The 112,261-nt window shown below is 66.2% G+C and carries 112 protein-coding genes and 6 tRNA genes (2 of these 118 cut by a window edge); 53 read left to right on the top strand and 65 right to left on the bottom strand.

The window, feature by feature from the left end; all coding sequences use genetic code 11:
* Positions 1-911: the 3' portion of a tryptophan halogenase family protein gene (locus tag ACP693_RS09755; protein WP_426017230.1), read on the top strand. 601 nt of this gene lie to the left of the window's left edge; only the last 911 of its 1,512 coding nucleotides appear in the window; its start codon lies off the left edge, out of view; it ends in the stop codon at positions 909-911.
* A 20-nt stretch (positions 912-931) separates the two neighbouring features.
* Here ACP693_RS09755 and ACP693_RS09750 read toward each other — a convergent pair whose 3' ends face one another.
* The 3 genes from ACP693_RS09750 to ACP693_RS09740 form a co-directional block, all read right to left on the bottom strand.
* The gene (locus ACP693_RS09750; protein ID WP_426017232.1) at positions 932-2,716 is read right to left on the bottom strand and encodes an IlvD/Edd family dehydratase; all 1,785 of its coding nucleotides are present in this window, start codon (positions 2,714-2,716) and stop codon (positions 932-934) included.
* A 75-nt stretch (positions 2,717-2,791) separates the two neighbouring features.
* A complete protein-coding gene (locus ACP693_RS09745) occupies positions 2,792-3,541 on the bottom strand; it encodes an SDR family NAD(P)-dependent oxidoreductase (protein ID WP_426017233.1) in 750 nt (249 codons plus the stop codon).
* A 132-nt stretch (positions 3,542-3,673) separates the two neighbouring features.
* Positions 3,674-4,447: an IclR family transcriptional regulator gene (locus tag ACP693_RS09740; RefSeq protein WP_426017235.1), complete on the bottom strand. Its 774-nt coding sequence runs from the start codon at positions 4,445-4,447 to the stop codon at positions 3,674-3,676.
* A gap of 193 nt (positions 4,448-4,640) precedes the next feature.
* Here ACP693_RS09740 and ACP693_RS09735 point away from each other — a divergent pair, with 193 nt between their 5' ends.
* The 4 genes from ACP693_RS09735 to gor all read left to right on the top strand — a co-directional run bounded on the left by ACP693_RS09735 (position 4,641) and on the right by gor (position 9,266).
* Positions 4,641-6,215 (top strand): sodium/sugar symporter, encoded by a 1,575-nt coding sequence (locus ACP693_RS09735; RefSeq protein WP_426017236.1) that lies wholly within the window; start codon positions 4,641-4,643, stop codon positions 6,213-6,215.
* Position 6,216: 1 nt separating this feature from the next.
* Positions 6,217-7,119 carry a 2-dehydro-3-deoxygalactonokinase gene (locus ACP693_RS09730; protein WP_426017237.1) on the top strand — a complete coding sequence of 301 codons (903 nt, stop codon included), beginning with the start codon at positions 6,217-6,219 and terminating at the stop codon, positions 7,117-7,119.
* Positions 7,116-7,742, top strand: coding sequence for a 2-dehydro-3-deoxy-6-phosphogalactonate aldolase (locus tag ACP693_RS09725; RefSeq protein WP_426017239.1), 627 nt, complete (start codon positions 7,116-7,118; stop codon positions 7,740-7,742). The genes ACP693_RS09730 and ACP693_RS09725 overlap by 4 nt, the downstream gene beginning before the upstream one ends.
* Positions 7,743-7,883: 141 nt before the next feature.
* Positions 7,884-9,266: a glutathione-disulfide reductase gene (gene gor / locus ACP693_RS09720; protein ID WP_426017240.1), complete on the top strand. Its 1,383-nt coding sequence runs from the start codon at positions 7,884-7,886 to the stop codon at positions 9,264-9,266.
* A 5-nt stretch (positions 9,267-9,271) separates the two neighbouring features.
* Here gor and ACP693_RS09715 read toward each other — a convergent pair whose 3' ends face one another.
* Entirely contained in the window at positions 9,272-10,792 is a 1,521-nt protein-coding gene (locus tag ACP693_RS09715; protein WP_426017242.1) for a carboxylesterase/lipase family protein, read from the bottom strand.
* A 119-nt stretch (positions 10,793-10,911) separates the two neighbouring features.
* On the opposite strand from ACP693_RS09715, the gene ACP693_RS09710 reads away from it, so the two are divergent.
* Positions 10,912-12,420, top strand: a complete 1,509-nt coding sequence (locus ACP693_RS09710) for a sensor histidine kinase (protein WP_426017243.1) — start codon at positions 10,912-10,914, stop codon at positions 12,418-12,420.
* Positions 12,417-12,794: a response regulator gene (locus tag ACP693_RS09705; protein WP_426017244.1), complete on the top strand. Its 378-nt coding sequence runs from the start codon at positions 12,417-12,419 to the stop codon at positions 12,792-12,794. The genes ACP693_RS09710 and ACP693_RS09705 overlap by 4 nt, the downstream gene beginning before the upstream one ends.
* Positions 12,795-12,797: 3 nt before the next feature.
* Here the strand turns inward: ACP693_RS09705 and ACP693_RS09700 are convergent, their stop codons facing one another.
* From ACP693_RS09700 to ACP693_RS09685, 4 genes are read right to left on the bottom strand one after another with little or no spacing between them, the layout of a single operon-like run.
* Positions 12,798-16,256: a class I SAM-dependent DNA methyltransferase gene (locus ACP693_RS09700; protein WP_426017245.1), complete on the bottom strand. Its 3,459-nt coding sequence runs from the start codon at positions 16,254-16,256 to the stop codon at positions 12,798-12,800.
* A 37-nt stretch (positions 16,257-16,293) separates the two neighbouring features.
* Entirely contained in the window at positions 16,294-17,505 is a 1,212-nt protein-coding gene (hutI, locus tag ACP693_RS09695) for an imidazolonepropionase (protein WP_426017247.1), read from the bottom strand.
* The gene (gene hutC / locus ACP693_RS09690) at positions 17,502-18,227 is read right to left on the bottom strand and encodes a histidine utilization repressor (RefSeq protein ID WP_426017249.1); all 726 of its coding nucleotides are present in this window, start codon (positions 18,225-18,227) and stop codon (positions 17,502-17,504) included. The genes hutI and hutC overlap by 4 nt, the downstream gene beginning before the upstream one ends.
* The gene (locus tag ACP693_RS09685; RefSeq protein WP_426017250.1) at positions 18,224-19,600 is read right to left on the bottom strand and encodes a formimidoylglutamate deiminase; all 1,377 of its coding nucleotides are present in this window, start codon (positions 19,598-19,600) and stop codon (positions 18,224-18,226) included. The genes hutC and ACP693_RS09685 overlap by 4 nt, the downstream gene beginning before the upstream one ends.
* Before the next feature lie 77 nt (positions 19,601-19,677).
* Between ACP693_RS09685 and hutG the strand changes: the two genes are divergently transcribed.
* The 4 genes from hutG to hutH are packed head-to-tail and all read left to right on the top strand — an operon-like array spanning position 19,678 to position 24,606.
* Positions 19,678-20,496, top strand: a complete 819-nt coding sequence (gene hutG, locus ACP693_RS09680; RefSeq protein WP_426017251.1) for an N-formylglutamate deformylase — start codon at positions 19,678-19,680, stop codon at positions 20,494-20,496.
* On the top strand, positions 20,493-22,154 hold the full coding sequence (gene hutU / locus ACP693_RS09675; protein WP_426017253.1) for a urocanate hydratase: 1,662 nt from the start codon (positions 20,493-20,495) through the stop codon (positions 22,152-22,154). Before hutG ends, hutU begins: the two co-directional genes overlap by 4 nt.
* Before the next feature lie 52 nt (positions 22,155-22,206).
* On the top strand, positions 22,207-23,055 hold the full coding sequence (locus tag ACP693_RS09670) for a bile acid:sodium symporter family protein (RefSeq protein WP_425983345.1): 849 nt from the start codon (positions 22,207-22,209) through the stop codon (positions 23,053-23,055).
* Between the two features lie 24 nt (positions 23,056-23,079).
* Complete coding sequence (gene hutH / locus ACP693_RS09665; protein WP_426017254.1) at positions 23,080-24,606, top strand: histidine ammonia-lyase; 1,527 nt, start codon at positions 23,080-23,082, stop codon at positions 24,604-24,606.
* 4 nt (positions 24,607-24,610) lie between these two features.
* Here hutH and ACP693_RS09660 read toward each other — a convergent pair whose 3' ends face one another.
* From ACP693_RS09660 to ACP693_RS09650, 3 genes are all read right to left on the bottom strand, one after another.
* Positions 24,611-25,192 (bottom strand): manganese efflux pump MntP family protein, encoded by a 582-nt coding sequence (locus ACP693_RS09660; protein ID WP_426029314.1) that lies wholly within the window; start codon positions 25,190-25,192, stop codon positions 24,611-24,613.
* 206 nt (positions 25,193-25,398) lie between these two features.
* Positions 25,399-26,430: a type 2 isopentenyl-diphosphate Delta-isomerase gene (fni, locus tag ACP693_RS09655; RefSeq protein WP_426017258.1), complete on the bottom strand. Its 1,032-nt coding sequence runs from the start codon at positions 26,428-26,430 to the stop codon at positions 25,399-25,401.
* A gap of 4 nt (positions 26,431-26,434) precedes the next feature.
* Entirely contained in the window at positions 26,435-28,324 is a 1,890-nt protein-coding gene (locus ACP693_RS09650; RefSeq protein ID WP_426017259.1) for a PPC domain-containing protein, read from the bottom strand.
* Positions 28,325-28,416: 92 nt separating this feature from the next.
* Here ACP693_RS09650 and ACP693_RS09645 point away from each other — a divergent pair, with 92 nt between their 5' ends.
* The 5 genes from ACP693_RS09645 (at position 28,417) to ACP693_RS09625 (ending at position 32,383) form a co-directional block, all read left to right on the top strand.
* Positions 28,417-29,340 (top strand): bifunctional methylenetetrahydrofolate dehydrogenase/methenyltetrahydrofolate cyclohydrolase, encoded by a 924-nt coding sequence (locus ACP693_RS09645; RefSeq protein WP_426017261.1) that lies wholly within the window; start codon positions 28,417-28,419, stop codon positions 29,338-29,340.
* A gap of 61 nt (positions 29,341-29,401) precedes the next feature.
* Positions 29,402-30,085: a LemA family protein gene (locus ACP693_RS09640; RefSeq protein ID WP_426017263.1), complete on the top strand. Its 684-nt coding sequence runs from the start codon at positions 29,402-29,404 to the stop codon at positions 30,083-30,085.
* Positions 30,082-30,897 (top strand): TPM domain-containing protein, encoded by an 816-nt coding sequence (locus tag ACP693_RS09635; RefSeq protein ID WP_426017265.1) that lies wholly within the window; start codon positions 30,082-30,084, stop codon positions 30,895-30,897. The genes ACP693_RS09640 and ACP693_RS09635 overlap by 4 nt, the downstream gene beginning before the upstream one ends.
* Positions 30,897-31,574: a TPM domain-containing protein gene (locus ACP693_RS09630; RefSeq protein ID WP_426017267.1), complete on the top strand. Its 678-nt coding sequence runs from the start codon at positions 30,897-30,899 to the stop codon at positions 31,572-31,574. The genes ACP693_RS09635 and ACP693_RS09630 overlap by 1 nt, the downstream gene beginning before the upstream one ends.
* A 71-nt stretch (positions 31,575-31,645) precedes the next feature.
* On the top strand, positions 31,646-32,383 hold the full coding sequence (locus tag ACP693_RS09625) for an endonuclease/exonuclease/phosphatase family protein (protein WP_426017269.1): 738 nt from the start codon (positions 31,646-31,648) through the stop codon (positions 32,381-32,383).
* On the opposite strand, the gene ACP693_RS09620 is transcribed toward ACP693_RS09625, so the two are convergent.
* Positions 32,368-33,855 (bottom strand): phospholipase D-like domain-containing protein, encoded by a 1,488-nt coding sequence (locus ACP693_RS09620; RefSeq protein ID WP_426017271.1) that lies wholly within the window; start codon positions 33,853-33,855, stop codon positions 32,368-32,370. The two genes, ACP693_RS09625 and ACP693_RS09620, sit on opposite strands and share 16 nt — an antisense overlap.
* 148 nt (positions 33,856-34,003) lie before the next feature.
* On the opposite strand from ACP693_RS09620, the gene ACP693_RS09615 reads away from it, so the two are divergent.
* From ACP693_RS09615 to pip, 5 genes are all read left to right on the top strand, one after another.
* A complete protein-coding gene (locus ACP693_RS09615; RefSeq protein ID WP_426017273.1) occupies positions 34,004-34,186 on the top strand; it encodes a hypothetical protein in 183 nt (60 codons plus the stop codon).
* A 140-nt stretch (positions 34,187-34,326) separates the two neighbouring features.
* On the top strand, positions 34,327-36,954 hold the full coding sequence (locus ACP693_RS09610; RefSeq protein ID WP_426017274.1) for a tipN: 2,628 nt from the start codon (positions 34,327-34,329) through the stop codon (positions 36,952-36,954).
* Positions 36,955-37,026: 72 nt separating this feature from the next.
* The gene (locus ACP693_RS09605; protein WP_426017276.1) at positions 37,027-37,632 is read left to right on the top strand and encodes a hypothetical protein; all 606 of its coding nucleotides are present in this window, start codon (positions 37,027-37,029) and stop codon (positions 37,630-37,632) included.
* 48 nt (positions 37,633-37,680) lie between these two features.
* Positions 37,681-38,037, top strand: coding sequence for a DUF423 domain-containing protein (locus ACP693_RS09600; RefSeq protein ID WP_426017277.1), 357 nt, complete (start codon positions 37,681-37,683; stop codon positions 38,035-38,037).
* A 32-nt stretch (positions 38,038-38,069) separates the two neighbouring features.
* A complete protein-coding gene (gene pip, locus ACP693_RS09595; protein WP_426017279.1) occupies positions 38,070-39,050 on the top strand; it encodes a prolyl aminopeptidase in 981 nt (326 codons plus the stop codon).
* Positions 39,051-39,097: 47 nt separating this feature from the next.
* Here the strand turns inward: pip and ACP693_RS09590 are convergent, their stop codons facing one another.
* On the bottom strand, positions 39,098-39,496 hold the full coding sequence (locus ACP693_RS09590) for a DoxX family protein (RefSeq protein ID WP_426017280.1): 399 nt from the start codon (positions 39,494-39,496) through the stop codon (positions 39,098-39,100).
* Positions 39,497-39,566: 70 nt separating this feature from the next.
* Entirely contained in the window at positions 39,567-40,265 is a 699-nt protein-coding gene (locus ACP693_RS09585) for a pirin family protein (RefSeq protein ID WP_426017281.1), read from the bottom strand.
* Between the two features lie 119 nt (positions 40,266-40,384).
* On the opposite strand from ACP693_RS09585, the gene ACP693_RS09580 reads away from it, so the two are divergent.
* On the top strand, positions 40,385-41,311 hold the full coding sequence (locus ACP693_RS09580; protein ID WP_426017283.1) for a LysR family transcriptional regulator: 927 nt from the start codon (positions 40,385-40,387) through the stop codon (positions 41,309-41,311).
* A gap of 4 nt (positions 41,312-41,315) precedes the next feature.
* Here the strand turns inward: ACP693_RS09580 and ACP693_RS09575 are convergent, their stop codons facing one another.
* From ACP693_RS09575 to ACP693_RS09560, 4 genes are read right to left on the bottom strand one after another with little or no spacing between them, the layout of a single operon-like run.
* Positions 41,316-41,612 carry an I78 family peptidase inhibitor gene (locus tag ACP693_RS09575; protein WP_425983309.1) on the bottom strand — a complete coding sequence of 99 codons (297 nt, stop codon included), beginning with the start codon at positions 41,610-41,612 and terminating at the stop codon, positions 41,316-41,318.
* A 16-nt stretch (positions 41,613-41,628) separates the two neighbouring features.
* Entirely contained in the window at positions 41,629-41,985 is a 357-nt protein-coding gene (locus ACP693_RS09570; protein ID WP_426017285.1) for a hypothetical protein, read from the bottom strand.
* Positions 41,943-42,401, bottom strand: a complete 459-nt coding sequence (locus tag ACP693_RS09565) for a DNA polymerase III subunit chi (RefSeq protein WP_426017287.1) — start codon at positions 42,399-42,401, stop codon at positions 41,943-41,945. The genes ACP693_RS09570 and ACP693_RS09565 overlap by 43 nt, the downstream gene beginning before the upstream one ends.
* Positions 42,402-42,420: 19 nt before the next feature.
* Positions 42,421-43,896: a leucyl aminopeptidase gene (locus ACP693_RS09560; RefSeq protein WP_426017289.1), complete on the bottom strand. Its 1,476-nt coding sequence runs from the start codon at positions 43,894-43,896 to the stop codon at positions 42,421-42,423.
* A gap of 142 nt (positions 43,897-44,038) precedes the next feature.
* Between ACP693_RS09560 and ACP693_RS09555 the strand changes: the two genes are divergently transcribed.
* The 7 genes from ACP693_RS09555 to ACP693_RS09525 all read left to right on the top strand — a co-directional run bounded on the left by ACP693_RS09555 (position 44,039) and on the right by ACP693_RS09525 (position 53,169).
* On the top strand, positions 44,039-45,175 hold the full coding sequence (locus ACP693_RS09555; RefSeq protein WP_426017290.1) for an LptF/LptG family permease: 1,137 nt from the start codon (positions 44,039-44,041) through the stop codon (positions 45,173-45,175).
* Entirely contained in the window at positions 45,172-46,311 is a 1,140-nt protein-coding gene (gene lptG, locus ACP693_RS09550) for an LPS export ABC transporter permease LptG (protein WP_426017292.1), read from the top strand. The genes ACP693_RS09555 and lptG overlap by 4 nt, the downstream gene beginning before the upstream one ends.
* Before the next feature lie 33 nt (positions 46,312-46,344).
* Positions 46,345-48,795, top strand: a complete 2,451-nt coding sequence (locus ACP693_RS09545) for an LPS-assembly protein LptD (protein ID WP_426017294.1) — start codon at positions 46,345-46,347, stop codon at positions 48,793-48,795.
* A gap of 72 nt (positions 48,796-48,867) precedes the next feature.
* The gene (locus ACP693_RS09540) at positions 48,868-50,229 is read left to right on the top strand and encodes a peptidylprolyl isomerase (protein WP_426017295.1); all 1,362 of its coding nucleotides are present in this window, start codon (positions 48,868-48,870) and stop codon (positions 50,227-50,229) included.
* A complete protein-coding gene (gene pdxA, locus ACP693_RS09535; protein ID WP_426017297.1) occupies positions 50,226-51,230 on the top strand; it encodes a 4-hydroxythreonine-4-phosphate dehydrogenase PdxA in 1,005 nt (334 codons plus the stop codon). Before ACP693_RS09540 ends, pdxA begins: the two co-directional genes overlap by 4 nt.
* 8 nt (positions 51,231-51,238) lie before the next feature.
* Entirely contained in the window at positions 51,239-52,048 is an 810-nt protein-coding gene (gene rsmA, locus ACP693_RS09530) for a 16S rRNA (adenine(1518)-N(6)/adenine(1519)-N(6))-dimethyltransferase RsmA (RefSeq protein WP_426017298.1), read from the top strand.
* Complete coding sequence (locus ACP693_RS09525) at positions 52,045-53,169, top strand: pyridoxal phosphate-dependent aminotransferase (protein WP_426017300.1); 1,125 nt, start codon at positions 52,045-52,047, stop codon at positions 53,167-53,169. Before rsmA ends, ACP693_RS09525 begins: the two co-directional genes overlap by 4 nt.
* On the opposite strand, the gene ACP693_RS09520 is transcribed toward ACP693_RS09525, so the two are convergent.
* From ACP693_RS09520 to ACP693_RS09470, 11 genes are all read right to left on the bottom strand, one after another.
* On the bottom strand, positions 53,166-54,848 hold the full coding sequence (locus ACP693_RS09520) for an ATP-binding protein (RefSeq protein ID WP_426017302.1): 1,683 nt from the start codon (positions 54,846-54,848) through the stop codon (positions 53,166-53,168). The two genes, ACP693_RS09525 and ACP693_RS09520, sit on opposite strands and share 4 nt — an antisense overlap.
* A 271-nt stretch (positions 54,849-55,119) precedes the next feature.
* A complete protein-coding gene (gene gmk, locus ACP693_RS09515) occupies positions 55,120-55,761 on the bottom strand; it encodes a guanylate kinase (protein ID WP_426017304.1) in 642 nt (213 codons plus the stop codon).
* Complete coding sequence (locus ACP693_RS09510) at positions 55,751-56,635, bottom strand: YicC/YloC family endoribonuclease (protein WP_426017306.1); 885 nt, start codon at positions 56,633-56,635, stop codon at positions 55,751-55,753. Before ACP693_RS09510 ends, gmk begins: the two co-directional genes overlap by 11 nt.
* Positions 56,632-57,792, bottom strand: a complete 1,161-nt coding sequence (mltG, locus tag ACP693_RS09505; RefSeq protein ID WP_426017308.1) for an endolytic transglycosylase MltG — start codon at positions 57,790-57,792, stop codon at positions 56,632-56,634. The genes ACP693_RS09510 and mltG overlap by 4 nt, the downstream gene beginning before the upstream one ends.
* A gap of 1 nt (position 57,793) precedes the next feature.
* Entirely contained in the window at positions 57,794-59,065 is a 1,272-nt protein-coding gene (gene fabF / locus ACP693_RS09500; protein WP_425983283.1) for a beta-ketoacyl-ACP synthase II, read from the bottom strand.
* A gap of 151 nt (positions 59,066-59,216) precedes the next feature.
* Positions 59,217-59,456: an acyl carrier protein gene (locus ACP693_RS09495; protein ID WP_008264317.1), complete on the bottom strand. Its 240-nt coding sequence runs from the start codon at positions 59,454-59,456 to the stop codon at positions 59,217-59,219.
* Between the two features lie 179 nt (positions 59,457-59,635).
* Positions 59,636-60,376, bottom strand: coding sequence for a 3-oxoacyl-[acyl-carrier-protein] reductase (fabG, locus tag ACP693_RS09490; RefSeq protein WP_426017309.1), 741 nt, complete (start codon positions 60,374-60,376; stop codon positions 59,636-59,638).
* A 142-nt stretch (positions 60,377-60,518) separates the two neighbouring features.
* Positions 60,519-61,463, bottom strand: coding sequence for an ACP S-malonyltransferase (fabD, locus tag ACP693_RS09485; protein ID WP_426017311.1), 945 nt, complete (start codon positions 61,461-61,463; stop codon positions 60,519-60,521).
* A gap of 753 nt (positions 61,464-62,216) precedes the next feature.
* Complete coding sequence (locus ACP693_RS09480) at positions 62,217-62,636, bottom strand: J domain-containing protein (protein WP_426017313.1); 420 nt, start codon at positions 62,634-62,636, stop codon at positions 62,217-62,219.
* Between the two features lie 7 nt (positions 62,637-62,643).
* The gene (locus tag ACP693_RS09475) at positions 62,644-63,480 is read right to left on the bottom strand and encodes a division plane positioning ATPase MipZ (protein ID WP_426017314.1); all 837 of its coding nucleotides are present in this window, start codon (positions 63,478-63,480) and stop codon (positions 62,644-62,646) included.
* 129 nt (positions 63,481-63,609) lie between these two features.
* Positions 63,610-64,287, bottom strand: coding sequence for an SPOR domain-containing protein (locus tag ACP693_RS09470; protein ID WP_426017316.1), 678 nt, complete (start codon positions 64,285-64,287; stop codon positions 63,610-63,612).
* Positions 64,288-64,362: 75 nt separating this feature from the next.
* On the opposite strand from ACP693_RS09470, the gene panC reads away from it, so the two are divergent.
* Positions 64,363-65,223, top strand: a complete 861-nt coding sequence (gene panC / locus ACP693_RS09465) for a pantoate--beta-alanine ligase (RefSeq protein ID WP_426017317.1) — start codon at positions 64,363-64,365, stop codon at positions 65,221-65,223.
* A 44-nt stretch (positions 65,224-65,267) separates the two neighbouring features.
* Here the strand turns inward: panC and ACP693_RS09460 are convergent, their stop codons facing one another.
* The 4 genes from ACP693_RS09460 to ACP693_RS09445 form a co-directional block, all read right to left on the bottom strand.
* On the bottom strand, positions 65,268-66,026 hold the full coding sequence (locus ACP693_RS09460) for a chorismate mutase (RefSeq protein ID WP_426017319.1): 759 nt from the start codon (positions 66,024-66,026) through the stop codon (positions 65,268-65,270).
* A 281-nt stretch (positions 66,027-66,307) separates the two neighbouring features.
* Positions 66,308-66,883: a prephenate dehydratase domain-containing protein gene (locus ACP693_RS09455; protein WP_426017321.1), complete on the bottom strand. Its 576-nt coding sequence runs from the start codon at positions 66,881-66,883 to the stop codon at positions 66,308-66,310.
* Between the two features lie 90 nt (positions 66,884-66,973).
* Entirely contained in the window at positions 66,974-68,344 is a 1,371-nt protein-coding gene (locus ACP693_RS09450) for a class II 3-deoxy-7-phosphoheptulonate synthase (protein WP_426017322.1), read from the bottom strand.
* Between the two features lie 66 nt (positions 68,345-68,410).
* A complete protein-coding gene (locus ACP693_RS09445; RefSeq protein ID WP_167762578.1) occupies positions 68,411-68,551 on the bottom strand; it encodes a hypothetical protein in 141 nt (46 codons plus the stop codon).
* A gap of 244 nt (positions 68,552-68,795) precedes the next feature.
* Here ACP693_RS09445 and ACP693_RS09440 point away from each other — a divergent pair, with 244 nt between their 5' ends.
* A complete protein-coding gene (locus ACP693_RS09440) occupies positions 68,796-69,725 on the top strand; it encodes an ROK family protein (protein WP_426017324.1) in 930 nt (309 codons plus the stop codon).
* Positions 69,726-69,743: 18 nt separating this feature from the next.
* On the opposite strand, the gene ACP693_RS09435 is transcribed toward ACP693_RS09440, so the two are convergent.
* From ACP693_RS09435 to ACP693_RS09425, 3 genes are all read right to left on the bottom strand, one after another.
* Positions 69,744-69,818 (bottom strand) — tRNA-Val (locus ACP693_RS09435).
* Positions 69,819-69,874: 56 nt separating this feature from the next.
* On the bottom strand, positions 69,875-71,164 hold the full coding sequence (locus ACP693_RS09430; protein ID WP_426017326.1) for a dicarboxylate/amino acid:cation symporter: 1,290 nt from the start codon (positions 71,162-71,164) through the stop codon (positions 69,875-69,877).
* Positions 71,165-71,264: 100 nt separating this feature from the next.
* Entirely contained in the window at positions 71,265-71,984 is a 720-nt protein-coding gene (locus ACP693_RS09425; RefSeq protein ID WP_426017327.1) for an HAD-IA family hydrolase, read from the bottom strand.
* 58 nt (positions 71,985-72,042) lie between these two features.
* Here ACP693_RS09425 and glmU point away from each other — a divergent pair, with 58 nt between their 5' ends.
* Both glmU and rpiA read left to right on the top strand, forming a co-directional pair.
* Positions 72,043-73,395 carry a bifunctional UDP-N-acetylglucosamine diphosphorylase/glucosamine-1-phosphate N-acetyltransferase GlmU gene (gene glmU, locus ACP693_RS09420; protein ID WP_426017328.1) on the top strand — a complete coding sequence of 451 codons (1,353 nt, stop codon included), beginning with the start codon at positions 72,043-72,045 and terminating at the stop codon, positions 73,393-73,395.
* The gene (gene rpiA, locus ACP693_RS09415) at positions 73,392-74,075 is read left to right on the top strand and encodes a ribose-5-phosphate isomerase RpiA (protein WP_426017329.1); all 684 of its coding nucleotides are present in this window, start codon (positions 73,392-73,394) and stop codon (positions 74,073-74,075) included. Before glmU ends, rpiA begins: the two co-directional genes overlap by 4 nt.
* Here rpiA and ACP693_RS09410 read toward each other — a convergent pair.
* The 3 genes from ACP693_RS09410 to ACP693_RS09400 form a co-directional block, all read right to left on the bottom strand.
* Positions 74,072-74,734: a sugar transferase gene (locus tag ACP693_RS09410; RefSeq protein ID WP_426017330.1), complete on the bottom strand. Its 663-nt coding sequence runs from the start codon at positions 74,732-74,734 to the stop codon at positions 74,072-74,074. The two genes, rpiA and ACP693_RS09410, sit on opposite strands and share 4 nt — an antisense overlap.
* A 272-nt stretch (positions 74,735-75,006) precedes the next feature.
* Positions 75,007-75,498: a hypothetical protein gene (locus ACP693_RS09405; protein ID WP_426017332.1), complete on the bottom strand. Its 492-nt coding sequence runs from the start codon at positions 75,496-75,498 to the stop codon at positions 75,007-75,009.
* Positions 75,495-76,457, bottom strand: coding sequence for a M28 family peptidase (locus ACP693_RS09400; RefSeq protein ID WP_426017333.1), 963 nt, complete (start codon positions 76,455-76,457; stop codon positions 75,495-75,497). The genes ACP693_RS09405 and ACP693_RS09400 overlap by 4 nt, the downstream gene beginning before the upstream one ends.
* Before the next feature lie 119 nt (positions 76,458-76,576).
* Between ACP693_RS09400 and ligA the strand changes: the two genes are divergently transcribed.
* A complete protein-coding gene (ligA, locus tag ACP693_RS09395) occupies positions 76,577-78,916 on the top strand; it encodes an NAD-dependent DNA ligase LigA (protein WP_426017334.1) in 2,340 nt (779 codons plus the stop codon).
* Positions 78,917-79,033: 117 nt separating this feature from the next.
* Positions 79,034-79,456, top strand: a complete 423-nt coding sequence (locus ACP693_RS09390) for a DUF2147 domain-containing protein (protein ID WP_346495464.1) — start codon at positions 79,034-79,036, stop codon at positions 79,454-79,456.
* Between the two features lie 75 nt (positions 79,457-79,531).
* On the opposite strand, the gene ACP693_RS09385 is transcribed toward ACP693_RS09390, so the two are convergent.
* From ACP693_RS09385 to ACP693_RS09320, 14 genes are all read right to left on the bottom strand, one after another.
* Positions 79,532-80,518, bottom strand: a complete 987-nt coding sequence (locus ACP693_RS09385) for an aldo/keto reductase (protein ID WP_426017335.1) — start codon at positions 80,516-80,518, stop codon at positions 79,532-79,534.
* 98 nt (positions 80,519-80,616) lie between these two features.
* A tRNA-His gene (locus tag ACP693_RS09380) sits at positions 80,617-80,693 on the bottom strand.
* 123 nt (positions 80,694-80,816) lie between these two features.
* Entirely contained in the window at positions 80,817-81,530 is a 714-nt protein-coding gene (locus tag ACP693_RS09375; RefSeq protein WP_135195744.1) for an energy transducer TonB, read from the bottom strand.
* A gap of 14 nt (positions 81,531-81,544) precedes the next feature.
* Positions 81,545-81,979: an ExbD/TolR family protein gene (locus ACP693_RS09370; protein WP_426017337.1), complete on the bottom strand. Its 435-nt coding sequence runs from the start codon at positions 81,977-81,979 to the stop codon at positions 81,545-81,547.
* A 5-nt stretch (positions 81,980-81,984) separates the two neighbouring features.
* Positions 81,985-82,872, bottom strand: a complete 888-nt coding sequence (locus tag ACP693_RS09365) for a MotA/TolQ/ExbB proton channel family protein (protein WP_426017338.1) — start codon at positions 82,870-82,872, stop codon at positions 81,985-81,987.
* Positions 82,873-83,410: 538 nt separating this feature from the next.
* Positions 83,411-83,486: transfer RNA gene (locus ACP693_RS09360), tRNA-Phe, on the bottom strand.
* Positions 83,487-83,549: 63 nt separating this feature from the next.
* Positions 83,550-83,714 carry a DNA gyrase inhibitor YacG gene (locus ACP693_RS09355; RefSeq protein ID WP_426017340.1) on the bottom strand — a complete coding sequence of 55 codons (165 nt, stop codon included), beginning with the start codon at positions 83,712-83,714 and terminating at the stop codon, positions 83,550-83,552.
* A 3-nt stretch (positions 83,715-83,717) separates the two neighbouring features.
* Positions 83,718-84,752 (bottom strand): ribonuclease E/G, encoded by a 1,035-nt coding sequence (locus tag ACP693_RS09350; RefSeq protein ID WP_426017341.1) that lies wholly within the window; start codon positions 84,750-84,752, stop codon positions 83,718-83,720.
* Positions 84,749-85,330 carry a Maf family protein gene (locus ACP693_RS09345; protein ID WP_426017343.1) on the bottom strand — a complete coding sequence of 194 codons (582 nt, stop codon included), beginning with the start codon at positions 85,328-85,330 and terminating at the stop codon, positions 84,749-84,751. Before ACP693_RS09345 ends, ACP693_RS09350 begins: the two co-directional genes overlap by 4 nt.
* Positions 85,331-85,549, bottom strand: coding sequence for a translation initiation factor IF-1 (gene infA / locus ACP693_RS09340; RefSeq protein ID WP_008261544.1), 219 nt, complete (start codon positions 85,547-85,549; stop codon positions 85,331-85,333).
* A 103-nt stretch (positions 85,550-85,652) separates the two neighbouring features.
* Positions 85,653-86,120 (bottom strand): UPF0262 family protein, encoded by a 468-nt coding sequence (locus ACP693_RS09335; RefSeq protein WP_426017344.1) that lies wholly within the window; start codon positions 86,118-86,120, stop codon positions 85,653-85,655.
* Positions 86,117-86,617, bottom strand: coding sequence for a DUF2948 family protein (locus ACP693_RS09330; RefSeq protein ID WP_426017346.1), 501 nt, complete (start codon positions 86,615-86,617; stop codon positions 86,117-86,119). Before ACP693_RS09330 ends, ACP693_RS09335 begins: the two co-directional genes overlap by 4 nt.
* A complete protein-coding gene (murA, locus tag ACP693_RS09325; RefSeq protein ID WP_426017347.1) occupies positions 86,607-87,896 on the bottom strand; it encodes a UDP-N-acetylglucosamine 1-carboxyvinyltransferase in 1,290 nt (429 codons plus the stop codon). The genes ACP693_RS09330 and murA overlap by 11 nt, the downstream gene beginning before the upstream one ends.
* A 116-nt stretch (positions 87,897-88,012) precedes the next feature.
* On the bottom strand, positions 88,013-88,210 hold the full coding sequence (locus tag ACP693_RS09320) for a hypothetical protein (RefSeq protein WP_426017349.1): 198 nt from the start codon (positions 88,208-88,210) through the stop codon (positions 88,013-88,015).
* A 110-nt stretch (positions 88,211-88,320) separates the two neighbouring features.
* Between ACP693_RS09320 and ACP693_RS09315 the strand changes: the two genes are divergently transcribed.
* Positions 88,321-88,395 (top strand) — tRNA-Thr (locus tag ACP693_RS09315).
* 67 nt (positions 88,396-88,462) lie between these two features.
* On the opposite strand, the gene ACP693_RS09310 is transcribed toward ACP693_RS09315, so the two are convergent.
* From ACP693_RS09310 to lipB, 4 genes are all read right to left on the bottom strand, one after another.
* On the bottom strand, positions 88,463-89,050 hold the full coding sequence (locus tag ACP693_RS09310) for a hypothetical protein (RefSeq protein ID WP_426017350.1): 588 nt from the start codon (positions 89,048-89,050) through the stop codon (positions 88,463-88,465).
* A gap of 48 nt (positions 89,051-89,098) precedes the next feature.
* Entirely contained in the window at positions 89,099-89,593 is a 495-nt protein-coding gene (msrB, locus tag ACP693_RS09305; RefSeq protein WP_426017352.1) for a peptide-methionine (R)-S-oxide reductase MsrB, read from the bottom strand.
* A gap of 73 nt (positions 89,594-89,666) precedes the next feature.
* A complete protein-coding gene (locus ACP693_RS09300) occupies positions 89,667-91,151 on the bottom strand; it encodes a hypothetical protein (RefSeq protein WP_426017354.1) in 1,485 nt (494 codons plus the stop codon).
* Between the two features lie 127 nt (positions 91,152-91,278).
* The gene (gene lipB / locus ACP693_RS09295; protein WP_426017355.1) at positions 91,279-91,995 is read right to left on the bottom strand and encodes a lipoyl(octanoyl) transferase LipB; all 717 of its coding nucleotides are present in this window, start codon (positions 91,993-91,995) and stop codon (positions 91,279-91,281) included.
* Positions 91,996-92,004: 9 nt separating this feature from the next.
* On the opposite strand from lipB, the gene ACP693_RS09290 reads away from it, so the two are divergent.
* From ACP693_RS09290 to ACP693_RS09255, 8 genes are all read left to right on the top strand, one after another.
* On the top strand, positions 92,005-92,313 hold the full coding sequence (locus ACP693_RS09290; RefSeq protein ID WP_426017356.1) for a FliM/FliN family flagellar motor switch protein: 309 nt from the start codon (positions 92,005-92,007) through the stop codon (positions 92,311-92,313).
* 87 nt (positions 92,314-92,400) lie between these two features.
* Positions 92,401-92,485 (top strand) — tRNA-Leu (locus ACP693_RS09285).
* A 62-nt stretch (positions 92,486-92,547) separates the two neighbouring features.
* Positions 92,548-93,966, top strand: a complete 1,419-nt coding sequence (gene mgtE / locus ACP693_RS09280) for a magnesium transporter (RefSeq protein ID WP_409714773.1) — start codon at positions 92,548-92,550, stop codon at positions 93,964-93,966.
* A 79-nt stretch (positions 93,967-94,045) separates the two neighbouring features.
* Positions 94,046-95,134, top strand: a complete 1,089-nt coding sequence (locus ACP693_RS09275) for a glycoside hydrolase family protein (protein ID WP_426017358.1) — start codon at positions 94,046-94,048, stop codon at positions 95,132-95,134.
* 43 nt (positions 95,135-95,177) lie between these two features.
* Complete coding sequence (locus tag ACP693_RS09270) at positions 95,178-96,347, top strand: isovaleryl-CoA dehydrogenase (protein ID WP_409714767.1); 1,170 nt, start codon at positions 95,178-95,180, stop codon at positions 96,345-96,347.
* A gap of 30 nt (positions 96,348-96,377) precedes the next feature.
* Positions 96,378-96,563, top strand: coding sequence for a DUF3008 family protein (locus ACP693_RS09265; RefSeq protein WP_426017360.1), 186 nt, complete (start codon positions 96,378-96,380; stop codon positions 96,561-96,563).
* A gap of 99 nt (positions 96,564-96,662) precedes the next feature.
* Positions 96,663-97,427, top strand: coding sequence for an exopolysaccharide biosynthesis protein (locus tag ACP693_RS09260; protein WP_426017362.1), 765 nt, complete (start codon positions 96,663-96,665; stop codon positions 97,425-97,427).
* A gap of 221 nt (positions 97,428-97,648) precedes the next feature.
* Entirely contained in the window at positions 97,649-98,965 is a 1,317-nt protein-coding gene (locus tag ACP693_RS09255) for a recombinase family protein (RefSeq protein WP_426017364.1), read from the top strand.
* On the opposite strand, the gene ACP693_RS09250 is transcribed toward ACP693_RS09255, so the two are convergent.
* From ACP693_RS09250 to ACP693_RS09235, 4 genes are read right to left on the bottom strand one after another with little or no spacing between them, the layout of a single operon-like run.
* Entirely contained in the window at positions 98,919-99,404 is a 486-nt protein-coding gene (locus ACP693_RS09250; RefSeq protein WP_426017365.1) for a hypothetical protein, read from the bottom strand. The genes ACP693_RS09255 and ACP693_RS09250 overlap by 47 nt on opposite strands.
* Positions 99,405-99,410: 6 nt before the next feature.
* Positions 99,411-99,875, bottom strand: a complete 465-nt coding sequence (locus ACP693_RS09245; protein ID WP_426017367.1) for a hypothetical protein — start codon at positions 99,873-99,875, stop codon at positions 99,411-99,413.
* Positions 99,875-100,549: a hypothetical protein gene (locus ACP693_RS09240; RefSeq protein WP_426017369.1), complete on the bottom strand. Its 675-nt coding sequence runs from the start codon at positions 100,547-100,549 to the stop codon at positions 99,875-99,877. Before ACP693_RS09240 ends, ACP693_RS09245 begins: the two co-directional genes overlap by 1 nt.
* A 14-nt stretch (positions 100,550-100,563) precedes the next feature.
* Positions 100,564-100,968 (bottom strand): hypothetical protein, encoded by a 405-nt coding sequence (locus ACP693_RS09235; protein ID WP_426017370.1) that lies wholly within the window; start codon positions 100,966-100,968, stop codon positions 100,564-100,566.
* Between the two features lie 103 nt (positions 100,969-101,071).
* Here ACP693_RS09235 and ACP693_RS09230 point away from each other — a divergent pair, with 103 nt between their 5' ends.
* On the top strand, positions 101,072-101,464 hold the full coding sequence (locus ACP693_RS09230) for a hypothetical protein (protein WP_426017371.1): 393 nt from the start codon (positions 101,072-101,074) through the stop codon (positions 101,462-101,464).
* Here the strand turns inward: ACP693_RS09230 and ACP693_RS09225 are convergent.
* The 3 genes from ACP693_RS09225 to flbT form a co-directional block, all read right to left on the bottom strand.
* Positions 101,461-102,021, bottom strand: a complete 561-nt coding sequence (locus ACP693_RS09225) for a hypothetical protein (RefSeq protein WP_426017373.1) — start codon at positions 102,019-102,021, stop codon at positions 101,461-101,463. The genes ACP693_RS09230 and ACP693_RS09225 overlap by 4 nt on opposite strands.
* Before the next feature lie 170 nt (positions 102,022-102,191).
* Positions 102,192-102,557, bottom strand: a complete 366-nt coding sequence (gene flaF, locus ACP693_RS09220) for a flagellar biosynthesis regulator FlaF (RefSeq protein ID WP_409714756.1) — start codon at positions 102,555-102,557, stop codon at positions 102,192-102,194.
* Positions 102,517-102,939, bottom strand: a complete 423-nt coding sequence (flbT, locus tag ACP693_RS09215) for a flagellar biosynthesis repressor FlbT (protein WP_409714753.1) — start codon at positions 102,937-102,939, stop codon at positions 102,517-102,519. Before flbT ends, flaF begins: the two co-directional genes overlap by 41 nt.
* Before the next feature lie 153 nt (positions 102,940-103,092).
* Here flbT and ACP693_RS09210 point away from each other — a divergent pair, with 153 nt between their 5' ends.
* The 7 genes from ACP693_RS09210 (at position 103,093) to ACP693_RS09180 (ending at position 107,425) form a co-directional block, all read left to right on the top strand.
* Positions 103,093-103,551, top strand: a complete 459-nt coding sequence (locus ACP693_RS09210; RefSeq protein WP_426017375.1) for a hypothetical protein — start codon at positions 103,093-103,095, stop codon at positions 103,549-103,551.
* 13 nt (positions 103,552-103,564) lie between these two features.
* The gene (locus tag ACP693_RS09205; protein ID WP_426017376.1) at positions 103,565-103,759 is read left to right on the top strand and encodes a hypothetical protein; all 195 of its coding nucleotides are present in this window, start codon (positions 103,565-103,567) and stop codon (positions 103,757-103,759) included.
* Between the two features lie 61 nt (positions 103,760-103,820).
* Positions 103,821-104,681 (top strand): AAA family ATPase, encoded by an 861-nt coding sequence (locus ACP693_RS09200; RefSeq protein WP_426017378.1) that lies wholly within the window; start codon positions 103,821-103,823, stop codon positions 104,679-104,681.
* A gap of 72 nt (positions 104,682-104,753) precedes the next feature.
* The gene (locus tag ACP693_RS09195) at positions 104,754-105,554 is read left to right on the top strand and encodes a methyltransferase type 11 (RefSeq protein WP_426017380.1); all 801 of its coding nucleotides are present in this window, start codon (positions 104,754-104,756) and stop codon (positions 105,552-105,554) included.
* 115 nt (positions 105,555-105,669) lie between these two features.
* Entirely contained in the window at positions 105,670-106,311 is a 642-nt protein-coding gene (locus ACP693_RS09190; protein WP_426017381.1) for a YfbR-like 5'-deoxynucleotidase, read from the top strand.
* A gap of 4 nt (positions 106,312-106,315) precedes the next feature.
* Positions 106,316-107,248, top strand: coding sequence for an NUDIX hydrolase (locus ACP693_RS09185; RefSeq protein ID WP_426017383.1), 933 nt, complete (start codon positions 106,316-106,318; stop codon positions 107,246-107,248).
* An 87-nt stretch (positions 107,249-107,335) separates the two neighbouring features.
* A tRNA-Ser gene (locus ACP693_RS09180) sits at positions 107,336-107,425 on the top strand.
* Positions 107,426-107,610: 185 nt separating this feature from the next.
* Here ACP693_RS09180 and ACP693_RS09175 read toward each other — a convergent pair.
* The gene (locus ACP693_RS09175; RefSeq protein WP_426017385.1) at positions 107,611-110,472 is read right to left on the bottom strand and encodes a TonB-dependent receptor; all 2,862 of its coding nucleotides are present in this window, start codon (positions 110,470-110,472) and stop codon (positions 107,611-107,613) included.
* Between the two features lie 345 nt (positions 110,473-110,817).
* Between ACP693_RS09175 and ACP693_RS09170 the strand changes: the two genes are divergently transcribed.
* Positions 110,818-112,261, top strand: the 5' portion of a protein-coding gene (locus ACP693_RS09170) for a carboxylesterase/lipase family protein (RefSeq protein WP_426017387.1). It continues 110 nt past the right edge of the window; the window shows 1,444 of its 1,554 coding nt (coding positions 1-1,444); the start codon lies at positions 110,818-110,820; its stop codon lies off the right edge, out of view.

Raw genomic sequence — 112,261 nt, 5'->3', positions numbered from 1 at the left:
TGCGGCTGGACGACGGACGCGAGCTTGAGGCGGACTTTTTCATCGACTGCTCGGGCTTCCGGGGCCTGCTGATCGAGGGGGCGCTGAAGACGGGTTATGAAGACTGGACCCACTGGCTGCCGGCCGACCGGGCGGTGGCCATGCCCTGCGCGAGGGTCGGAGAGCCGACGCCCTATACCCAGTCGACGGCGCTGGAGGCCGGATGGCGCTGGCGCATTCCGCTGCAGCACCGCACCGGAAACGGCTATGTCTATTGCAGCCCCTTCATCTCGGACGACGAGGCCCAGGCCAAGCTGCGCGCGTCGCTGGACGGCGAGGCCATGGCGGATCCGAACTTCCTGAGGTTCACCACCGGACGGCGCAAGAAGACCTGGAACAAGAACTGCCTGGCGCTGGGATTGGCGTCGGGCTTCCTGGAGCCGCTGGAATCGACCAGCATCCATCTGGTGCAGTCGGGCATCTCCAAACTGCTGCTGCATTTCCCCGACACGGGCTTCGCCCAGGCCGACATCGACAACTACAATCGACTGACGCAGGTCGAGGTCGAGCGGATCAGGGACTTCATCATCCTGCACTATCACGCCACGGCGCGGGACGATTCACCCCTGTGGCGGCATGTGCGGGCCATGGACGTGCCAGAGACCCTGAAGCAGAAGATGGACCAGTTCCGCAGTCGGGGCCGCGTCTTCCGCTATGACGACGAACTGTTCCAGGAGACGAACTGGATCGCCGTCCTGCTGGGTCAGGGCGTGATCCCGGAACGCCACGACGCGATCACCGAAACCATCCCTCTGGATCACATCCGACAGCGGCTGCAGCAGATGAAAGCGATGATCCGACACGGCGTGGAGCGGATGCCGACCCACGACGCCTTCATCGCCGCCCACGGCAAGGCGCCGCCGCTGCAATAGAGCGGCGGCGCCTCAGTCGGTCAGTGATTGTCGCGCGGCAGGCCGAACTGGTCGATGATGCGGTGGTATTTGATGGCCGGTTCCAGCACGGCGCCGGTTTCCAGCTGGCCGACCGCCGCGCGCTGCATCTCCTGCCACGGGGTCTGGGAGGCGGGGTATTTGTAGCCGCCCGCCGCCTCAAACGCCTTGCGACGCTCGGCCAGTTCCTCGTCCGGGATCAGGATGTCGGCGCGGCCGGTGTTCAGGTCGATGCGCACCCGGTCACCGGTCTTCAGCAGGGCGATGTTGCCGCCCGCCGCCGCCTCGGGCGAGGCGTTCAGGATCGAGGGCGAGCCGGAGGTGCCGGATTGCCGCCCGTCGCCGATACAGGCCAGGGCGCTGACGCCCTTCTTGATCAGGTAGGACGGCGGCCGCATGTTCACGACCTCGGCCGCGCCCGGATAGCCGATGGGCCCGGCGCCGCGCATGAACAGCAGGGTCTGTTCGGTGATGCCCAGGCTCTCGTCGTCGATGCGGTGGTGAAAGTCCTCGGGCCCGTCGAACACGACGGCCGGGCCTTCGAAGGCGTTCAGGTCGTCGGGATTGGACAGATAGCGTTCGCGGAACTCGGGGCTGATCACGCTCAGCTTCATGATGGCCGAGTTGAACAGATTGCCGGTGAAGACGACGAAGCCGGCGTCGGTCTTCATCGGGGCGTCGAAGGTCTTGATGACATCGGGCAGGACGATCTCGGCCCCACGACAGTTGTCGCCGATGGACTTGCCGGTGACGGTCAGGGCGTCCTCGTTGATCAGCCCCTGTTTCATCAGTTCGGCCACCACGGCCGGCACGCCGCCGGCATGGAAATAGTCCTCGCCCAGATAGTCGCCGGCGGGCTGAAGGTTGACCAGCAGCGGCACGTGCAGCCCTTGCGTCTGCCAGTCCTGCAGCGGCACATCGACGTGGGCGTGACGGGCCAGGGCCGTCAGGTGGATCGGGGCATTGGTCGAGCCGCCGATGGCCGAGTTGACGACGATCGCATTGTGGAACGCCTCCTTGGTCAGGATGTCCGACGGCTTCAGATCCTCGCGCACCATCTCCACGATCCGCAGGCCGGTCTGATAGGCGACCTGGGCGCGTTCGCGATACGGCGCCGGAATGGCGGCCGAGCCAGGCAGCGACATGCCCAGCGCCTCGGCCAGCGAGTTCATCGTCGTCGCCGTGCCCATGGTATTGCAATAACCGACCGAAGGGGCGGACGAGGCCACCAGTTCGATGAAGCCGTCATAGTCGATCTCTCCGGCCGCCATCATCTGGCGCGCCTTCCAGATGATCGTGCCCGAGCCGGTGCGCTCGCCCTTGTGCCAGCCGTTCAGCATCGGGCCGACCGACAGGGCGATGGCGGGGATGTCCACGGTGGCGGCGGCCATCAGGCAGGCGGGCGTGGTCTTGTCGCAGCCGATGGTCAGGACGACGCCGTCCAGCGGATAGCCGTAAAGGCTCTCGACCAGACCCAGATAGGCCAGGTTGCGGTCCAGGCCCGCCGTCGGGCGCTTGCCGGTTTCCTGGATCGGATGGACCGGGAACTCCATGGCGATGCCGCCCGCCTCGCGGATGCCCTCGCGCACGCGTTCGGCCAGGACCAGATGGTGGCGGTTGCACGGCGACAGGTCCGAGCCGGTCTGGGCGATACCGATGATCGGCTTGTCCGACTGCAGCTCTTTGCGCGTCAGGCCGTAGTTCAGATAGCGCTCCAGATAGAGCGCCGTCATGTCCGGGTTTTCCGGGTTGTCGAACCAGGCGCGGCTGCGGAGGGTCTTGGTCATTGATCAGGTTCTCGGGGCGCGAGGGCGATGCGGCATATAATATTACAAATCGATCCGGCGCAGTTCAAGCCGCGATCAGGTCCAGCCGCCGTCGACGACATAGTGCTGGTTGGTGATGGCCCCGCCCTCGTCCGAACACAGGAAGACCACGACCTTGGCGATGTCGTCGGGCACGAGCCGGCGCTTCAGGCACTGATTGGCGTAGATCTCTTTTTCAGTTTCCGGCGTGACCCACAGCGCCAGCTGGCGATCGGTCATGATCCAGCCGGGGGCGACCGCGTTGACCCGGACGCCGAACGGACCGAAGTCGCGGGCCAGCGAACGGGTCAGGCCGATCACTGCCGATTTGGACGCCGTATAGGCGGGCATGCCGCCTTGGCCGATGACCCAGGAGGTCGAGCCCAGGTTGACGATGGAGCCCTTTCCCGTCGCCTGCATGTCCGGCAGCACCGCTTGGGCCGCGAAGAACTGATGCTTCAGATTCACCGCCATACGGCCGTCCCAATAGTCCTCCGTCACCTCCAGCGTCTCGTGACGCTCGTCATGGGCGGCGTTGTTGACCAGGACGTCGATGGGACCGAAGGCGTCGCGCACCGTGGCGATAGAGGCCTTCAACGCTGGGATGTCAGTCAGGTCGCAGGCGACGAATTGCGCCCCCTGCCCAAGTTCGGCCTGCAGCTTGGGTCCGCGCGTCGTGTCAATGTCCAGAAAGCCGACGCGGGCGCCTTGGGCGTGGAAGGCGCGGACGATGCCTTCGCCGATGCCGCCGGCCCCGCCGGTGACGACGACGGTCTTGTCTTTCAGGTCGGAGTAGATGGCGGCCATGATCGGTCTCGCGCCTCCCCGACGCCTCGTCGTTGATCGACGATGTTCGATCTTTCACAAATGAAAGTCGTTACCGTCAACAAAAATGGCGGCGACGGCCGTTTCTGTCAACGGGGGAGTGAGGGCGCCCGATCAGGCCTGGGAGACGGCGCCCATTTGGTCGGAGATCACAGCTGCAGCCCGCACCAACCGGGCGGCCGCCTCGTCCTTGGCGCACGTCATCGGAGCCTGTTCGATGAAGGGGGTGATCAGGGTGGCGATCACGCCGTCCGACCCCATGATGGGCGCCACCAGATCGGTGACCCCCTTCACGAAGTCGCTGGCCCGCTCGACATAGGGGCCTTGGGTCATGGCATGGGATCGGCTGACGAACTCTTCCACGGCCTCCACGCCGAACAGGCCGATTAGGGTCTCCTTGAGGTGAGCCTGCGCCCGTTCGTTGGCCCGCGAATAGAACATCAGGCCCGAAGTGGCGTGCAGGATGCTGCGCCGATAGCCGATCCGCACCGAATAGCCGAGGTCGCCGGGGCTCTCGATCCGAGCGATGACCACGATCTGGTCGCCTGACGGCACGACCAGGTGGCAAGACTGCATTGTGCCAGAGGCCAGATCCCGCATCGCCGGCATGGCCACGTCCACCAGCGACTTGATCGGCGCCTGGGTCATGCCCAGGGTGAACAGGCGGTTGGTCAGGCGATAACCGTCCGACAACTGCTCGATATAGCCGCGAAACTCCAGCACCTGGATCATGCGGAACAGTTCGCTGACCGACCGGCCCAGGGTAACCGACATCTGCGAGGGCGTCATCGCCTCGCCCTGGGACGACAGCAGCTCCAGAACGTCCAGGCCCTTTTCGAGGGCGGGGGCGCGATATTTGCGGTCGTCGGTCTGGTCTTGGTCGGTCATTGTAATCCTGTCGAGCGTCCTTACGCTACCGGGCGCGCCGTGCCGGGTGAAGACCAGCAGATGATGCGAGTGGTAGCATTGTCGCGGGTAAAATCACCACGCATATATAAAATCTTCATTGCGGCATACCAGCTCGTCCCCTAGGCTTTCTGCAGGGAGCCCGAAGTAAGGGCCGCATCGGGGAAACTGCATCATGTCGCTCGCGGCCATCGATCTGGCGATCCTGGCGATCTACGCCGTCTTCATCTTCGGCCTGGCCCAGTGGGTCTCACGCACTAAGAAGGGCGAGCAGAAGACCTCCACCGACTATTTCATGGCGTCCAAGAGCCTGCCTTGGTGGGCCATCGGCGCCTCGCTGATCGCGGCCAACATCTCGGCCGAACAGATCATCGGCATGAGCGGATCGGGCTATGTGATCGGCCTGGGCATCGCGTCGTATGAATGGATGGCGGCGCTGACCCTGCTGATCGTGGGCAAGTTCTTCCTGCCCATCTTCCTGCGCAATGAGATCGTCACCATGCCGCAGTTCCTGCAGCAGCGGTACGGGCCGACGATCCGCAACGTGATGGCCGTCTTCTGGCTGTTGCTCTACGTCTTCGTCAACGTGACCTCGATCCTGTGGCTGGGCGCCATCGCCGTCCACACCGTGACCGGCTTCAACCAGGATTACGCCATCGTCGCCATCGGCGTCTTCGCCCTGGCCTATCAGCTGTGGGGCGGTCTGAAAGCCGTGGCCCTGACCGACATCGTGCAGGTGGCGCTGCTGGTCTGCGGCGGTCTGATCATCGGCTTCATCGCTCTGTCGACCATCGGCGGCGCGGGCGGCGCCCTCGCCGGCTTCCAGACCCTGCTGACCGAGTTCCCCGACAAGTTCGACATGATCCTGTCCAAGGACAGCCCCCATTATCAAGAACTGCCGGGCATCGCCGTTCTGCTGGGCGGCCTGTGGGTCATGAACATCAGCTACTGGGGCTTCAACCAGTATATCATCCAGCGCGCACTGGCCGCCAAGTCGCTGCACGAAGCCCAGAAGGGCATCGCCTTCGCCGCCTATCTGAAGCTGCTGATGCCGGTGATCGTGGTCCTGCCGGGCATGGCCGCGCTGATCCTGGCCCCGAACCTGTCGGCGCCGGACCAGGCCTATCCGACGATGATGAACCTGCTGCCGGTGGGTCTGAAGGGTCTGGTGTTCGCGGCCCTGATCGCCGCCATCATTGCCTCGCTGGCGTCCAAGGTGAACTCGATCTCGACCATCTTCACCCTGGACCTCTACGCCAAGATCAAGAAGGACACGCCCGAGCATCAACTGGTCACGGTCGGCCGCATCGCCGCCGTCGTCGCGGTGGTCATCGGCATCCTGACCGCCCGCCCGCTGCTGGGCGGCTTTGATCAGGCATTCCAGTTCATCCAGGAGTTCACCGGCTTCTTCACCCCCGGCATCGTGGTCATCTTCATGCTGGGCCTGTTCTGGAAGCGGGCGTCCGAGGCAGGCGCCCTGACCGCCGCCATCGGCTCTGTGGTGCTGTCCGCCATCTTCTGGTGGCTGCAGGAGAGCGGTCAGTTCATCTTTCCCTTCATGAACCGGGTCGCGGTCGTCTTCGTCGTCTCGCTGATCGCGGCGGTCGTCGTGTCCTTGCTGATCCCGGCCAAGCCCGACGCCATGAAGATCAGGCTGGACAAGATCAGCTACAAGACCTCGCTGGGCTTCAACCTGGCCGGGGTCGGTGTGATCGCCTTCCTGATCCTGGTCTATTGGATCTGGTGGTGAGGTGAGCGATACGCGCTTGCCCCCTGCCGCCTTGGTTGGAGTCGACTGGGGCACCAGCAACCTGCGCGTCATGCGGATCGCCGAGGGCGGCGCTGTGCTCGACAGCCGTTCCGACCCTCGCGGCGCGGGTGGCTTGGCGCCGGATCAGTTTCACGGCGTGCTTCAGGAGGTCGCCGGCGACTGGCTGATGCAGGGCCTGCTGGTCCTGGTCAGCGGCATGGCCGGCGCGCGAGGCCGGTGGCGCGAGATGGCCTATCTGCCCTGCCCGGCCGGCGTCGCGGACCTGGCGAGCGCCGTGGCCAGCCCTGACGACGCGCCCGACGTCTGCATCGTGCCCGGCGTCGCCGTGTTCGAGGACGGCCTCCTGCAGGACGTGGTGCGTGGCGAGGAAACTCAGGTCTTTGGCCTGGACGCCCCGGACGACGCGGTGGTCGTCGGCCCCGGCACCCACAGCAAATGGATCCACACGGCGGGCGGCCGGATCGCGGGCTTTCGCACCTTCATGACCGGCGAACTGTTCGCCGCCATCCGCAAGGGCACGATCCTGGGCGCCGACATGGGCGACCCCGGCGTGGACGACGACGCATTTGCAGCAGGGGTGCAGCGCGCCTTGCGCGATCCCGCCGTCACCGCCGCCCTGTTCTCGGTGCGGGTCGAGGGCCTGGCCGGACGCCTTTCGCCGGCGTCGTCGGCCGACTATCTGTCGGGCCTGTTGATCGGAGCGGAAGTCGCCGCCCAGGTCGACGCCAACGACCGCCCCGTCATCCTGATCGGCGCCGAGGCCCTGTGCCGCCGCTATGCCGCTGCCCTGGCGCTGGGCGGTTTCCAAGACGTTCGCATCGCGGACGGCGCCGCCGCCACGGCCAAGGGTCTGTGGCGCGTTCACGAGGCTGTATCCCGATGATCCCAGTTTCCATCGAAAGCCTGGACGCCCTGCCCCTGATCGCCATCCTGCGCGGTCTCACGCCGGACGAGGCGGTGGATGTGGGCGAGGCCATCGTCGCCGCCGGTTTCCGTTGTCTGGAAGTGCCGCTGAACTCGCCCCAGCCGTTGGAGAGCATCCGCCGCCTGCGCCAGGCGCTGGACGGCCGCGCCTTGGTCGGGGCGGGCACGGTGCTGAATATCGCGGCGGCCCGCGAGGTCGCCCAGGCCGGCGGCCAGTTGATAATCTCGCCCAACGCCGACACCGACGTGATCCGCGAGACCAAGACCCTGGGCCTTTTGTCCCTGCCCGGCTTCTTCACCCCATCCGAAGCCTTCGCCGCCCTGAACGCCGGCGCCGATGCATTGAAACTGTTCCCCGCCGAGATCGCCGGTCCGAGAGGATTGAAGGCCGTCCGCGCCGTCCTGCCCGCCGCCACGCGCGTCTATCCCGTGGGCGGCGTCGATCCCGACAGCATGGCGGCCTGGCTGGGCGCCGGCGCCTCGGGCTTCGGCATCGGCTCGGCCGTCTTCAAGCCGGGCCAGACCGCCGATCAGATTGGTCGCCAGGCGAAGGCCTTCGTGCAGGCTTGGCGCGCGCTGTAGGCCCTCCGACGTCCGACACATTGCGCCTGAGTCACGCGGGTCGGGTAGCGAAGACGATTTGGGCTGACCAAGCCCTTGAGCCTCTTGGATTTCCGACAGCGCAGCCTAAATGTCGATGCCCCGCTCAACGGACTGCTGATCATGGCCGACTATGACTACGACCTCTTCGTCATCGGCGCCGGTTCGGGCGGGGTGCGGGCGGCGCGGCTGACGGCGCTGGACGGCAAGAAGGTTGCGGTCGCCGAGGAATACCGGGTCGGCGGCACCTGCGTCATTCGCGGCTGCGTTCCCAAGAAGTTCATGGTCATGGCCTCCGAGGTCAGCCATGCGCTGGAGATCGCCGAAGGCTACGGCTGGTCGTTCGACAACGCCAGGTTCGACTGGCCCACCTTCCTTGAGGCCAAGGACGTCGAGATCGCGCGCCTGTCCGGCATTTACGCCGCCAATCTGGGCAAGGCGGGGGTCGAACTGGTGCACGGTCGCGCCGTGTTGAAGGACGCCCACACGGTCGAGATCGTCGGCAAGAACCGCACCATCACCGCCGAGAAGATCCTGATCGCCACCGGCGGCCGCCCGTGGAAACCGGAAGACATGCCCGGCATCGAACATGCGATCACCTCGGAAGAGGCCTTCCACCTGCCGGAACTGCCCAAACGCATCCTGATCGCCGGCGGCGGCTATATCGCGGTGGAGTTCGCGGGCATCTTCGCCGGCCTTGGCGTCGAGACGACCCTTATCTACCGCGGTCCCAACATCCTGCGCGGCTTCGATGACGATGTCCGCGCGCATCTGGCGGGCGAGATCGAGAAGCGCGGCATCAAGGTTATCCTGGGCTGTCAGCACGAGAAGATCGAAAAGACCGCCACCGGCCTGGTCAACCACCTCGAAAACGGCATGAAGCTGGAAGCCGACGTGGTCATGTTCGCCACCGGCCGGATCCCGCACGTCAAGGACCTGGGGCTGGAGGCCGCCGGCGTCGAGCTGAACGACGAGGGCGCGATCAAGGTCGATCCGTATTCGAAAACCACGGCCGAGAACATCTGGGCCATCGGCGACGTGACCGACCGGATGAACCTGACGCCCGTCGCCATCCGCGAGGCGGTCGCCTTCCACCAGACCGTCTATCGCGACAACCCCCAGCACTTCGACTACGAGGCCGTGGCCACCGCTGTCTTCAGTCAGCCGCCGGTCGGCGTCGTGGGCCTCAGCGAGGCGGAGGCGCGCCGGTCATGCTCCAAGGGCGTGGACGTCTATGTCACCCGCTTCCGCCCGATGAAATACGCCTTCACCGGCTCGGACGAGCGGGTGCTGATGAAGCTGGTGGTCGACGCCGACAGCCAGCGCGTGGTCGGCGTCCACATCGTCGGCCCCGACAGCCCGGAGATGATCCAGCTGGCCGCCATCGCCGTGAAGGCCGGACTGACCAAGGCCCAGTGGGACGCCACCTGCGCCGTTCATCCGACCATGGCCGAGGAACTGGTCACCCTGAAGGAGAAGCAGTCCGGCGCCACCTCGGCCGGCTGACGCCTTTACGGACGGGGCCGGTCGCGGAACCTTTCCAGCAGGTCCAATCGCGCACTGAACGGAACCGGCGTCACCGTCGGCCCGGCGTTGCCGAAGTTCATCAGCCGGGTATCCCCTGCCCTGGCGCGCGGCCATTCGATCCGACCGACGCCATTGGGATCGCCGGAACGCGCGAAGGCGGTCCAGTAGCCGATCATGGCCTCAGACGCCTGGCGATCCCGATCCTCGACCGGATACGGCAAGGTGTTCAGCGTGCCGAACACATAGGGCCGCTCGATCGCGTGGGTGGCCCCGCCATGAGGCTCGGGGTTCTGCGGCGACGAGATGTCGAACCGGTAGAGCCAGGCTGGATGACCGGCCTTGTTGTGCAGCCGCGCCAGCATCCGCGCCGGCTCCGAGAACACAAGGTCCGTGATGGACAGCGTTTCGAACGCCTCCAGCCCGCCGTAGGCCTGGACCGCGTCGGCCCGCTCAAGCCAGGTCATGTCGTCGTCGATCTGGCCATAGCCGTTGCGGTCCGTCGGCCGCATCCACCAGAACTCGGCGCTGTTCGTGCCGATGATCAGCGGAACCGGCGCCTGCCGCCCCGCCTTGAACGCCGCCTCGACCGTGGACGGCACGATCCGCCCGTCGATCAGGCTCAGGTCGCCATTGGCGAACACCGGCGGCGGCGTCAGAAACATCTCGGCCGGCGCGGCGCGCAGATCGGCGGCGGTCCTCAGACCCGCGCCGAATGACCAGACCTCGCCCCGCTCGCGCGCCGACGGGGCGTCGTGGGGCCCCTTCTTGTCCAGCGGCGTCTGCAACTCGCGCCCCAGGCCCGACTGGACCATGGCCCGGTCGAACAGGCCCCGTGCTGGCGGCGAGATCATCAGCCGTGTCACGATGGCGCCGCCCGCCGACTCGCCGAAGATGGTGACGTTCTCGGGATCGCCGCCGAAGTCCGCGATATTGGCGCGCACCCACCTCAGCGCCGCCGTCACGTCCATCAGGCCATAGTTGCCCGCCGCCTCACCCGCCGGCCGTTCGGCCGCCAGTGCAGGGTGATCGAAGAAGCCCAGCCGCCCCAGCCGATAGTTCAGCGTCACCACGACGATGCCGCGCTTGGCCAGGGTCGTGCCGTCATACAGCGGCGCCGTGCCGGACCCGTTCACCAGACCGCCGCCGTGGATCCACACCATGACGGGCGCCGGCTGACGCGTGCCTACCGGCCGCCAGACGTTCAGGTTCAGGCAGTCCTCGCTCATCGGCAAAGGCCCGACGCCCGGATCGCCACTGGGCGGCGCCTGGATGCACAGGGGTCCATAGGTCGAGGCGTCACGCTGTCCCTCCCAGGTCGGGGCCGGGCCCGGCGGGCGCCAGCGTCGCTCTGCCGTCGGCGGCGCGGCGTAGGGGATATTCTTGAACGCGGCCACGTCGGCATCGGCGCGTCCGATCAGGACGCCTTGCTGAATGCGGACTGTGGGCTGGTCGGCTGCGGGCGCCATCATGAGCGAGAGGGTGGCGAAGACGCCGGCGATTGTCATCCCCGCTGATTAGCAAATCCTGAGATCACGCCAATGACCTTGCGATCACAGTTCACGACATCTCGCGGTAGAACCCATTTTGAGATCATGCGTTATCGCCAAGCTGGACGGGGTAGGCGTTGAACGACACGACACAATCAAGCGACCTGACCGTCGATCTGGGCGCGGCCTTCGAGGCTTCGCCCAACCCGTATCTGTTGCTCACGCCCGACCTGCGGATCGCAGAATTCAATCAGGCCTATGTGGACGTCACGGGCGCCAGGCGCAGCGAGGTGATCGGCCAGCTTCTGTTCGCCGCCTTCGACTCCGGCCCCGGAACCGAGGCGCCGGAAAACGTGCGGCAGGTCCGCGCCTCTCTGGAAAAGGCGCGCGATACCCGACAACGCGATCACCTCGCCGTCGTGCGCTATTCGATGCCAAAGACCTTGCCGGACGGCAGCGAGTCCTTTGTGGAGCGGATCTGGAGCGCCACCCACACGCCGATCCTGAACGACGCAGGCGAGGTGGTGCTGCTGCTCCAGCACACCATGGACGTCACGGACCTGTCCCCGAACATTCAGCCGGACGAGCCGACCACGGCGCTCGACGCCATCGTCGGCGGCTCGGTCCTGCGTCGCGCCCAGTCCGTGCAGGAAGACAATCGGCGGCTGGAAACAGAGCGCAATCGACTGGTCGAAATGTTCATGCAGGCGCCGGGCTTCGTCGCCATCCTATCTGGCCCGGAACACCGGTTCCAGATGCACAACGACGCCTATAGCCAGTTGATCGGCCACCGCGACATCGCCGGCAAGCCTGTGCGTGAGGCTTTGCCGGAACTGGTGGGCCAAGGCTTCTACGAGTTCCTCGACGGCGTCTTCGCGACCGGCGAGCCCTATGAAGGCCGCGAGAGCGTGGCCCAGCTGCAGCGCACGCCCGACGGCCCGCTGGAAGCCGTCTATCTGAACTTCATCTACCAGCCGATCCGCGACGACGCGGGCGCCGTCGTAGGCATCTTCGTCCAGGGTCACGAAATCACCGACAACGTCCTGGCCGCCCAGCGCCAGAAGCTGATGATCGACGAACTGAACCACCGGGTGAAGAACACCCTGGCCACGGTCCAGTCGATCGCTATCCAGACCGCGCGTTCCAACACCGACCCGGCCAGCTTCGCCGAGACCTTCCAGTCGCGGATCATGGCCCTCTCACACACCCACAATCTGCTGACGCAGAGCCATTGGGAAGGCGCCGACCTGCGCGCCATCCTAGAGCACGAGACCGAGGCCTACGGTCACACCCGCATCAGCCTGAACGGGCCGCCCGTGTCTTTGGAGCCCGCCATCGTGCTGTCTCTGGGCATGATCTTCCACGAGCTGGCCACCAACGCAGCCAAATATGGCGCGCTTCACACACCGGAAGGCCGCCTACTGATCGACTGGGCGCTGGCGGATCAACGCGCGCCCAAGCTCAAGCTCAGCTGGCGCGAGATGGGCGGTCCGAAAGTTACGGCCCCGGACAGAAGAGGCTTCGGTAGCCGCTTGATTGAACGAAACATTCGCCATGATCTGGCGGGCGAGATCGATCTGGTCTACGCCCCTGATGGATTGATCGCGGAACTGACGGTTCCGCTCGACAGGACGGCTTCACGATGACCCAACCCCTGAGCGGCCGCCGCGTCCTGGTCGTCGAGGATGAATCCCTCGTCGCCATGCTCCTGGAGACGATCCTGGAAGACATGGAATGCATCCCTATCGGCCCGGCGTCCAACATCGACGACGGCGAGGCCCTGGCCCGCGACACGGCCGACCTCGACGCCGCCTTGCTGGACGTCAACGTGGCCGGCCGTCAGGTCTTCCCGGTCGCCGAGGTTCTGAAGGCGCGCGGCGTGCCCTTCGTCTTTTCGACGGGCTATGGCGAGGGCGGCCTGCCCGAAGAATGGCGCGGCCAACCCACAATCCAGAAACCCTTCACCGAAGCCGCCATCCGCGACGCCTTGATGAAGGCCATGGGCGTCGCCCAGGCCTGAGCCCTAGCTCGGCATCCGCCGCGGTGCGAACCAACCGACATCAGTGCGTTGCACAGAACCCGCGACAGCTAGAACCGCCAGAGTGTGATCGATCATTCGGTGTGCCCGTGGCTTGCTGCCCTCGAATTCGGCGACCAAGGCCGCAGGGGGCATCGGGACACCGGCCTTGCGAAGGATGGAGAGCAGGCTTGAGGCGAGAGCGCCAGGTTCCTCTGGCAGGAACATCTTCTCACGCGACGTCGGCAGGCTGGGTTGAACAGGCTTCATCGCCCCGCCCTGTCTGACCTTTCCGGCCTGGTATGCCGCGCGCAGGAAGCGAATATCGCCCCTCGCCTCCTGTTCGGCACGCGCCTGATTCAGCACGATGAGGCGATCCACGATCTGGCTGTCCGTCAGGTCGTCAGGCCATCCGTAGGCATGGGCGACCAGCCGATCGAGCCGCTGGTGCAGGTGATCCAGAACGCCCACACATCCGGCTTCGTGAGCGACGCGCTCCGCTTCCGTCAGCGGTTCGCCGCCCATTCGCGCCCGGGCATTGTACAATCCGGTCATGGTGAGCGCGGCGTGGCGACCCAGAACGTCGGACCGCAGCCTATCCAGTTCTTCGGCGAGCACGCCGATCTCGGCTGCCAAATCGCCCTTTAGATCGGGGAAAGGAAACGCGTCGAAACAGGCGCCCTTCACATAGACGGCCTCACGTTCGTATTCGCCGATCCGGCCCGCGTTTGCGGCGAACCACGCCCGATGTTGCCGTGAGGACAGCACACCCAGCACGGCGGGATCATCGCTGGCGATCACCACCAGTTTGTTGTCCGGAAGGGTGGCTGCATCCATGAACCGAACCCAGCGATGCTTGGCCGTCTCGACAGTGACGATGTAGCGGTTCAGGCCCTCCAGTGCGGTTCGGAGATCGCGACGCGGCTCACCGAAAATCCACCAGTTGTCGCGATAGGTGGCCCTGTTGTTGCGATCCCGATCCGGCTTCACCGTCTCCAACAGATGCTGGAAGAGCAGCGGATGGCGTCGCCGCGCCTCGCTTTCGTCCCATCCGAAGAAGTCGATGACCTGAACGCCCCGCGGTCGGTCGGCCAGATCTCGACCGTTGCGATAGTCGCGAACCGGGGACGGCGCCTGAGGGTCCGACCCCGACAACAGCGCCTTCGCCCTCGCCCTCGCCGGGGAGACTTGAAATCCTGCCCCCATCAACTGCACGCCGCGATAGGCCAAGCCCGCATTGGCCTTCAACGCCCCGACCCGCGTCAGCCGGCTGTCCAGCAACAGATCGGCGCCGATGTCGCCATGCCTTTCCTCGAACGTCAGCGCCTCCGCATCGCGGGCCTTCAGCCATCGCCCCTGGCCGTCCGGTTCGCCCCGCTCGGCGACGGACATGGCGATGCGCACGTCGGCGCATCCGACGCCCTTGACCCAGGGATGATCCGGGATCGCGAATGCCAGACGGATCGGCGGATCTCTGTCGAGGTGATGCTCAAGCACGCGACGCGAGAAGGTCTGGGTGATCGAGTTGGTCGTGATGAAGCCGAACCGCCGCAGGATCGACCCGGGCTGGGTCAGGATTTCGGCCGCGCGGTCCCACCAGGCCGTGACGAAATCCGCAGACAGGAACCGCCCGCCCCTGATCGTCGCCAAGGCGTCGACATAGCCGTCGCCAAGCTCACGCCTCAGATCCTTGCCGCCGATGAAGGGCGGGTTGCCGACGATGAAATGGACCGGAGGCCAGGGCTTCGGACGCGGATCGACGTAACGGACGGTTTCGCGCTCCCAGTCTCTCTCGAACAGAGGCCGGCCTCTGCAATCACCGTCCGGCGCACGGCTATGAACGGCGCTGTCGCGAACGATCTCGATACGCGCATATTCCAACAGCGCGTCCGATCGCTCGATGGTGCGAAAGTCCTTCAGGATCGGCTCGCTGGGCATGGCGTCGCCGGACACGCGGAAATGCCACTGGAGATGGCCGATCCACATGACCATCTCGGCGATCCAGGCGGCGTTGGCGTTCTTCTCCAGCCCATAGAACTGCTCTGGACTGACCACATGGCCTTCCAGGGCCAGACTGCCCTGATGCTCGCCCATCTCGCCAAGGGTACTGACGACCTCTTCTTCCAACTCCTTCATCATTCGCATGGCGACATAGAGGAAGTTGCCGGTGCCGCAGGCTGGATCCAGCACGCGCACTTTGCACAGCTGTTCGTGGAAGCCACGGATCAGACGACGTGCGTCCAAGGGATCACCGTTCAGATACAGGCCGATAGCCTGAGCTTCGACCGCCTCCCAATCCGAGCGTAACGGCTCCATGATCGTCGGCTCGATCAGGCGCTCCACAAAGGCGCGCGGCGTGTAGTGAGCGCCTAATTCGGCGCGTTCCGCTGGATCAAGCGCCTGCTCCAGCAGGGCGCCGAAGATCGCCGGCTCGACATTGGCCCAATCGCATCGCGCCGCTGCAATCAGCGCCGACAACTCGTCTTCGGTGATCGGGATCGGGTCCACGCGATGGTAGAGGCCGCCGTTGAACCGCCGGATACGCTCCTGCGTCGCCAGGCAGTGGCCACCTTCATCCATAGTCCTGAAGAATATCCGCGCGGCATCGTGAAACCGGTCGGCCTTGGAGCGATAGCTTTCCAGCAGCCCCAGGAATCCCCGGTAGTCGATCAGCCTGACGCTGTCGGCGAACATGGCGAAGATGCACTGCATGACGAACAGCGCCGTCTTTTCGGCCTGAGCCGAAGCGTCCACCCGGTCCAGCCCAACCTGCCGTCGGTTGTTGATCGATCTCACCAGCCAGGCCAGCCGCGACGCGATGGCCGTGGTCACCTCGGCCGCCTTGGCGGCCGGGTCCAGCGACATGGGCTCGGTCCAGACCCGGCGCAGACGGTCCATCACCTCGGGCGAGCGAAGCTGATCCAGGGTGATCCGATAACCTGCACGGTCGGGGAACGGCGCGTAGATCTTGCCCTGACGCGCGAAGTCGGACCAAAGCTCGATCGATCGGCCGACATCCACGATAACCAGAAACGGCGGCCATTCATCCAGCGCCTTTGCATAGTTCTCGGCTTGGCGCTTGGCCGTCCGCATCAGCCGATCCAGCGCGTCCTGCGATGGCGCACGTGATTTGGTTGCGGAGCGCGAAAACAGAGCCAGTTGAACGACCGGATCGAACGGCCCGCCCTCGCGCCTCTTCTGCGACTGCTTCGCCTCCAGCACGAAACAATCACGCTTGGCGCAGTCGATGTAGCCAGACTGGCTGGACCCGTCGTCATGCCGAAACCGAACCGGCCGTTCGAAGCAGTAGTCCAGGTCGCCGGTCCGTTCATCATCCGGCGCCGGCGCTCCGATCAGGCGACACAGTTGGATGATAAAGGTCTGGTAGTGGGCCCGTTCGCTGATCGGAACGCTCGACCAATGGGCGATGAAGGCCTCGACATCGTCTGATTGTTTCCCCTGCATGAAAACAATCTAAGGTTATTATACACCATAACGCAATCTATACGCGCAAACCTCCGCGATAACGCGCCGCGCATAAAGGCTTGCCCAGCCAGTAGCAAAGCTCCCCCGGTCGGGTGACGTCCCATATGGCCAGATCCGCCGCCTTGCCGATCTCCACGGTTCCGATCTCGTCCAGCATCCCCAGCGCCCGCGCCGCCTCACGCGTCGCACCGGCCAAGGCCTCTTCGGGGGTCAGGCGGAACTGGACGCAGGCGAGGTTCAGCGCGGCGGTCATGGAGGCGACGGGCGAGGTGCCGGGGTTGCAGTCTGTGGCGACGGCCATCCGCACGCCGTGGCGACGCAGCAGATCGACGGGCGGCGCCTGGGTCTCGCGCAGCATCAGATAGGCGCCGGGCAGCAGGACGGCGACGACGCCGGCGGCGGCCATGGCGGCGACGCCGTCTTCGGTCGCATGTTCGATGTGGTCGGCGGACAGGGCCTGATAGCGCGCCGCCAAGGCCGCGCCGCCGCCGTTCGACAACTGATCGGCATGCAGCTTGACCGGAAGGCCCAGGGCGCGCGCCTTGTCGAACAGGCGCGACACCTCGTCGGTCGAAAAGGCGATGGGCTCGCAATAGGCGTCGACCGCGTCGACCAGACCTTCGGCATGGGCGGCCGGCAGGATGTCATCGATGGCCAGATCGACATAGGCGGCGCGGTCTTCGCGATATTCCGGCGGCACGGCGTGCAGGCCGAGGTAGCTGGTGCGGACGCGCGCCCCGCCTTCGTGTCCGATCCGGCGGGCGACGCGCAGCATCTTCAGTTCCGTTTCACGATCCAGCCCATAGCCGGACTTGATCTCGACGGTGGTCACGCCGGTGACCTTCAGTCCCGCCAGCCGCGTCATGGCCGAGGCGAACAGATCCTCTTCCGACGCCGCCCGCGTGGCCTTGACCGACGAGACGATGCCGCCGCCGGCGCGCGCGATCTCTTCGTAGGTGGCCCCGCCCAGCCGCTGCTCGAACTCGGCCGAGCGGTTGCCGCCGAACACCAGGTGGGTATGGCAGTCGATCAGGCCCGGCGTGATCCAGCGACCGTCCAGCCGCTCAGTCTCAGTGGCGTCTACGGCGGGCAGATCAGCGCGCGGCCCTACCCAGGCGATGCGCCCATCCACGACGACAACGCCCGCGTCCTGAATGGCGCCACAGGGCACAGGCCCCTCGACCATGGTGGCGACGTGACAGTCGATCAGCAGACGGTCGGCCTTCATCGGCGGGGCTCCTTGGCTAGGACGGGCGAATGGGCTGACGAAAAACGCGCGACCAGATCGTAGCGGTCGCCGGGGAAGGTCTGCCAGACCCGCGTCACCCCCTGGCCGTCCCGCCACGTCCGCCGCTCGACGCACAGGCAGGCGGCGCCGGGCTTGAGTTCGAGCAGGCGCGCGGCGCGGGCGTCGGCCGCGACGGCCGAGATGCGGTTCTCGGCCTCGGTCCAGGGCGCGGAGTCCAGCAGCCAGCTTCCCGGCGGAACCGTCTGAAAATCAACGTCTATAGCTTGCGGCGCTGCGCCCAGGGCGATCAGCCGATGCTCCAGCGCCAGCGGCGCCCCGTCGGCGCTGTGCAGACAGGTCAGGTCCAGCAGACGACCGCCCGACGCCAGTTCGATTTCGTCCGCGCCCTCCGGCTCGCGCTCGATCCGCTCCAGCAGGACATAGCCGTAAACCTGCCCTCGCTCGATCACCTCGGCCCGCAGGTCGGGAATGGCCAGGACGGCGGCATGGGCCTTGGGCTGGGCGACGAAGGTGCCGGCGCGGCGACGGCGCGTCACCAGCCCACGCCCCGCCAGTTCTGAAATCGCCTTGGACACCGTCATGCGCGAACAGCCGTAGCGTTCGGTCAGCTCGTACTCGAACGGAATCCGGTCGCCGGGCGACAGATCGCCGGACAGAATGCGCCCCTCCAGATCGGCGTAGATGCGGCGGTGCAGACTCACCCCAGCACCGTCGCCAGCGCCTGGCGATAGCGCGCCTCGATGGCGTCCCGCGCGATATGGCGGCCATTCTTCACGACCTCGCGCCCCGCGCGCCAGACCGACGAAATCGAGCCCGTCGGTGCGCTGAAGATCCAGCTGTCGAGCAACGCATCGCCCGACCGTCCGGCGAAGGCCAGGCCGCCCGTATCCAGCGAGACGATGTCCGCCGACGCTCCGACGCTCAGATCCGATGCGGCGCCGGTGGCCTGGGCGCCGCCCGCCAACGCGCGCTCGAACAGGGCGCGGCCCGTCGAGCGCTGGGGGTCCGCCATGACTGCACGGCCGCGCAACGCCAGCCGCTGGCTGTATTCCAGCATCCGCAGCTCCTCAGCCACGCCGATCTGGACGTTGGAATCCGTGCCGATGCCGAACCGCCCGCCGGCCCGTGTGAACTCGACCGCCGGAAAGACGCCGTCGCCCAGATTGGCCTCGGTGATCGGGCACAGGCCGACGACGGTGCCGCGCTCGACCACACCGCGCCATTCGGTCTCGGTCACGTGGGTCGAGTGGATCAGGCACCAGCGCGGATCGACCGGCGCATTGGCCAGCAGCCACTCCACCGGCCGCGCCCCCGACCAGGCCAGGCAGTCCGCGACCTCCTTGGTCTGTTCCGCGACATGGATATGGATCGGCCCATCGCCCGCCAGCGCGGGCATGGCCGCCAGTTCGTCCGGGCTGACGGCGCGCAGGCTGTGCGGCGCCACCCCGACCACGGCGTCAGGCAGATCGGCGGTCAGGGTCCGGCATCGCGAGACCAGATCTGCAAACCCGTCCAGATCATTAATGAAGCGTCGCTGTCCTTGCGACGGCGGTTGCCCCCCGAACCCGGCATGAGCATAGAAGACCGGCAGCATCGTCAGGGCGATCCCGGTCCCCTGCGCCGCCACGACGATCCGCGTCGCGATCTCAGCCCGATCAGCATAGGCGGCGCCCGACGGGTCGTTATGCAGATAGTGAAACTCGGCGACGCGGGTGAAACCGCCCTCCAGCATTTCCATGAAGGCCAGGGTGGTGATGGCCTCGATCTCTTCCGGCCCGCCCCGGTCGAGGAAGCGGTACATCAGTTCGCGCCAAGTCCAGAAGTCGTCGTCAGACGGCCCGCGAGCCTCGGTCAGACCGGCCATTGCCCGCTGGAAGGCATGGCTGTGAACGTTTGCGACACCCGGAAGGGCGACGCCGCCGCCTTCGTCCGTCGCATCGCGCTTACTGTCCTTGTCCAAACTGGCGATCCGCCCACCAGCAATGCCGATCCGCACATCTCGCGCCCAGCCGTCCGGCAACAGGGCCGCCTTGAACCAGAGGGTGCGATCCACGGGCTGCGGCTGAAGGGTCACTGGACAGGTCCGTCGTGTTGCGATCAATATGTCTAGACATACCACGACGGATCGATTTGGCGAGGGAGGCTGAACGGATGCAGGACTGGCTGACCGTGCATGAGGGTTCGGCGCCGCTGGTGATCGGCCTGCCGCACACCGGGACGGACATTCCGGCCGCCATCGAGGCGCGGATGAGGTCCGGCTGGCTTGCGCGCAAGGACGCCGACTGGTGGGTGGATCGGCTGTACGACTTCGCCGTCGACATGGGCGCGACCCTGGTCCGCACCGGCGTGTCGCGCAGCGTCATCGACGTGAACCGCGACCCGTCGGGCGTCTCCCTCTATCCCGGCATGACGACGACCGGCCTGTGTCCGACCGAGACCTTCGACGGCGAGCCGCTGTATCGGGCGGGCCAGGAGCCCGATGCGGCCGAGATCGCCGAGCGACGCGTGATCTGGTTCGATCCCTATCATGCCGCCCTGCGAAGCCAGTTGGACCGGCTGCGTATCAACGGCCCTGTCGTTCTCTACGATGCCCACTCGATCCGCTCGGTGGTCCCGCGCCTGTTCGAGGGCGAACTGCCGCAGTTCAACATCGGCGACAACGACGGCGTGACCTGCGCCGGAGCCCTGACCCAAGCCGTGGAAGCTGCCTGCGCCGTCAGTGGCGCCAGCCTGGTCGTCAACGGCCGGTTCAAGGGCGGCTGGACCACGCGCCACTATGGCCGGCCCGAGACCGGCGTCCACGCCATCCAGATGGAGCTGGCGGACCGGGGCTACATCCTCGATCCATCAGGACCCGTGTCGCCGGACAACTGGCCCAGCCCCTACGAACCCGAACGCGCCGAGCCGATGAGGAGGCATCTGCGCCGCGTGCTGACCGCCTGCATCGCCTTCGCCGAGAGCCAGAGATGAACACGCCCAACGCCCGGATCGTCCGCAGCCCGCGCGGGCCGGACAAGACCGCCAAGACCTGGGCGGCCGAAGCCGCCATGCGCATGCTGATGAACAACCTCGACCCAGAGGTGGCCGAGCGGCCCCAGAATCTGGTCGTCTATGGCGGCATCGGCAAGGCGGCGCGCGACTGGGCCGCCTTCGACAGGATCGTCGAGACGCTGAAGACGCTGGAGGCCGACGAGACCCTGCTGGTGCAGTCGGGCAAGCCGGTCGGCGTGTTCCGCACCCACGCCGACGCCCCGCGGGTGCTGATCGCCAACTCCAACCTGGTGCCGAAATGGGCGACCTGGGAGCATTTCAACGCGCTCGATCGCAAGGGCCTGATGATGTACGGCCAGATGACGGCCGGGTCATGGATCTACATCGGCACCCAGGGCATCGTCCAAGGCACCTACGAGACCTTCATGGAGGCCGGTCGCCAGCACTATGCCGGCGACTGGTCTGGCAAGTGGATCCTGACGGCCGGCCTGGGCGGCATGGGCGGCGCCCAGACCCTGGCGGCGACCATGGCCGGCGCCTCCTGCCTTGCCGTCGAATGCCAGCGCAGCCGGATCGAGATGCGGCTGAAGACCCGCTACCTTGATGTCATGGCCGAGACGCTGGACGAGGCGTTGGTTCTGATCGAAGACGCCGGGCGAACGGGAAACCCGATATCTGTCGGCCTGTTGGGCAATGCGGCGGATGTTCTGCCTGAAATGGTCAGACGTGGCGTCCGCCCCGACCTGGTCACGGACCAGACCAGCGCCCACGACCTGATCAACGGCTATCTGCCTTCCGGCTGGACCGTCGCCGAATGGGAAGACAAGCGGGTCAGCGATCCTGACAGCGTCGCCGCCGCCGCGCGCACCTCCATCGTCGAACACGTCAAGGCGATGCTGGCCTTCCAGGCGATGGGTGTGCCGACGACCGACTATGGCAACAACATCCGCCAGGTCGCCTTCGACGCGGGTGTCGCAAACGCCTTCGACTTCCCTGGCTTCGTGCCCGCCTATATCCGCCCGCTGTTTTGCCGCGGGATCGGCCCGTTCCGCTGGGCCGCCTTGACCGGCGACCCGGACGACATCCGAAAGACCGACGCCGCCATGAAACGGCTGTTCCCCGACAACGCCGGCCTGCATCGCTGGCTGGACATGGCCGGCGAGCGGATTGCATTCCAGGGACTTCCAGCCCGCATCTGCTGGATCGGATTGGGTGATCGCCACCGCGCAGGCCTGATGTTCAACGAGATGGTGGCGTCGGGCGAACTGTCGGGGCCCATCGTCATCGGCCGCGACCACCTCGACAGCGGATCAGTCGCCAGCCCAAACCGCGAGACCGAGGCCATGATGGACGGCTCCGACGCCGTCTCCGACTGGCCTCTGCTGAACGCCCTGCTGAACACGGCCTCGGGCGCCAGTTGGGTGTCGCTGCACCACGGCGGAGGGGTCGGCATGGGCTATTCCCAGCATTCAGGCGTCGTCATCGTCGCCGACGGCACGCCGGAGGCCGCCCGTCGGCTGGAGCGGGTGCTATGGAACGACCCCGCCACCGGCGTCATGCGCCACGCAGACGCCGGCTACGACATCGCCAAAGCCGCCGCTCGTGAGCACGAACTGAACCTTCCCAGCCTCGCCTGATCTAACGTTCCAGGCCGGTCGACTGCCGGCCCTCATCTCCTAGGAAAGCCGCATGGAATTCGCCGCCGTCGCCCTGCCTCTGGCCCTGGGGATCATCATGTTCGGCCTCGGGCTGGATCTGACGCCCGCTGACTTCGTGCGCGTGGCCAAACAGCCTAGGGCGGCCGCCGTCGCCCTGGGCTGTCAGTTGCTGGTGCTGCCGGCCATCTGTTTCGCCCTGGTGCTTCTGTTCCGCCTGCCGCCCATCCTGGCGGTCGGAATGCTGCTGCTGGCGGCCTCGCCCGGCGGCACGACCGCCAACCTCTACAGCCACCTGTTCCGGGGCGACGTGGCGCTGAACATCTCGCTGACGGCCATCAATTCGGTGATCGCCGTGGTGACCCTGCCGGTCATCACCAATCTGGCCATCGCCTGGTTCCAGCCGGGCGACCTCAGCGTCGGCCTGCAGTTCAAGAAGACGCTGGAGGTGTTCCTGATCGTCCTCGCTCCGGTCGCGCTGGGCATGACCGTGCGGGCGCTGAAACCGGGCTTCGCCAAGGCCATGGACAAGCCGGTACGGATCGCCTCGGTGGCGATCCTGGTCCTCGTGATCCTGGGATCGGTGGCCAGCAGCTTCGACCTGCTGGCGGCCAACGTCCTGCTGCTCGGCGGGATCGCCATCGTCTTCTGCGTCCTGAGCCTGACGGTCGGCTACGTCGTTCCGCGTCTGCTGAAGATCGAGAAGAGCCAGGCGGTGGCCAGCGCCTTCGAGGTCGGCATCCACAACGCCACCCTCGCCATCGTCATCGCCCAGGGCGTGCTGCAGCAGCCGGAAATGTCGCTGCCGGCGGCGGTCTATGGCGTCTTGATGTTCCCCATCGCGGCGCTGTTCGGCCTGTGGATTTCACGGCGGCCCGGCTGAGCCGCAGCCAGAAAAGAAGCAGACATGACCCTTATCCTCGGCCAATCCCCCCTCACCCTCGCCCAGTTGCGCGCCGTCCTCGACGGCCCTGTCATGGTCGAACTGGCGCCGACCGCCTGGACCGACGTGGACCGGGGCGCGGCCGTGATCGCCGACATCGTGGCCCAGGGCCGCACCGTCTATGGCGTCAACACGGGATTCGGCCTCTTGGCCAACACCTCCATCGCGCCTCAGGATCTGGAGACGCTTCAGCGCAACCTGGTGCTCAGCCATGCCTGCGGCGTCGGCCCGTTGCTGCCCGACGCGGTGACCCGCCTGTTGATGGTGCTGAAGATCGCCAGCCTGTCGCGCGGCGCATCGGGCATCCGGCGCGAGACGCTTGAGGCCCTGATCTCGCTGGTAAACGCCGACATCCTGCCCTGCATTCCGTCGAAGGGATCGGTCGGCGCCTCGGGCGACCTAGCCCCGCTGGCCCATATGTCCTGCGTCCTGATCGGCGTGGGCGAAGCGCGGCTGAACGGCGAGACGCTGGAGGCCGAAGCGGCCCTGGCCAAGATCGGCCTGATGCCCCTGACGCTCGGCCCCAAGGAGGGCCTGGCCCTGCTGAACGGGACCCAATGCTCGACCGCGCTGGCCTTGGCGGGTCTGTTCGCGGCCGAGGCGGTCTTCGCCGCCGGCATCGCGGCCGGGGCCTTGTCGGTCGATGCGCTGAAGGGCTCCGACGCCCCTTTCGACGCCCGCATCCATGCCCGGCGTGGTCAGCCGGGCCAGATCGCCGTCGCCGCCCGCCTGCGTGAACTGATGACCGGCTCGGCTATCCGCGACAGTCACCGCGACGACTGCACCAAGGTGCAGGATCCCTATTCCCTGCGGTGCCAGCCCCAGGTCATGGGCGCGATCCTGGATGTCCTGAACACCGCCGCCGCCACGTTGGAGCGCGAGGCCAATGCCGTGACCGATAATCCGCTGGTCTTCATCGAGGACGGCGACGTCATCTCGGGCGGCAACTTCCATGCTGAACCCGTTGCTTTTGCAGCCGATCAGATCGCCATGGCCCTGTGCGAGATCGGCAATATCTCCGAACGCCGCACTTCGATCCTGGTCGATCCGAAGATGAGCGAACTGCCGGCCTTCCTGGTCAAGGAAAGCGGTCTGAACTCCGGCTTCATGATCGCCCAGGTGACGGCCGCCGCCCTGATCGCCGAGAACCGCATGGTCGCCCATCCTTGCAGCGTGGACACGGTGCCCACCAGCGCCAATCAGGAAGACCATGTTTCCATGGCCACCCACGGCGCGCGCCGCCTGCTGGACATGGCCGAGAACGCGGCGACGGTCGTCGGCATCGAACTTCTGGCGGCGGCGCAGGGCCTGGAATTCCATCGCCCGCTGACCAGCTCCCCCGCCCTGGAACAGGTCTTCGCCATCGTGCGAGAGGCCGCCGCCCCCTATACCAGCGACCACTATTTCGCGCCCGACATCGCCCGTGCGACGGACGGCGTGCGCGCCGGTCGCTATCGGGCCTTCGCCGCAGACCTCCTGCCCTCGGCCTGACGGGTCAGCCGCCCAGAATACCCAGGTGTTCCAGCAGGATCGCCGTGCCCAGGCCGATCAGGGCCACGCCGCCGACGATCTCGGCGGACTTGCCGAACCGGGTCCCCACGGCCTTGCCGATCAGCATGCCGATGGTCGTCAGGACGAAGGTGGTGAAGCCGATCGAGGCGGCGATCACCCAGATGTTCACGCCGATGAAGGCCAGACCCACGCCCACGGCCGCCGCGTCGATACTGGTGCCGATGGCGGTGGCGATCAGGGCCCAGGGGCCGGACAGGCGCGGCGCGGCGTCGTCTTGCGCATCGCGCGGCTTGGCGCCTTCCCAGATCATCTTGCCGCCGACGATCAGCAGAAGCGTGAAGGCGATCCAGTGGTCGATCTGTGCGACGAAACCCGCTGCGACCAAGCCCAGCCCCCAACCGATCAGGGGCGTGATCGCCTCGATGACCCCGAACACCAGCCCCGCCTTGATCGCGTCCTTCACGGTTGGACGATGCGTGGCCCCACGTCCCACGGCGGCCGCGAATGCGTCCGTGGACATGCTGAGGGACAGGATGGCGATTGTTCCTGGGGTCAAGGACTGCACTCGACCGGACGCAAGACAGCGGTTCCACTCCGGCCGGTGCGGCGGTGGAACGCGCTGGTCTCGCTAGGCGGTGATGGTCCGCTGATCGCGCCACGCGCCGAAACGCGAGTGTGTTGACACGATCCCGACGTCTCGACGCCGGAAGCTACTCCCCAACAGGAGGCGGTGCTCTACACGCGACGCCGAAGGATTGGCAACCTTGCAGATCAGTCGAAGGGGTGCAGCGGCGCCCGTCTCAAGGCCGCTAGGTTGGCGGAGTTGGTGCAGAAACAGACGGTTCGCAGTTGTCGAATGACCAGCTGAAAATGATCCACGACGGCCTCGGTCGAGATCGTCGCGGCCGCCAGAACGCCCGCCGCCTGCCCCGCCACATCCGCGCCGAGCCGAATCGCCTTGGCGACATCCAGGCCGTTTCGCACGCCGCCCGATCCAATGATGACGGTGTCCGGGCAGGCGCGCCTGACGTCCACCAGCGCGTGGGCCGTCGGCGTGCCCCAGTCGGAGAAGACGGCGGCATGGGCCTTGTCCGCCGGATCGACGGCGCGCTCGCCCTCGACCAGACCCCAGTTGGAACCGCCGGCCCCGGCGACGTCCACGGCGGCCACGCCCATGTCCACCAGTCGCCGCGCCGTGTGGCCCGACAGGCCGGCCCCTGTCTCCTTGACGACGACCGGAACCTCCAGCTTGCGGACCAAGGCTTCCAGCGCCGCACCGACGCCCCACCAGTCGCGGTCGCCCTCGGGCTGACAGGCTTCCTGCAACGGGTTCAGGTGAACGACCAGGGCGTCGGCGTCGATCATCTCGACCGCCCGCCGGGCCTCGTCCAGCCCGAAGCCGCGCGTCAACTGGGCGGCGCCGATGTTGGACAGGATGAAGGTGTCCGGCGCCCGACGACGCAGCGTCCGGTCCAGACCGCCCGCCGCCCCGCCCTCGACCGCCGCGCGCTGCGAGCCGACGGCCAGGGCGATGCCCAGATGCTGGGCCGCCTCGGCCAGGCGCGCATTTATCGCCTCGGCGCGCGTCGGTCCGCCGGTCATGGCGCTGATCAGCAACGGCGCCTTCAGCCGTCTGCCTAGGAAGTCGGCGCCGAGGTCGATCTTGTCGTGGTCCAGATCCGGCAGCGCCTCATGGACGAAATGCACCCGGTCGAAACCCGCGTCGCGCGCGTGTCGGCCGCGCCCGGCCAGCACCACGTCCAGGTGCTGATCCTTGCGATTTGGCGGGGTGGCGTCGGTCATCGCCTTATTTCGGCGTCACGACGATGGGCGCCTCATCGTGGGCGACGGCCGACGCCCCGGCCGGCTGACGCTCCACCGTCAGGGCATAGGCGCCTGTCTGGTTGGGGCCATAGGCGCGAGCGCGCACCAGATACCAGCCGTCGTCCGGCGCGGTCCAATCCAGCTTGGCGTGGGCGTCAGACAGGCCGTCGTCGTCGGTGGCCAGGCTGGAGAAGTCGCCGTCGTCATCGACTTGACCCAGGTCGATGAAGGAATCGAAGGCGTTCGAGACCATGGTGATCCGCAGTTTCTCGTCCTTTTTGGCCTGGAACCGATAGGCGTCGAAATAGGCGCCTTCGTCGCTGAGCGCCGCGCTGTTGGACAGGGTTCCACGAACCGTCCCGCCGACCAGCAGGCTGCCCGGCTTGGGTTCAGGCCCGCGATCCAGCAGTTCGAGCGCGTAAAGCCCCTTGCCTTCCGAATCCAGAGGCGAAGCCCGCACCACATAGTCGCCGGCCGACGGCAGGGTGAAGTTCAGGCGCGAATCCGTGCCTTCCGCCAGGCCGTCATCATCGCTGGCCAAGGCTTCGAACGTATCGCCGACCTCGCCGATTTCCAGATAGGCGTCGAAGTCGCCCGAGCGCAGGATCGCCTGGACGCGCTGTCCCTCCGTCCCGGTGAAGACATAGGCGTCATAGCGTTTGCCGTCGTCCCCCTGAGGGTCCTCGTCCGTGATCTCGCCTTCGACCTTCTGCCCGAGGGTCGCCGGGGTCGGTGGAGGCGGCGGCGCGGTTTCGGTCAGCGTCAGCGTATAGTCGCCCTCCGCCTCGTCGCTGAATCCCCGCGCCTCAATGACGTAGTCGCCATCGGCGTCCAGAGTGCGGACGATACGGGCATCCGTTCCCGATCCGGCGCCGTCGTCGTCCTCGACCAACACGGTATCGTCCGACGCGCGCCGCAGGGTCAGATAGGCGTCGAAGTCGCTGGACTTCATCTCGATGGCCACGCGCTGGCCGTTCGTGCCGGTAAAGCGATAGATCTCGGCGCGCTGGCCGCCGTCGTTGACGGCGCTGTCTGACCCCAACTCGCCCTTGATCTCGTCGCCGACGGCGATCGGCTTGGACGGCGCGGCGGGCGGCGCCTCGGCCAGGCCCAACTCATAGCGGCCAAGGCCGTCTTCCAGCGACGTGGCCCGGATCAAATATTCGCCCGCCGTCGGGGCCGTGAAGGTCAGGCGCGCGTTCAGCCCGCCGCCGGGCGCGTCGTCGTTGGAGCCGATCTCCACGAAGTCGGGACCGTTCATCCGCCCGACCCGCACCAGGGGATCGAAGGCCTCGGAATCCAGCGTCACCACGAACCGGTCGCCGGCGTTGGCGCGGAAGGCGTAGGCGTCGTAGCGGCCGCCGTCCTCCTGCTCGGGATCGCGCCCGGTCAGTTCCCCGCCTTGGGTCGCGCCGACACGGATGCCGCCCGGTCGAGGCGCGCGCGGCGCGGCCGGGCGTTCCTGCAGGGACAGGCGATAGTCGCCGCCGTCCAGCCCGCTCAACGTCCTGGCCCGCAAGACATAGGCGCCCGCTCGCTCTGGCGTGAAACGCAGACGCGCGTTCGTGCCGTCCTCCAGACCGTCGTCGTCGATCGCCAGCGGCTCGCCCTCGGCGCCGTCCGCATAGACAGCCAGATAGGCGTCGAAGGCGTCGGACCTCAGAATGGCTTCCAGTCGCTGGCCAGCCCGCGCGTCGAACCGATAGTCGTCATAACGATATTCGTCGTCCGTCGCCTTGCCGTCTGCGTCCGTCAGGGCGCCGTTCACCGTCGCGCCGATCCGCAGGGGCTGGGCGTCCTGGGCCAAAGCCGGCGCGGCGGCCCAGAGAAGGGCGACGGTGCTGACTGCGGCGACAAGAGACGGACGATTCATGAATTCCTCCAGCATTGGACGCGGATCATAGACGCCGAACCGTGACGGCTGTAAATCGCCGCCATCCTCATTTCGCGCCAGACGGAGCTGCCATGTCGGCCCAATCCACGCCTGCGACCCTGATCGACGGCAAGGCCTTCTCGGTCGCCCTGGTGGAGCGCGTCGGCGCGGCCGTCGCCCGGCTGGAGAGCGCACATGGCGTCAAACCCGGCTTGGCCGTCGTCATCGTCGGCGAGGATCCCGCCAGCCAGATCTATGTGCGCAACAAGGGCGAAACGACCCTGCGCGCCGGCATGCGCTCCGACACCCACCGCCTGGCCGACATCACCAGCCAGGACGAACTGCTGGCCCTGATCGCCCAGTTGAATGCGGATACGGGCATCCACGGCATCCTGGTTCAACTGCCCCTGCCCGCTCACATCGACGCCTCGGTGGTGCTGGACGCCATTTCGCCGGACAAGGATGTGGACGGCTTCCACGTCGTCAACGCGGGTCGTTTGGCCGTCGGCCTACCGGGCCTCGTGCCCTGCACCCCTTTGGGCTGTCTGATGCTGCTGAAGGATCAGCTGGGCGACCTGTCGGGTCTGAACGCCGTCATCGTGGGCCGCTCCAATATCGTCGGCAAGCCTATGGCCCAGCTTCTGCTTGGCGAAAGCTGCACCGTGACCGTCGCCCATTCCCGCACGCGCGACCTGCCCGATGTATGCCGTCGCGCCGACATCCTGGTCGCCGCCGTCGGTCGGCCCGAGATGATCAAGGGCGACTGGATCAAGCCGGGCGCGACCGTCATCGACGTGGGCATCAACCGCGTCCCCTCGGCCGATCCGGTCAAGGCCGCCGAGGGCAAGACCCGCGTGGTCGGCGACGTGGCCTTCAAGGAGGCGGTCGAGGTCGCAGGTCGCATCACCCCGGTGCCGGGCGGCGTCGGCCCCATGACCATCGCCTGCCTGCTGGCCAACACCTATTCGGCGGCCTGCCGCATCAACAATATCCAACCGGAGCCATTGGACGCTTGATGCATTCATGCGGCGGGTCAATATTCGACCCGACGGCGATCTGCGCCGACAGGGAGATGTCATGGTTCGCCTCAACGCTCGCGCCCTTGCTCTGACGGCCGCACTCCTCATCACCCCGGCTGCGGCCGGCTGTGGCTACAACACCATTCCAACCAAGCAGGAGCGCGCCGAGGCGGCCTGGGCGGACGTGCAGAGCCAGTATCAGCGCCGCGCCGACCTCGTTCCCAATCTGGTCGCCACCGTCCAGGGCGCCGCGATCCAGGAACGCACCACCCTGACGGACGTGATCAACGCCCGCGCCCGCGCCACCTCGGTCAACGTCTCGGCCGACGACCTGGATAACCCCCAGGCCTTCCAGCAGTATCAGGAGGCCCAGGGCCAACTGTCCGGCGCCCTGTCGCGCCTGCTGGTCACGGTCGAGGCCTATCCCCAGCTTCAGGCCAACCAGAACTTCCTGACCCTGCAGTCGCAGTTGGAAGGCACCGAGAACCGCATCGCCATCTCGCGCCGCGACTACAATGAGGCTGTTCGCGACTACAACACCACGCTGCGCACCTTCCCGCAGGTGATCTGGGCCAAGACCCTGCATGGCGGCTCGCAGCCGATGCAGTTGTTCACCGCCACGGCCGCGGCCCAATCGGCGCCCCAGGTCAACTTCAACCTGAACGCACCGCCCGCCAACGCCTCGGCGCCCGGCGGCGGCGCGCCGACCGTGGCGCCGGGCGCGACCCCGCCCGCCCAGTGACAGGTCTTCAGGCGGCGGTGCGGCGTCCGACGGGCCTCGCCGCCCTTCTTCTGTGTCTGGCCGTCGCCCTGCTGTTTGCCTTTCCGGCGGCGGCCCAAACCAAGATCGACTTTCCGTCCCTGACCGGGCGCGTGGTGGATCAGGCCAATCTGCTCGATCCCGCGACCGAACAGGCCCTGACGGAAAAGCTGGCGGCGCTGGAGGCCGGCAGCACCGACCAGCTTGTCGTCGTGACCGTGAACAGTCTTCAGGATCAGGAGATCGAGGACTACGGCTATCAGCTGGGTCGCGCCTGGGGCATCGGCCAGAAGGAAAACGACAACGGCGCCCTGCTGATCGTCGCCCCCAACGAACGCAAGGTCCGCGTCGAGGTCGGCTATGGGCTTGAGCCGATCCTGACCGACGCCTTCTCGTCTCAGGTCATACGCGACGACATCCTTCCGTCGTTCCGCGACGGCGATTATCAGGCAGGCGTGGTCAAGGGCGTGGACGCCCTAATCGCCCAGCTGTCGCTCGACCCCGCCGAGGCGCAGGCGCGCGCCCAGGCGGCTGCGGCGCAGCAGACCGACACCAAGGCCGAATCCATCATCCCGGTCGTCATCATCGCGGCCATCTTCCTGTTCATGTTCCTGATCGCCATGCGGTCCGGGCGCGGACGGCGCAGCAACGTCGGATCCGTGCTGCTGTGGGCTGCGTCCGAAGCGCTGAGAAGCTCGGGACGCGGCGGCGGTGGAGGCTTTGGCGGCGGTGGCGGTGGGTTCGGCGGAGGCGGCGGCAGCTTCGGCGGCGGCGGCGCCTCGGGGGGATGGTGATGCAGATCACGGACAATGACCGCAGCCGGATCGCCGAGGCCATCTCGGCGGCCGAGCGACAGACGTCGGGCGAAATCTACTGCGTGATCTCGCGACGGGTTTCCACCTACCTGGACGTCAGCCTGGCCTGGGCGGCAGGCGCCGCCCTTCTGGCGCCCATCGTCTTCATTCCCTTCTTGCTGAATTTCCGCTGGCCCGGCGATGGCTGGGAAGCCGCGCATGATGCCGCCCAAGCCGCCACCACGGGTCAGGCCCTGGCCCTCTACGCCTTGTCTCAAGCCGTGGTCTTCGTCGGCGTCTTCCTGCTGACGCGCATTCCCGCCGTTCGCAGGCTGGTCACGCCTGCCGGTGTCCGGCGTGGTCGCGTCAGAGAAGCCGCCTTGCAGCAGTTCCTGGCCCAGGGCGTCCATGTCACCACCGAACGCACCGGCGTCCTGCTGTTCGCCGCGCTGGACGAACATCAGGTCGAGCTGATCGCCGACGAAGGCATCTACACCAAGGTGGACGAGGACGCCTGGGCCCAGGCGGTCGCCGTCCTGACCCGCGAACTGCGCGCTGATCGTCCGGTCGAGGGTTTTGCATCGGCTGTCGATCTGTGCGGACAGGTGCTGGCCCGACACTTCCCGCCGCGCCGCGACAACCCCAACGAACTGCCCGATCACCTGATCCTGCTCTGATCGTCGTATCGGGGTCGCATTCGCGCGCCAGAAGGCCTAGCCCACGGTCAACGTCCACACAGCTGCACGCCATGCCTCGCCTTCTCACCTACAATGTCCATCGCTGCGTCGGCACGGATCGCCGGCTGGATGTCGGCCGGATCGTCGCCGTGATCGGCGAATACGAGCCAGACATCGTCTGTCTTCAGGAACTGGACGTCGGCCGCGTTCGCACCGGCAGCGTGGACCAGGCGCAGGCGATCGCTACGGGTTTGGCCATGACCTCACGCTTTCACCCGGCGATGCGGGTCGAGACCGAACAATATGGCGACGCCATCCTGACCCCCCATCCAGAACGCCTGATCCGGGCCGGCGCCCTGCCCACCGTATCCGGCATTCCGGGCCTTGAGCCGCGCGGCGCCATCTGGTCCGAGATCGAGATCGACAGGGCCGCCATCAATGTCCTGAACACCCATCTGGGCCTGGTCCCCCGCGAACAGCGGCTTCAGGCGGCGGCGCTGGCCGGGTCCGGCTGGGTGGGCGCCTGCACAGGACCGACCTTACTGGCGGGCGACTTCAACGCCACCTCTATCACCCGCCCCTATCAGACCCTGTGCCGCAGCCTTCAGGACTGTCAGCGTCAGCTTGGCCTGAAGCCCAGCGTCAAGACCTTCCCCTCGGCCTTCCCCGCCATCCGCATCGACCACTGTTTCGTCAGTCCGGAAATCCGCATCCGCGCGGTGCGCTCGGCCTTTTCGCCCCTGGCGCGCGTGGCCTCGGACCATCTGCCGCTGATCATCGATTTCGATGTAGTTCAGCCTGGCGCGTGACCGCCCTCGGACGCCGGTCGGGTCCGTTGGGACCGTTTCAGCCGCTTCCAAGGCCGCCAGGCGTCGGTCGAGGAGGTCGGGTCGCCTAACTGCCATTCCGCGAACATCCGCTGGATGCGCGTCGGCGGATCGGATCCCAGCGGCTTCAGCCGATCCGTCTCGAAGCTGCAAATCGCCGCCCCGACCGAGCCGAATACGCCCTCGACCGCCGCATAGTCCTTGGTCGCCACACCCAGCCAGTGGGCGATGGTGCGGTGACGATAGGCGGTGATCACGGCTCGCCCGGCGTCATCCGTCGGCTCGGCGGCGATGTCGCACTCCGTGTCCAACCCCATCGAGCGGTTGTTCAGGTTCGTGGATCCGATTCTCAGCAGCCGGTCGTCGATGATCGTCACCTTGGCGTGGACGATGATCCGGTCGCCATGCTCGGTCAGCGGGGCGAAGGCGAAGAAGCGGTTGTAGGTGTCGGCCTGCTCCAGCCGATGCAGCACCTCGGCCCGGGCCGTGTCCATGGTCAGACTGTCGAACCAGCTGGGGCTTTTCGCTGTCGAGATGACGATCACCTGCGGCCCGTCCACCTCGGCCAGCCGTTCGGCCAGGGCCGCGGCGATGACCGGCGAGGTGAAATACTGGTTCTCGAAATAGATCAGCCGCTTGGCGCGGCGAATGGAGTCCAGATGCAGCGCCTCGCTTTCGCGCACCTCGTGACGACCTGACCATTTGGGCTCGGTGCGGGCGATGCCGACCGGCACGTCGGTCATCCGCACCGGCACGCCGTCCGGCCAGGGATCGCTTTCGACCTCGTCCGGGGTGGTGCGTTCCCAGGTCGCCTTGAACCAGCGTTCGCGCGCCAGATCGCCCAGCGCGCGCGCCGCCGGCCCGTCCATCACGGCCATGACCTCATGCCGGGCCTTGCAGATCAGGCCGCTGGGCAGGGCGCGGCGCGGATCGCCGTCCAGATGCTCGTCGGAATCCCAGCGGTCGGTTGATATGTCCCCGCCCCCGCAGAAGGCCACCTTGTCGTCGATCACCACCACCTTCTGGTGATGGCAGGCGCCGATCGGCCCCGGCGAATCCAGCCGAAACTCCACCATCCGCTTGCGGAACCAGCGCTGCGCCCGGTGCGGATAAAAGCCCTGCGACGCCGCGATCAGCAGCGGCGACTTCCAGATCAGCAGTCGCACGTCCAGATCCGGCTTCTTCTTCACCATGATGCGCAACTGGCGACCGATCTCGGCTGACTTGTCGCCGGGCCGCGTCTCTGGGTCCAGGTGCGTGCGAGGATCGAACTGCCAGCCCAGCAGGACGATGGACCTCTCGGCCTTGTGCAACGCCGACGACAGGGCGTCGAAATAGGCCTCGTTCTCCATCAGGACCGAAAAGCGATGCGCGACCGCAGAGGTCCACAGGCCCGGACCGGGCTCCAGAAGACTGCCTTCGTAACTGTCGCCGCCTTGCGTCATGCGACCCATCTGCCTGATTCGCGTGACACGGTGTCGGAGCGTCTGCATCCTCCGTTTCACGCACGCCTCGTCGGGTCAATCTTTCAGGGCGGGATTGTGACGTTCACCCATTTGGCGCATAAGGAGCGTAGCCATACAGGCAGCGAGGGAGGGTAGAATGCAGGCGCTTGTCGAACTGATCGCTGGCTTCATCGCCCTGCTGGCCGCCGTCGTCCTGTCGCAGTTCGGCGTGGACACCCACACAGCGAATCATGCCGACCGCGAAGTGCGCCGTGTCGCCGAGTGTCGCGACGCCGGATCGCAAGCGCCCCTGCTATCCGAAACCCAGCGCGACTGCTGATCGGATCGCGCCTTCTGGTGCGTCGGCGCAACGGCTCATCGACAGGTTGCGGTCTTGAGTCGGTTTCGTCCGCACCAATCATGCTCTAGGGTTTCCTCGGCGCTGTCGGACGCCCGCGTAGAGATCGAGTTTTAGAGCTGATGAAGTCTCCCAAACGGCCGCCGCTTAAGCTGACCGACGACGAAGGCGTTGCGCCCGTCGAACTGTCGATCACGGACGAGACGCCGTCGGATGATGCGACTTCAGAACTCGAACCGATCCCCGAGCCTGATTTCGAGATCATTCATCCGACGTTCGAGGCGCCCCCGGTCGACCCTGCCCCGTTCGACCCACCCATGTCCGAGCGCCGTCGCCGCCGCCTGCTGGAAGAACAACGCCTCGCCGAGGAACGCGCCCTGGCGGCGGAACGTGGCCCCATCGAGCCGGAGCCGATGGCCACGCCCGAGCTGAGCGCGGAGCCTATGCCGGAATCGACCGCCGCCGTCGAAATGGCTGTCGCCGCAGGAAAGCCGCCCGCAACCTTCGAACTGTCCAAGCCGCCGACCGTCAAGACGGTCGCAGCCAAGACCCAGCCCGAACCCTCCGGCCGGCACGCCTATCTGATTTCCGGCATCGCTTCGGCGCTCTGGATCGGCGGCGTCGCCTCCTGGGCCGCCTATGAGTTTGGCGCAGGCGGGGCCGAGCTCGATCCGCTGCGGATCGCCATCTATGTCCTGATCGCCCTGGCCCCGGCCGGGCTGGCCATCATGCTGGCCCATGCCGTGCGTCAAGGGGCCGGCCTCGCCGCCGAGACCCGTCGCGCCCGGCAACTGGCCGAGGCCCTGGTCGCCCCCACCGCCCTGGCCGCCCAGCAGACCGGCGAAGTTCTCCAGTCGCTGCGTTCCGACATCGACCATGCGACCTTGGCCGCCGAACGCGCCCGCAACGACATGGCCCTGCTTCGCGAAGCGCTCTCGCAGGAAACCACGCGTCTGAACGAGGCGGCCGAGAACGCGGGCCGCACCGCCCGGCGCCTGACCGAAAACCTGGGGCGCGAGCGCGACCAGATGCAGACCCTGGGCATCCATCTGGACACCCAGGCCGCCGGCGTCATCGACGCGGTGGAACGGCAATCCCGAATGGTCGCGGACGCCTCCGACCTGGCGCAGGCGCAACTGCGTGAGGCCGAAGCCGCCCTGGCCGCCCGCGCCGCAGATCTGGCCGCCGCCGCCGGCGAGGCCCAGGACGCTGCGCGTGTCGCCTCCGATGATCTGGCGCGCCAGACGATCCGTCTGGAAAACGCCGGCACGGGCGTCGCCGAACAGATCCAGTCCGTCGAAGAAGGCCTGGGCCAGCAACGCGCCGCCCTGGTCACCGCCGCCTACGCCCTGCGCACCGATCAGGAAGACTTCTCCGCCCAGGTCGAGAGCCAGCGCGCGCAGTTGATCGAACACCTGTCCGCCACCCGCACCGCCGCCGGCGATCTGGATCGCACGTCCCAGACCTCGGTCGAATCGATGCGCGACCTGGTCGAGGCCGCCGCCGATCAGTTCCGCGCCCTGGTGGACATGTCGCAACGCGAGGCCGACGGTTTTGATTCCGCCACCAAGGTCGCCCTGGATCGTTTCGAGGCCCTAGCCGCCGAGGCTCGCGACGCCCTGATGGAAGAAACCCGCAGGGCGCTGGAGCAGATGCGCGCCACGGCCGAGGATTCCCGCGCCGCCGCCGCCGACGCCGCAGAACAGGCCCGTCTGCGCACCGACCGCCTGGGCGAATCCCTGTTTGAAGCCGCCCAGAAGGCCGATACGGCCGCCGACGCCCGCATCGCCGACGCCCGTCGTATCGTCAACGAAACCTCCGGCCTGGTGGACGAGGCCGGCGAGCGGATGGCCAATCGACTGGAGACGCTGGTCACGAGACTGAGTTCGGCCCTGTCGGAGATCGACACCGCCGTCGCCGACATCGACGAACGCGCCGCCCGCCTGCCACAGGAAGCCCGCGCCCGCGCCGACGCCGTGCGCGCCACGGTCGAGGACGGTCTCGCCGCCCTGTCCGCCGCCTCCCGCAAGGCGGCGGAAGATACCGAGGCGCTGGATGTCGGGTTCCAGGACCGTGTGCGTCGCAACTACGACATGCTGACCGAGGCCGTGCGGCTGATGGGCGTGGTGTCGGGCGACGCCTCGCCACAACGCCGTCGCGAGCCGACCCCGGAAATCGAAGCGCATCCCGAGCCTCGCGCGTCGCGCATGTCACCGCCGGAGACGCCGCCAGAAGAGCGCCGGTTCGGCCTGCGCAGTCGCCTGCGGCTGGAACCCGCCGAAACCCCGCGTCCGCCGTCGGAAAATCGGCTGGACTGGAGCGATCTGATCTCCGGCGACGACGAGCACGAGGCGCCGCTGGAGTTGGACACGCCCTCCCCTTCGCCCGCTGAAGCCGAGGCCCTGTCCGAGCGCGTGGCCGCCGCCATCCGGCGCATGGGCGTGGACCCCAACGCCCTGTTGCCCCGGTCGCGTGTCGAAGAAGCTGCGCGCGCCTTCAGCAACGGCGATCCCGACGCCGCGCGCCAGATCGTGCGCCGTGTCGCCCCGGCCGCCGTGCGTAGCGTCTCGCGCCGCGTGCTCAGCGACGCCGAACTGCGTGGCGACGCCGAACGCTATGTCCGCAACTTCGCCGTCATGTTGAACGCCTCGGCGCGTGCGGGCGACAGCGCGGCGGTCCAGACCAGCCTGGCCTCCGACAGCGGCCGAGCCTTCATGTTGCTGGATGCGGCCGTCGGCGACCTGGGTTAAGGATCATCAGGGCTTGACCGCGTTCGGAAGTTGCCGCCTCTTGCGCGTCACCGAACTGTCATGGATGGGGCTATGGCCGGCACGATGAACGAGATCGACGGCCCTGCGAGCGTTGACCGCCGCCCTGGTATCATCATCTGCGCCTACGATGGCGAAGACGACGGCTGGGATCTGGTCGAGAATCTGTCCGGCGAGATATGGAGTCCCGTCGGCGCCCGCGCCGTGCCGATCGCCGCCGCCGACCCCGACGAACTGGTCTCGACCCTGGCCGCACGCCTGAGCAGCGGCGATTGCCGCGCCGTCCTGCTGGTCGGGCGCACGCACAAGGGCTCCGGTTTTCGGGTTCAGATGCGCGCCGAGAACCGCACGCTGGATTACAAGAACCGCCTGTCCACCACCGGCCCCGGCATCGCCCGCACCACCGCGCCCGTCGCCGACATGCTGCGCGCCCTGACCGCGGCCGGCCTGCAAGCCGACGCCTCGTCGGAGGCCGAGGAAGACGTCGGCTCCTACCTTCTCTATCGCGTGCTGGCGGACCTGCCGGACGGTCCGCTGACGCCCTCCGTGGGCCTGCTGCGTGCGCCTGCGCCAGCTAACGAGGTCGCTGTGCGCAAGGGGATAAAGGCCGCCGCCTCCGCCATGGCGAGCCATCTGACGCCGCTGCCTCGCGCCGGTTAACCCTTCCTGATCACAGACATTCGAAATGCGCCGGGCTAGGGTTCTGGAATGCCAGTGAGTCGCAATCTGATCGTCTTAGCCGCCTTGAACGGCGCCATGGCCGTCGCCGTTGGGGCCTTCGCCGCGCATGGGGCCGGGCCGCAGATCAAGACCCTGCTAACCACAGGCGCCCAGTATCAGATGGTCCACGCCGTCTTCGCCTTCGGATGCGCCCAGTGGATCGCCGGCGGGCGGTTGGCGCAGATCGCCGGTTGGCTCGGCGCCTTGGGAGGTCTGATCTTCTGCCTCTCCCTGGCCCTGATCGCCTTCCTCAGCGCCCCCGCCTTCGGCGCGGTTGCACCCGTGGGCGGCCTGCTGATGATCGCCGGCTGGGTCTGCCTGGCCATCGCCGCGCTTCGTTCCTAATCGCTTCGTCATTGCAGAAAGACCGTTCCTTCATGGCCTTCCCTACGCCCGCCGAGCCGCATCGTGTGCTTCACCCCGAGATCGAGGCCTACGCATCTGGCTGGATGGCGACCGAGGGCGTGCATGAAATCTATTACGAGGAATCCGGCAATCCCCAGGGCCTTCCCGTCCTGGTCCTGCACGGTGGACCGGGCGGCGCGGTGAATCCCGGCATGCGGCGCTTTTTCGACCCTGCGGTCTATCGCATCATCATGTTCGATCAGCGCGGATGTGGGCTTTCGCGCCCCCACGCCTCGCTGGAAGACAACACCACCTGGACTCTGATCGACGATATCGAGCGTCTGCGCGTCCTCTGTGGCATCGACAAATGGGTGGTGTTCGGCGGCTCGTGGGGTTCGACCCTGTCGATGGCCTACGTCATCACCCATCCTGATCGGGTGATTGCCCTGCTGCTGCGCGGCATCTTCCTGCTGACGAAGAAGGAGCTGCACTGGTTCTATCAGGACGGCGCCTCGATGATCTTCCCCGACGCCTGGGAGCGGTTTGTCGCCCCCATCCCAGAGGCCGAGCGCGGCGACCTGATGGCCGCCTATTACAAACGTCTGATCGGCGACGACGCAGCCGAGCGCGAACGCTGCGCCGTCGCCTGGTCCAGCTGGGAGGGCGAGACCGTCAGCGTCGAGGGCCCCAACGCCCGGCCGGACAAGTTCGCTGAACCTGACTTCGCCGTCGCCTTCGCCCGGATCGAGAACTGGTTCTTCACCAACGCCGGCTTCTTCGAGGAGGACGGCTGGCTGCTGAAGAATGTGGACCGGATGCGTCACATCCCCTGCTGGATCGCTCAGGGGCGGTTCGACGTGGTCACGCCGATCTCGGGCGCCTGGGCGCTGCACCGCGCCTGGCCCGAAGCCCATCTGGACATCGTCGGCGACGCCGGCCACGCCTCGTCCGAGCCAGGCATCGTCGACAGCCTGGTCCGCGCCGCCGACTGGGCAGCGACCCTCCAGGCGTGAAAAAGCCGCCGCGCCCGACGGCGCGGCGGCTCTCCTTGTCTACGAAATCAGAACCGCTTTGCGCTGCGGTCGTCGATGCTCCACGCGCCTGGACCGGCCGTGAAGATGTAGAGGAAGACGAAGCAGAACAGGATGGCCGCATCGCCGCCGTTCACCGCCGGATACGGGCTGCTCGGGAAGTGGAACATCCAGTAGGCCACCGCCATCTGGCCCGAGGCGATGAGTGCAGCCGGTCGCGTGAACAGGCCCAGGATCAGCAGCAGGCCGGTGACCAGCTCGATCAGCCCGCCGATGCCGAACAGCGACAGCAGTTCCTGCTGACCCGGCTCGGCCCCGGCGGGAAAGCCGAACACCTTGACGACGCCATGCGCCAGGAACAGCAGGCCGGAGACGATCCTCAGCGCCGCCAGCGCGCGAGAAGACCAGCCATTCACTTGATTGAACATTTCTTTCCTCGGCTTTCAAAAGCGGACGTCACGGTCGAAACAGGTCCGACCGTGAAGCTTGATCTTAAAATCAGGCGGCGTCCACCAGCACGATTTCGGCGTCCGACAACGCCTTGACCGTCACCACATCCTCCTGGGCGATGGCCGCGCCGTCACGGGCGCTCAGCTTGACGCCATTGACCTCGACCTCGCCCTTCGCCGGGACCAGATAGGCCCGCCGGGTCGATCCTAGAGCATAGTCCGAACTGTCGCCCGCCTTCAGCGTCGCCGCCACGATCCGCGCATCGGTGCGGATCGGCAGGGCATCCGCATCGCCCTCAAAGCCCGACGCCAGGACCACGAACTGACCCGAACGCTCGCCCTTGGGGAAGGGCTTGGAACCCCAGCTGGGCGCCTCGCCACGCTTGGTCGGCTCGATCCAGATCTGGAAGATCCGCGTCAGCTCCGGCTCTGCGTTGTATTCGGCGTGGCGGATGCCGGTGCCCGCGCTCATGACCTGGACATCGCCGGCCACGGTGCGGCCCTTGTTGCCCAGGCTGTCCTCGTGGGTGATGGCCCCGTCGCGGACATAGGTGATGATCTCCATGTCGGCGTGCGGATGCGGCGGAAAGCCCGAGCCGGCGGCGATCTCGTCGTCATTCCAGACCCGCAGATTGCCCCAGCTCATCCGCTTGGGATCATAGTAGTTGGCGAAGGAGAAATGGTGTTTGGCGTTCAGCCAGCCGTGGTTGGCGCCGCCAAGGGATTCAAACGGTCTGCGCTCGATCATCGAACTCGTCCTTTCGCGTCGGAACCGCCCGACGCCTTTGCTTGACGCCAAGATAGAGATCGGCGACCGAACAGAAATAGAAACAATCGAAACTCATCGTTTCAGCACGCAGAGCCGCCATGTCCCGCCTGCCCGATCTCGAAGCCCTCGCCATCTTCGCCAAGGTCGCCGACAGCCAATCGTTCTCCGGCGCGGCCGAGACCCTGGGCCTGTCCAAGGCCACCGTGTCCAAGGCGGTGACGCGGCTGGAGCAGCAGCTGAAGACCACCCTGCTCCACCGCACCTCGCGCCGGTTCGCCCTGACCGATGCAGGACGCACCCTGGCCGCCCGCGCCGCCCATATGCTGGCCGAGGCCGAGGGCGCGGTGTCCGAGGCGCTGGACATGTCCGTCACCCCGCGCGGCTTGGTGCGGCTGGCGGCGCCCATGTCGTTCGGCATGGCCTATGTCGCGCCCGCCCTGCCCGAGTTCCTGGCCACCCACCCGGACGTTTCGATCGATCTGCATCTGTCGGACGAGGTGATCGATCTGGTCGGCGGCGGCTTCGACTGCGCGCTGAGGATCGCCGCCCTGGCGGACTCCTCGCTGACGGCGCGAAAGCTGCGGCCGGTGGCGCGCGCCCTGGTGGCCTCGCCGTCCTATCTGGAACAGCGCGGTCGCCCGACCCACCCCGACGACCTAGCTCGCCACGCCTGCCTCGGCTACGCCTATATGCCCAGCCCCGACACTTGGCGGTTCACCAATGATGCGGGCGAAGAGGTCGTCGTGCATCCCCGCGGACCGCTGCGGGCCAACAACTCCGACGCCCTGACCGCCTCGCTGTGCGCGGGGCTGGGCCTCTTCCCCCAGCCGGACTTCATCTACTGGAAGGACGTCGCCGACGGCTGTCTGGAGACGGTGATGACCGACTGGCGCCTGCCGCCGATCGCGCTGCATCTGGTGGCGCCCAGCGGCGGCCCGCGTCCCGCACGGGTCACCGCCTTCATGGATTATCTGGCCGCCAAGTTCAGCGGGCCGCTCTGGCCCGGCGACACCGTTGGACGCTGAACCCTTAGCCGCACTTCACTTCGCGCACGATGCTGGTCGCCTCGTCATAGACGAAGTTCACCCGGTTCTCGCGGTAGTCCATCGTCGCCGCGCAGGTCGTGCACAGAACCCGGAAGGTCTGGCCCGCAGGCGCGGTGGGGATGGTCGAGCGGTTGCGCCCGACATAGCTCTGATAGTCTTCGACCTTGCAGGCCTTGAAGGCGGTTTCCGAGCCCGGCGCAGGCTCGGCGGTTTGCGTCGGCGCACAGGCCGACAACGCCAATGCGCCGGCGGCCATCAGGGTGCTCACGATGATCTTCATGGTCTTCTCCTTCGCGTCAGCCGCAGCGGACCTGTTCGACGATGCCGGTTTGCTCATTGTACAGAATGTTCAGCCGATAGGCCGAGAAGTCGTGGGTGACCGGGCAGGTGGTGCAGGTCACGCGTCTGTTCACAACGTCCACCGGGACCGGGATTTCGGTGCGAGACCGGCCGACGAGATACTGCATCTCGCCCGCCTTGCAAACATCGTCGGTCTGTCCGGTCGGCATGCGGCTGCCTACAGGCGGATTCATCTGGGCCTGTTCGATGGTGCGCGGCGCAGGCGCATCGGCGACAGGCGTCGAACAGCCCGCCAGCAGAACCAGCCCGATCAGGCCGCCTTTTCCCAGCGCCCTTCGTCGGTTTGACGCCAATAGGCCAGGTTCGCGCCCTGTCCCTTCAAAGTCTTCCAGCGCCCTCGCGCGTGCTGCAGCGCCGGCTCGTCCCGACCGTCGAAAATAATGAAGCATCGTTCGAACCCTTCCGTCGCGCCCAGTTCTGCGTCGTCAACGATGAACAGCGCCTGAGCGCCGTTCAGGTTCTCTCCCGATTCGCTCAACAGCACAGGCTGACGATCCGCATTGGGCTGATCCGCCCGCCCGTGCGGCAGGAAACTGTCGTCGCGAAAGGTCCACAGCGTCTCGTCGATGTCGTCCAGCCGATGCGAATGCGACGACTTGATCAGCGCCCGCCAACCCCGCTCGATCGTCTTTTCGAGCAGGGTCGGCAGCACCTGATCCAGCGTCGACCGCTCCAGGTGGTAGAACCAGATTTCGGGCTTGTCGCTCACCCGGCTCTACCTCCGGCGATCAGGCTTCGTAAGCGTCGGCGACCATGCGATCCAGCGTGCGCACGGCGAAGCCGACGCCGCCTTCCGGCACGGTGGGGCTGGGGCTCTTGTTGGCCCAGGCGGTCGGGGCGATGTCCAGGTGCGCCCACGGCACGCCGTTGGTGAAGCGTTGCAGGAACAGGGCGGCGGTGATGGAGCCACCGGCGCGGCCGTTGCCGGTGTTCTTCACGTCGGCGATCTTGGAATCGATGTGCTGCTCATAGATGGCCGGGATCGGCATGCGCCAGAAGTTCTCGCCGACCTTCTTCGCCGCCGCCAGGATCGGATCGGCGACATCGTCGGAGTTCGAGAAGACGCCGGCGTAATCCAGTCCCAATGCCACGATCATGGCGCCCGTCAGGGTGGCCAAGTCGATCATGAACTTCGGCTTGAAACGCTGCTGCGTGTACCAGAGGGCATCGGCCAGAACGAGACGACCCTCGGCGTCGGTGTTGATCACCTCGACCGTCTGGCCCGACATCGACACGACCACGTCGCCCGGACGTTGGGCGTCGCCGTCAGGCATGTTCTCGACCAGGCCCAGAACGCCGATGACGTTCGCCTTGGCCTTGCGGCTGGCCAGAGCGATCATGGTTCCGGTCACGGCGGCCGCGCCGCCCATGTCCCACTTCATGTCTTCCATGCCGTCGGCCGGCTTGATCGAGATGCCGCCGGTGTCGAAGCAGACGCCCTTGCCGACGAAGGCCAGGGGCTGAGCCCCCGCCTCGCCGCCGTTCCATTTCATGATCGCCAGCTGGCTTTCGCGACGGCTGCCCTGGCCGACACCCAACAGGGTGCGCATGCCCAGCTTCTCCATCTCGACCTCACCGAGGATCTCGACCTCGAGGCCCAGGCTCTCCAGCGCCTTGACGCGCTTGGCGAACTCGGCCGGATACAGGACGTTGGCGGGCTCGGACACCAGATCGCGAGCGAAGATCACGCCGTCAGCCACGGCTGACAGCGGCTCCAGCGCAGTCTCGGCGGCGCGCAGGTCGGAGGTGACGACGCGGATCGCGGTGATCGACGGAATCTTGTCCGGCTTTTGCGTCGTGCGATATTTGTCGAAGCGATAGGCGGCCAGACGCGCGGCGAAGCCGACGCGGGCGGCCTGCTCCGGCGCCAGGTCGGAAGCGTCGATGGTCAGAACCTCGGCGCCCGACAGTTTCACGGCCGCATAGGCGTTTCCGCCGAAAGCCTCGACCGCCAGATCATCCAGCTTGTCCTTGGCGCCCGCGCCGACCAGCAGCACGGTGTCGGCGTTGACGCCGACCGGAGCAGCGACGCTCAGGCTCTGGCCGGCCTTGCCGGTAAAGCGGCCCTTGCCGGCCGCCTTGGTCAGGGCGCCGCTGGTCTTGGCGTCCAGAGCGACGCCTGCGGGCGTAAATGCGCGATCTTCAAAAACGGGAACCGCCAGAATCTCGGCGGCGTCCACGGCGGCGACGAACTCGATCTTCATTCAACCAACTCCAGCCAGGCCCCACCCGGCGTCTGCAACGACGAAAAGACAACGGCGCGTCTGCTTGTCGCGGACGCGCCCTGATGTGCTACTAGATGCGCCTCAATATCGCCGCCTGCAACCGGGCGAAGTCCAACCGCCCATGAACCTGATTCAAAGATACCTTTTCCGCCAGATCCTGTTCCCCGTGGTCGCAGCATGCGCAGCGCTGGCGGGAATCGGGATTCTGAGCCAAAGCCTCGACCAACTCCAGGTCATTGTGGAGCGGGGTCAGAGCGTGTGGATCATGGTCAAGCTGACCTTGCTCGCCCTGCCGCAACTGCTGTCGGTGATTCTCCCGATCGGCCTTTTCGTCGGCGCCCTGATCGCCCTGACACGGTTGCAACGCGAGCAGGAACTGACGGCGGCCTTCGCCGGGGGCATGACGCGCTGGCAGTTGATCTCGCCCGCCGCCCGCATCGCTGTTCTGGTCGCCCTGGTCACCCTGCTGGTCAATGTCTTCCTTTTGCCCTGGGCGCAGCAGGAGGCCCGGCGTCAGGCCTTCGACATCCGCACCGACCTCGCCGCCCTGCTGGTCGAAGAAGGCCAGTTCGTCCAGGGGCCTGACGGACTGACCGTCTATGTGCAGCAGATCGAACAGAACGGTCTGCTGAAGAACCTGTTCGTCTATCTGGACGACAAGGAGAAGGTCACGACCTGGAACGCCTCCGAGGCCCGATTCAGCCGTGATGCAGGCGGGACGCCGGTCCTGACCATGCTCGACGGCTCTGCCCAGCGTTACTCGTCAGGCGGCGTGCTGGAGACCCTGTCTTTCGGCCGATACGACTTCTCGCTCGCCCCCTTCGTCGGCGTCACAGACACGATCCGTTATAAGCCAACGGACCTTTATCTGCGCCAACTGCTGAACCCGACGGCCAAGGTGATCGAAGTCGCCGGGTCGCGCGGCGAATTGCTGGCCGAGGCCCATTCGCGCCTGTCCTCGCCGCTCTACGCCCTGGTCGCCATGGCTCTGGCCCTGTCCGCCATCTTGGGCGGCGCCTTCAGCAGGACCGGCTATACGCTGCGGATCGCCAAGGCGGCCGGCCTGTTCCTGCTGCTGCGCGTCATCGGCTATGGCCTCGTCGCCGCCAGCGCCTGGAATGGCTGGATGAACATTCTTCAATATGTGGTGCCCGTCATCGCCATCGCCGTCGCCCTGCGCGTCCTGTTCCGCGCGCTGAAGCCGCGACGCAGCAAGCGCTGGCTCTTTGTGCGCGACCTGAAAGCGAGGTTCGCATGACCACGGCGCTCATGCCGGCCCGTCGTTCGCCGCATATTCCCCGTCTCGGCGGGATTGAACGCTATGTGCTGGTCCAGCAGCTCAAGTCGCTGGGCGTGGCCCTGGCCGTGATCTCGGCCCTGGTCATGCTGATCGACTTCGTCGAGGTCTCGCGCGGCGTCGGCTCGGCTCAGGATCTGTCGGCGGTGCGGATCTTCGGTCTGGTGCTGCTCAAGTCGCCGTCGGTGATCGTGCAACTGATGCCGTTCGTCTTCCTGTTCGGCACCCTGTCGGCCTTCATCAGTCTGAACAGGCGCAGCGAGCTGATCGCCATGCGCGCCGCCGGGGTGTCCGCCTGGCGCTTCGTCCTGCCGGCCGCCGGCATGGCCTTTGTCCTGGGCGTGCTGACCGTAACCGTACTGGGACCGCTGGCCTCGGCCGGCGACGGCCTGTGGCAACGCGAACGCGCCCGCATCTCCGGCACGGCGCCCGGCGGCGACCCCAAAGAGGCGATTTGGCTGCGCGAAGGCGACGACCAGCGTCAGATGATCATCCGCGCCGGACAGCAGGACCGCGCCAACGCCCGCCTGCTGAACGTCAGCTTCTTCATCTACACCACCGCACCCGGCGGCGGCCGCACCTTCTCCGAACGGATCGACGCCAAGTCGGCCTCGCTGAATGCGGGCGCCTGGCGCCTGACCGACGCCGTCGGCGCCCAGATCGGCCAGCGCGCCGTGACCTATTCCAGCCTGACCCTGGTCTCCAGTTTGGCCGACGAAGAGGCCTTCGACCGTTTCGCGCGGCCGCAATCGACCCCCTTCTGGTCCCTGCCCAATCAGATCCGCCGCATCGAGAACGCCGGCTTCACCTCCACGGCCTACCGCCTGCGCTTCCAGCAGCTTTTGGCCACGCCGCTGGTGTTCGCCGCCATGTCGATTCTGGCCGCCGCCTTTTCGCTTCGACTGATGCGTCTGGGTGACCTGGCGCGGATGAGCGTGTCCGCCGTGGTCCTGGGTTTCGCCTTCTTCTTCCTGAACCAGTTTTCTTCGGCGATGGGATCGGCCGAGGTCGTGGCGCCCTTTGTCGCCGCGTGGCTCCCGCCCGTTCTGACGGCGCTCGCAGCCTTTACCTTGCTGTTCTATACCGAAGACGGCTAATCGGGCGCTCGCTTCTCAGAATACGGATGGCCTATGCAGGGTGATCGCCGCGATCGGCGCTTCAACGCTTTCAGAGCAAGGCTTCTCGCCAGTGCGACCCTGGTCGCCTGCGCGCCCTTCGCCATGCCTGTTCTGGCGCAAACCGTGCCGGCCGCGACCACGACCGCGCCTGCAGACGGCCTGCCGCCCGAAGCCGTCTATGTCGATGCCGACAACGCCCGCCGCGAGGGCGACAACATCGTCGTCAGCGGCGCGGCCGAGAACCGCGCCTATGTGCGCACCCGCGGCCATGTGCTGCGCGGCGAGAACCTGTCCTATGATCTGAACGCCGGCTCGGCGACCGGCGAAGGCCAGGTCGAGGCCATCGCGCCGGACGGAACGGTCGTCTACGCCAGCCGTCTCGAACTGGATAAGGATCTGACCACCGGCGTCGCCGTCGATTTCGCCACACGCCTGTCGAACGGCGCCAGCCTGATGGCCGCTACGGCCGTCCGCCGCAGCGAAAACGTCAACGAGCTGAACTACGCCCGCTTCACCCCCTGCCCCATCTGCGACGACGGCGGGCCGAAGACGCCGACCATCTCGATCCAGGCCGAGAAGGTGGTGCAGGACGAGCAACTGCGCGCCATCCTGTATCGTAACGCGGTCTTCTACATCGGCCCCGTGCCGGTCTTCTACACCCCCTTCTTCGCCCACCCCGACCCGACGGTCGAGCGGGCGTCGGGCTTCCTGGTGCCGATCGTCAACTATGACGAAGGGCGCGGCGTCTCGGTCGAGGTTCCCTACCTCCACGTCGTCTCGCCGTCCGAGGACTGGCTGATCAGTCCCCAGATCAACACCTCCGTCGCCCCGCTGCTGAACCTGCAATGGCGCCGCCGGTTCGCCAACGGCATGATCGTGGCGCGCGGCGGCTATACCTACGCCCGCGAGTTCGGCGATTTCGATCTGGACGGCGACGGCGACTTCGAGAGCAACGTCGATTTCGGCGACCGCAAGAGCCGCAGCTATCTGCTGTCGCACGGCGAGTTCGACCCCGACGGTCCGTGGCGCTTCGGCTTCACGGCCGAACGGACCTCGGACAAGACCCTGTTCGACCGTTACGACGTGCGCTCGCCCTATCAGGACAATGGCCTCTACTACGGCGATCGCCGCCGTCTGATCAGCCAGATCTACGCCGAGCATCAGACCGACCGCTCCTATGTTTCGGTGGCCGCCTTCTCGATCCAGAGCCTGCGCCTGAACCCCGCCTTCGCCGCGAACGACTTCCGCGACGCCAACGGCTTCAAGGTGTTCGAGAACGACGACACCCTGCCCCTGGTCGCGCCGCTGATCGATGCGCGGTGGGAGCCGCACGAACTGGTCTTCGGCGGGCGTCTGCGCCTCAAGGGCTCGGCCGTTTCGCTATACCGCGACGCCTTTGTCGGCGCGCCGATTCTCAACCCCGAGATCGTGCCGCCCATCACCACCGGCCTCAGCGGCGTCGACAGCCGCCGCATCACGGGACAGATGGAATGGCGGCGCACGGTCATCCTGCCGGTCGGGATCCGCGTCGAGCCCTTCATCGACACCCGCGTCGATCTCTATTCCATGTCCGATCTGCCCCCGATGTTGGGCATCGACAGCGACGCGACCGTCAGCCGCTCGCGCCTCAGCGCCGGCGTGGATGTCAGCTATCCTTTGGTCAAACGCATCAGCGACGCCGACATCATCCTTGAGCCGGTCGGCCAGCTGTCGGTCTCCAACAAGGTCAGCCTGGATCGCCGCATCCCCATCGAGGACTCCCAGGTTCTGGAACTGGACGAATCGTCCCTGTTCCGCATGGATCGTTTCTCCGGCTACGACCTGCTGGAGGGCGGCGTGCGCCTGACCGCCGGCGGACGCGCCACCATCCGCTGGGCCGAGGGTCGCAAGGCCAGCTTGTTTGTCGGCCGCAGCTATCGCTTCGACCAGCAGGATGACTTCCGCACCTCCATCCCCGACGATCCCGCGCGCCTCTACGATCCGACGGGGCTCGCGGCGGAGACCTCCGACTGGGTGGTTCAGGGCGACTATTCGCCGTCCGACCGCATCCGCAGCTGGGTTCACGCCACCATCGACGGCTCGGGCGACGTGCGCCGCGCCGAAGCCGCCGTCGATGGCCGCTGGGGCCGTCGCAACCTGGCCACCGTCAGCTACATCCTGGATCAGTCGAATCCGATCGATGGCGTGCTGAACCGGAACTACGAGTTCGTCCAACTGGCGGGCCAGCAGTTCGTCTATGGCAACTGGGGCGTCGCGGTCGCCGGCATCGCCGATCTGGATCAGAACGAGATCACCCGATCCGAGGTCGGCGTGCTCTTCGATGACGATTGCCTGCGCTTCGAACTGGGCTACCGCCGCGACAACACCCGTGCGCGGCCCGGCGGCCCGTCGGAAGGCATCTATGTGCGCCTAAACCTCGCCACTTTCGGAGGTTCAGGTTATGGACAGGGCGATATGCGTTGAGCATGACGCTTTACGGGGCGCGACCGCCTGCCGGCCTGGCTGGCGGACCGCTGTAAGGAATCAGGACGACCAATGGGTTTGATGCGTTATTCGACGGGGGCTGCGCTCGCGGCGTTCCTGCTCGCCGGTTCTGCCCATGGCCAGACGGCGCCCGCGCCCGTTCAGGCTCCCGCGCAAGGCCCTGCGGCCGGTGCGCCCAATCCTGCGGCCGAAGAGGCGCCGGCCGCCGCTCGCGCCGAACCTCAGTTCGAGATGGCCGACGGCATCGTCGCCACCGTCAACGACAAGATCATCACCGGCTATGATCTGCGCCAGCGCATGCTGATGCTGATCGCCTCGTCCCAGGTCCAGCCGACCGAGCAGAACCTGCCCGCTATCCAGCAGGCCGCCCTCAACGCCCTGATCGAAGATCGCCTGAAGACTCAGGAGATGGCCAAGTTCGAGAGCCTGAAGGTCACGGACGAAGAGGTTGATGCCGAGATCGCCGAAATGGCTCGTGCGGCCGGCACCGCGCCCGCCGCCTATCTGCAGTTCCCGCAACAGGGCGGCATCCAGCCCGCCGCCTTCCGCGAGAACCTGCGCACCCAGATCGGCTGGGGCCAGCTGATTCCCGGTCGTTTCAACAGCCGCGCCCGCCCCAGCACCCTGCAGGTCGATCAGGAAGTCCGTCGCCTGAACGAAGCCGCCTCCAAGCCCCAGTTTCTGATCGGTGAAATCTATATCGACGCCGCGCGCGTCGGCGGCGCCCAGGCGGCGCTGAACGGCGCCCGGCAACTGGTGCAGCAGATCATCGGCGGCGCGCCTTTCCAGGCCGTCGCGCAACAGTTCTCCTCGGCCCCGTCCGCCAACGCCCGCGTCCCCGGCGACGCCGGCTGGGTGGTGAAGGATTCGCTGCAACCGGCCGTTCAGACGGTTCTGGAACAGCTTCAACCGGGTCAGTTGTCCAACCCCATCGTCGTCGATGGCGGCGTCTACATCCTGTATCTGCGCGACAAGCGCGACGGCGCCTCGACCAGTCTGGTCTCGCTGCGTCAGGTCATGGTCGAACTGCCCGAAACCGCGTCGGAAGCCGATGTCGCGGCCGCCGGCGCCAAGCTGGAGGCGATGCGGACCGGCCTGACCTGCGACAATATTATCTCCCAGGCGCGCGCGACTGAGGGCGTCCTCGGCGCCGACTTGGGCGAATCCGACGTCGCCAACCTGGCGCCCCAGTTCCAGCAGTTCGCCCGCACCGGCGAAATCGGCACAGTCTCCACCCCGATCCGCACGCCGCTGGGCCTGCACCTCGTCGCCGTCTGCGGTCGCCGCGTGGGCGGTCCAGAGGCGCCGAACCGCCAGCAGGTCGAAAACCGCCTGCGCGCTCAGAACCTGGCCGTGCTGGAGCGTCGCTACCTGCGCGATCTGCGCAGCGACGCCCTGATCGAGTTCAAGTGACCCCAGCGGTCGCGCCTCTGGTCCTGACGCTGGGCGAACCCGCCGGCGTCGGGCCCGAGATCGTGGCCGCCGCCTGGAAGACGCTGAACAGCAAGACCTTCGGCTTCGCCGTCATCGGCGACGCCGCTCTGCTGCGCGCCCAGGGCGTTCGCGTCGTCGAGATCAATGGCCCCGGCGACGCCCAAGGCCGCTTTGCCTCCGCCCTGCCGGTCATCCACCGTCCCCTGCCCGCGCCGGTCGAGGTCGGACGCCCCGACCCAGCCAACGCCGCCGCCGTCGCTGACGGTATCGAAGAAGCCGTCAGCTTCGCCCTGTCTGGCGAGGCGTCCGGCGTCGTGACCGCCCCCATCGCAAAGGCGCCGATGTACGCCTCGGGCTTCCGCTTTCCCGGCCATACCGAGTTTATCGCCGAACTGACCGCCGACGCCCCCTATGCCGGCACGCGCGGTCCGGTGATGATGCTGACGGCGCAAAACCTGCGCGCCTGCCTGGTCACCATCCACGTCGCCCTGGATCAGGTGCCTGAACTGGTCACGGCCGAGCGCGTCGCCCGCACCGCCCGCGTCGTCCATGAAAGCCTGAAGCGCGACTTCGCCATCGCCCGCCCACGCCTGGCCATGGCCGCCCTGAACCCCCATGCGGGCGAAGGCGGCGCCCTGGGTCTTCAGGAACTCGACATTCTGATCCCCGTCGCCGAACAACTCCGCGCCGAGGGCATCGACATCACGGACCCCAGACCCGCCGACACGATGTTCCATGACGAGGCCCGCGCGACCTATGACGCGGCCATCTGCATGTACCACGACCAGGCCCTGATCCCGGTCAAGACGCTGGACTTCTGGGGTGGGGTCAATGTCTCGCTGGGCCTGCCCATCATCCGCACCTCGCCTGACCACGGCACCGGTTTCGACATCGCAGGCAAGGGCATCGCGCGCGCCGACAGCCTGATCGCCGCCATTCGTCTGGCATCGGAGATGGCGGCGGCCCGCGCCGCGCGCTAACAGGGCGTGTGACCGACCTTCCTTCCCTCCGCGAAACCCTCGACGCCCACGGCCTGCTGGCCAAGAAGAGCTTCGGCCAGCATTTCCTGCTGGACCTCAATGTGACGCGCAAGATCGTCCGCATGGCCGGCCCGTTCGACGGCCGGGCCGTGATCGAGGTCGGCCCCGGCCCCGGCGGCCTGACCCGCGCCCTGCTGGAATCCGACGCCGGTCCCGTGGTCTTGGTCGAAAAAGATCCGCGCTTCATTCCCCTGCTGAGCGAGCTGGACGACGGCTCGGGCCGCCTGACCATCGTCGAGGCCGATGCGCTGAAGGTGAAGGAGGCTGATCTGGTGTCCGGCCCGACCCATATGGTCTCCAACCTGCCCTATAACGTCGGCACCCCCCTGCTGATCAAATGGCTGACCGGCCCGTGGTTGCCGCACAGCCTGACCCTGATGTTCCAGAAGGAGGTCGCCGAACGCGTCGCCGCCGGGCCGGGCGAGGACGCCTATGGTCGTCTGGCAGTCATTTCCCAGGCCGTCTGCACCGCCCGCATCGTCATGCACCTGCCCGCCGCCGCCTTCACCCCGCCGCCCAAGGTGGCCTCGGCCGTGGTCCACCTGGTCCCGCTGGCCGAACGCCCGTCGCCCGAACGGCTGAAGAAGCTGGAACGCGTCACCGCCGCCGCCTTCGGCCAGCGCCGCAAGATGCTGCGTTCCAGCCTGAAGCAGCTCGGCGGCGCCGCCCTGTGCGAAGCCGCCGGCATCGAGCCGGACGTGCGGGCTGAAACCGTGGACGTGGCGGGCTTCCTTCGTCTGGCGGATGCCCTCGCATGACCGTCGAACCCTTCCGCGCCATCTCCGTCAGCCGACTGGCGCACCAGATGAAGGCCGAAGGCCGGTCGATCATCCATATGGAGTTCGGCCAGCCCTCGACCGGCGCGCCCGCCGCCGCGATCGCCCGTGCGCATCAGGTGCTGGACGCCGACGCCATGGGTTATTGGGAAAGCCCCGACCTGCGCGTCCGCATCGCGCGCCTGTATGACGACCGCTACGGCGTCGCCGTTAATCCCGACCGCATCCTTCTGACCTGCGGCGCCTCGCCGGCCCTAGTTTTGGCGCTCAGCACCCTGTTCAAGCCCGGCGACCGCGTCGCCCTGGCCCGCCCCGGCTATGTCGCCTATCGCAACACCCTGCGCGCCCTGCACCTTGAACCGGTCGAGATCGCCTGCGGCCCCGAGACCCGGTTCCAGCTGACCGCCGACCAACTGGAAGCCCTGGATCCCGCCCCCGCCGGCGTCATCATCGCCAGCCCGGCCAATCCGACCGGCACCATCATTCCCGAGGTCGAACTGGCCGCCATTGCCGAAGTCTGTCGTGCGCGCGACATCGCCATCGTCTCCGACGAGATCTATCACGGGCTCAGCTACGTCGGCCCGACCCCGTCGATGCTGCAGTTCGCCCCCGACGCCGTGGTGATCAACAGCTTCTCCAAATACTGGAGCATGGCCGGCTGGCGCCTGGGCTGGCTGCTGGTCCCCGAGGCCCGGCTCGACGCCGCCCGCGCCTATATCGGCAACATGTTCCTGACCCCGCCCAGCCTCAGCCAGCATGCCGGCCTCGTCGCCATGGATCAGACCGAGGAACTCGAAGGCCACATCCACAACTACGCCCGCAACCGCCAACTGATCCTGGACGCCCTGCCCGCCTTGGGCCTTCGTAAGATCGCCCCACCCGACGGCGCCTTCTACATCTGGGCCGATATCGGCCATCTGACCGACGACAGCGGGGCCTTCTGCGAACGGTTGCTGCGCGATACCGGCGTCGCCACCGCGCCCGGCGTCGATTTCGACCCTATCGACGGCCATCGTTTCATCCGCTTCAGCTTCGCAGTCTCGACGTCGGAGATCGAAGAGGCGCTTAGCCGCCTGCGCCCTTGGTTCGCCGCCCTAACCTAAGCGGCTTCGGCCTGCGCGCCCGACGACGTCGCCTTGTGCAAGGCGTCGTACAGCTTGCGAGGCTCCAGCGGCTTGGCCAGCCAGTCCGTCATCCCGGCCGCATAACAGGCTTGAACCTGTTCGGCCTCGGTCCCCGCACTGAACCCGATCACCGGCACAGCAGCGTTGATGCCCCCTGACGCTCGCAGACGGCGCGTCGCCTCGTTGCCGTCTATGCCCGGCATGTTCACGTCCATCAGCACCACGTCGAACGGCCGCTCGGCCAGCAGCGCCAGCGCCAGATGACCGTCCGAGGCGGTCGCCAGGTCCACATCCAGCGGCTGGAGCACCAGGGCGATGGTGCGACGATTGATCTCGTGATCGTCCACCGCCAGCACCCGGATACGGCGCGCCAACACCGGCGCCGCAGCATCCAGGCTGTTCTCGGCTTGCGTCGGCTCGCCCGCCGGCAGGTCGACGCACAGGGTGAAGGCCGCCCCCTGCCCCGGCACGCTCTCGACCGTCAGGTCGCCGCCCATCAATCGCGCAAGTTCGCGGCTGACGGTCAGGCCCAGCCCCGTCCCGCCATAGGTGCGCGCCACCTCGGCTGATCCTTGCGCGAAAGGCGTGAACAGCCGACTCATGGCCTCGGGCGCAATGCCCGCCCCCTGATCGGTGACAGTCAGGGTCAGCCGATGACGGCCATCGGTACGAGGCGCTGCAGCCTGGAGCCGGATCGTGCCGGCCGGCGTGAACTTGATCGCGTTCGACACCAGATTGTTGATGATCTGCCGCAGACGATAGGGATCGCCCCGCAGCCAGACGGGGTCACCCTCGCCCCCCGGCATCTCCAGCGTCAGTCCCTTCTCGGACGCCGGCGCCGCCCAGAACCGCGCCGTGTCGCGCATCAGGTCGCCCAGTTCGAAGTCACGGCTCTCCATCGACATCGCCCCGGCCTCCATCTTGGAGTGATCCAAAAGGTCGTTCAGCATCCCGGTCATCAGCTGCCCGGCGTCAATGATCAGGTCGGCGGTCTCCTCGCGTTGCTCGGGCAGCTTGCCGCCGCGAATGACATGGGCGCCGGCCAGGATGGCGCTGACGGGCGTGCGCAGTTCGTGGCTTACGATGGCCGCCATCGCCGCGCGATCCGCCATGGCCGCCTGGGCCTGCTCCAGCCTCTGCTCGGCTTCTGCGCGCGACTGGATCTCGGCCTGACGTGCCGCGTGCACCCGCCAATAGACGTTCAGGATGGCCCCCGCGAACAGGGCGGCCGACAGGGTCATGACCACGACGCCGTGGGTGTCGCCCTGAAGGATCTTGACCACAGGCATCAGCGTCAGCACCGCCAGATAGGGTCCACCGCCGATGAAGAAGATCGTACGCGAGCCTATTCCGGACGCCACATTGGTCAACAGACCACCCGCCAGCGTCAGGGCGGCCAAAGTCACCAGGGCCGGATGATTGGAAGACCAGATGATCAGCGCCATGCCGCCATAGGTCGTCGCCATCAGGGTCGTGGAGGCCAGGGCCAGTGCGACCATAAACCGGCGACGCGAAGGCTCTGCACGCCTGAACGGCGCCATGGCCAGCAGTTCGAACGCTTGAACCAGCAGCGCGATGGCAAGCCAGAGGGGAATCCACCGCCCCATGTCGGCCGCATGCATCGCCCAAGCGACCACGAACGCCAGCAGAAGCCTCACCGGAACCTGCTTGACGCGTTCGTTGGCGCTGCTGGCCACAAGAGGCCCGATTGAATCCAGAAAGCCCATGATACCCCCGTTCACCGCCTGACGTTAGGTGAAGAGGGCGAACAGGACGTAAACCGCGCGCGTTCAGCCGCTAGGGAATGTTCCCTATCGCCGCATTTACCGTCTGAAACCTTCTGTCCGGCGATAACGGCTTCAGTAGCGTAGCGTTGAGTACCCCGCAGCGCCGCCGGTCACCCCCACGGCTTGCGGCGCTGTTTTTTATTCAGACGACCTCGCGCAGCAGCGCGGTACGATAATCCTCGACCCACAGGTTACGGAACCGGCGCGACCGCTCCGCATGATAGATGTGGGCCAGTTCGGCGTAGGATCGGTCGAAGTCCTCGTTCACCAGCACATAGTCGAAGGCGTCGCAGTGTTCGATCTCGCCCTTGGCGTTGGCGACACGGCGTTCGATCACGTCGTCGGCGTCCTGCGACCGCGTCACCAGACGGCGACGCAACTCTTCCAGGCTGGGCGGCAGGATGAAGACGCGCACGGCGTCCTCCGGGCATTTCTCGGCCACGTCGCGCGCGCCCTGCCAGTCGATGTCGAACAGGACGTCGCGCCCCTCGGCCAGCGCCCGATCCACCGGCGCGCGCGGGCTGCCGTAGCGATTGCCGTGAACATCGGCCCATTCCAGGAAGGCGTTCTGGTCGATCAGCCGCTGAAACTCGTCATGCTCGACGAAATTATAGTCGCGCCCATGCACCTCGCCCGGGCGAATGCCACGCGTGGTCATGGAGACAGACAGCTCCAGACCGCCGTGATCCGCCATCAACCGGCGACACAGCGACGTCTTGCCGGCGCCCGAAGGGCTGGCGACGATCAGGAGGACGCCCCGGCGGGGCGTGCGTTCATTCGACATTCTGGACCTGCTCACGCAACTGTTCGATGACGGCCTTGAGCTCCAGGCCGATTCCGGTGAGCGCGGTCGTAGCGGATTTCGAGCACAGCGTGTTGGCCTCACGCATGAATTCTTGCATCAGGAAGTCGAGTTTGCGCCCGGCGGGCGCCGAGGCCACAAGCTGGCGCGCCGTGGCGACGTGCGCCGTCAGTCGATCCAGCTCCTCGCGCACGTCCGCCTTGGTCGCCAGGGCGGCGGCCTCCAGAAAAATCCGGTCTTCAAGCCCCTGCGCATCCGGCGCCAGCTCAGTGATTCGACGCGTGAAACGGTCGCGAATGGCCTCGACCTGGGCGGCCGCCTCGCCTTCGGCCTGCATCGTCAGCGTCTCGATCCGGGTGATGAAGTCTTCCAGCACCGGCGTCAGCTGCGCGCCCTCGTTCTGGCGCGAGGCTTTCAGCGCATCCAGCGCCTCTTCGACGGTGCGGGCCATGGCCGCCTCCACCGCAGCCCGCGCCTCTGGATCGTCCACCTCTTCCGGCGCCTCGATCACGCCGCGCAGGGCCAGCAGGCCGTCGGCCGACGGCGGCGTCGCGCCGTCCTCGGCCAGTTCATTGGCAAGGGTCAGATAGCGCGCCAGCACGGCGGCGTTGATCGTGACCGCCGCCTCGCCTGCCTCTGATCGTTTGGCCTGAACGCCGACAGTGACCTGGCCCCGCGCGAACCGCGACTGGCCCGCCGTCTTGGCCGACCGCTCCAGCGCATCGAAACCGTTGGGTCCACGGAACCTGATCTCCAGATTGCGCCCGTTGACCGAACGCGCCTCGACCGACCAGGTCCAGCCCTCACCGACCCCGTCCGCCCGGCCAAACCCGGTCATTCCAGATAGGCTGCTCATCGTGATCCCTGCGTCGCGCCTGCAGGAAGCGTGATCGTCGCCTGTCCGCCGGCAACGGGCGCAGCGGCCGGCTCGGTCGTCATCGGGGCCGCACTGGTCCCCGGCGTCACAGGCGAGGCGGCCTCGGGCGGCAGGCCCGCCTTCTGACGCTCGATCTGGCGCCAGCGCGCCACGTTCTGCAGATGCTCATCATAGGTCAGGGCGAAGGCGTGTCCCCCTGATCCGTCCGCGACGAAGAACAGGACTGGATCGGCCGGCGGGTTCAGCACGGCCTGAACCGCCTCCTTACCCGGATTGGCGATGGGCGTCGGCGGCAGGCCGTTGATCTGATAGGTGTTCCATGGCGTCGGAGCCAGCAGCTCGGAGCGCCGGATGCCGCGCCCCAGGGGCCGTCCCTTGGTCACCCCATAGACGATGGTCGGATCGCTCTCCAACCGCATCCCGGCCCGCAACCGGTTCGAAAACACCGCCGCCACGCGCGGACGCTCGGCCGCCAGCGCCGTCTCCTTCTCCACGATGGATGCCAGGATCACCGCCTCCTCGGGCGTGCGCGCTACCGTGGCCGGCGAACGCTGGCTCCACAGCAGACGCAGGTTCTCGTTCGCAGCGCGCTGCATCCGGTCGATCACCGCCTGACGCGTATCGCCGCGCGAGACCTCATAGGTGTCGGGCCACAGGCTGCCTTCCTCGGGCGTCTCGGCGACCACGCCGGTCAGCACCGGCTCCTTGTTCAGGATGTCCACCGCCTGCAGCGACGACCAGCCTTCAGGCAGGGTCACGAAATGGCGCACCACCCGTCCCTCGACCAGCAGGTTCAGCACCCCGGCCAGGGACGTGCCCGACGGCACCTCGTATTCGCCGGCTCTCAGTCGACGATCCGCCCCGGTCAGGGTCGCCGCCGCGCGGAACAGGTCCGTCGAACGGATCACCCCCGCCGCCTTCATCCGCGCCGCGATGGCGGAGACGCCCGATCCGCTGGCCAGGGTCACGACCGTCTTGTCGCCCTGCCGCGCCGACGGGCCGGGCGCATAATAGATCGCCCACACCGCGATCAGCGCGGCGAGCAGGAACAGGCCGAAGGTCGCGGACGCGGTCAGCAGCGAGACCGTGAACCCAGACCGCCCGCTGGATTTCTCGACCCGTCCCCGCCCGAACATCTCAGTCGACCTTCTTGAAGATCACCGAGGCGTTGGTGCCTCCGAAGCCGAAGCTGTTGGACATGGCCACGTCGATCTTCATCGGCTTGGCCTTGTTGGGCACCAGGTCGATGGGCGTCTCCATCTCCGGGTCGTCCAGATTGATGGTCGGCGGCGCGACCTGATCGCGGATCGCCAGCACGCAGAAGGCCGCCTCGATGGCCCCGGCGGCGCCCAGCAGATGCCCCGTCATCGACTTGGTCGAGCTGACGGTCAGGTTCTTGGCGTGATCGCCCGCCAGCCCCTCGATCCCCTTCAGCTCGATCCAGTCGGCCATGGTCGAGGTGCCGTGGGCGTTGACGTAGTCCAGGTCCGACGGCTGCATCCCCGCCCGTTTCAGCGCCATCTTCATGGCCCGCACCCCGCCTTCGCCGTCCTCGGACGGGGCGGTGATGTGATAGGCGTCGCCGCTCATGCCGTAGCCGACGACCTCGGCGTAGATCTTGGCCCCGCGCGCCTTGGCGTGTTCGTATTCCTCCAGCACCAGAATCCCGGCGCCCTCGCCCATGATGAAGCCCGCATGGCCCCGATCATAGGGACGCGACGCCTTCTCCGGCGTGTCGTTGTAGGCGGTGCACAGCGCCTTGCAGGCCAAGAAGCCCGCGATGCCGATCGGCACGACCGAGCTTTCCGCCCCGCCCGCCACCATCACATCGGCGTCGTCCAGCGCGATCATCCGCGCCGCATCGCCTATGGCGTGGGCGCCGGTGGCGCAGGCGGTCACCGCCGCATGGTTCGGCCCCTTCAGGCCGTGGCGGATCGAGATCTGACCACCGGCGAGATTGATCAGGGCGCTGGGGATGAAGAAGGGGCTGACGCGACGCACCCCCTGTTCCTTCAGGACGATGGCCGTCTCGGCGATGGGGCCAAGGCCGCCGATGCCCGATCCGACCATCACGCCGGTGCGTTCCTTGTCCTCGTCCGTCTCGGGCTTCCAGTTCGCATCGGCCAGGGCCTCGTCCGCCGCCGCGATGGCGTACAGGATGAAGTCGTCGACGCGCTTTCTGTCCTTCACGGACATGATCTTTTCGGGGTCGAAGTCGCCTTCGCCGCCGCCGCCACGTCCATCGACGCTCGGGATTTCTCCGGCGATGGTGCAGCCATAGCCCGTGGTGTCGAACGACGTGATCGGACCGATGCCCGATCGTCCTTCGACGATACCCTTCCAGCTCTTCTCGACGCCCCAACCCAGGGGGGTCAGCAGACCGATGCCCGTAACGACGACGCGGCGCATGGTGCGTGCTCCCTTATCTCCAGCCCGACCTTTCAGAATCATCGCGGATTCCCAAGGGTCAGAAACAGTAAAGGCCGCCGGGCGTCTCCGCTAGGAGCGCCGGGCGGCCCTGTGAACCGTCAGCCTGTTCGGCCGATGTCGGCGACTGAAATCAGCCGGCCGACTTTTCGTCGATGAACTTGACCGCATCGCCGACCGTCTGGATGTGCTCGGCGGCGTCATCCGGGATCTCGATGTCGAATTCTTCTTCGAAGGCCATCACCAGCTCGACGTTGTCGAGCGAGTCGGCGCCCAGGTCGTCGATGAAGCTGGCCTTTTCCGTAACCTTGTCCGGATCGGCGTCCAGGTGGTCGATGACGATCTTGCGAACGCGCTCTAGGGTGTCGGACATCAGTGTCTCTCTGCCTGTTTGAAATCGCCGCGGAGGCGGGGGTAGCTAAGAAATCGCCGTCTCACGGCAGCGAAGGCGACGCAAGCCCGAAAGCCCGAACCACCGTTGCATCTAGCCCTTTAGCACAGGCTTTCGGGCTGGAAATAGTCGGTTGCGCGTCGTGATGACGGCAGACGGCCTTAAATCATCGCCATGCCGCCGTTCACATGCAGGGTCTGGCCCGTCACATAGGCGGCTTCGTCGGACGACAGATAGACGGCGGCGGCGGCGATCTCGTCGCCCGAACCCAGCCGACCGGCCGGAATGCGGCCCAGTATGGTCTCACGCTGCTGGTCGTTCAGCACATCCGTCATCGGCGAGGCGATGAAGCCCGGCGCAATGCAGTTGACGGTGATGCCGCGCGATCCGACTTCCTGGGCCAGCGACTTGGAAAAGCCGATCATGCCGGCCTTGGACGCCGAATAATTGGTCTGGCCCGGATTGCCGGTCACGCCGACGACCGAGGTCACGCCGATGATTCGGCCCGAGCGGCGCTTCATCATCCCCTTCACCGCCGCGCGGGTCAGGCGGAAATAGCTCTCCAGATTGATCTGGATGACCGACTGGAAGTCCTCGTCCTTCATCCGCATCAGCAGGCCGTCCTTGGTGATGCCCGCATTGGCCACCAGGATGTCCAGCGGTGCGCCCGCCGCCGCCTCGGCCGCCGCGACCAGATTATCGACCGACTCCGGGTCCGAAAGGTTCGCCGTCGCGAAATGCGCCCGCTCGCCCAGATCCTTCACCAGATCCGCCAGCACCGCCTCGCGCGTGCCCGACAGCACCACGGTCGCGCCCTGAGCGTGCAGCGCCCGCGCCACCGCCCCGCCGATCCCGCCCGTCGCGCCGGTCACCAGCGCGGTCTTGCCTGCAAGATTGAACATTCGAATTCTCCGCTCATCCCGGCGAAAGCCGGGACCCAGTGCTTTCACGCGCAGGATGGCCGGGATCACCGTTCCTGCGCAAACCCAAACGCCCGTCGCCCAAAGATCTGGGTCCCGGCTTTCGCCGGGATGAGCGGCTAAATTACAGAGCCTTCGCGAAGGCTTCCAGCTCTTCCGGCGTATTCAGCGGCAGGGCCTCGGCGTCCGGCGCGATCCGCTTGGCCATGCCGGTGAGCACCTTGCCCGATCCGATCTCGACGAAGCGGGTCACCCCGCCCTCGCCGGCCATCCACTCCATGCTCTCGCGCCAGCGCACCCGGCCGGTGACCTGCTCGACCAACAGGCGGCGGATGACCTCAGGGTCGCTCTCCGGCCGCGCCAGCACGTTCGCCACTACAGGGACCGTCGGCGCCACGATGGTCGCCGAGGCCAAGGCCGTCGCCATCTCGTCCGCGGCGGGCTGCATCAGCGGACAGTGGAAGGGCGCCGAGACGTTCAGCGGGATCGCCCGCGCGCCCAGTTCCTTGGCCTTCTCGATGGCCCGGTCCACGGCCGCCTTCTCGCCCGAGATGACGATATTGCCGTTGTTGTTGTCGTTGGCGACCACGCAGACGCCGATTTCCGAACCGGCCGCCGCCGCCGCTTCCGCCAGCGCCAGATCCGTCTTGGGACCGATCAGCGAGGCCATCGCCCCCTGCCCCACCGGAACCGCGCGCTGCATGGCCTGGCCGCGCAGCTTCAGCAGCCGCGCCGTATCCGACAGCGAGATCGCCCCCGCCGCCGCCAGGGCCGAATATTCGCCCAGCGAGTGACCCGCGACATAGGCCGTCTTCGCCACATCGAAACCGAACTCGACCTTCAGTGCACGTATCGCCGCCACGGACACCGCCATCAGCGCGGGCTGGGCGTTCTCGGTGAGGGTCAGTTGATCCTCGGGGCCTTCGCGCATCAGCACGGACAGCTTCTGCCCCAGCGCTTCGTCCACTTCGGCGAAGACGTCGCGCGCGGACGGGAAGGCGTCGGCCAGTTGCGCGCCCATGCCGACGGCCTGGCTGCCCTGTCCCGGAAACAGAAGTGCGAGGGTCATCGACCCCTCCCTGAATCATTGATCAAGAGCGCGGACCCGTAAGGCCAGACTTCCGTCAGGGCAAGCGGGGGGCTGACCATCGACCGCACAGCGGTGGAAGGCTCTCAAAGCCCCACAGACCCCTCTCCCTCCCCTTCATGGGGAGGGACGATCGCGCAGCGATCCGGGTGGGGCCGTCAGGACGGGCGCAGCGCCTCACACGTCCCCACCCCGGCTTCGCTCCGCTTCGCCGCCCCTCCCCATGAAGGGGAGGGAGAAAGGGGCGCCAGCCATCACAATGACGCTGGTTCATTCGCAGCGATTTCAATCGCTTGCCGATTTATGTCCCCGTTCTCCCATCCCCCCTCCGAAACGCGCGTATTCTAGACCCGTCTCGTCGCATCGAAGGGCTCGCCTGGCCTGCGACCTTGCGGCGGCGGGAGCGGATGGAACGGGAGCGGGGGTGAGATCCCTCCGCGCTGACATCGACTCATGGAGCGGTGTCGGAGGATCGAGGGGGATACTCGATCGCACTCGGGCCGGGGTTTCGCAGACTCCGCCGACCCGTCGCAGGCTTATGGGGTTAGGCGATAAGACCGCCACCGCTCGACGCCCCGAGCTTGCAGGCCAACCTTCCGCGCGGAGCGTCACATCCTTCGTCGAAACGGTACTTACAAACTCACACTCCGGGCGAAGGCCCGGCGCTCCGCCCAGCCCTCCAAGAATGGGCCTCCTTCCACGCCCCGGCTCACGCCGAGGGCGGGCTCAGACGCGTCAGGTCTTTCTCAGCAGTCTATCCCGCGCCGCATTGACGCGGATGGCCAGGCCTTCGGTGCCGCCCTGATCCGGGTGGGCGCGCGCCATGGCACGCTTCCACGCCGCGCGAACTTCGGCCTCGCTCGCGCCCGGCCAGACGCCCAGAACGGCGCGGGCGTCGGCTTCGCTGATCGGTTCGGATCGGATAACGGGCCGGATGCGTGAAGACCAGACCAGATAGAGCCCCGCCCCCGCCAGTGCCGCCGCCGTCAGCCACGACCCGCGAAACGCCGCCAGGGCGCCGCCGGCCAGCAGGACCGCTCCCAACAGGGTCGCCGTCACGCGCCAATGCGCCCGACCGCGTCGCTCGGTCTGCCGGCCCAGTCGCACCAGCGCCCAGACGGCGATCGCCGCCAGGGCCAGCCAGATCAAGGCCATGGAGAAGTCAGGCCGCCACGTCCAAAGGGCTGAGCGCCTGTTCCAGCCCCATCGCCTTCATCAGGTTGCGCATTTCCTGGCGCGCGGCCACGTGAGCCAGCGACACCGCCACCGGCCGGATGTCGTTCGACAGGTCCGCGACCGTCAGGCCGAACGGGAAAAGCTCGCGATAGATGACCCGGTCGCGCAGGCCCGGCCCGACGCGGAAACCGACCCGTTTGGCCAGCTTGGTCATCCGCTCTTCCAGACGTTTGCGGTTGCGCGCCTCGGCGACGGCCAGGCGGTTGGTGACCACCAGCCAGTCGATGGTGGCGTGACGTCCCTGGGCGATGGCCCGCTGCTTGCGCGCCTCCCAGACGCTCTCGGAATAGATCGACGGTTTCAGCAGATCCAGCGTCACCGGATCGACGTCGCCCAGAAGGTCGAAATCGACGAAACTGTCGTTCATCGGCGTAACGATCTGGCCGGCGCGGGCATGCGCCGCGTTCGAAACGGCCGTATCGCCGCCGGGGGTGTCGATCAGGATGCAATCCACGCCTTGCGCCGCCGCCTCGTCGAAGGCGCGCTCGAACGCGGCGATCTGGTCGGCGACATCCGCCTTGGCCAGGGCCTTGCCGTCGCCCATGTCGGGAATGAAGGGCTGCGGCAGCGTCTGCCCATTCGCGGCCAGCCAGGCCAGGCGATTGTGGAAGAACCGCTGCATCGACCGCTGGCGCAGGTCCAGATCGATGATCGCCACCGTCCGACCGGCGTGCAGCATGCCGGTCACGATGTGGATGGCCAGGGTGGACTTGCCGGCCCCGCCCTTTTCGTTGCCGAGGACGATCACATGCGGCTGCGTCATTCGAGGGAATCCTCTGTGCTGACCACGCGACTCAAGCTGCGCGGTCCTAGGTCCGGCGAGATTCGGCCTCAACGCCGCAAACGTCAACGGAACCTTAACGCAGACCTGTGGACGGCGAACGGGCGGGCCTCAGCTGTTGCGGGCGCACCATGCGTCCACGACATCGGCGGACCGGCACACGGCGGCGGCGGTCTCGGTCGAGACAGGTCCGACCTTCAGCCGCGTCAAGCTGCGGCCGTTGACCTGAACCTCTTCGAACACCGGCGACAGGCCCGCCAGATCGGACCTGCCCCTCAGCCGCGCCCACGCCTGTTGCGCGCTGGCGGGACTGGAATAGGCCCCCAGCTGGATCGTGCGCCCCTGCGTTGGAACACTCAGGCTGGCGGGACGCAACATGGGCGCCTGGATCCGCGCGACCGCCTCGTCCGCAGCGGTCTTGACGACGGCGGGCGCCGCCGCCTGGACCACGGGCTGGGTGACGCGGATGACGGCGTCGCGCAGACCCGCATCCTCGGCCTCGTGACGAATGCCGGCCTGGGCGTCGCGGGCGTCCCACATGGCATGCGGGTCCATCACGGCGACCTTGACCGGCGTAAACCGGGCGGGGCGCAGACCCTCCTGCTGGGCGGATCGATGTCCGCCGTCGCGGGCGCCGGGCGTCAGCGGAACGTCGATCGCGGCGACGTTCTCGGCCATCGTGCTGAAGCGATGCGGATTGCTGTCGACTGCGCCGCACCCGGCCAAGGCCAGGCCGCCGGCGCAGGCCAGGGCGATCAGAACTGGACGGGTCGCTTCTGCGGGCGTCATAAGCACGACCCTAGAGCCCAGACTTTGAGGTCTGGTGCATCAACAGGCTTAAGCGGAAAGGTTAATCGCCTCATAATGATAGACGCCGCCCCCCTCCCCGTCGTCCGCACCGTCGCCGAACTGCGTGCGATTGTCCGGGACTGGAAACGACAAGGCCTGAGCGTCGGCATGGTTCCGACCATGGGCGCCTTGCACGAAGGCCACCTGACCCTGGTGCGCGAGGCCGCGCATCGCGCCGACCGCGTCGTCGCCTCCAACTTCGTCAATCCGACCCAGTTCGCCGCCCACGAAGACCTGGGCAAATATCCCCGACAACAGGAAGAAGACGCCCGCCTTCTGGCCGGCGCCGGCTGTCACCTGATGTTCGCGCCTTCGGCCGAGGAAATGTACCCCGATGGCTTCGCCACCAGCATCGCCATGACCGGCCCCGCCCTGGGCCTGGAAGGCGATTTCCGGCCCCAGATGTTCGGCGGTGTCGCCCTGATCGTCACCAAGCTGTTCAACCAGGTCCAACCCGATGTCGCCGTCTTCGGTGAGAAGGACTACCAGCAACTGATGGTCATCCGCCGCTTCGTGCGGGATCTGGATCTGCCGGTCGAGATCGTCGGCGCCCCGACCGAGCGGGATGGCTGGGGATTGGCGCTGTCATCGCGCAATGGCTACCTGAATGAGGCTGAACTTGAGATCGCGCGGCGTCTGAACGGCATTCTGGCTGAAGCCGGCATCCAGGCCGCCAGCGGTCGCCCCCTGCCCGGCGTCGAGCGCGAAGCCTATGCCGCCATCCTGAAAGCCGGTTTCGAGCGCGTCGACTACGTCGTCATCCGCCATGCCGAGGATCTGACGCCGTTTCGCAACGACATCGTCGATGCCCCCGCCCGCATCCTGACGGCCGCCTGGCTGGGCAAGACGCGCCTGATCGACAACATGGCCGTCTGAAACGAATGGGCCGCATCCGTTCGCCGGATGCAGCCCTTTCAAGATCAGCCGATCGCGCCGACGCAGCCCTCGGCATCGCCCGGCGCCAGCTCGGCCTCGGTCAGGGCGATGGTCCAGCCGTGATGCGTGTTCAGGCCCCAGCGCCGCGCGCCGCCGCCGTCGCCGGCGTCGCCGCCCGCCGTCACCACGACGCGGCGGCCTTTCGGCAAGGCCGGCGGATCGATCTTGCCCACGGCCAGCGACGTCGGCGTCTCTCCGCCGTAACCGTCGAAGACACTGAGCATCGACCATTCGCGACGCAGGCCCATCCACCAGGCATCCTCGGTGTTGATCGCCAGCACCGCGATGCCGTGCCCTTCGGCGGCGAAGGCCAGGGCCTTTTGCGGATCGCGCACCATTTTGATGTCGGCGGCGGCGCCGAAGCGCAGGCGGGCGCCGTCATAGGCGCGGGTCGGCTCGATCGGCGCCCAGACCTGGACCTGCAGCCGGCCCTGGCGCGCCAAGCCCCAGCCGACGATCTCGCGCCACAGATGCTCGACGGCTTCGGCGTTCTCGGGCTGGGCCTTGGCCAACATACGCGACAGCACGGTCTGCTCCCGGTCGGGACGCAGCTTGGTGTGGGGGCCGGTCGGGGCGTCCTTGGCCCGGCCGACGGTGGCGGCGACGGCGAGGCGTTGCTCGAACAGGGCCAGGATCTGGTCGTCGATACTGTCGATTTCGGCGCGCAGGGCGGCGAGCGCCTGCTGTTCGGGCGTCAGGTCGGCCATGTCAGGCCAGACTTGCTGGATGTTGGAATTGGGCATGAAACTGAGCTTTCGGCATTCTGAATTTCGATATGTGCAAGGGCGAACAGCCGCTCTGGTCCAGAGCGGTCGCCGGTGAGACTGTCAGGGACGAAGTGCGCCCGACGCCTCAGCCGGCGTATCGAAAGCCGTAAAAGCCGTAGCCGAAATAGAGGCCGGAAACCGCGCGCGAACGGTCGGAAGAAACAGAAAGAGCGCGCTGGCGGGACATGGTCCGGTTCCGGTTATGCGGATCGTTTTGCGATCCGTGCAGGTCTTAAGGACGCAAAGACCGTGCGCCGTCAACCCTCAGGGAAGCTCAATAGGACAAAACGCGTCTGATTATCGCTGGAATCCTGCAAGTCGTTGCGCAGGATCGACAGGCCATAGACCTCGGCGGCGCCGACCGGGGCGATGGCCGCCCGCGTTGGATCGCCCGCTTCGGCGACATCGCGCGCCGCGCCTGCGGTGTCGTAATGCCCGATCACCTCGACGTTCAGGCCGGCCAGTGTGCCCTTGCACTGGGCCAGGGCGATGGGATGGCTTTCGACCGTCTTGATATCAGACAGCCGCGCGCCCGGCGTCGCCATCAGCGCATGCCGGATCGGCCGCCAGACCTCGGCCACAGGCTTCACGCCAAGTCCGCCCACCAGCGTCGCAGCCGGCTCCACGATGCCGATGGTCGAGTTCTCGACCGGGATCAGGGCGCAGCCGCAATCGCCCGCCCGAAGCGCATCCAGAGCCTGGGCGAAGGTCTCGAACGCCACCGCCTCGTCCCACGGCCGCAGGGCCAGGCAGGCCTCGTGGCTGAACGACCCGGGCGCGCCCTGATAGGCGACCCGACCGGGCTTTTCGTCAATCTGATCCGCAACTTCCATCGATCACTACCTCGGAATCGTCCCGATCAGGCGCTGCGGAGATGGCGTCACCATGACCGGATCGGCCCGCATTTTAGGCGCTGGCGGCGGCTAGGCCGCCGCCGATTGCGCCACTCGCCCCGCCTTGAGCCGCTCGGCCACCAGGAAGGCCAGCTCAAGCGCCTGGTCGGCGTTCAGGCGCGGGTCGCAGTGGGTGTGATAGCGGTTGGACAGGTCATCCTCGGTCACCGCCTGGGCGCCGCCGATGCATTCGGTGACGTTCTGGCCGGTCATTTCCAGGTGAACGCCGCCGGGGTGGACGCCCTCGGCCTCGGCCACGTCGATGAAGGTCCGCACCTCGCCCAGGATCCGGTCGAACGGCCGGGTCTTGTAGCCGTTGCCGGCCTTCAGCGTATTGCCGTGCATCGGGTCGATCGACCAGATGACCTTGCGGCCCGAAGCCTTCACTTCGCGCATCAGTTTGGGCAGGCGCTCGCCGACCTTGTCGTGTCCGAAACGGCCGATCAGGGTCAATCGACCCGAGACATTGTCCGGGTTCAGGGCGTCGATCAGCGGCAGCAGGTCGTCGGCCGTCATGGTCGGCCCGCACTTCACGCCAATGGGGTTCTTGATCCCCTTCATGAACTCGACGTGGGCGCCGTCCAACTGACGGGTGCGCTCGCCGATCCACAGCATGTGAGCCGAGGTGTCGAACCATTCGCCCGAACCCCCGTCCAGCCGCGTCAAGGCGCTTTCGACGTTCAGCAACAAGGCCTCGTGGCTGGTGAAGACCTCGACCCGGCTCAGATCGGGATGCGTTTCAGGCGTGACGCCGACGGCCTCCATGAAGGCCAGGGCCTCGGTGATCTTGTCGGCCAGTTCGCGGTATTGGGCGCCGGCGGCGTTGTCGCCCGCGAAGCCCAAGGTCCAGCGGTGGATATTGTACAGGTCGGCATAGCCGCCGCCGGCGAAGGCCCGCAGCAGGTTCAGGGTCGAGGCGGACTGGTTATAGGCCCGGATAAGACGCTGCGGATCGGGCACGCGCTCTTCCGGCGTGAACCCCATGCCGTTGATGATGTCGCCGCGATAGCTGGGCAGTTCGACGCCGTCGATCTCTTCCAGCGGAGACGAGCGCGGCTTGGCGAACTGGCCAGCGATGCGACCAACCTTCACCACAGGCTTGCGGCCGGCGAAAGTCAGGACCACCGCCATCTGCAGGATCAGGCGGAAGGTGTCGCGTATATTGTCAGTCGAGAACTCCTTGAAGCTCTCGGCGCAGTCCCCGCCCTGCAGCAGAAAGGCGTCACCCCGCTCCACCTGGGCCAGTTTCGACGTCAGGCGGCGCGCCTCGCCGGCGAAGACGAGCGGCGGCAGGGCGCGCAACTCGTCCTCGACGACGGCGAGGGCTTTGGGATCTGGATAGTCCGCCGGCATGTGCAGGGCGGTCTTGGTTCTCCAGCTTTCGGGGGTCCAGCGTGTCATCGTGCAAGAATAGGACTTTGCGCCTGTCCAAACAACGAAAAGACGGATGGATTTTGCGGTAAGGCGTCAGTCTTCGGCGGGCGGCGCCTTTTCAGTCGCGGTTTCGGCCTTGCGTTCGGCCTTGGCCGCCGCCTTCTCGGCCGCCTTTATGGCTGCCGCGCGGTCGCGTTCCTGACGCTCGAAGCTGTAGTTGGGTTTGCGGGCCATTGGCGTCCTCGTCTCATGTCCTAGTCTGACGGTGAAGGTGGCGATGCATCGCGTTCAACGCAATCGCCAAATCCTGCCGCGCACGGATTGCTCCTCAGAGAAGCCGTTCCTTGCGTGTCAGAATCTTCGTCGTGGCGTCCAGCGTGATCAATATGCGAGCAAGAAGAGTCATGAGCGATAAACGCGTTAAGGCACTCCGCGTTCAGTCCCGCGAACCTTCGTCGCACCCAACAGGCGAGCCACAATGACCCAACCCATTCTGCTCGGCGGCGTCGAGGCCGGCGGCACCAAATTCATCTGCGGCGTCGCAGATGTCGGCGGCAGGCTCATCGACCAGATCCGAATCCCTACCACCACGCCTGACGAGACGCTGGACGCCGTCGCCGCCTTCTTCGCCGAGGCCCAGGCGCGCCACGGCAAGCTGGCGGCGCTGGCGATCGGCAGCTTCGGCCCCCTCTCCTTGCGCTCTGACGCGGCCGACTACGGCGCGATCACCACGACACCCAAACCCGGCTGGAGCAACGTCAATCTGCTCGCCCATCTGCGGCGCACGCTGGATGTGCCGATCACGCTCGACACCGACGTGAACGGCTCGGCCATCGGCGAACACCTGTTCGGCAGCGGAAAGGGATTGGAGAGCTTCTGCTACGTCACGGTCGGCACCGGCGTGGGCGTCGGGGTGATGATCGACGGCGCGCCTCATGGCGGGGCGAACCATCCCGAAGCCGGTCATATCCGCCTGCCTCGCGCAAAGAGCGACGAGACGTTCGCGGGCGTCTGCCCCTTCCACGGCGACTGCCTGGAAGGCCTGACCAGCGGCCCTGCCCTTCACGCCCGCTGGGGTGCCCCGGCCGAAACCTTTGCGACAGACCACCCGGCTTGGGCGATGGCGGCGGAATATATCGCCGGCCTCTGCACGAACCTGACCTACACGCTGCGGCCCGAGCGAATCATCATCGGCGGCGGCGTGATGCAGCCGCAGATGTACGATCTGGTTCGGCAGGCGCTGACGCGACAGTTGGGCGGCTATGACGCCAACCTCCGCGATCTCGACATGGAGGCCTATGTCGCGGCCCCGAGCGCCGGCGCCTCGGCCGGCCTGATCGGCGCCTTCGCGCTCGCCTATCGCTCGATCACAGGCCGATGGCCGCAAGACTGGGCGACGCAAGGCTAGACTGGAAATGTGGGAAGATGGTGGACGCGACAGGGATTGAACCTGTGACCCCCTCGGTGTGAACGAGGTGCTCTCCCGCTGAGCTACGCGTCCTTGCCTTGCGGAGGCGGCGACATAGCCCGGTCGCCGTCCCCGCGCAAGCGCCTGTTTCAGATTCCGGCGGCGCGAACCCCTTCGGCCGTGTCGGCCTCCGGGTCGCCCGGCAGCCAGGCGACGTGACCGTTATAGATGTCCTCGTTCAGGATGCCCTCCTCCTTGGCCACCAGCACCGGCACCAGCATCTGGCCGGTGACGTTCGTCGCCGTGCGCATCATGTCGATGATCCGGTCGATGGCGACGATATAGCCGATACCCTCCAGCGGCAGGCCCGCCGTGGACAGGGTCAGGGTCAGCATGACGATCGACGTGCCGGGCACACCCGCCGTGCCCAGCGAACCCAGCACCGCCGTCAGGCCGATCAGGATATACTGCGTCAGCGTCAGGTCGATCTGGAAATACTGGGCGATAAAGATCGAGGCGATGGCCGGATAGATGGCGCCGCACCCGTCCATCTTCACATTGGCGCCCAGGGGCACGGCGAAGGCGGCATAGGCCTGGGGCACGCCCAGACGCTCGACCGTCTGGCGCAGGGTGATCGGCAGGGTGCCGAGCGACGACGAGGTCGCGAAAGCCGTCTGCTGCGCCGCGAAGGCGCCGCGGAAGAAACTGGTGACCTTCAGTCCATGCAATTTCAGCAGGCCCGAATAGACGATCAGGATGTGGAACAGGCAGGCCGCATAGATGGCGCCGATGAACTTCAGCAGTGGCAGGAGCGCCTCCCAGCCATAACCGCCGACGACCGAGCCGATCAGGCCGAACACGCCGATGGGCGTCAGCTGGATCACCCAGCGGGTGATGCGGAAAATGACGGCCGCGCCTTCGTCCACCAGTCGCCGCACGCCCTGCGCCCGGTCGCCCAGCGCGACCAGCGCCATCCCGACCAGGGCCGAGAAGAAAATGATCTGCAACACCTTGCCCTCGGCCAGGGCCGCGAACGGATTGGTCGGCACCACGCCGATCAGCACTTCGAGCGGCGTCGGTATCACCCGGTCCTTGACCTCGCCCAGCGGCAGGTTGGACAGGCCGACGCCCGGATTGATGATGTGCCCGAACGCGAACCCGACCAGCACGGCCAGCAGCGAGGTTATGGCGAACCAGACGATGGTCCGCACGCCCAGCCGAACGGCCCCCGCACCCTCGCCCAGTTTGGCGATGGAGCTTGCGATGGTGAAAAGCACCAGGGGCGCCACCACCATGCGGATCAGGTTCAGATAGACGTCGCCGATCGGCTGCAGCCAGACCTCGGCCCGCTCCCGCAGGATCAGACCTGCGATGATGCCAAGGATGAAGCCGGCGGCGGTGCGCTGCCACAGCGGGATCTTGAAAAATCTGGCGAGCATGAAGTTGCTTTCAACAGGGGTGCGCCAATCTGTCCATCGCGGCGTCGATCCGCAACCGCTCCGGCGATCATTCAGCCGACAGATTTCCTGTCGGCGCCCCTCAGAATTTCAGCGCCTTCATGACGTAGAAGTCCGACAGGATGCCGTCGATGGCTTCCTCGACATCCTCGAAATCGTCGATCAGCACGTCGGCGCCCAGTTCCTCGACCGGCACGGGCGTGAAGCCGAAGGTGACCAGGATGCACGGTATGCCCGCATCCTTGGCCGCATCCGCGTCGGGCGCCGCGTCGCCTACCATGATTGCGCGTTCGGGATCGCCGTCGGCCTTGACGACCGCCTCCTTCAGATGCGCGCCCGAGGGTTTGCGGGCGCTGACCCGGTCCGGCCCGACGATAGCGGCGAAATGCCGGGTCAGGTCCAGCTTTTCCAGCAGCAATTCCGACAGATCCGACCGCTTGTTGGTCGCCACGACCAGGATCGCTCCGCGTTCGCTCAGCCGCTCCAGAGTCTCGACCACGCCTTCGAACGGCTGCGACCCGTCGGCGATGTGGGCGGCGTAATCGACCAGGAACCGCTCGAACAGTTCATCAGATTGCGCTCGTTCGACCGAGGCCCCGGCGGCCTCGAAGCCGTGAACCAGCAACGCCCGCGCACCCGAACCGATCAGGGTCGAGGCGGATTCCATCGGCACGGGCGGCAAACCCTCCTCGACCAGCAACCGGTTCAGGGTTCCGATCAGATCCGGCGCGGAATCGACCAGCGTCCCATCCAGATCGAAGGCGATGGTCCAGCCTTCCAGGTCGCGATCGGTCATCCACATCTCCCGCTGGCCCGCATGATGGGCTAGATCGCAGGACGACTAGACCGCGAGACGATTCATGACCAGCCAGACGCGCGCCCGCGCCGCCATCATTCTCGCCGCCGGCCAGGGCACGCGGATGAAATCGCCCCTGCCCAAGGTGCTGCATCCGGTGGGCCATCGCGCCATGCTGGACCACGCCATTGATGCGGCCGAGGGCCTGGGCTGTGAACGGATCGTCGTCGTGGTAGGAACCCACTCCCCCGAGGTCCGCGCCCATGTGGTCAAGCGGTTGGGCGAGGCCGCCATCGCCGTTCAGGACCCGCCGCTGGGAACCGGCCACGCCGTCCGCGCCGCCGAACAGGCGCTGGCCGGCTTCGACGGCGAGGTGGTCGTCACCTACGGCGACGTGCCCCTGCTGAAGGCCGCCGACATCGAGCCTGTGTTCAATGTCGTTGGTGTAACCGTGATCGGCTTCGAGGCGCGCGATCCCGGCGCCTACGGCCGGCTGATCCTGGACGGCGACGCCTTGACCGCCATCACCGAGGCCAAGGAAGCCTCGGCCGAAGTCCTCGCCGTCACCGCTTGCAACTCCGGCGTCATGGCCGCGCCGGCCGCCCTGCTGTTCTCGCTGCTGGCGGATGTGCGCAACGACAACGCCAAGGGCGAATACTATCTGACCGACGTGGTCGAACTGGCGCGCAAGGGCGGCCATCCGACCCGCGCCGTCTTCGCCGCCGAGGACGCCGTCATGGGCGTCAACTCACAGGCCGAACTGGCCCAGGCCGAGGCCCTGTTCCAGACCGTCCAGCGTGAGACCTTCCTGGCGGCGGGCGTGACCATGAGCGCGCCCGACACCGTCCATTTCGCCTGGGACACTCAGGTTGGCGGAGGTACCGTGATCGAACCCTTCGTCGTCTTCGGCCCCGGCGCGGTGATCGAGGGCGGCGCCCGGATCCGCAGCTTCAGCCATGTCGAGGGCGCCCGCGTCGCCTCCGGCGCCGAAGTCGGCCCCTACGCCCGCCTGCGCTCCGGCGCGGACCTGGCGACGGGCGTCAAGATCGGCAACTTCGTCGAGGTGAAGAACGTGAAGATGGCCGAGGGCGCCAAGGCCAACCACCTGGCCTATCTGGGCGACGGCTCGGTTGGCGCGGGGGCCAATATCGGCGCCGGGACCATTTTTTGCAACTACGACGGCTTCAACAAGGCCCGGACCCAGGTCGGCTCCGGGGCCTTCGTCGGCTCGAACTCCAGCCTGGTCGCCCCCGTGAGCATCGGCGACGGCGCAATGATCGCCTCCGGCTCCGTGATCACAGAGGACGTGCCTGCCGACGCACTGGCGTTCGGTCGCGCCCGTCAGACCCTCAAGCCGGACGCCGGCGCCGCCTTCCGCGAGAAGGCGAAAGCTCAGAAAGCCGCAAAATCCAAATGAGCGACCTCCAGAAAAAGAACGCTGGCGAGGCCGCCGCCGCCCATGTCGAGGCCGGCATGGTCGTCGGCCTGGGCACCGGCTCGACCGCCGCCTGGTTCGTCAAGGCGTTGGCGGCGCGGAACCTGCCCGGCCTGCGCTGCGTCCCGACCTCGGAAAAGACCGCTGACCTGGCGCGCGAACTGGGCCTGACCCTGTCCACGCTGGAGGACACCCCCCGCATCGACCTGACCGTGGACGGCGCCGACGAGGTCGGTCCCGGTCTCGCTCTGATCAAGGGCGGCGGCGCGGCCCTGCTGCGTGAAAAGCTGGTTTGGGAGGCTTCGGCGCGCTGCATCGTCATCGCCGACGCCGCCAAGGTGGTGCCCGTGCTGGGGACCTTCCCTCTGCCCATCGAGGTCGTCGCCTTCGGTCACAAGACCACGGCCAACCGTATCGCCGACGTCCTGATCGATCATGACATCAACCAGCCTGCCCGCGTGCGTCAGGCGGATCGCGGCCTGGTCCGCACCGACGGCGGCAACCTGATCTACGACGCCGGCTGCAAGGCCATCCATGATCCGGTTCGTTTGGCTGACGATCTGAAACTGATCACCGGCGTGGTCGAACACGGCCTGTTCCTGGACCTTGCGGACCTGGCCATCATCGGCACGGATGACTGTTTCGAGGAACGCCTGCCCTAATAGACGCCCCTTCGGCTCAGCACCGCCGGGATCGTGCGCGCCAAAATCGTCAGATAGACGCGCACCGTCCGGTTCCTGACCAGCCAAACGTCCATGGCCACCCGACGCGGATAGGGCACGTCGTTGCGGCCCGACACCTGCCACAGCCCCGTCAGGCCCGGCCGAACGGCGCAATAGTCGGCCAGCCGCCGCCCATACAGCGTCGCCTCGTCCAGCACGATCGGGCGAGGTCCGACCAGCGACATCTCGCCCCTCAGCACGTTCAGTAGTTGCGGCAGTTCATCCAGGCTGGAAAGGCGCAAGACACGACCCAGGCGCGTGACCCGCGCATCGCAACGAAACTTGCGCGCTGCATTCCATTCCGCGTCCATGAGGTCCGGCAAACTGGCCTCGGCGTCGATGGTCATGGACCGGAACTTCAGACAGTCGAACACCCGTCCGCCTCGCCCGATCCTTTGCTGGCGAAAGAGCGCCGGGCCTCCGTCCTGCGCCCTCACCGCCAGGGCGGTCAGCACAAGCAGCGGCAGCAGGATCACCAAGGCCCAGAACGACAGGACCATATCCAGCAGACGGATCAGCCAGGCATCACCCCTGCCATTGCGTATCGTGACGCAACGCGCAGGTTCAACCTGACGCTCGGCAGCCTCCACTGTCGACATTCATCCGCCCCCCTCAGGACCACCATTCCTCAGGGTTGCAGAATTATCAACCTCAATACAGCCGCCTCCGCATGCACATTGACCGCCAATCAACATGCTACCATAAGTTGATTGTGATCAAGAAATCTCCCCGATCCCGCGAACCTCACATCGGTGATGCCGAACCTCGCTGGTCCGGGATCCGGTCTGTAGGCTTTATCGTCGGCCTCAGCGTCCTTCTTTGGATTCTGATCGCGACCGGGGTCTATCTGGCCGTCCGCGCCATTCTCTGATCAGTCGCCACCCCACCAGCTCAGCGCGAAGGCCGTGCGCTGCCCATCCACCGAAACCGTTCCGGTGATGACGGGCGTCTGGTCGCCGAGATTGCGCCGCGCCGTCGCCAGCGCCCCCTGGTCGATCCGCCCCTGCAGCCGCACGATGCCGCCGCCCGGCGCCGAACCTGTCATCTGCACCGTGTCGTCGGTGATCGCATAGGCGTCTGGGTTCACCCGCATCGCCCCCTGCGGCCCGACCAGCGACAGGATCAGCGGCGGCGGGCCGCCTTGTCCCGCCTCCCAGGCCGTGAATCCCGCCGCTTGACCGACGAACAGCGACGCCACCTGACCGCTACCCTCGCCGACGGGACGATAGTCGCCCGAGATGTCGGCGCTCAGTCGATGACTGAACCGTGCGGTTTCAGGCGTCGGCTCCGCCGCCTCCCGACGCTCACAGGCGCTGAGGGCAAGCAAGCCCATGACGACGATCGCACCAAGGCGGCGCCTCATCGATCCAGCGCCTGATCCAGGGCGCGGAAGCCGGCGATGGCGATCTCGGTCGCGCTGGTGAAGACCGACGGCGTGATCCGCTCGAAGGTGTCGCTGGGGCGGTGATAGTCGGGGTGATCATCCACGCCCATATAGAGGAAGGGCACGCCCGCCGCGTGGAAGGCGCCGTGGTCGGACGCCTCGACCCAGTTGTTTTCGCCCGTATCCTGCGGCGTGTCCTTGCCGAAGGCGAAGGACACGGCCCCGTTCGGTTGCACGGCCTCCAGCACCGGCCGCAAATTGGGATGCTGATAGGTGCCGGTGACCCACAGATGGCCGTCGGTCTCGGCCCGCGCCGTCATGTCGAAGTTCAGGTTCAGGCTGATCGACGACAGCGGCACCGGCGGCGCCTTTACGAACTCGCGCGCGCCCAACAGGCCCCGCTCCTCTCCGTCCAGAGCCACGATCAGCACGCTGTGTTCCGGCGGCTGGGCTTTCAGCCGCGTCGCCAGCTCCAGCATGGTCGCCACGCCCGAGGCGTTGTCGTCCGCGCCATGGAAGATCTGACCGTCATTGACGCCGACGTGGTCGTAGTGCGCCGTCACGACGATGTAGCGATCCGCAACGCGCGTTCCGGGGATCAGGCCAACGATGTTGACGCCGCTGAACGTCTTGACGCCTTCTCGCGTGCGGCCCGGCGCCTCGAACGGCTGCAAGCGCCCGAACGGCGGCGCCTGCACGCCGATGGCTTCCAGCCGGGATACGATATAGGCGCGGGCGCGCTCTCCGCCCTCGGATCCGGTGTCGCGCCCCTGCATGTCGTCCGCCGAAAGGATGCGAACGTCCTCCAGCAGTTGGCTTGGAGCCATCTCGACAGGCGTGACAGAGGCGACAGGCGTCGTTGCGACGGGAACGGCGTTGCAGCCGCTAATGACCAGGGCGGCGCTGGTCAGGACAAGGCAGAGGGTCGAACGGTTCATACAGGCTCCAACACAGAACCCGGACCCTAGCGCCGACCGATCGGGCCGTCAGCCTACGGTTCTGTCATCATCGGCTTTGCGCGATGCACGGCCGCCGCGACAGATGATATGACGGCGAAATGGCCTCCGCGATTCCTCTCGAAACTCCTGTCGAAGATCTGACCGCCGAAACGGCCGCCGAGGCCCTGGCCTGGCTGGCGGCCGAGATGGCCCGTCACGACGCCCTCTACAACGAGGCCGCGCCCGAGATTTCCGACGCCGACTACGACGCCCTGCGCGCCCGCAACCTGGCGATCGAGACCGCCTTCCCCGACCTGATCCGCCCGGATTCCCCGTCCAACAAGGTCGGCGCCGCCGTCTCCACCCAGTTCGCCGAGGTCCGCCACGGCGTGCCAATGCTGTCCTTGGACAACGCCTTCGACGAGGGCGAGGTGCGCGATTTCGTCGCCCGCATCGCCCGCTTCCTGAAACTGCCCGCCGACGAGCCCATCGCCTTCGTCGCCGAGCCCAAGATCGACGGCCTGTCCGCAAACCTGCTCTATATCGATGGCCGGCTGACCATCGGCGCCACGCGCGGCGACGGCCGTGCGGGCGAGGACGTCACCGCCAATCTGAACACCATCGCCGATGTGAAACAGACTTTGGCCGGCGACGACTGGCCCGACCGGATCGAGATCCGGGGCGAGGTCTACGCCCCCAACGACGCCTTTGCCGCCTTCAACGCCGCGGCAGAGGCCGAGGGCCGCCGCACCTACGCCAACCCCCGCAACTTCGCCGCCGGCTCCCTGCGCCAGAAGGACGCCCGGATCACGGGCAAGCGCCCGCTGAACTTCTTCGCCTACGCCTGGGGCGAACATTCCAGCGACTTCGCCGAGACCCAGTGGGACGCCCTGCAAAAGCTCAAGGCCTGGGGCTTCCCCGTCAACGAACGCTCGCGCCGGGTCGAGGGCGCCGAAGGCCTGATCGCCGTCTATCGCGAACTGGAACGCGACCGCGCGACCCTGGGCTATGACATCGACGGCGTGGTCTACAAGGTCGACCGCCTGGACTGGCAGCGCCGTCTGGGCTTCGTCGCCCGCAGCCCCCGCTGGGCCATCGCCCACAAATTCCCCGCCCAACAGGCGACCACGGTGCTGGAAGGCATCGACATCCAGGTCGGCCGCACCGGCTCCCTGACCCCCGTCGCCCGGCTGCACCCCGTCACCGTCGGCGGCGTCGTGGTCAGGAACGCCACCCTGCATAATGAAGACGAGATCGAACGTCTGGACGTCCGCATCGGCGACACCGTCCGCCTGCAACGCGCCGGCGACGTCATCCCCCAGATCCTGGGCGTGGTCCCCGACCTGCGCCCCGCCGACGCGGTCCCCTATGTCTTCCCCGACAAATGCCCGGTCTGCGCCTCCGAAGCCGTGCGCGAGGGCGACGAGGTCAAGCGCCGCTGCACCGGCGGCCTGATCTGCGACGCCCAGATCGTCGAACGGCTCAAGCATTTCGTCGGCCGCCGCGCCTTCGACATTGAGGGCCTGGGCGAGAAACAGCTGGTCGCCTTCAATGCGCGCGGCTGGATCAAGGAGCCGGCCGACATCTTCCGCCTGGCGCGCGACGAAGCGCGGCTGAAAGAGCTTGAACGTGACGACGGCTATGGTGAAACCAGCATCCGCAACCTGGTCGCCGGCATCGACGCCCGTCGCGTCATCTCGCTGGACCGGTTCCTGTTCGGCCTGGGCATACGCGACATCGGCGAACAGACCTCCATCGTCCTGGCCCGCGCCTTCGAAAGCTGGCCCGCGCTAAAGGCCGCCTGTCTCCAGGCCGCCTCGGGCGTCTCGTCGGACGCCTGGACCGCCCTGGCCGCCGCGCACGCCATATCGCCCCGCGTCCTGACCCTGATGGCCGAGGCGGCGCCCCCCGCCGCCGATCCCTGGCCTGAGGCGACGATGGACATGAAGATCAGCCAGGCCTTCCCCGGCATGGCCGCCCCGGCCCGCCGCTCGCTGGCGACGATGACGGACGACTGGTCCGGCCTGGTCGAACTGGCCCGCGTGGCGCGCGAGGAAGGCCCGTCCGAAATCCTGAACCAGATCGCCGGCGTCACCGGCGTCGGCCCCGTCGCCGCCCTGGCGCTGGCCCACTTCTTCCACGAGCCCCACAATCTTCAGGTGGTCGCGGCGCTAGAGGCCGAACTGACCGAAATCCTCGACGCCGAACGCCCCAAGTCCGACACCCCGGTGGCCGGCAAGACCGTCGTCTTCACCGGCGCCCTGGAGCGCTTCACCCGCGACGAAGCCAAGGCCCGCGCCGAAAGCCTGGGCGCCAAGGTCTCGGGTTCGGTGTCGAAAAAGACCGACTATGTTGTCGCCGGCCCCGGCGCGGGATCAAAGCTCAAGGACGCCGAGAAGCACGGCGTCCAGGTTCTGACCGAGGACGAATGGCTGGCCCTGATCGACGGCCAAAGTTGACTTAAGGTCCGGTTTTCGTTGGCGATACCCGTTGTTTCAGCCTTGTTTTCAACTGAAACCGGGATCAACGTCGCCTTCAACGGGCGGTGCAACCGACCCGACGAAAAGGGAACGACTATGAAGATCAAGATCATGCTGGCTGCAGCCACCCTGGCGGCCGCCCTCGCCTCCCCGGCCCTGGCCGGCGATCCGACCGGCCTGTGGCAGACGCCAACCAACGGCGGCCAGGTTCGTATCGCGCGCTGTGGTCAGGCGCTGTGCGGCACGCTGGTGACTTCGAACCATATCCGCACCGACGCTAACGTCCGCGACACTCAGAACCGCGACACCGCCCTGCGCAGCCGCACGCTTCGCAACCTGCCCATGCTGACGGGCTTCACCGGCGGCCCGACGGAATGGCGCAACGGCTCGGTCTACAACCCGGCTGACGGCCGCACCTATCGCGGCACCATCACCATGACCGGTGACAACAGCCTGAACCTGCGCGGCTGCGTCGTCGCCCCCCTGTGCAAGACCCAGACCTGGACCCGCATCCAGTAGGATCGAAGCGCCAGACAGACGAAAGGCCCGGCCGGAGCGATCCGACCGGGCCTTTTTCATGTCTGCCTCTCGGCCTTAGCGGTTCAGGGCCGCTCGCGCCGCCTCGGCGTAGCGATGCCCCGTCGCGGCGCCCTTGGGGAAGACCGCCTCGATCCGCGCCAGATCCTCGGGCGTCAGGACGACATCCGCAGCCGCCGCATTTTGCTCCAGGGTCGCGATGCGGCGCGTGCCGGGGATCGGAACCAGATCCTCGCCCTGCGCCAGCACCCAGGCCAGGGCCAGTTGGGCGGCGGTGACGCCCTTGTCGGCGGCGATGGTCTTCACGGCTTCCACAAGATCCAGATTCTTCTGGAAGTTCTCGCCCATGAAGCGCGGATTGGTGCGGCGGAAGTCGTCGGCGTCCAGATCGTCGATGGAGGTGATGTCGCCCGACAGGAAACCCCGACCCAGCGGGCTGTAGGGCACGAAGCCGATGCCCAGTTCGCGCACGACCGAGAACAGCTCCTCCTCGGGCTCGCGGCTCCACAGCGAATATTCCGTCTGCAGCGCCGTGATCGGATGGGTCGCATGGGCCTTGCGCAATGTGTCGGGCGCGGCCTCGGACAGGCCCAGGAAGCGGACCTTGCCCTCTGTGACCAGTTCGGCCATCGCCCCGACCGTCTCCTCGATCGGCGTTTCCGGATCGACGCGATGCAGATAGTAGAGATCGACGTGATCGACGCCGAGGCGTTGCAAACTGCCCTCGATGGCGCGGCGAACGTTCGCCGGACTGCCGTCGGTCATCAGCTTGGTGCGGTCGGCATTGTAGTTGATGCCGAACTTGGTGGCGATGAAGGCTTGGTCGCGCCGGTCCTTCAGCGCCTTGCCCACCAGGATCTCGTTGGTGTGCGGGCCATACATCTCGGCGGTGTCGAACAGGGTGATGCCGAGATCGAGCGCGCGATGAATGACCGAGATGGACTGGGCCTCGTCCGAGCTGCCGTAGAAGGCGCTCATGCCCATGCAGCCCAGGCCTATGGCCGAAAACTCGGGCCCGTTCGGACCCAGCTTGCGCGTCTTCATGAGGCCTTCTCCTGTCGATGTTGGGGATCGACCGACCGGCCGATGATCAGGAGATGGTCGCTGCGACGGCGGGCTGCAAGCCCGGCCGCGCTTTGCGATGGTACCGCCTCTCAGGCTTGAACTGAGGACCTCCGGTTCCACAAACCGGCGCTCTAACCAACTGAGCTAAGGCGGCCCGCTCATCGCGAGGCGCGTTCTCTACCGAGGCCTCACCCACCAATCAAGCCTAGAGTGCGGTATGGCCAAACAAAAACGCCCCGGCGGATGCCGGGGCGTTCTGTCGAATAGAAGATCAGGCCTACTGAAGGCGGAAGCGAACTGTGAAGCGCGCCTGTCCGCCTTGAGCGACCCCATCCACAGTGCCTGGCGCAAAGCGCGCGGAACGCATGGACGCCACGGCTTCGCGACCGAATCCGGCTCCTGAAGGAGTCTCGGAAACGATGCTGCAGTTCGTAGCCGAACCATTGGCCTGAACAGAGCAAAGCAGAACGACCGTTCCCTCCTCGATACCACGCTCTTGAGCGCGGGCGGGGAATTCGGGGCGCGGTTGGCGCGACCACGAGACGTTCGTGATGGTCGCCGGACGGGCCGGAGCCGGAGGGGCGGGCGGAGGCGGAGGTCCAGGAATATTGACGGGCGGGCCCGTATATTCGACTCGGTCTTCCTTCTTCGTCGGCGTGATGTTCACCGGCGGAGGCGGCATGACGTTGGGGACCGGGGCCGGCACGCGCACCTGAAGCTTCGGCGGCGGAGGCGTATCCGTCGGCGGAGGCGGCGGGGGCGGAGGCGGTGGAGGCGGCGGAACCGGCTCGACCAACTCGACCTCGACGGACTCGTCGACGTAGTTGAACTCCTTCAGCTTGAACTTCGACTGTTGCAAGAAGAAGATCAGCAGAGCGAACAGGATGGTGACGACCAGCAGGCAGACGATCAGCACGGGGTAAGAAACCCCCATGAAGCCCTTCTTCTTGGGTACGTCGTAACGACTGCGATGATATTCGACGTCTGTCATTCTATCTCCGCACCCTAACTCGTCGCCTGGTCTTCGCCGACCAGTGCAACACTATAGAAGCCGTTATCCTGGAGCGCATTCATGACCTGCATGAAGTCGCCGTAACGGGTGTTCTGGTCGCCCCGAATGAAGATCCGCTCATCTGCCGGGTTCCGGGCGCCGATCTGTTCTTTCAGATCGTCGCCCAGGGATCCGACGTCGGTCCTGAAGTCGCCCACATAGACGTCGCCGTCGTTCTGGATCGAAATATAGACCGGCTTGGGCGGGTTCGGGGCCGCCTTGGCGACGGCGATTGGCAACTCGACGGGCACCGACACGGAAGCAAGCGGAGCCGCGACCATGAAGATGATGAGCAAGACCAACATGATATCAACGAAAGGCGTGACGTTGATGTCGCTGTTGGCCTCGACCTGGTTGCCGCCGCCGCCCGATTTAATCTTGGCGGCCATCCGTCTTACGCTCCCTTGTCGAGCTGACGCGAGATGCCGTTCAGCAGCTCAGCGGCGAAGCCGTCGGCACGGGTGCCGTAGGCGGCGATGCGGGTGTTGAAGTAGTTGTAGAACACAACGGCCGGGATAGCGGCGAACAGACCGATACCTGTGGCCAGCAGAGCCTCGGCGATACCCGGAGCAACGACGGCCAGGTTGGTCGTGTTGGACTGCGCGATGCCGATGAAGGAGTTCATGATGCCGTAAACGGTGCCGAACAGACCGACGAACGGACCGATGGAGCCGACCGAAGCCAGGAACTGCTGTCCACCCGACAGGCGCAGGGCCAGACCGGATTGAACGGCGGTGACGGCGGCGGCGGCGCGGCCCAGAGCCGAGTCGAGGTGATCGCCGGTGACCGACAGACCGGCCTGACGCGACAGTTCAACTTCTTCGGTGGCCGCGGCGGCCATGTCGGCCAGCGGGTTGCCGTCGAACTCTTCCTGGGTCGAGACGGCGCGCATGTCAGCAATGGTGCGGGCGCCGCGGAAGCTTTCGAGGAAGTTGTCCGTCTTGCGGTTCAGAGCGCCGAACTCGAACAGCTTGATGAGCAGCAGGGTCCACGAGAGGATGGAGGCCAGCATCAGTCCGGCCATGACGACCTTAACGACGACCGTGGCTTCCATGAACATGGAGATCGGCGTGATGTCGCCGCCGTGACCGCCGCCAACGGCTTCGTTCATGGATTCGGGGTTGGCCGCGTCGGCGGCCGGAGCCATTGCCGTCGGGGTCGCCGCAGGTGCGGCAGCCGGGGTCGGCTCGGCCGGGGCCTGAGCCAGGACCGGCGAGCTCGCCATCAGCGCGGCGGTGCCCGCCATGGCGAGAAGGATGTTCGTCTTTTTGCTGTTCAGCATAATTCGCCAGTTCCTGCTTGGTCTGACTCGTGGAACCAAAGGTGCGGCCATAGTCAGCGACCGCCCCCCAACCTGAAATGTTTCCTTCAACGCGCCCCGTCCTATCGAGGATCCGAGCCCGCTGAAATCTTCGGTAGAGACTGTCCGGTCGCCCGCCCAGCCTCTGATGATCGAACCTTCGGAGAACGCGTCTCCTGTAATCCGTATTAACGCCTCCTTGGGAAGGCGTCTCAACCCTTTGACGAACCCTTACCGGAGCGTCAAGGGACAAGAGCGGCTTTTAGCCAGTCGAGCGACGCGGAGAAAAGTTCCGCTCAACCATGGCATTTAATCCGCCAGACGCGACGTTTTGATGATGATTGCGCTTCATTTGGAGCAAACTTGTCGGAAATCGACATCTCGCGACGTAATCCGCCCTGAATGGCCGAAACAACGACCATTCGCTCCGCAGCGCCATGCCACAATGCGAAGACAGACAGCGGCCAGGGCATCCGATGATGCCTCAGCCGCATGACGATCAATATGAGGGGGAAGAAGATGGTGCCTGGAGGCGGGTTCGAACCACCGACACGCGGATTTTCAATCCGCTGCTCTACCAGCTGAGCTATCCAGGCGCCGACGCGGCGTCGCGAGAGGCGGGTCTATAGGGGAGGCTTTTCCGCCTGTCCAGCGCCCAATCAGTCCTTTTCGCCATCATCTTCGGCGCCCTCGTCCAGGGCGGCGGGAATGGCGTAGCTGCCTGTGAACCAGCGCTGCAGATCGACATCGGAGCAGCGGCGCGAGCAGAAGGGCTTGTACTTGGGATCGGCGTCGCCCTCGCGGCAGATGGGGCAGGTTGCCATGGCTCAACTCTCTTCTATACGGCCGTGGCCGGCGGGGATTGCGACATCGGCCTGCACATGGGCTCGCGGCCCCAGTCTCGCTGCTAGCGGGCCCGCGATGGCGGCTTCCTCCGGCGCGCAGCGTGCGGTGATGCGCGCAGATCGAGTGTCGGACAAAAGTTGTCGCCGCAGCGCCCGCACCAACGAAAGAGCGCGCGTCTGGGCAGAGACGCGTCCATCGGCGTCACGCAACACTTCCTCGATGGGCGTGCGTCGCCAAGGCAGCGACACCTGCATCAGGCCGAATCGACTGACGGGTCCGAAGACGGCCTGCGGTTCATGGGCGAAGGCGGTCCTGGCGGTCTTGGCCTGCGCCTCGGCGTCCTGACCATCCCCGACCAGGTCGATGACGACCAGACCGGCCCAGTTCCGAAGCCCGATCAGCCGCGCTGCCTGTCTTAGCCCCTCACGATTCGCGACCGCTCTCGCCTGTTTCGGATCACGACCGGGCATCGAAGCGAAATCGATGTCCACGGCCACCAGGGCGCGGGTGCGTTCAATGGCCAGGTCGATTCCGTGCGACCCGAAGACGCAGGACCGGGCCAGAGCCTCTTCCTCCGCCTCGATCACCGCGTCGATGGCGGCGACTCCGACGATTGATTCCTCGCCTGGCGCGAGTTCGCGCAACTGTTCGGCGACACTGGGCGCGGCTTGAAGCAGGCGGGGTGTCCCCTCCCCCGACCCGAGGCGGCGAACCACGGCCCCCTTCCCGGTCCGAGGCTCGGCGGTGACGACGACTTCCAGCCGTTCGCCCTGGCTCAGGCGGTCGTTGCGGGGAAAGTGCAGGAAGGCAGCGGTATCGGCGCCGATATCGACGAAGGCGCCGCGCAGGCCCTGATTCACTTCGGTCACCCGCCCGATCGACCGCGCGCCGAGCCGCGTCTGGGCCGCGTCGTCGTCACGATGGATCAGCAGATGGGTGTAGCGCCCGTCGCGCATGACCGCGCCACGCGTCTCGCCAGGCGTCTCGTCGAGGAAGACCTCGACCGCGCCGCTCATGCGCGCCAGCCGACGCCGTTCAACAGCTGGACGGCCTCATAGACCGGCAGACCCATCACAGAAGGATGGCTGCCGACGATTCGCTGAACGAAGGCCCCGGCTGGTCCCTGGATGCCATAGCCGCCGGCCTTGCCGCGCCAGTCGCCCGTGGCGACATAGGTCGCGATCTCGTGGTCCGACAGCGGCTTGAAGGTCACACGCGTCTCGTTGACCCGCGACGACAGCTTGCCGTCGCGCACCACCGCCACGCCGGTGAAGACGCGGTGATTGCGGCCGGACAGAAGTTTCAGGAAACGGATCGCCTCAGCCTCGTCCCCCGCCTTCTCCAGGAAGCGGCGGCCGACCGACACGACCGTATCGGCGGCGATAACCACGGCGTTTGGACGCCGTGCGGCGACCACCTCGGCCTTGGAGGTCGCCAGACGTTCGGCGAGACGTGGCGGCGTTTCGCCCTTCAACGGCGTCTCGTCGATATCGGCAGGATCGATATGGTCGGGCGTGATCCCGACCTGCGCCAGCAGTTCGATGCGGCGCGGGCTGGCCGAAGCCAGCACCAATTCGGGACGCGCCGTCGTCACTTACTTGAAGCGATAGGTGATGCGACCCTTGGTCAGGTCGTAGGGGGTCATTTCGACCAGGACCTTGTCGCCGGCCAGCACGCGGATGCGGTTCTTGCGCATCTTGCCTGCCGTGTGGGCGATGATCTCGTGGTCGTTCTCAAGCGTCACGCGGAAGGTGGCGTTCGGCAGCAGTTCGCTGACGGTGCCGGGAAACTCAAGTAGTTCTTCCTTAGCCATGCGGCCTCTCACGCCCGATTAAAATGCGTTCGACCCCACGCCGGGCGGGCGCGAGGGGCGGAATGGAGGGGCCTAATGCCCGAAAACGCAGAGATAGTCGAGGTCAGCCGCGACGGTAGAGCGCACACAGTAACGTAAACAACCGCCGCGCCGTTTCATGATCGACGACGATCTTGCCGTCCAGTCGTGTCTTTAACTGGTCGGCCCCCTCGTTGTGCAGGCCGCGCCGACCCATGTCGACCGATTCGATCTGGCTGGCCGACGACCCGCGCAGGGCCTCGTAATAGCTGTCGCAGATCAGCAGGTAGTCTTTGATCACGCCCTTCAGCGGCGTGAGGCTGATGGCGTAGGTGCGGTTGAAGTTCTCGCCATCGATATCGAACACCAGACGATTGTCCTGCAAAGAAAGCTTCAGCTTATAGGGTCCACCCTCGGCGCCGACGGGTTCGAAACTGTTCTTTTCGACCAGATCGAAGATGGCGACCCGGCGCTCATGCTCGATTTCGGCTGTCGCGGCGGGCAAGGTCAACACGTCCAGTTCGACCGAAGCCAGCTTGTGGGGACCACTCATGCCGCATTCCCTTCATCGCGTTTGGGGGCGTCCAGATCCGGGCCGTCAAGGTGGGTCGGCGCGACCCGCGCGGGCCACCGTTCTGAAATGTCGGTGACCACGGCGTCCAGGCATTCGACATCGATCCGCAAATCCCCGCCGCCGGCGAACATCAGGATGACCTTGCCGCCGGGCGCATCCGTCGGGATGAAATCGAGCGCCAGCAATTCCAGCGAGGCATCGGGGCTGCGCGACAGGCGCCGGCTCTTGACCGCCAAAACGTCGCCGAACTGCATGGCGCACATCACCCGCGTCCCGCCGCATTCCCAGCAGAAGCGGCTGAAGGCAATGGTCAGGGTGCGCGCACTCTTCTCCCACACGATATCGACCGGCCGCAGGATGGCGTCCTGCAGCGCTGCGGAAATGATTTGAAGATCGTCGGCATCCTCGGCCAGCAGGCGCAGCGGCTCGACCGGCGCCTTGGCTTCGGTGATGACGCCGTCGATCTCAGTGCTCATCACCCGTTCCCTTGATCCGTCGAATGTCCGCGCCGCACGCGCCGAGCTTTTCTTCCAAACGCTCGAAGCCGCGATCCAGATGATAGACGCGTCCGACCGTCGTCTCACCTTCGGCGACCAGGCCCGCGATGACCAGGCACATGGAGGCCCGCAGATCGGTCGCCATCACCTGGGCGCCGTGCAGCACCTCGACGCCGTTGACGTGGGCCTCGCCGGCGTGGACCGAGATGTCCGCCCCCAGCCGCGCCAGTTCCGGCACATGCATGAAACGGTTCTCGAAGATGGTCTCGCGCACCGTGCTGACGCCCTCGGCCGTCGTCATCAAGGCCATGAACTGGGCCTGCAGGTCGGTGGCGAAGCCCGGATAGATGGCCGTTTCGATGTCCACGGCCTTCAGCCGCTGCTTCGGATCGCGCTTGATCAGCACGCCGTCGACGGTGGGCGATACCTCGACCCCAGCCTCGATCATCTTGTCGGTCAGCGAGCCGATCAGCTCGGCCCGCGCCTTGGTCAGGCGCACCTCGCCCCCCGCCATGGCGGCGGCGACGGCGTAGGAGCCCATCTCGATTCGGTCGGGAATCACCGACCAGGTCGTCCCGTTCAGCGACGAGACCCCGGTGATGGTCAGGACGTCGGTGTCGATGCCTTCGATCTTGGCGCCCATGGCAGTCAGACAATGAGCCAGATCACCGATCTCGGGTTCGCGCGCGGCGCGGCGCAGCACGGTTGTCCCCTGCGCCAGAACGGCGGCCAGCAGGGCGTGTTCGGTGGCCCCGACCGAAACGAACGGAAACTCGATCTCGGCTCCTCGCAACCCCTTGGGCGCGCGAGCAGTGACATAGCCCTCGTCCAGTTCGATCTCGGCCCCCAGCGCCGTCAGCGCCTGCAGGTGCAGATCCACCGGACGCGCGCCGATGGTGCAACCGCCGGGCAGAGACACCTTGGCCTCGCCGGTGCGGGCCAGCAGCGGCCCCAGTACATTGAACGAGGCCCGCATCTGGCGAACCAGATCATAGGGGGCGAAGGTCGAGGTCAACTCGGCCGCATGAAACAGGCTCTCCTGCCCGTCCGCGCCGTCGCGCTCGGTCACTTCGATGCCGAACTGGCGCAGCAGTTGGCCCAGGAACCGGGTGTCCGCCAGACGCGGCATATTGGTCAGCAGCAGAGGCTGATCCGTCAGGATCGAGGCGGCCATCAGCTTGATGGCGGAGTTCTTGGCGCCGCTGACGGGAATGTCCCCGAAAAGCTGGGCGCCGCCCTGAATGGCGATGCTGTCCATGACGTCCTTAAGCGCACCCGAAGGAAACGCCTCGGGGGGATGGTTCTCTAGCAAGCCGTTGGACGCTTGCCAAAGGGCTGCGAGGTCGCGAGCCGATGACATTCAGTTGCGATGCGTCAGTTGCTGTCGCGCGGCGTCGCAGGCGTCCGCGCCGGGGCCTTGCGACGACGAAGGTTGGCGCGAAGCGCCGAAGCCAGACGGATCGCCTTCTCGGCCTTGGCCCGCGCAATCTCGAACTCCGGCCCCGATTCGACGGGCGGCGTCGCCGCAGGGGCGGCGGCAGGCGTATCGGCGTCATGCGGAGGGTGAGTCATGGCCGGATGATGCCGTGATAACGGGCCATGTCCAAACTTTCTTTCGGAGGATCAAAAAGGCGCTTCCCTCCCCGGAAGGGTTTGGCTATACGGCCGCTTCCTCAGTCGGGGCCGCCGTAGCTCAGTGGTAGAGCGCATCCTTGGTAAGGCTGAGGTCGTGGGTTCGATTCCCCCCGGCGGCACCATCTGAGAACTGAAAAGGCCCGGCTTTCGCCGGGCCTTTTTGAGTTTTCTGGGCAGGCCTTGAGGCCGTCAGTCGTAGCCGTACTGCCCACGACGATAGGGATCGCGCGCTTCCGCATCGCCGTCCTTGCTCCAACTGAAGCCCAGGGACATCGACTTGGTGGTGGTGTCCGCGCCATAGCCCCGACCGCGCCAGCCGCCGCCGTAGGGCGAGTAGAAGCCCGGTCCACGCAGGCCGTAACCGCCGTAGCCATAGCCCCAGGGCTCGTTGCGCCCCTCACGATAGGCCAGGTCCAGGCGACCATTCTCGCCGACAGGCAGGGAGACGGCGGCGCCATAGCTGCGATAGCCGCCTGTGCCGATTCCAGCCTCGACCATGCCGTGCATTTTGCGCTCGGCCGGCGGACCGGTCTCGGCGGCTTCCTCGAAGCTGGCGCCCGGCGTGCGCGAGCTGATCCAGTTCTGGATCTGCTGTTCGGTCGTCAGGCCGTGCGGAGCAGCGTCCTGGGCCGTCGGAGCGGTCACCGATTCCTGAGGCGCGGCCGCCATGGCCTGGGCCAGGGTCGGGGCGTTGGACGGCGCGGTCGTGACGACGCCGTCGGGGTCACCGCCCGCCGCGACAAGGGCCGCACTCGCCAAGAAACCTGCAATCAGCATGGGCCGCCTCCGTTCGAAATCATCCTAGCACAGCGATTGAGGCCAAGGTCAGGCGACACCGTCGCCCCGCCGAAGCGGGTCGGGCAGAGCCTCGCCTTCGGCGACGAAGCTGAGCGCGACCGAGTTGATGCAATAGCGATTTCCAGTCGGCGGCGGGCCGTCGGGGAAGACGTGGCCCTGGTGGCTGCCGCAGCGGGCGCACTGGGTCTCGATGCGGATCATGCCGTAGCTGGTGTCGCGAATCTCGTGAACGTGGCTATCGTCCACCGGCTGAGTGAAGCTGGGCCAGCCGGTGCCGCTCTCGAACTTGGTTCCGCTCCTGAACAGCGGCAGGCCGCATTCGCGGCAGCAGAAGACCCCTTCCCGCTTCTCGCCCAGCAGAGTGCCGCAGAAGGGCGCCTCGGTGCCGTGCGACAGCAGGACGCGTTTTTCCTCGGGGCTCAGGTCGGCCTCCAAGCGGGCGCGTTCTTCATCGTTCGGCGGAGTCAGGTCGAAGCCCGACGGCGAACGCAGGCTTTCGTGTGTTGGGGCGAGATCGGTCATGATCTGCAAATGGGAAGGGGCGGGCCGGGGTTCCACCCCCTGCCCGCCCCCTGATCCGTTCGGCGTTGCGTTTTTACTGGAACAGCGTGCCGACCCAGGCGCGCACGGCGGTCTCGTCGGTCGCCGATCCGGTGTAGGCCAGGCCCTGCGCCGGGGTGAAGGGTGCGTCGTTGCCGCGCTGACGCGTCGTCCAGGCCTTGTGACCATAGGTCAGCTCGGCATAGTTCGACGGCAGGCGCAGCACGGTGGGCTCGATGAAGATCGAATCCTCGGCCGTGACCGATCCGGCCAGGCGCACGTTCGGCAGGCGCGTCAGCAGGTCCAGCGTATCCAGGCAGCCGCTGGTGCAGCCGCTGTCGACCAGGACCACCACCTGACCGGCGACCGGATTGGCCGCGCCGGTATCCGCCACGGACGGACGGCCCGGCATGGTGGAGGTCGGCTGATTGGCGGCGAGCGCCGAATCGAAGGCTGCGACGATGGCCTGAGTCTGTTCGATCACCGGGCCGGATTCGGCGACGAAGCGCGGATCGGCCTGCATCCGGGCCAGGGTGTCGGCGAACCACTGACGGTTGGCCGTCGTGGCGCGATAGGTGATCGAGCCGGCTTCAGGCTGACGGCTGACGGTGAATTCCGGCGTCCAGATGCGGTTGGCCAGGCCATAGCCCTTGCCCGTGGCATTCAGCGATGCGCCGTTCGCGCCGCGCAGATCGATGACCAGGCCTTGCGCGCCGCGAATGGCGGGCAACTGGCCCTCGACGACGGCGAAGAAGGCGTCCCATCCGGCGTCGTCCGCCAGGGTGTGGACGTGGATCCAGGGACGGCCGTCGACCGTCTCGACCGACAGCGGATTGGCGCCGGGCATATAGATGGTGGCGCGATAAGCGGCCTCCAGGCTGGCGGCATCGGCCGGCTGGGGCTGCATCTGGAAGTCACGATCGCGACGCCCGACCTTGAAGGTGCAAAGCGAAGGCACGCCGCCGGTGAAGGGGTTGTTGCGGTTCCACAGCAGATAGGGGGCGGTGCGGACGCGACCAGCCTCGGTCGTCAGGTCGCCTTCCCAGCGGTCCAGCCGCTCTTCGGCCAGTTGGGCGGCGGTTTTGTCGCCGCATTTGACCAAGGTCGCGCCGACCGGCGGCATGTTGCGCACGCCCGGCTTCACATAGGAGACGACATATTCGCCATTGCGCCACGCCGTGGCGACGCCCGGCCAGCTGGTCGCGAAGAACGGACCGAGGCCCTCGTAGGTCGGGCGGATCGCGATGTTGGAATCGCGGAAACCGTTGGAGTAGTAGCGCATCAGATAGGCGTGGCTGTCTCCGCTGTTGACGCGACCGACCTTGCCTTGCGCGTCGGCCAGGCCGGCGTCGATCCAGGTGCGGAAGGCTTCGCTGGGCGCGCCGGGGATCACGGCGGCGGGGTGGTTGGCGGCCAGGGCGTCATGCGCGGCCTGAAGGTCCTGTTGCGCCAGGGCGCGAAAATCCTGTGCGACTGCGGCGCCGGCGGCGACGGTCAGCGACAGAACGGCGGCCGATGCGGCGGCGATCATGCGGTTCATGGAGGTTTCCTGCGGCCTTCTATTTCAAGCTCGTGGCGATGGTTAAACCTCATGCGTCACGCGCTTGCCAACCCCGCAGGTCAGGATTTCGCCCGATTGTCACACCACCTGCGGCGATGCGGCGCGCTCAGAGCGGCGCCACAGCCTCGGCCGCCGCGCCGAATATCCGGTCGAAGCTGCGTCGCAACGCCTCGTCCGCCTCGTCCATGGTCGCCAGCACGCCCAGATCGACCAGGCTGGTGACGCCGTGGTCCTGAATGCCGCACGGCACGATGCCGCCGAAATGGTCCAGGTCCGGCTCGACGTTCAGGCTGATGCCGTGGAAACTGACCCATTTGCGGACCTTGACGCCGATGGCCGCGATCTTGTCCTCGCGCGACCAGCCCGGCCCCTTGCGCTCGACCCACACGCCGACGCGTCCGGGCCGGATGTCGGCTTCGATGCCGAACTGGTCCAGCGCGCCGATCAGCCACAGTTCCAGCCCGCGAACGAAACACCGCACGTCCTTGCCGCGCCGGTTCAGGTCCAGCATCACATAGGCCACCCGCTGGCCGGGCCCATGATAGGTGAACTGCCCGCCCCGCCCCGTCCGGTGCACCGGGAACCGGCCCGCATCCAGAAGATCCTCGTCCTTGGACGAGACCCCGGCGGTATAGAGCGGCGGATGTTCCAGCAGCCACACCATCTCCTGCGCCTCCCCGGCCGCGATGGCGGCGACGCGCGCCTCCATGAAGGCTTCGGCGGCGGCGTAATCGACATAGCCCTGCGACACGGCCCATTCGACGGGCCGCCCGTCGTCGAGACGCAGTTTCTGAAGGGACGGGCTTAACGGCTCAGCAAGCATGACGCTTCAATGTGGTTGGCGAGGCGTTTGCGCAAGAGACGGCCTTTCAGTGATCGAGAGCTTTACGTGACCCAAATCAACGCCGTCGACGTCGAAATCTCTGTGGTTCTGGGTCGATCGGTGCTGCCGATGTCGCAACTGTTGCGCATGGGCCGTGGCGCGGTGATCCCCTTGGACGCCGCAGAGGGCGACGAGGTCTGGATTCTGGCCAACAACTACCCCGTGGCGCGTGGCGAGATCGAGATCCGCGACGACCGAATCGCGATCACCGTCACCCGCCAGGCCGACGTCTATGACTTCATGGCCGGGTCCGCCTGAGGCTTGCATCCTCGGCTCGCCACGAACCGTTCAATTCGTCCTTTCCTTTTCCAGCGGCTTCGTCTATTCGCCGCCGCTCCGATGCGAGCGGTCGTGGCGGAATTGGTAGACGCGCAGCGTTGAGGTCGCTGTGGGGCAACCCGTGGAAGTTCGAGTCTTCTCGACCGCACCATCTGGCTAAACAGGGCGATTCATCGGCTAACTACGGCTGGACATACCAAGGGAGGCGACCACGTGAACACCACGGACTCCGCCTTCGCTCCAGCCGAAGCGCCTGATAACGAAGACCACGCCGCCCTGGACGAGGACTATGTCCTCACCCCTCAATTCGTCGAGAAAGTCGTGGACGCCGCCGACGACGGCGATGGGGTGCGACTGCGGTCACTGCTGGAAGACCTGCACCCGGCCGACGTCGCCGACCTGATGGGCTTCCTGACGGCGGAACACCGCGCCGTCGTGGTGCTGTGGTTGCCGCCGGAACTGCTGGCCGAGACCCTGCCCGAGCTGGACGACAACATCCGCGAGGAGGTGCTGGAGCGCGTGCCGCACGGCACCTTGGCCGTGGCGCTTCAGGAACTGGACTCCGACGACGCCGCCGCCGTTGTCGAGGACCTGGAAGACGATCAGCGGGAGCGCGTTCTGGCCGCCATGCCCGAGGTCGATCGCGCCGCGATCGAGAACAGCCTGGGCTATGACGAGGAGTCCGCCGGCCGCCTGATGCAGCGCGAGGTGATGGCCGCGCCCCAGTTCTGGAGCGTGGGCGACACCATCGACCACATCCGCAAGCAGGGCGACGACCTGCCTGAGCTGTTCTTCGACATCTATGTGGTCGATCCGTTGAACAGGCCGGTCGGCGGCGTGCCGATCAGCGGACTGTTGCGCGCCGCGCGCAGCATCGCCCTGTCCGACCTGATGGAGCCGATCAACGTGATCGCCGTCGGTCAGGACCAGGAAGAGGTCGCCTATATCTTCGAGAAATACCACCTGATCTCTGCGCCGGTTGTTGACGCTGGTGGGCGGCTGGTCGGCCAGATCACCGTCGATGACATCGTCAACATCATTCAGGAAGAGAACCGCGAAGACATCCTGCGTCTGGCCGGCGTGTCCGACGAGGATCGCGGCTCTTCGGTGTCCGAGATCGTGCGCGGCCGCGTGCCGTGGCTGGCGATCAATCTGGCCACGGCGGCCCTGGGCGCCAGCGTCATCGGCCTGTTCGAAGGCACGATTCAGCAGATCGTAGCCTTGGCAGTGCTGATGCCGATCGTGTCCGCCATCGGCGGCAATGCCGGCACCCAGGCTCTGACCGTGACCGTGCGTGCGCTGGCGACGCGCGAACTGAACAGCTCGAACGCCCCTCGCACCTTCTGGCGCGAGATGGCGGTGGGCCTCGCCAACGGAATGATTCTGGCGCCCCTGATCGGCATCGCGGCCGGCTTCTGGTTCCGTGACGAAGACTGGAAGATCGGTCTGGTGATCGGCGCCGCCATGATCCTGAATCTGCTGATCGCCGCCAGCATCGGCGTGCTGACGCCGCTGACCCTCTCCAAGCTGAAGTTCGACCCCGCAGTGTCGTCCGCCGTGTTCGTCACGGCGACCACAGACTTCTTCGGTTTCCTGATCTTCCTTGGTCTGGCCACACTGGTGCTGCTCTAGACATCATCCACGCCGATCCGGCGCGGGCCTTGCTGATGATCGTGCGAGCGCCGCGCGCCTGTTTCCAATTGGGTCAACTGTGTCTGACGTCCTCCCCAAACCCAGCAAGGTGTCCCGCGAGGGCGTCCTGCTGATCAAGAGCTTCGAAGGCTTCCGTCCTCGCGCCATGCAGCGCAGCGACGGTCGCTGGGTCATCGGCTACGGCCACACCCATTCGGCCCGCGAGGGCGCCACGGTGTCCGAACAGGACGCCGAACTGCTGATGCAATACGATCTGATCCCGGTCGTGAAGGCTTTGGCCGATCATGTTCGCGTGCCCCTGAACCAGCACCAGTTCGACGCCCTGGCCAGTTTCGCCTTCTCCATCGGCGCGGATCGGTTCGCGTCGTCCGACGTGGTCGAGCAGTTGAACGCCGGCGCCGCTCGCCAGGCCGCCTTGGCCCTGTCCGAATGGGCGGATGACGCCGCCGCCGAAAAGCCTACGCGCCGACGCTCGGCCGAACATGCGCTGTTCAACGCCGCCCCCGGCGCGCCCGTGACCCTGGCGGACCTGCTGGCCGCCCCCCTGCCGTCTCCATTCGAGACGCCCCAACCGACCCTGGCCGCCGTCGAGGGCGCGCTGGACGAAGCCGTCGCTCCCTTTCCCGCGCACGACGAGACCGACGCGCCGGCTGCGCCTCAGCCCCATTCCATCTATCCCGCTACAGCCGTCGGTCCCGTCGCCGCCAATGACCTGCAGGCGCCGCTCGAAGCCGAGCCACTCGCCGCCTCGAAGGCAGAGTTCACCAGCGCCGAGAAAGCCAGCGTCGTCCTGACCGCGCCGGGCCTTTCGGAACCGGAGGCCGTTGCACCCGTCGATGCCGAAGCCGCGCCGAGCTCCGAGCTGGACGCGACACCCGTCGAACAAACGCTGAGCACGCGCGAAGTCGTCGCCCGCGCCAGGGCCGCGAAACGCCCCGGCTGGGGCGAGACGGCCACCTTCTTGATCATGGGCGGCCTGGGCATGCTGTCCTTGGGCGTCGCCATGGCGGCCTTTCGCCGCGCGTCGGTGTCGAACAGCAGCGACACGGCCACCGTCGCCTGGGTGCTGGCTCTGATCGCCGTCGCCTGCGTCGGGGTGTCGGGCTACAATCTCTATGGTCGCTGGGGACGGGCTGACCGCACCTGACAGCGCTTGGCGAAAGGCCGTGCGCAATGCTACGCCTCAGCGCATGAGCATTCCCTTCGCGCCCCAATCCATGGAATTCGGCCTTGGCGAAAACGCCGACGCCATCCGCGACACGACCGCCCGCTGGGCCGCCGATCGCCTGGCCCCTCTGGCGGCCGAGATCGACGAGAAGAACGCGTTCAAGCGCGAGCTGTGGCCCGAGATGGGCGAACTGGGCCTGCACGGAATCACGGTCGAGGAAGAATACGGCGGCCTGGGTCTGGGCTATCTCGAACACGTCGTGGCGATGGAAGAAGTGTCGCGCGCCTCGGCCTCGATCGGCCTGGCCTACGGGGCGCACTCCAACCTTTGCGTCAATCAGATCCGTCGCTGGGGCACGCCCGAGCAGAAGCAGAAGTATCTGCCCAAACTCATCAGCGGCGAACACGTCGGCTCTCTGGCCATGTCCGAGGCCGGGTCCGGTTCCGACGTCATGTCGATGCGCACCCGCGCCGACAAGAAGGGCGACCGCTACGTCCTGAACGGCACCAAGTTCTGGATCACCAACGCCCCCCACGCCGACACCTTGGTCGTCTACGCCAAGACCGATCCCGAGGCTGGCTCGAAGGGGTGCACCGCCTTCCTGATCGAAAAGGGCATGAAGGGTTTCAGCGTCTCCAAGAAGCTGGACAAGATGGGCATGCGCGGCTCGGACACCGCCGAACTGGTGTTCGAGGACTGCGAAGTGCCGGAGGAAAACATCATGGGCCCGCTGGGCGGCGGCGCCGGCGTGCTGATGAGCGGTCTGGACTATGAGCGAGCCGTCCTGGCCGCCGGTCCGCTGGGCATCATGCAGGCCGCGCTGGACGTGGTCCTGCCCTACGTTCGCGACCGCAAGCAGTTCGGCAAGCCTATCGGCTCGTTCCAGCTGATGCAGGCCAAGGTGGCCGACATGTACGTCGCCCTGAACAGCGCCCGCGCCTATGTCTATGCCGTGGCCCGCGCCTGCGATCAGGGTAAGACCACTCGCTATGACGCGGCCGGCGCGATCCTGCTGGCCTCGGAAAACGCCGTGAAGGTTAGCCTGGAGGCTGTCCAGGCCCTCGGCGGCGCCGGCTACACCAAGGAATGGCCGGTCGAGCGCCTGGTCCGCGACGCCAAGCTGTATGACATCGGCGCTGGCACCAACGAAATCCGCCGCTTCCTGATCGGCCGGGAACTGCTGGGAAGCTGACGGTTTCTTGAGGGCGGAAGGAGACACCCGATGCCCGCCAAATCCGCAGCCCAGCAGAAGGCCGCCGGCGCCGCCCTGTCGGCCAAGCGCGGCGAGATGCCCAAGTCCAAGCTGAAGGGCGCGTCCAAATCCATGGCCGCGTCTATGACCGAGACCCAGCTCGAAGAGTTTGCCGCCACCAAGCGGAAGGACAAGCCGGAGCATGTGCAGGACTGAGACATAGGCGAATTATCTGATCGCCTTTCCGTTCTGTAAGTGGCGATCCACGCGCCGACCGCCTAGATGGGCGCAATCCCTAGCCGAGCGCCCTGCCTGATGCCCGCCCAACCGCCTCCGAACGACGACCTGCGGCGGTTTTCCGACGTCCTCGAAGATCTCGGCCACGCCCCAGAACCCAAGCTGACCATGGCCGAACTGGTCGCGTCTTTCGGTGAGCGCGGCTTCGGGGCCATGATCCTGATCTTGTCGCTGCTGGCGCTCCTGCCCTGGCCTCCGGGCGGCAAGGCGGTCTTCGCCGTGCCGATCATCCTGATGTCGCTGGAACTGGCTTTCCAGAGACAAACCGTCTGGCTGCCGCGCTGGATGTTGAAGGCCTCGGTCTCGCGCAGCGCCTACAACGCCCTGATCGCCACCCCCTTCGCCGCCCCGGCCTGGCTGCGTCGCTGGGTCCTGTCGTCCAGAGTGCGGATCGCGCACCGCCGCTACATGTTTGCCGACGGCATCCGGCGCGCCGTGCGTCGACGGCCAAAGGGCGCCAGCGTCCTGAAACTGGTCCGCGCCATCGAAAGGCTGACCCGCCCGCGCCTGCCCCTGCTGACCGGCGATGTCGCCGACACCTTCACCGGTCTGGTCTGCGTCGTGCTGGCGCTGATCATGGCCCTGCCCATCCCGTTCGGAGACGCCCTGCCCGGCATCGCCCTCGTCCTGTTCGCCCTGGGCATGATGCAGCGCGACGGGGTGGCGATCCTGCTGGGCATGCTGGCGACAGCGGCGAGCGCCCTGTACCTGTTTCTGATCTGGGCGACCGTGGTCGAAGTCGGCGAACACGTCGCCGGCTGGTTCGCTCGCTTGTTGCACTGACCGCCAAGGAAAGGGCCGCCGAGTTTCCTCGACGGCCCTCCACTGTCTGACCGCAAACGGCCCGACTGCAACTCAGTCTGAAAGGCTCAGACCAGGCCCTCTCCGAGGACCAGGGTCGCGGTCGCCGCTCGCGATTGATGACAATGAGACACTGGATCACCTCCTTTCGACACGCGTCACACACTGACGCCGGGAAATCGAAGGTAGGGATCGAGAAAATTATGACAAGCAGCGAATCATCTCCCCATAAGGTGGGGATGCACACGCGAGCCATCATCTACGTCCGGTTTTCCTCGAAGCAGCAGGAGAAGGGATCGTCCGTCGAACGCCAGTTAGAGCTATGCCGCACCCATATCGCGCGCATGGGCTGGGAAGAGGTCGAGGTCGTCGAAGACCTGGGGCGGTCGGCCTGGAAGGGTGATCACCTGAGCAGGGGCAATCTCGGGATACTCGCTGACCGGATTCGTCGTAGCGAGATCGGCCGCGATCACGTCGTCCTGGTCGAAAAACTCGACCGCCTGTCGCGCCTCGAAGTCCGAAAGACCCAACGTTGGCTCGAAGACATGACCGACTTGGGCGTGGCCTTCGCCACGGTGGATGGCGGTCGCATCTACACGGCCGATTCGTTGCGGGCCAACCTCATGGAGACGATGGAAATCCTCATGAGGGGGCAACTCGCCCATCAGGAATCCCAGCAGAAATCGGAACGCGTTCAGTCCGCAATCGCGATCAAGCGCAAGGCCGCACGAGCGACCGGCGCGATCATGAATAAGAGAATACCCGGATGGCTCTCCGTCGAAGGCGACCGATTCGTTGTGCGCGAAGATCGCGCCGCCGTGGTCCGACTCATCTTCGACTGGACGATCGAAGGGCTGGGCGCGCGGATCATCGCGCGCAAGCTCAACGAACGATCCGACACACCATCATGGGGGAAGAACCCCAAGGGATGGGACCCAACCTGGATCGCTGAACTCATCATGAGTCCGGCCGTCGAGGGCGACTATCAGCCGACCACGATCATCGACGGTCGCAAGGTCGCGCAGGGCGACCCCATCTTTGGCTATTACCAACACCGGATCGTGTCGGCCGATCGTGTCGCCCAGGCTCGCGCGGCGAGGCGTGATCGGACGAAGACCGGTGGCGGTCATCGCCTCAACTTCTCGAATCTCTTCACTGGATCGATCAAATGCCGGTCGTGCGGTTCGGCGATGACGATGAGGAACGGTCGGACCACACGCGCATCCGTGGAATGCGGCTCACACTATCGGGGTCGCGGTTGCGATCAGAAATCAGTCCAATTCGCCGCTTTCGAGCGTCAGGCCCTCGACCTCCTCCTCCCCTTGGCTTTGGACGATCGATTCTTTAGCGCGCCGACCGAAACCCTCCGGATGACCAATGAGGTCGCTGATCTGGAAAAGCTCCTCACCGATCTGACGACCCGCTCCACGCGGTTGGTCAGGATGATGATGACGGTCGATGAGCCCGATCCCGTCATGGTCGCGGAGACGCGGCCGTCATTCCGCCCATGCTCTGGATGAGCGAAGCGGCGATCGTCGATCCAGCCGTGGAAGTGAGCGTCAGGCCGCTGAGCGTTCGGTTGGACGATCCCGAAATCGAAACACCACCTTGAGCCGTCAGGCTGGCCCCGGCGAGGGTTGAGGCCGACGACCCGGCGACGATCGTCGAAGCGGAAGACGCGCTGACCATCGGCGCGAGGGCCACGGTCAGGTCAGCGAGACGGACCGGCACAACGGCGACTGAGGATGAGACTGTCAGGCCGCCTAGCGTCTTATTGAGTGATGCGGACCGGAAAGGATGGACGACTATGGCCGCGCCGGTAGCGGTCGCCGACCCCAGCGTCTTCGACAGGGTCGCGATGATCTCAGCCGGACCCTCGACGGCGTTCTCGTTGACGTGAGGGGAACCGTCCTCAAAGAGCCATCGGTCACCATTTTCGAAGAGGATGTAATCGGACATGGGGGCTTACTCCCCCGGCCATCCGGCGTTGAGGTCGATCGCGCTGACTTCCTGATCGGTCGTCGCGGCGAGGACGGCGTCTTTCAGCGAGCGGGCGTTGAACGTCGCAGCAGATTTGAACGCCATCGCCTGTCGAAACATCGACATCATGTCGTGCGCGTCCATCGGCAAAACCTGATTGTCGGCCGTAAGGAATACGAACGGCTGTCCATTCCCCAGCCAATCCAGGTCACCGACCTCGACGCCGGACATGACGGCCAGTGTCGCCATCTGACCCAGCGTAGTGATGTTTTCGCGGTCAGACGGTCGGGTCTGGATGCGGTAGGTCGATGAGTCCTTGGCATAGTCGAACCCGCCTTCGATCAAGGCGTCACGCATGGAGTTGATGTTGGCGATGGCTCGCGGGAGGACAACCTCGATGGGCTCCCATTCCGTGGCGATCAGGCCGGTGTCATCGTAGTGCTCAATCATCAGTTCACCCCAAACTGAACAGCAGGAATCGGAATGCTGAGCATCGCTGACATATTGAACCCCGTGATCGCGTTCGACGGGAGGCCCGACGAGTAGTTGGTCCCCGACTGGTCCATGAGGCCCACGGTCGCCCCGATAAGGTAGTCAGATTGTGACGCTCCCACGGCCCAACTCCCGATGCCTTGATAATTGTAGGAGTAGACGGTTCCGCCGGTCGCACTGAACCACGTCGCACCCCAATAGGTCCCGGCTGCTACGGCAAGCGGTGAACCCAGCGTATAAACCTTCGCCCCGGCCGTGGATGTAGATAGCGAGGTGCTGCGAATGAGGGCGGACCCAGGATTGCCGTTCGCAAGGGAGGAATACAAACCGACATACGCGGTTGATCCTCCACCTTGTGCCGAACTGACATTCAGGATGAGAGACTTTATCGTTGTCGCCACCGGGATGAAGACCGGGTGGAAAAACATGTAGCCACTGTAGGGCGGGGCATTGTTGGTCAGGACACCCCAGTTGCCGGAGTAAACACGAGTGGATGAGTATCCCGGATGGAGCTTCGGCCCCATCGCTGACACGGTTGTCCTCACGCTCGCGCCACCCTGGATCACCGGAACCTCTTCGGTCCTGGTGAGGGCGGTCGCGGCGGGTAGTGCTGAGACTTTTACGTCAGCCAAGGGAGAGCCCTCCCTTAGGCGTTCGAGTCGGACAGCGTGAAGGTGTTGACCGTCACGGTCTGACCCGATGCGATCGAGGTGTTGTCCAACTCCATGTCGCCGCTTTCGCTGGTCGCGGTGACCGAACCCTGGAGGTGGCAAGTCGTGCCAGCCGAATCCACGACACGGAAGTGACCGGCCGTGCCAGCAGCAGCGGCGGTTCCGCTCCAGGTTCCCGATTTGGCTTTCGAGCCAGCCGAAGCGTTGGCCAGATAGTCGGCCGGAAGGGCGATCTCGACCAACAGGGTTCCCGACGCAGCCGTCGCGCAGTTCGCGGGCTGGGCTCCGCTACGGATTTGTAATTTCGCCGATGCTCCGGCGACGGTTTCAATGCTGTCTAAACGGGCGTTGCGAGCGGCTACGCTCAGTTGGATCGCCATAGGTTGTTCTCCTGAAAAGGGTGTTCTCAGGAGTTATTTATCCAGGGGGGTCGGACGCCCGGCGGTTGTGATAAGAGGGTGTCGGGGAAGCTCAGGAGGGGTCATGAGAACCGCAATCGCCGCCGCTATGGCCGTCGCTTTGACGGCCGGTTCGGCTCACGCTGGCTTCGTGACCAACCGTGTCCAGTGGAATGCTCTGGGTGACCGTAAGGGCGACTATGTGATGGGGATCATCGATCAGATGTCCCTCATCGATCCGACATCGCCATACGGTCGAGCCAACACGGAGGGCGTCCTCGCGTGTTTGAAGGATTTGGACCTCAATAATCAGTCGATCGTCCAGATCATCGATGAGGGTTACGCGCGGGACGCTTCGACCTGGGGTGACATTCCGGTCATCGTCCTCAATCGCGAGTTTACGACCATTTGTCGCTCGCACATGGACGCCAAGCGGATCGAGGCTGGACTAAACCCGCTCCCGCCCGCTCGCCCTTAGCGCGGTCTATGGGTCGCGGTCGGCTCGATCAGAGGCTTCGTGAAGGTCTGAGCCAGAAAATTCATGAAGGCGACTACGGCGGCGATGAATATCAGGCCTAACGCCCAACGGACCGGATTGCGCTCATGCCACCGTTTCACGGGCTTGACCGAAATCTTCCTGAGCCCGTTTTTGAAACGGTCCTCTAGACGCTGACGAACCTCATCCAACTCCTCATCCATGAGGACGTTCTGACGCTGAGAACCGAACGCGGGAGGAATGCGCTTCCACGTTTTGGCGTCGCGGATGAAATCCTCGATGAGCGTGAGACCGCCCGTGATGATGGTCGCTTTGCTCAGAGTTTTGTCGCGAGCGTCGTCCATGAGCGCGATCCATCCATCGACCATCTGGTCACCGGACTTTTCGATCGACTGGCATTTCAGAAGAAATTCTCGATCGCCCCGACCAGCGGTCACGATCTTCGCCATGACCTCATTGATGGCGATCTTACCATTGCGGATCGCCACCTTCTGATCGTGGCGGAATGACTCGATGATGTCGGTTTGAGCCCTGGTCATCTGGCCTTTTAGCCGGATGACCGATCGCGAAACAACGGTCTCGCATGAGAAGTCAGACAACGTGCGTAACGTGTGTCTTGACTCCTTTCGACTGTTGAACAGGGAGGTGAAACATAAGCCGCCTCAACGCCTTGCGCCAAGAGGCTTCGCGTTTTCGTGAACCGCCGCGGCTACTGCGTCGGCGACGCCCCGCCCGACAGGCCCTGCATGATCATCCGATTGATATCGATCAGGTCCTGGAACGTCTCTTCGCCCCGCATCACCGCCGACGAATGGCGATTGATGAACAGGCTCAAGGAAATGATCTGCGCGCGCATGGGCGCCCCCAGGGCGTTGGCGGGATCGCTGCAATCGCCGGCCAGCGTCGACCACAGGCGCCGGTTCCAGTCCAGCGCATCGATGCGCGTGGCAAGGTCGGAGGGATCGACGGTCGAGGCGTGAACCAGCGCGCGTGTGACCTGACCGAACAGACGGTACTCCAGGTCGCGCGGGCTCTCAGCTCTCGCTGTCGCCGCTGTGTAGGCCTGAAGCGACATTCAGCACTCTCTCTTCATACTCGACAATCTTACGCGCCGACATCAGGGCCTTGTAGTATTCGCGCGCCAGCACATGACGCGATGCGGATACGCATTCCGCCAGGATGGCCGGGTTCTGCGTCGCGCCCATGAACTCGGTGATCCGCAGCGCCAATTCGTCGTAAAACTTCGCCGCAGAACTCTCTTCCAGATACATCATCATGATGGGGAAGTAGATGCGTCGGGCAGGCGTGATGACGTCCTCGGCCTGCATAATGTCCTTCTCGCGCAGGACACTGGCGCGGTTTTGAAGGATCAGTACACCCCGTCGGTCGCCATTCTGGACCACGGCGCCATTCAGGACGAACTTTTCGCCGGGTTTCAGCGACAGCTTCAAGGCCATTGAGAACCGAACTCCAGATGGAACCGAGCCGGTCGTATCCGACAGGCGTTGAATCGGACCTTAGCCCGCCATCAGTTAACCATCTCTTGTGAACCGGCCCCGCTGGAACGCGTATCGTCGCCGCTGCGTTGGTTTCTCGAAGAGGAGACGACAATGCCGGACAACGATTATCAGGACGACCAGGAACAGTCGGAAACATTCGACGAAACCCATCTGGACGACGAAGGCGACGGTGAGTTCCTGCTCGACGAAGCCGATCAGGTATTGGACGTGACGCAAGCCGACGGTGACGCCGACGAAGAGGATTTCGACGAGGACGCCGAGGTCGACCTCGACGATCAGCTGGCGTTGGACGGGATCGAGCGCGAGGCCGACGCCCTGCTGGGCGTGGACGGCGAAACCCACAGCCAGTCCGACGCCGACGGCGAGCCCCAATCAGCGCCCAACGAAATCGAACTCGTCTATTCAGGTTTGATGGAAAACGAGCGTGGCGCCCAGGCCAGCGCCGCCCATTGGGAGGCCAAACGCCTCTCTGACGACGACATCTCCGATCTGGGCTACGGCCCGGACGGCGAACAAGACACTCCGGCTCAATCAGGGCCGGCTCGATAAGGGAGACATCGACATGACCGATCACAAGGCACGCCAAGACGCCTCGTCCGACACCCCTCACGCCAAGCGCAGCCCGTCCGAAGACGGTATGCCCGATCAGCTGGACAAGATCGAAAAGAACGAAAGCCGCCAGGAGGCCCTCGTCGATGAAGGTCTGGAAGAGACCTTCCCCGCCAGCGATCCTGTCTCGGCCAAACGCATCACCTGATCACTGTTCATGCGGATAACGATCCGCTACCCACTTCGTGGAGACACGGAGTGGGTTTTTCATGAGCCGGTTCGAAGGCACAGATCGATACATCGCCACCGGCGACCTGAAGGTGGCGGTCAACGCCGCCGTTGCGTTGGAACGCCCCCTGCTGATCAAGGGCGAACCCGGCACCGGCAAGACGGTTCTGGCTTACGAGATCGCCAAGGCGTTCGACGCGCCCCTGATCACCTGGCACGTCAAATCCACGACCAAGGCCCACAGCGGTCTTTATGAATATGACGCCGTCAGCCGTCTGCGCGACAGCCAGCTGGGCGAGGCGCGCGTTCGTGACGTCCGCAACTATCTGAAGAAGGGCAAGCTGTGGGAGGCCTTCACCGCCCCTGCCCGCCCCGTCCTTCTGATCGACGAGATCGACAAGGCCGACATCGAGTTCCCCAACGACCTCCTGCAAGAGCTCGACCGGATGGAATTCTACGTCCAGGAAACCGACGAGACGATCCGCGCCGAGGTCCGCCCGATCGTCATCATCACCTCGAACAACGAAAAAGAACTGCCCGACGCCTTCCTGCGTCGCTGCTTCTTCCATTTCATCCGCTTCCCCGATCCCGAAACCCTGTCGGCCATCGTCGATGTCCACTTCCCCGGCATCAAGCCGCGACTGGTGTCCGAGGCGCTGAAGACCTTCTACGAAATCCGCGACACGCCGGGCCTGAAGAAGAAGCCGTCGACGTCCGAACTGCTGGACTGGTTGAAGCTGTTGCTGGTCGAGGACATCGACGCCGAGACCCTGCGCGAGAAGACGCCCAACAAGCTGATCCCGCCTCTGCACGGCGCCCTGCTGAAGAACGAGCAGGACGTGCATCTGTTCGAACGTCTCGCCTTCCTGAACCGCCGCGAAGGCTCGCGCCCCGGCGGCTGACCTGTGATTACGGCGATTTCACTGGATAGTATGGCGGCAGCGCGCAGTATGGAGGCCACGAGAGGTTCGACCATGCGTCATATCCTGCTTTATCTAGCCCTCAGCGCCAGCTTGACCGCCTGCGACGGCGACAACTCGGTGCGGATCACCACCACCTCGTCCGACGACGATCAAGGCGCGGGCGTCCTGAAGGTCATCGACGCCCTGCAGTGTCCGGACAGTGTCGGCGTGCTGACGCGCAAGGGGCTGATCGCGGCCGGCGGCACGAGCTGCGTCTATGGCGGACCAAAGGGCGCCGACGTGGTGCTGCATCTGGTCAAGCTGGACGGACGTTCCGTCGATGACGTGCTGCGCGATTTCGAGACGCGGGTCAGCACGGACCTGCCCCACACTGTGGCGCGTCTGGCTCCCGGCGCCGGCGACGCCTCGCCCGCGCCGACGACAGAGCCGACCGAGACCGCCTCGGTCCAGGCGCCCGGCGTCGATATCCGGGCGCGTGGCGACGACGCCTCGGTCAATCTTCCCGGGCTGAAAATCGAGACCCAGGGCGATAACGCCAGCGTCCGTATCGGCGGCATCAACATCCAGTCCAAGGACGGACAGAACACCCGCACGGAAACCTCCAGCGTCAGCATCGACACCAACGACAACTCCACACGCGTGCGCACCCGTGCGCCGGGCGCCGCCACCCGCATGACCTACATCCTGGCCGACGATCAGCCCAGCAACGCCGGATGGCGTCAGGTCGGCTTCGAGGCTAGAGGCCCCAGCGGCGGCCCCATCGTGGTCGCCGTGGTCCGGTCCAAGGATCGCGAGAACGGCCGCATCTTCGACGACGCCAAGGATCTGGTCGCGCTGAACGTCGGCCGCTGACGCCAGTCGAAAGGGCCCCTTTTCCCCGTCCATCGGCACGGATGGGCCCATGCGGCTTGATCCAGGCGCGTCTTTGGGTCACCTGACCCCCCGACAAGCGATCAGGACACGCCCTTTGGCCGAGAGCACACCCAAGAAGAACGCACCGCGCGCATGGCAGCGCATGCTGTCAGGCCGTCGTCTGGATCTGCTCGATCCCTCGCCCTTCGACATCGAGATCGAGGACATCGCCCACGGCCTGGCCCGCGTCGCGCGCTGGAACGGCCAAACCATCGGAGAACACGCCTTCTCGGTCGCCCAGCACTCGTGCGTCGTCGAAGAGATCGCCGCCCACATCAAGCCCGGCCTGGATCCGAAATGGCGCCTGGCCGCCTTGCTGCACGACGCCTCGGAATACGTCATCGGCGACATGATCTCGCCGTTCAAGGCGGCCCTGGGTTCGGGATACAAGGATTTCGAGGCCCGGCTGGAGGCCGCTATCCACCTGCGATACGGCCTGCCGCCTAAGACGCCCCAGACGATCAAGACACTGATCAAGAAGGCCGACAAGGCCTGCGCCTTCTTCGAGGCGACGCAGCTGGCTGGCTTTACGGAAAAGGAATCGCTCGGCTTCTTCGGCAGCCCGCCCGAGGGTTACAGCCTGACTATCGAGCCTCAGCCCGCCCCGGTCGCCCAGGCCCGCTATCTGGAACGCTACCGCGTCCTGGCCGGCGCGGTGGGCCTGATCCCCGCCGACGACACCTGGCATACGGAATAGAACCATGACGCAGGGGGCGGAGGACGGCGTTCGCATCGGTCTGTCGGCGGTCGTCATGACGCTGAAGGCCCGCCAGGCCGTCGTCCTGACCACCCCGGCCGAGGACGGCGCGCGCGCCCTGCCCTTCGGTCCGTTCGACCCCTTGCGCGACCGCACGTTCGAGCGCGCCCTGCGCGACTTCGTGACGGCCCAGACGGGGTTCCGCCTCGGCTTCGTCGAACAGCTCTACACCTTCGGCGACGCGGGCCGCGCCTCGCCCCGCGCCACGCCCGGGCCCGGCCGTCACCGCGAGGTCTCCGTCGGCTATCTGGCCCTGACGCCCGACGCCTCGGAAGGCCAGACCCACGACGCCCGCTGGGACGCCGTCTTCGACTTCTTTCCCTGGGAAGACCGCCGCAGCGATAACGACGCCGCCCTGACCGACGGCCTGCTCGCCTGGGCCGTGGGCGACGAGCACCGCCTGGCCCGCGCCCGCGCCCTGTTCGCACTGACGCCCGAGCATCGCTGGAACGAGGAGCGGGTGCTGGAGCGCTACGAGCTGCTCTACGAGGCCCGCCTAGTCGCCGAGGCCTGGCGCGACCTCGACCAACCCCCGCCCCAGCCCATGCCCGGCCGCATCATGACCTCGGATCATCGACGCATCCTGGCGACCGCTCTTGGCCGCCTGCGCAGCAAGCTGAAATACCGCCCGGTCCTGTTCGACCTGACCCCCGGCGTCTTCACCCTGTCCCAGCTTCAGGCCGGCGCCGAGGCCGTCTCGGGCCTCAGCCTGCACAAGCAGAACTTCCGGCGTGGGGTCGAGCGCACAGGCCTGGTCGAACCCACCGGACAACTCTCCTCGACCACCGGCGGTCGTCCCGCCGAACTGTTTCGATTCAAGGGCGTGGACGCCCAGACCGGCGCCGCGCCGGGCTTGTCCCTGCCTGCCCAAAGATAGCGTCGGATTTCTTTCACAGACGGGTTGCGAAGCGCTGCGGCTCCGACTAGAGAAGCCCCTCGCTCGACCAAGCGATATCGGCGCCGCGGAGAGGTGGCAGAGTGGTCGAATGTACCGCACTCGAAATGCGGCGTGCCTGGAAGGGTACCGTGGGTTCGAATCCCACCCTCTCCGCCATCCGTCAGCGTCGGCGCTGACAACTGCCAAATTACACAAATCATTGAAGTTTAAAGCGCGCCGCGAAACCACTCGCGCTCGCTGTCGCCTATCGCGCACAAGAAAAAGAGGCGGCCTTTCGACCGCCTCTTCCAAAATGATTTATCATTGAAAGGCCGAGCCGCCGCAGCGGCTCGGCCTTCCGATCAGAAGCGATACCGCGCGCCGACGTAAACCTGGCGACCGGTGTGGTGATAGACGTAGGTGCTGTCACGCGAGGTGCCGATGTCGCCGTGGTTCTGGCGGTTTTCCTCATCCGTCAGGTTCAGACCCTCGACCGAAATGCTCAGATTGTCGGTGAGGTTGTAGGAGGCCGAAGCATCGATCGTCGTGGTCTCGGTCTTGCCCTGATACGGGATCAGGCCAGTCGCACCGTTCGACCCCGGAACGTTCTGGAAATAGGTGTCGCGATAGGCGGCGGAGACGCGGGCGTTGAACTTGCCGTCGTCGTAATACAGCGTCGCATTCCAGGCGTTCGGCGACAGGTTTACCAAGTCAGCCGTGACGAAGGCTGCGCAGGTCGCTGTTACGCAATATTGGATCTCGGACTCGACGTGCGTGTAGTTCAGTTGAGTGCCCAGGTTGGAGAGCAGGCCCGGCAGGAACGAGAAGGTCTGCTGATAGCTTATCTCAAAACCTTTCAGCGGCCCGCCTGGCGTATTGGTCGGCGTACTGAACTGATAGGTGTCGCTTGCGGGTCGTGCGCCGGCCGGGAATGCAACCGGATTTAGCGTCGTCAGTTGGCTGTAGGACAGCGGCTCCGTCGTCGTCTGCACGTAGGTCGAAATGTCCTTGTAGAAATAGGCGAAGGACAGCAGAGCCTCAGGCGCGAAATAATACTCGACCGACAAATCGTAGGTCGTCGCACGATATGGCTCCAATTCCACATTGCCGAGCGACGCCGTGTTGGTGGCCGCTCCGACTGCGCTCAACGTAAAGACCGGCACGAGGCTGGTGACCGGCGGTCGCGCCATCACCTTGGCGGCGCCGACGCGAACGATCAGATCCTTTATTGGTTCGATCGAGATGTTCAACGATGGCAGGGTGTCGTCGTATTCGTTCTCCCCCCTCACCGGCGTGGCGACGCCCCCGACATTGGAATAGCCTAGGGCATCAACCTCAGTCTTGACCTGACGAACGCCGACGTTGCCTCGGAACGGAACCCCTATCACTTCGGTGTCCCAGTCCGCCTGAACATAGGCGCCGGTGTCGGTCTCGGTCACATCGCGCCAGTTGCCGTAGGTCGACGTGTTGCCGTTCAGGCCGATCAGACGGAAGTCGCCGCCGGCTACGCCGGTGTCGCAGTTGCAGTTGTAGTTCCAAACGGACTGAAGCGCGGCCAGATCGGGACGGACCCAGGAGGTCGCGGAACTCGAAGGCAGGTCAAGGTTACGGCCGAAGCCTTCGAGCAAGTTCGTGACCGACGCCATCGTCGTCCCCGCCGGAAGGGCCGGAGAGCCATTCGCGTTGTTGGGGCGCGCGAAAGCTCGGCTGCTGGATTCATATTCCTTCCGGCTGACGCCGGCCTTCAGGGTTAGCCAGCTGCTAAGATCAAACTCGAAGCTGGCTTCGCCCGTCGTATAGACGTTGTCTTGGAAGTTGGAGCTGATGCGAAGTTCCGAACGCGGCTGGGTGCCGGTCGGCCCGACCACGCTCCACTGTGTCGGATCCGCGACGTTGAAGCCCCAGTTGATCGCAGGCAAATCCCGGTTCTGGCGGAAGTCGTAGGAATAGCCATCGACGTTCTGGCGGTCGATGATGGCGCTGACCTGAACCGGGTTGGCGAAGCTGGATTCGGCGCGACCGATCAGACCATCGAAACGCAGCCGATCCGAGAACTCATGCTTGACCCCAAAGGTCATCTGCTTGAACTCGGTTTCCAACTCGTCGAACCGCTGCTCGCTGCGGATGTCCATATCGTCGAGCTGGGCGTAGATCATCTCGCCGGTGTCGGGATCGACTTCGAAGTTGACGATATCGACCTGCGGCTTTCCGCCTTGGTCAGCGCCGCGGCTCAGCGACCAGGCTTGCAGGAAGTTCTCGCTACGGGTCGAGTCGAGCTTGGAATACAGCATATCCAAGGTGAAGAGCGTCGGACCGTTACCCGGCCGCGCCTGCAACGACAGGGTCGCGCCCAGACGTTCCTGGCTATGCTCTAGGCTGCCGTAACGCGGAATACGCGGATGGTAGGTGCGTGCGGCGTTGGGAAGGACGCTGCCATTCTGAAAACCGCCGTCGGCGCTGGCAGGGCCCCAGCGGACCGAGCTGAAGCCCTCTTCCAGGCTGTCGCGTTCGCTATAGGCGATGGAGAACAAGGCGCCGAGCTGATCGTCGGCCCAGGTGTTGGACACCAGTGCGGCGAAGCGCGGGCTCCAGTCTTGCGACAGGTCGTTGTAACCGTACTGGCCAGACACGGCGCCCTGGAAGCCCACTTTATCAAACGGACGGCTGGTCTGCAGATCGACGGTGGCGCCCAGCGAGCCTTCTTCGACCTCTGCCGAGGCGGTCTTGCGCACCGTGATGTTGTTGAACAGCTCGGAGGCGAAGACGTTGAAATCGAAGCCGCGACCCCGGTTCACGCCGCCCGAGGAGTCGGTCGCGCCGGTCGAGGATTGGGCTTCGATGCCGTTGATGCGGGTGCGAGTGAACTCCGAGCTCAGACCGCGGACGGTGATCGAACGCCCCTCGCCCGCATCGCGGTCGATGGAAACGCCGGGGATGCGCTGGATCGATTCGGCCAGGTTGGTGTCTGGGAAGTCCGCAATGTCTTCGGCGGAAATCGCATCGACGACGCCGGCTTCGCGGCGCTTGATGTTCAGGGCGTTCTGCAAGCTGGCGCGGAAACCGGTGACGACGATGTCGTCAACTTCGGCCGCGTCGTCCTGTTGAGGCGCAACGGCCTCGGCCGTCTGGGCGGCGGCGTCATGCGCCATCATGGCCAGGGCGAGCGCGCCGAGCGACGCGGTGGCGACCAGCGCATGGCGCGCAAATTTGTGGCGTTGGGTCATTCTCTTGTCTCCTCCCAAGTGTGGCGTGCCGAGGATCGAAATGTCCCCGTTCCAGCCGCCCGCTGCTGGCGGGCGACACCGGTGTCAACGCTTGTTTGCCAAGCTGCTGCCACCGGTGTCATAAATGTTTAGCCACACATGTCGCCGTGTGGCAAGAACGTGACCGCCATGATCTCGAATTTGTAATCTAGCGAATACAGCAGTGCTCAGAGGCTTCTGAACCAACGCCCAGCGCGCAAGACGCTGGCGAGAGAAGGGAAGAATGATCTTCAAGACATACACTTTAGTGTCTTACACGCCGATGGCGGTAAGAACGGTGTTCCAGCCCATTGTCGGTGTTGCGACATGATCACCAGACGCTCGGCTATCGCCGCCGGCCTCGCAGGCGCCGCCTTGCCCTTTGCGACCAGAGCTGACTCTCGCGATCCCCAGGTGCGCACAACGGCTGGGCCGGTGGTCGGAATGCGCCGCGAGGGAATCAACGTCTTCAAGGGCGTGCGTTACGGCGCGCCGACCCGACGTTTCCAGCCGCCGGAGCGGCCCTCCACTTGGCGCGCGCCAATCCGCGCCACCGAGTACGGCGCGGCCAGTCCCCAACGCGGCGAGGAGGCGAATCAGAGCGAGGACTGCCTGTTTCTGAACGTCTGGACGCCGGGGACCGACGCCGGTCAACGGCCGGTGATGGTCTATATCCACGGCGGCGCCTATTCGAGCGGGTCAGGATCGGACCCGCTGTATGACGGGACGCGGCTGGCGGCGCGCGGCGACGTGGTGGTGGTTACCTTGAACCACCGGCTGAACGTCTTCGGCTATGCCTATCTGGCGCGGCTGGCGCCGGGGTTCGAGGACTCGGGCAACGTCGGTCAACTGGACCTGATCCTGGCCCTGCAATGGGTGCGGGATAACATCGCGGCCTTCGGCGGCGACCCGTCGCGGGTCATGCTGTTCGGCCAGTCGGGCGGAGGCGCCAAGATCGCCACCCTGATGGCCACGCCCGCAGCTCAGGGCCTGTTCCACCGCGCCGCGACCATGAGCGGCCAGCAGGTCACGGCGTCCGGCCCGATCAACGCCACGACGCGGGCGACGGCCTGGCTGAAGGCCCTGGGCTTAACGCCGGACCGGGCGGCCGAGGCGGCGACGATGCCGGTCGAACGCCTGCTGGAAGCGCAGAGCGCCGAGGATCCGATCCTGGGCTTCGGCGGCCTGTATTTCGGACCGGTGCTCGATTTCCGCACCCTGCCCCGCCATCCCTTCTATCCTGACGCGGCGCCTCGGGGTCGGTCGATTCCGATGATCATCGGCAATACCCGCGAAGAGACGCTGGGCTTCATGGGCGACGATCCCAACAATGTCGGCCTGACGTGGGAGACCCTGGCCGCGCGGCTATCGCCCGGCGTCATGCGGATCGACATCATGCCCGAAGCGGTGATCGCCGGCTATCGCGCAATGCATCCCGACTGGACGCCCGATCAGGTGCTGATCGCCGCCACGACGGCGGGCCGGTCTTGGCGCGGGGCGGTGATCGAGGCCGAGGAGCGGGCCAAGGCCGGGGCGCCCGCCTGGGTCTATCAGCTCGATTTCCCCGGCGAGATGGCGTCGGGTCGCAAGGGCGCCTTCCACACCGCCGACATCCCCCTGGTGTTCGACAATGTCGAGGCGGCCGGCTCGCGGACGCGGGGACCGGGTGCGCAAGGCTTGTCCGACCGGATGAGCGACGCCTTCATCGCCCTGGCCCGCGACGGCGATCCGAACCATGCCGGACTGCCGCGCTGGGACCGCTATGAGCTGC

This window comes from Brevundimonas sp. TWP1-3 (genome assembly GCF_049896085.1).
Taxonomy (GTDB): Bacteria; Pseudomonadota; Alphaproteobacteria; order Caulobacterales; family Caulobacteraceae; genus Brevundimonas.
This window is presented reverse-complemented; position numbering and strand designations above follow the sequence as displayed.

Bases quoted from the DNA above. Each gene is read 5' to 3' on its own strand.
- ACP693_RS09750 (WP_426017232.1), bottom strand. From the start codon at position 2,716: ATGACCAAGACCCTCCGCAGCCGCGCCTGGTTCGACAACCCGGAAAAC.
- ACP693_RS09745 (WP_426017233.1), bottom strand. From the start codon at position 3,541: ATGGCCGCCATCTACTCCGACCTGAAAGACAAGACCGTCGTCGTCACC.
- ACP693_RS09740 (WP_426017235.1), bottom strand. From the start codon at position 4,447: ATGACCGACCAAGACCAGACCGACGACCGCAAATATCGCGCCCCCGCC.
- ACP693_RS09735 (WP_426017236.1), top strand. From the start codon at position 4,641: ATGTCGCTCGCGGCCATCGATCTGGCGATCCTGGCGATCTACGCCGTC.
- ACP693_RS09725 (WP_426017239.1), top strand. From the start codon at position 7,116: ATGATCCCAGTTTCCATCGAAAGCCTGGACGCCCTGCCCCTGATCGCC.
- gor (WP_426017240.1), top strand. From the start codon at position 7,884: ATGGCCGACTATGACTACGACCTCTTCGTCATCGGCGCCGGTTCGGGC.
- ACP693_RS09715 (WP_426017242.1), bottom strand. From the start codon at position 10,792: ATGACAATCGCCGGCGTCTTCGCCACCCTCTCGCTCATGATGGCGCCC.
- ACP693_RS09705 (WP_426017244.1), top strand. From the start codon at position 12,417: ATGACCCAACCCCTGAGCGGCCGCCGCGTCCTGGTCGTCGAGGATGAA.
- ACP693_RS09700 (WP_426017245.1), bottom strand. From the start codon at position 16,256: ATGCAGGGGAAACAATCAGACGATGTCGAGGCCTTCATCGCCCATTGG.
- hutI (WP_426017247.1), bottom strand. From the start codon at position 17,505: ATGAAGGCCGACCGTCTGCTGATCGACTGTCACGTCGCCACCATGGTC.
- hutG (WP_426017251.1), top strand. From the start codon at position 19,678: ATGCAGGACTGGCTGACCGTGCATGAGGGTTCGGCGCCGCTGGTGATC.
- hutU (WP_426017253.1), top strand. From the start codon at position 20,493: ATGAACACGCCCAACGCCCGGATCGTCCGCAGCCCGCGCGGGCCGGAC.
- ACP693_RS09670 (WP_425983345.1), top strand. From the start codon at position 22,207: ATGGAATTCGCCGCCGTCGCCCTGCCTCTGGCCCTGGGGATCATCATG.
- hutH (WP_426017254.1), top strand. From the start codon at position 23,080: ATGACCCTTATCCTCGGCCAATCCCCCCTCACCCTCGCCCAGTTGCGC.
- fni (WP_426017258.1), bottom strand. From the start codon at position 26,430: ATGACCGACGCCACCCCGCCAAATCGCAAGGATCAGCACCTGGACGTG.
- ACP693_RS09650 (WP_426017259.1), bottom strand. From the start codon at position 28,324: ATGAATCGTCCGTCTCTTGTCGCCGCAGTCAGCACCGTCGCCCTTCTC.
- ACP693_RS09645 (WP_426017261.1), top strand. From the start codon at position 28,417: ATGTCGGCCCAATCCACGCCTGCGACCCTGATCGACGGCAAGGCCTTC.
- ACP693_RS09640 (WP_426017263.1), top strand. From the start codon at position 29,402: ATGGTTCGCCTCAACGCTCGCGCCCTTGCTCTGACGGCCGCACTCCTC.
- ACP693_RS09630 (WP_426017267.1), top strand. From the start codon at position 30,897: ATGCAGATCACGGACAATGACCGCAGCCGGATCGCCGAGGCCATCTCG.
- ACP693_RS09625 (WP_426017269.1), top strand. From the start codon at position 31,646: ATGCCTCGCCTTCTCACCTACAATGTCCATCGCTGCGTCGGCACGGAT.
- ACP693_RS09620 (WP_426017271.1), bottom strand. From the start codon at position 33,855: ATGGGTCGCATGACGCAAGGCGGCGACAGTTACGAAGGCAGTCTTCTG.
- ACP693_RS09615 (WP_426017273.1), top strand. From the start codon at position 34,004: ATGCAGGCGCTTGTCGAACTGATCGCTGGCTTCATCGCCCTGCTGGCC.
- ACP693_RS09610 (WP_426017274.1), top strand. From the start codon at position 34,327: ATGAAGTCTCCCAAACGGCCGCCGCTTAAGCTGACCGACGACGAAGGC.
- ACP693_RS09605 (WP_426017276.1), top strand. From the start codon at position 37,027: ATGGCCGGCACGATGAACGAGATCGACGGCCCTGCGAGCGTTGACCGC.
- ACP693_RS09600 (WP_426017277.1), top strand. From the start codon at position 37,681: ATGCCAGTGAGTCGCAATCTGATCGTCTTAGCCGCCTTGAACGGCGCC.
- pip (WP_426017279.1), top strand. From the start codon at position 38,070: ATGGCCTTCCCTACGCCCGCCGAGCCGCATCGTGTGCTTCACCCCGAG.
- ACP693_RS09590 (WP_426017280.1), bottom strand. From the start codon at position 39,496: ATGTTCAATCAAGTGAATGGCTGGTCTTCTCGCGCGCTGGCGGCGCTG.
- ACP693_RS09585 (WP_426017281.1), bottom strand. From the start codon at position 40,265: ATGATCGAGCGCAGACCGTTTGAATCCCTTGGCGGCGCCAACCACGGC.
- ACP693_RS09580 (WP_426017283.1), top strand. From the start codon at position 40,385: ATGTCCCGCCTGCCCGATCTCGAAGCCCTCGCCATCTTCGCCAAGGTC.
- ACP693_RS09575 (WP_425983309.1), bottom strand. From the start codon at position 41,612: ATGAAGATCATCGTGAGCACCCTGATGGCCGCCGGCGCATTGGCGTTG.
- ACP693_RS09560 (WP_426017289.1), bottom strand. From the start codon at position 43,896: ATGAAGATCGAGTTCGTCGCCGCCGTGGACGCCGCCGAGATTCTGGCG.
- ACP693_RS09555 (WP_426017290.1), top strand. From the start codon at position 44,039: ATGAACCTGATTCAAAGATACCTTTTCCGCCAGATCCTGTTCCCCGTG.
- lptG (WP_426017292.1), top strand. From the start codon at position 45,172: ATGACCACGGCGCTCATGCCGGCCCGTCGTTCGCCGCATATTCCCCGT.
- ACP693_RS09545 (WP_426017294.1), top strand. From the start codon at position 46,345: ATGCAGGGTGATCGCCGCGATCGGCGCTTCAACGCTTTCAGAGCAAGG.
- ACP693_RS09540 (WP_426017295.1), top strand. From the start codon at position 48,868: ATGGGTTTGATGCGTTATTCGACGGGGGCTGCGCTCGCGGCGTTCCTG.
- ACP693_RS09525 (WP_426017300.1), top strand. From the start codon at position 52,045: ATGACCGTCGAACCCTTCCGCGCCATCTCCGTCAGCCGACTGGCGCAC.
- gmk (WP_426017304.1), bottom strand. From the start codon at position 55,761: ATGTCGAATGAACGCACGCCCCGCCGGGGCGTCCTCCTGATCGTCGCC.
- ACP693_RS09510 (WP_426017306.1), bottom strand. From the start codon at position 56,635: ATGAGCAGCCTATCTGGAATGACCGGGTTTGGCCGGGCGGACGGGGTC.
- mltG (WP_426017308.1), bottom strand. From the start codon at position 57,792: ATGTTCGGGCGGGGACGGGTCGAGAAATCCAGCGGGCGGTCTGGGTTC.
- fabF (WP_425983283.1), bottom strand. From the start codon at position 59,065: ATGCGCCGCGTCGTCGTTACGGGCATCGGTCTGCTGACCCCCCTGGGT.
- ACP693_RS09495 (WP_008264317.1), bottom strand. From the start codon at position 59,456: ATGTCCGACACCCTAGAGCGCGTTCGCAAGATCGTCATCGACCACCTG.
- fabG (WP_426017309.1), bottom strand. From the start codon at position 60,376: ATGTTCAATCTTGCAGGCAAGACCGCGCTGGTGACCGGCGCGACGGGC.
- fabD (WP_426017311.1), bottom strand. From the start codon at position 61,463: ATGACCCTCGCACTTCTGTTTCCGGGACAGGGCAGCCAGGCCGTCGGC.
- ACP693_RS09480 (WP_426017313.1), bottom strand. From the start codon at position 62,636: ATGGCCTTGATCTGGCTGGCCCTGGCGGCGATCGCCGTCTGGGCGCTG.
- ACP693_RS09475 (WP_426017314.1), bottom strand. From the start codon at position 63,480: ATGACGCAGCCGCATGTGATCGTCCTCGGCAACGAAAAGGGCGGGGCC.
- ACP693_RS09470 (WP_426017316.1), bottom strand. From the start codon at position 64,287: ATGACGCCCGCAGAAGCGACCCGTCCAGTTCTGATCGCCCTGGCCTGC.
- panC (WP_426017317.1), top strand. From the start codon at position 64,363: ATGATAGACGCCGCCCCCCTCCCCGTCGTCCGCACCGTCGCCGAACTG.
- ACP693_RS09460 (WP_426017319.1), bottom strand. From the start codon at position 66,026: ATGCCCAATTCCAACATCCAGCAAGTCTGGCCTGACATGGCCGACCTG.
- ACP693_RS09455 (WP_426017321.1), bottom strand. From the start codon at position 66,883: ATGGAAGTTGCGGATCAGATTGACGAAAAGCCCGGTCGGGTCGCCTAT.
- ACP693_RS09450 (WP_426017322.1), bottom strand. From the start codon at position 68,344: ATGACACGCTGGACCCCCGAAAGCTGGAGAACCAAGACCGCCCTGCAC.
- ACP693_RS09445 (WP_167762578.1), bottom strand. From the start codon at position 68,551: ATGGCCCGCAAACCCAACTACAGCTTCGAGCGTCAGGAACGCGACCGC.
- ACP693_RS09440 (WP_426017324.1), top strand. From the start codon at position 68,796: ATGACCCAACCCATTCTGCTCGGCGGCGTCGAGGCCGGCGGCACCAAA.
- ACP693_RS09430 (WP_426017326.1), bottom strand. From the start codon at position 71,164: ATGCTCGCCAGATTTTTCAAGATCCCGCTGTGGCAGCGCACCGCCGCC.
- ACP693_RS09425 (WP_426017327.1), bottom strand. From the start codon at position 71,984: ATGTGGATGACCGATCGCGACCTGGAAGGCTGGACCATCGCCTTCGAT.
- glmU (WP_426017328.1), top strand. From the start codon at position 72,043: ATGACCAGCCAGACGCGCGCCCGCGCCGCCATCATTCTCGCCGCCGGC.
- rpiA (WP_426017329.1), top strand. From the start codon at position 73,392: ATGAGCGACCTCCAGAAAAAGAACGCTGGCGAGGCCGCCGCCGCCCAT.
- ACP693_RS09410 (WP_426017330.1), bottom strand. From the start codon at position 74,734: ATGTCGACAGTGGAGGCTGCCGAGCGTCAGGTTGAACCTGCGCGTTGC.
- ACP693_RS09405 (WP_426017332.1), bottom strand. From the start codon at position 75,498: ATGAGGCGCCGCCTTGGTGCGATCGTCGTCATGGGCTTGCTTGCCCTC.
- ACP693_RS09400 (WP_426017333.1), bottom strand. From the start codon at position 76,457: ATGAACCGTTCGACCCTCTGCCTTGTCCTGACCAGCGCCGCCCTGGTC.
- ligA (WP_426017334.1), top strand. From the start codon at position 76,577: ATGGCCTCCGCGATTCCTCTCGAAACTCCTGTCGAAGATCTGACCGCC.
- ACP693_RS09390 (WP_346495464.1), top strand. From the start codon at position 79,034: ATGAAGATCAAGATCATGCTGGCTGCAGCCACCCTGGCGGCCGCCCTC.
- ACP693_RS09385 (WP_426017335.1), bottom strand. From the start codon at position 80,518: ATGAAGACGCGCAAGCTGGGTCCGAACGGGCCCGAGTTTTCGGCCATA.
- ACP693_RS09375 (WP_135195744.1), bottom strand. From the start codon at position 81,530: ATGACAGACGTCGAATATCATCGCAGTCGTTACGACGTACCCAAGAAG.
- ACP693_RS09370 (WP_426017337.1), bottom strand. From the start codon at position 81,979: ATGGCCGCCAAGATTAAATCGGGCGGCGGCGGCAACCAGGTCGAGGCC.
- ACP693_RS09365 (WP_426017338.1), bottom strand. From the start codon at position 82,872: ATGCTGAACAGCAAAAAGACGAACATCCTTCTCGCCATGGCGGGCACC.
- ACP693_RS09355 (WP_426017340.1), bottom strand. From the start codon at position 83,714: ATGGCAACCTGCCCCATCTGCCGCGAGGGCGACGCCGATCCCAAGTAC.
- ACP693_RS09350 (WP_426017341.1), bottom strand. From the start codon at position 84,752: ATGAGCGGCGCGGTCGAGGTCTTCCTCGACGAGACGCCTGGCGAGACG.
- infA (WP_008261544.1), bottom strand. From the start codon at position 85,549: ATGGCTAAGGAAGAACTACTTGAGTTTCCCGGCACCGTCAGCGAACTG.
- ACP693_RS09335 (WP_426017344.1), bottom strand. From the start codon at position 86,120: ATGAGTGGTCCCCACAAGCTGGCTTCGGTCGAACTGGACGTGTTGACC.
- ACP693_RS09330 (WP_426017346.1), bottom strand. From the start codon at position 86,617: ATGAGCACTGAGATCGACGGCGTCATCACCGAAGCCAAGGCGCCGGTC.
- murA (WP_426017347.1), bottom strand. From the start codon at position 87,896: ATGGACAGCATCGCCATTCAGGGCGGCGCCCAGCTTTTCGGGGACATT.
- ACP693_RS09320 (WP_426017349.1), bottom strand. From the start codon at position 88,210: ATGACTCACCCTCCGCATGACGCCGATACGCCTGCCGCCGCCCCTGCG.
- ACP693_RS09310 (WP_426017350.1), bottom strand. From the start codon at position 89,050: ATGCTGATTGCAGGTTTCTTGGCGAGTGCGGCCCTTGTCGCGGCGGGC.
- msrB (WP_426017352.1), bottom strand. From the start codon at position 89,593: ATGACCGATCTCGCCCCAACACACGAAAGCCTGCGTTCGCCGTCGGGC.
- ACP693_RS09300 (WP_426017354.1), bottom strand. From the start codon at position 91,151: ATGAACCGCATGATCGCCGCCGCATCGGCCGCCGTTCTGTCGCTGACC.
- lipB (WP_426017355.1), bottom strand. From the start codon at position 91,995: ATGCTTGCTGAGCCGTTAAGCCCGTCCCTTCAGAAACTGCGTCTCGAC.
- ACP693_RS09290 (WP_426017356.1), top strand. From the start codon at position 92,005: ATGTGGTTGGCGAGGCGTTTGCGCAAGAGACGGCCTTTCAGTGATCGA.
- ACP693_RS09270 (WP_409714767.1), top strand. From the start codon at position 95,178: ATGAGCATTCCCTTCGCGCCCCAATCCATGGAATTCGGCCTTGGCGAA.
- ACP693_RS09265 (WP_426017360.1), top strand. From the start codon at position 96,378: ATGCCCGCCAAATCCGCAGCCCAGCAGAAGGCCGCCGGCGCCGCCCTG.
- ACP693_RS09260 (WP_426017362.1), top strand. From the start codon at position 96,663: ATGCCCGCCCAACCGCCTCCGAACGACGACCTGCGGCGGTTTTCCGAC.
- ACP693_RS09255 (WP_426017364.1), top strand. From the start codon at position 97,649: ATGACAAGCAGCGAATCATCTCCCCATAAGGTGGGGATGCACACGCGA.
- ACP693_RS09250 (WP_426017365.1), bottom strand. From the start codon at position 99,404: ATGTCCGATTACATCCTCTTCGAAAATGGTGACCGATGGCTCTTTGAG.
- ACP693_RS09245 (WP_426017367.1), bottom strand. From the start codon at position 99,875: ATGATTGAGCACTACGATGACACCGGCCTGATCGCCACGGAATGGGAG.
- ACP693_RS09235 (WP_426017370.1), bottom strand. From the start codon at position 100,968: ATGGCGATCCAACTGAGCGTAGCCGCTCGCAACGCCCGTTTAGACAGC.
- ACP693_RS09230 (WP_426017371.1), top strand. From the start codon at position 101,072: ATGAGAACCGCAATCGCCGCCGCTATGGCCGTCGCTTTGACGGCCGGT.
- ACP693_RS09225 (WP_426017373.1), bottom strand. From the start codon at position 102,021: ATGACCAGGGCTCAAACCGACATCATCGAGTCATTCCGCCACGATCAG.
- flaF (WP_409714756.1), bottom strand. From the start codon at position 102,557: ATGTCGCTTCAGGCCTACACAGCGGCGACAGCGAGAGCTGAGAGCCCG.
- flbT (WP_409714753.1), bottom strand. From the start codon at position 102,939: ATGGCCTTGAAGCTGTCGCTGAAACCCGGCGAAAAGTTCGTCCTGAAT.
- ACP693_RS09210 (WP_426017375.1), top strand. From the start codon at position 103,093: ATGCCGGACAACGATTATCAGGACGACCAGGAACAGTCGGAAACATTC.
- ACP693_RS09205 (WP_426017376.1), top strand. From the start codon at position 103,565: ATGACCGATCACAAGGCACGCCAAGACGCCTCGTCCGACACCCCTCAC.
- ACP693_RS09200 (WP_426017378.1), top strand. From the start codon at position 103,821: ATGAGCCGGTTCGAAGGCACAGATCGATACATCGCCACCGGCGACCTG.
- ACP693_RS09195 (WP_426017380.1), top strand. From the start codon at position 104,754: ATGCGTCATATCCTGCTTTATCTAGCCCTCAGCGCCAGCTTGACCGCC.
- ACP693_RS09185 (WP_426017383.1), top strand. From the start codon at position 106,316: ATGACGCAGGGGGCGGAGGACGGCGTTCGCATCGGTCTGTCGGCGGTC.
- ACP693_RS09175 (WP_426017385.1), bottom strand. From the start codon at position 110,472: ATGACCCAACGCCACAAATTTGCGCGCCATGCGCTGGTCGCCACCGCG.